We start from the raw sequence: 115,343 nt of genomic DNA on the forward strand, positions 1-115,343 counted from the left end.
ACTTGGGCAGCCACTTTGTCATCTCCTAATTGCTTGTTTAATTCGGTTATTTTTTCATCGATAATTTTCTTTTCAGAATCGTTTTGATAAAAAATTATGGAGCGGTAAGATGCTCCACGATCTGGGCCTTGACCGTTTACCTGTGTTACATTTTGCGATGCAAAATACACATCTACCAGCTGATTGAAGTTAACTATACTAGGATCGTAAAGAACTTCTACCGCCTCGGCGTGGTCTGCGTGATTTTCATAAGTTGGATTTTTTGACTGTCCGCCGCTATATCCCGAAATTGCTTCTTTTACACCGTTTACACTTTCGTAAATTGCTTCAACGCACCAAAAACAACCACTCGCAAAATAGGCTTTTTTTAGTCCGTTAACCGCTTCAGTTTGTACTGGAGTTTGTTCTTTCTGCGCAATTGCTTCCGCTCGTTTATGATCTTTATTTGAAGGTTTGCACGCACCATTGAGCGAAAAAAGAAATATGCTAGCAATTAATATGGTTGTCTTTTTCATTTTATTGTTTTTGTGTTGGTCTGAAATAATTATAATACCTTGCAATTAAAGTACAAAAAAAGCCCTCACTTTATGTGAAGGCTTTGTTATAAAATAGGGTTAACTATTATTTAAGTTTGGAAAAAACAGCTTCCATTTTTTCGCGTTCTTCAGTTGCTAAATCTGGATCTACCAATATACGGCCACTGTGCTCGTCTGTAATAATTTTTTTACGACCAGCAATCTCCATTTGTACTTGTGGTGGAATAGTGAAAAATGAACCTCCGGATGCGCCGCGTTCTACGGGTACAACAGCCAAGCCATTTTTTACATTGGCACGGATTCTTTTGTATGCTTTAATAAGGCGGGGCTCAATTTGAGTTTCGTAGTTTTCAGATTGCTTGATAAGCGTTTGCTCTTCTTTTTCAGTTTCTTTCAAAATCTCGTCAAGCTCGTTTTGTTTGTGTTTCAAGTGTTCAGAACGCTCATTAAAACGTGCTTTTGTGTCTTCAATAACCTGACTTTTTTGCTCTATTTGTGCGCGAAATTCCTTAATGTTTTTTTCAGCAAGTTGAATTTCCAATTCTTGAAATTCAATTTCCTTAGTTAAGGAATTATACTCGCGGTTATTGCGAACATTATCCTGCTGTGAGGCGTATTTTTTAATGAGGTTTTTAGATTCCTCTATGTTGTTCTTTTTTTCCTTAATTTGATCTTCAATCACTTCAAGATCTGCATTAAGTTTTTCTAAACGAGTGTTCATTCCTGCTACTTCGTCTTCAAGATCTTCAACTTCTAAAGGAAGTTCGCCACGAACACTTCTAATTTCATCTATTCTTGAATCAATAAGTTGAAGGTCGTATAATGCTCTTAACTTTTCTTCAACAGTAACTTCGGTTTTTGTTGCCATAAATTATAAATAGCTAATAGGATTGGTATTTATTTGTGATAAAAGTACCCTGCTTGCCGACAAGGAGGGTGCAAAATTAGTCATTTTTTTCTTAAGGAAAGAATGTAATAGGTCTTTTGTGAATTGTTCGCTTTCATAATGTCCAATATCTGCCAGAAGTAGTGTGTTTTCGGCCTTAAAAAAATCATGATATTTAAAATCTGCCGAAATAAATACGTCAGCACCAGCACTTTTTGCGTTTGGAATGGCAAAACTTCCGCTACCGCCAAGCACGGCAACGCGCTTAATTGGCTTTTTAAGCAAGGGAGAATAGCGCACACAATCTGTTTTCATTGTTGTCTTTATAAAGTGCAGAAATTCAGTTTCATCCATGGGTGTTTTTAATTCGCCTATCATGCCCATGCCCAAATGCTGATTTAGATTTTCGAGTGTAGTAATTTCATAAGCTACCTCTTCATACGGGTGTGCGATAAAAAGAGATTTTAAAATTTCATTTTGCAAGTGTTTTTCGAAGGTAACCCCAATTTGAATTTCTTCTTCAAAGTGAATCTCACCTTTTTTTCCAATCATGGGATTAGCTGCTTCATTTCCTTTAAAACTTCCGTTTCCTTTTATATTGAAACTACAATTTTCATAATTGCCAATAGTGCCTGCACCTGCCGAAAAGAGTGCGTTTCGAACGTTTTCCGCATCTTTTGAAGGAACAAAAGTGATGAGTTTTTTAATGGTTTCTGATTGAGGTATTAAAATTTTTCTGTTTTGCAATCCGAGCTTTTCGCAAATCATTGCATTTACACCGTTCCACGAGTTATCGAGCGCCGTGTGGTTTGAAAAAATGGCAATATCATTTTTTATTGCCTTCTGTACTACGCGTTCCACATAGGTTTTTCCGGTTAATTTTTTTAGTCCGGAAAAAACAATAGGATGAAAGCTTACGATAAGGTTGCAGTTTTTTTCAATAGCTTCATCTACCACATCTTCTAAAGTGTCTAAGGTTACCAGGATACCCGAAACAGCAGCATTGGCATCGCCAACGAGCAATCCGGTATTGTCAAAGCTTTCGGAATAGGATAGTGGAGCGAGCTCCTCGAGTAGTGAAATTACGTGCTTTATCTTCATTTTTTTAGTTTCAGTAAAGATAGTAGTTTAAAAATTTTTTGAAGAAAATGAAATGCACATTATAATTTGAAATGTTTATGGTAAAGATTTCCACGTTCGAGGGAATTTGTACTTTCGTAAGATGAATTTGCTTCGAAAGCTTCTTTTTCCATTTTCGTTGTTATATGGCGCAATTACAGCACTCCGCAATTGGCTTTACGATTCGGGTTGGCTTAAAAGTAAAGCCTATAATCTTCCCGTTATTTGCGTGGGTAACCTAACAACGGGCGGCACCGGAAAGTCGCCAATGATTGAATTACTTGTTTCCTATTTAAAAAAGGAAAAAAATGTTGCCGTTTTAAGTCGTGGCTATAAGCGAAATACCTCCGGTTATTTTGAAGTACAACTTAATAGTACGGTTGAAGAGGTTGGGGATGAGCCGCTTCAATTTAAGAAGAAATTTCCCGAAATAACCGTAGCTGTCTGCGAAGATCGGCAAACGGGAATTGAAAAGTTACAGAAAACGGCATCGGTAATTTTGTTGGATGACGCTTTTCAGCATCGAAAGGTTGCTGCTTCGTTAAACATTTTGTTAACGCCTTTCCACAATTTATATGTTAGTGATTGTATGCTGCCCACCGGCAACTTGCGCGAACCTAAATTTGGTGCTAAACGCGCCGATATAATTGTAGTTACAAAATGTCCTGACAACATGAGTAATGATACTATCGCAACTACACAAAGGAAGCTAAACCCCAAGCCCAATCAAGCTGTTTATTTTTCGAAAATAGGATATGCTTCCATTATTAAAAACACTACGCAACAAAAGCCCCTTACATATTTAAAAAATAGACCGTTTTTGCTGGTTACAGGTATTGCCAATCCAAAACCGTTGGTTGCTTTTTTAAAGGAAGAAGGATTGGTATTTAAGGAAAGTAGGTTTGCAGACCATCACAATTTCACGGAGGCTGAAATTAACAACCTAAAAAATGAAGCTATAATTTTAACAACGGAAAAAGACTTTATGCGGTTGGGGTCTATTGCCAATTCAACAGAAGTTTATTATTTACCTATAACAACGGTGCTGCTAAACAATTCTGAAGCACATTTTAAAAGCAGTATATATGCTGCGATTGAAGAATAGTGAACAACTAGCGTATTAAAAACTCATTCCCACTGATTGCTCTTTTAATTTTTTCGAAGAAATCTTCGGCATTAAATGGTTTGGGAATAAATTCATTAAAACCAGCTTTGTAGAAGTCTTCTAAATTTTCTTCAATCGTAATTGCGGTCAGGGCAATAATGGGTACGGTTTTATTAAACTCACGAATTTGTTTTGTGGCTTCAATTCCGCTTATTCCGGGCATGTGTATATCCATTAATATTACATCAAAATCGTTTTCTCTAACTTGTTTAACTGCGTCCATACCGTTATCGACGACAGCACATACCATATTTTTTTTCTCGAGTATTTTTTTAGTAATCATTTGGTTTATTTTGTTGTCTTCAACAATTAAAACCTTTTTGTTTTCGAGTATATCACTTTCAACAACAACATCTATTTTTTCAGGTTTTTTACTGTCGCCTGTAGTTTCAGAAATGTCGTAACTTATAGTAAACCAAAACTTGGAACCTTCACCGAGTTTACTTTCAAGAAATATTTGGCTTCCCATAATTTCTAATAGATTTTTAACGATAGAAAGCCCAAGACCGGTACCGCCATATTTTCTGTTTATTTGAAGTGAACCTTGCGAAAATGATTCAAAAATGGTGTTTTGTTTCTTTTTTGAAATCCCGTCGCCAGTATCTTCCACCTCAAAATGTACAATAACTTTTTTGGGAAGTTTTTCGGCCGTTTTTACTCGTACCCAGATATCGCCGTTTTCGGTAAATTTGATAGAATTACTGATTAAATTAATGAGAATTTGCGATATTTTGAGGGAGTCTCCCATGACAATATTGGGGAGGGAGTTATCGTATTCGTAATGCAGCGTATTGTTTTTTGCTTCCGACGATTTTTTTAAAGCTATTAAAACCCCGTCGATGCGTTTTTTTAAATTAAAAGGCACTTTCTCAATTTCTACTTTGTTTGCTTCAAGCTTGTTTAAATCTAAAATATTATTGATTAACGAAAGCAAATATTCCCCAGAAAATTTAAGTGAATTTAGATGTTCCTTTTGCTCGGGTTTTGGATCTTCTTCTAACAGTAAATGCGTTAGGCCAGTAACAGTGTACATTGGAGTGCGTAATTCGTGCGTAATTGTTGAAAGGAATTGTGCTTTGGCCTGTGAGGCGCGCTCGGCGTTTTCCTTTGCTTCTTGAAGTTCGGTATTTTTATCTTGTAAAAGCTCATTGGCTTTTGCTCGTAAATTGTTGTTCTTATAAAGGGAAAGCGTTAAAAGTGAAAGAATTAAAATTAAGGCTATACTCAGCCAGCCTGTAAGTTTACCAAAAAATAGCGATTTATCCTGCTTTCGTAAATCGTCTTGTTGATTGGCTATAATTTGGTTAAGATCGCCAATGGCAGATTCGCCTTGTAAGCCTTTTTCAATTGCTTTTAAATGAATTTGATGCAAAGAATCTTTATGCCTTATATAGTATCTAAATTCCTGTTCGGCAATTGCATTTTTTTTCTCGGCAATATATATTTGCGAATTGATGCGACGTTTTTCTACCAGTAATTTTGAATATCCCCGTTTAGTTGAAATATTTGTAACCTTTTGTAAAAAATTTTTAGCTTCTAATAACGGATTTGGATATGACAAAGAATCTACTAGCGTTAGGGCGTCTGCAAGATTTGTATATGCCAATGCTTCTTCAAATGGTCGTTTTTGTGTTTTAAAACTTTTTGCAGCAATTTTCAAGTTTGTTATACACTCATTGTAGTTGCCGCGGTACAATTGTAACAGGCCTATACCATAATAATAATTTGCTTTGCTATCTGTATCTTCTAGCGCGGTGTAAATAGAATCTGACTTGTTTAAAAATTTTTCGGCTTTCTTTATTTTTCCTTGAGAAATTAAAATAATACCATACAAGTTATATGCATTGCCAAGCTTGTAATAATTATTATACATTTCTTGGTTGCTTATTGCTTTTTCTACTTCTTCAATAGCCTTGTCAAAATACTCCAATTTATAGAACAACTCAGCAATATGGAGTTCTACATCGGGTTTGTAGCTTTTGTACTTTGGAAGTGATGCCAGTTTATTGGCGTCGTTTAAATATTTAATTGCTTCCATAAAGTTTTCATTTTCCAATGCTTTTTTTGCTGAAAACTGTAGCTGCTTTATGGTGACGATCGTGTCTTTTATCTGAAGAGAATAGGAACTTACCGAAATAAAGAAACACCAGATAAGGGGCAAGAGAATCTTGTATTTCAAACGAGGTAGGTGCATCTATTAGTTTATGTAATGAATAAATATAGTTATTTCAAGGAAATTCTTTCAATTAAATCTACGATTCTTGATGAATAGCCTATTTCGTTATCGTACCATCCAATTATTTTTACCATTTTTCCGATAACTGAAGTCATTTCGGAATCAAAAATACAGGAATGTGGATTGCCCACAATATCTATTGAAACAATAGGGTCTTCGGTATATTGAAGTATGCCAGCCAACGAATTTTCCGAAGCTTTTTTAAAGGCTTCATTTATCTCTTTAATGGTAACTTCTTTTTTTACATTTAATGTTACGTCTGTCAGAGAGCCATTGGGTACCGGAACACGAATTCCGCAACCTCCAATTACATCAGAAAGTTCAGGAAATATTTTGGTGAGCGCTTTTGCTGCACCCGTTGTGGTGGGAACAATAGATTGTCCGGCGGCACGGGCTCTTCGCAAATCGCGATGCGGCTGGTCGTGCAAGCTCTGATCTGTGGTATAACTATGCACAGTGGTAATATAAGCTTGCTCAATTCCACAAAGCTCATTTATTATTTTAAGCAGGGGCGCTGCATTATTAGTGGTGCACGATGCATTTGAAATTATTAAATCGTCGGGATCCAATATGTTGTCATTTACTCCTAAAACCACGGTTTTGATATCGTCTTCTAGTGGAGGTACAGAAAGGATTACCTTTTTTGCGCCATTTTTTAAATGATTCTCAAGTTGGTTTTTGTTTTTAAACTTACCCGTGCTTTCTATAACTACATCTACATCTGGCCAAGAAATAGATTCAATGCTTTTTTCTGAAGAAAATCTTACTTTCTTCCCGTCAACATTTACTTGCTCAGCCGTAAACGAAATATCTTTTTGTAAAACCCCGTGAATACTGTCGTATTTTAACAAATGGCTTAGTGTTTTTGTATCGGCCAGATCGTTTACCGCCACAACTTCAATTAAAGGGTGATTAATTAATAATCTAAAAACACTACGGCCAATACGGCCAAAACCATTAATGCCAACGGTAATTTTATTTTTCATTTTTTTTGAAATACTAATTATGTAAGGTGCTTTTGTGCTTTGTACGAAGAACGCACTAAGGCACCGCTTTCTACGTGTCTGAAACCCATTTCTAATCCTGCGGTTTCATATTTTTTAAATTGTTCAGGCGTAATAAATTCTTTTACCGGAAGGTGTTTTTTCGACGGCTGTAAATATTGCCCAATAGTTAAAATATCCAGTCCTATATTTTTTAAATCTTCCATTGTTTGCAGAACTTCGTCTTCCCGCTCGCCCAAGCCAAGCATAATACCACTTTTGGTTCTCGGCATTCCAGATTGTTTTAAATAATTTAGAACCTCTAGACTGCGTTCGTATTTAGCTTGTATGCGCACTTCGCGAGTTAAACGTTTAACCGTTTCCATATTATGGCTAATCACTTCGGGTTTTACCGCTATAATCCTATCAATGTTTCGGGTATTTCCCTGAAAGTCTGGAATTAAGGTTTCCAAAGTGGTTTCTGGATTCATTCGGCGAATTGCTTTTACGGTTTCGGCCCATATAATAGAGCCCATATCCTTTAGATCATCTCGGTCTACTGAAGTTACAACTGCATGCTTAATATTCATAAGCTTAATAGATCGGGCTACCTTTTCAGGCTCGTCCCAAGCTACGGTTTCGGGTCTTCCTGTTTTAACGCCGCAAAAACCGCAGGACCGCGTGCAAATATTTCCTAAAATCATAAAAGTGGCCGTGCCCTCGCCCCAACATTCGCCCATATTCGGGCAGCTGCCAGAGGTGCAGATGGTGTTAAGTTTATACTTATCTACCACGTTGCGGAGTTCGGTATATTTTTTTCCGGTAGGAAGTTTAACGCGTAACCATTTCGGTTTTGCTCCCGTAGGTGGGGATGGCTTTTGAATTTCCAATGTTTTTGTGCTCATAAGGGTAACAAAAGTACGAAAAAAAGCGCCCTAAGTGCCATACGTATTACCCCATTTTTTAGATGCAATTTTCGCTTTTTAGTTTTGGGTTTTGCGACTACTTTTGGGTGATAATTTCAGCAAGAAGCTTCCGTGCCCTTAACAGCCTTACTTTTACGTTGTTTAGGGGTTCTTTTAATGTTTCAGAAATTTCGTTGTAACTCATTTCTTGAAAATACCGAAGATTAATTACGTCCTGATAATGCGGTTTAAGTAGTTTTATGTACTGTAAGAGTTCGGCAAGATTCTGCTCTCGAATTAACTTGTCCTCGGGAGTAGGGGTTTGGTCTGCGATGCGTTGAACATGCTCGTTAGATGCATCTGTGGTATTTGAATAAATAGAAGCGTTCTTTTTACGAGTACGATCTATCTGAATGTTTTTTGAAATAGTAACCAACCAGGTGGAAAACGTATAATTTTCGTCAAAACTTTCAATTTTATCGAAAGCTTTAGCAAAAGTTTCAATGGTGATATCCTCGGCTTCGTGTTCGTTGCGAACTCTTTTTAGCTGAAAACCATACACTTCATTCCAATAATAATCTAACAGAAATTTGAAAGCGCTCTGCTTTCCTTTTTTTGCTTTTTCTAATTGGTGAATTATTTCTTCCGGGGTTATTTCCATCGCGAGTTTTTTTCGCCGCTGTTGGAAATAAAGATACTCAATTGTGTAACAATCAAAAACAATTCATAAAAAGGAATCAACAAAATTAAATCCTGTTCTCTTAATTTTTTTGCTGCCTTTCCAATAATGATGTATTGAACTAGCAACCGAAAAATCAAAATTCCAAGTCCAAAAACCCAAAATTGGGTAAGCAGTATAGCTATGGCTAATGCCCAAAATAATAAATTGCAGCAAAAATAAACAGCTAACAAAAAGCGGTGTTTTGGTTTATATAGTTTTGCGGTAGAATAATGTCTCTTTTTTTGTGTGGTCCATTTCTTCTTTTTCTTCTTCGGAATAGAATATGTAAAAGCTTCTGGCTCGGTGCAAAGTGCAACATTTTTCGCTGTTGCTGCTTCATTCACAAAAAGGTCGTCATCGCCTGAAGGAATTTTTATATGGCTCATAAAACCTTTGGTGTCATAATACAGATCGCTTGTATAGGCCAGATTTCTGCCTACGCCCATATAAGGATTTCCAGCCTTTGCATACGAAAAATATTGCACCGCTGTCATCAGGGTTTCAAATCGAATAATTTTGTTTAAAAAGCCCGGTTGCTTTTCATAGGCGCCATAGCCCAGTACCAATTGTTTTTTGTCTGAGAATTTACTGGCCATAATTGTTAACCAGCTGTTTGATGCGGGGTAACAATCGGCATCGCTAAAAACTAACCGATTGTTTTTGGAGCGTTTTATACCCAAAGTGAGGGCGTATTTTTTGCTGGCCCAAAATGCTTCGTTGTTTTTTACGTTTACTATTTGAATTCGATTGTCGTTTTCGGCAAAAGCTTCCATTACATCTAAACTTTCGTCTATAGAAGCATCATTAATGAGTATTATGTCGAAGTTTGGATAATCTTGTTGTTGCCACAGTGGAATGTGTTTTCGAAGATTTTCAGCTTCGTTTTTGGCACAGATTATTAGTGAAACGGGAGGGTGTTCCGAAACGGTTTTAGGGGAAGTTTTTAAGAATGAAAATTTCGAAAAAAGGAAATAATAAGCACAGTTAATCAACGCAACTGCGCCGAAAACGTAAAGTAGCACCATAGCTATTTATGATTGGAGATTGACGAATTTAGAGAGCCGGTTTGCGATTACAGTCGCTGCCTTATTTGGTGTCAGGCATTTCCAGTTGGTGGCTCGTTTCATTGCAATCTTTAAATTCATCTGGCGATTTTCCGCAAAATCCGCAAGACTGGCCTTCTTTGTTTAAAAATGGACTTTGGCTAGCGCAGGTACCTGCAAATTTTCCATCTTTTTTGGCCCAAATTTTTATTGCAATTCCAGCAACTCCGAGTAATAATAATACTAAGGTAATAAGTAAAAGTTTCATCTGTTAAAATATTAGATAAAAGGAACGATGTTATGCCTTAAAATAATCTTTGAATGGTAGTGATTTTCTAAAGGCATTTCACCACTTTAAATTAGACCACAAAAATACAATCTTTCTTGGTGTTGTGCTCGGAATTTAAGTATTTTTAGCCTTCATTTTAAATTTTTTAACGATGCTGAAACCAATTGCTTTTTTGTCCATTTTTTTGTTTGTTTTACTCACAGTTTCGTGCAAAGACGAGGCGCAGAAGTCTGAAGACGTAACAGTAGCCAATCCACCCTCTAAAGTTGCTCCGGCTATTCCTGTGAAGCGTGCAGCAAAAAAAGATTTAACAGCAGAGGATATAGCCGAATTGAAAAGTGTAATGGTTCGCATTATGACCGAAGCGAAAGTAAAGAAGTTTGCGAGTTATCTGGTAACAGCCGAATTGACAGACCAATTAACCGGAAACGGACCATTTACGGTTTTTGCGCCCACAAATACGGCCTTAGAATCTTTAACTTCTGAAAGAACTTTATTTTATTCAAATACAGGAAATAGAGCAAAGCTGAAAGAAATGTTGAACGGACATATTGTATCGGAAAAAATTACAAAAGAAACATTACTGCAATCTATTGACAAAAACGGGAAAGCAAAATTCCAAACCTTGGCAGGAACTACATTGACAGCCGAAAAATTGGGCGATGCCATTATAATTTCTGATGGAAAAACGGGCAAAGCCACTGTTGTTAGCAACGGTGTGGAAGCATCTAATGGGGTTGTGTTTATGATAGACGGCGTGTTAAACGTTAACTAAAACACGTTTACTTCTGGCTCAATAAAAATGCCGGTCATTTCTTTTACCTTTTTTTGAATTGCCATGGCAAGTTGCCAAATTTCATTTCCGGTGGCAGTCCCGTAATTTACCAAAACTAAAGCTTGGTTTTTATGCACACCCGCATCACCAAAGCGTTGACCTTTAAATCCAGCTTTTTCAATTAGCCAACCTGCTGGTATTTTAAATTCGGTTGGGGAAATTTCATAAAATGGCGCCTCGGGAAATTTTTTTCGAAAGTCTTGAAATGTTTGGGCGTCAACTACTGGGTTTTTAAAAAAGCTGCCGCTATTGCCCAAAACTTTCGGGTCTGGAAGTTTTGATTGTCGAATTGAAATTACGGCATCGGAAATATCTTTTATAGTGGCTGTTTCAATATTTTTATCGGCTAAAATTTTTTGAATGTCGCCATATGAAATACTAAGGTTATGATTAGTCTTTGTTAGTTTAAAAGTTACACTGGTTATAATGTACTTTCCTTTAGCTTCATTTTTAAATATTGAATTTCGGTATTCAAAAGCGCATTCGGCTTTGCTAAACTTCTTTTCCTTTAACGTTTCAATTTCTATCGCTGTGCAGCTCACAAAAGTATCTTTCAGCTCTACGCCGTACGCCCCTATATTTTGGACTGGCGCTGTACCAACATTTCCTGGAATGAGCGAAAGATTTTCTAAACCACCAAAATTGTTTGCTATGCAATACTGCACAAATTCGTGCCAGTTTTCGCCTGCCATGGCTTTAACAAAAACTTCGGTTTTGGTTTCTGTTAAAATTTCAATACCCTTTAAATTTATATGAAGAACAATGGCGTCCAAATGGTCAGTTAGTAGCATATTGCTGCCACCGCCGAGGATAAAAAAATTTCTCCCCGATTTGTTGGAAAGCGCATGTTTTAATTCTTCAATAGTTTCAACCGAAACAAAATAGCGTGCATTGGCGGCTATTCCGAATGTATTGTATTCTTTAAGCGATTTGTTTTCTTCAATGCGCATTAATCATTATATTTTTCAAGCGCAATTTTTAAGATTTCTACTGCTCTAACGAGGCTTTCTTTTTTTAAAACATAGGCAATTCTAACTTGATTTAAACCCACGCCAGCGGTAGAGTAGAAGCCGGCCGCAGGTGCAACCATAATGGTTTCGCCATTGTCGTCAAATTCTTCCAGCAACCATTGTGCAAATTTATCGCTGTTCTTTACGGGCAATTGTACAATACAATAAAATGCGCCTTTTGGTTCGCCCACGATTACTCCAGGAATGGCTTTTAAAGCAGCCACTAATGTATTTCTTCTGTCTTGGTATTCGGTAATTACTTCATCAAAATAACTTTGTGGGGTTTGTAACGCTGCTTCACTGGCAATCTGTGCGAAAGTTGGGGGGCTTAAACGTGCTTGTGCAAATTTTAAGGCCGTAGCGATTACTTGTTTGTTTTTTGAAACCAAACATCCTATTCGGGCGCCACACATGCTGTATCTTTTTGAAACGGAATCTATTATTATTCCGTTTTCGGCCAAACTTTCCTCTTCTAAAATAGAGTAGTGTTTAGAGCCATCATAAGTAAACTCACGATACACTTCATCGGCTACCAAAAACAAATCGTGCTTTTTTACAATTGCTGCCAGTGTTTTAATTTCTTCTTTTGAATACAGATATCCAGTGGGATTCCCAGGATTGCAGATAAGAATAGCCTTTGTTTTTGGAGTAATAAGTTTTTCGAATTCTGAAATTGGAGGCAGGGCAAAGTTGTCTTCAATCTTTGAAATAACGGGAACAATATTTACGTCAGATGCTGTGGCAAAGCCATTATAGTTGGCATAAAATGGTTCGGGAATAATTATTTCATCGCCTGCATCGGCAATGCTTCCCATGGCAAAAAGGAGTGCTTCGCTTCCACCGGTGGTAACAATTAGATCGTTTGCCTCAACGGGAATGTTGTTTTTTTGATAATATTTTGCAATTTTTTCACGGTATTCCTGTGAACCTTCAGAGCGCGTATAGGCGAGAATCTCCAAATTGTGGTGTGCCACTGCCTCCATTGCAATTTCGGGCGATTTTATATCGGGCTGACCAATGTTTAAGTGATAAACGGTTTTATTTGCTTTGTACGCTTTTTCGGCGTAGGGTACCAACTTGCGGATAGGTGATTCCGGCATGTGCTTCCCTTTATTTGAAACTGAAGGCATAGTGAAATATTTTGTCGCAAAGTTGCGAAATATATTTATAATTCCATTGGGCCTAATGCAACATTCATCTTTTTTTTATATCTTCAAGTGTTTTCAATTTAAATCTTAAAAATTTGCATAAATCGTTAATCGTGGGGCTTTTGTTGATATTTTCTGCTTCCTTGGCGGCCCAAAGCGGATTTTTGTTGAATAATAATAGAAAGAGGAATCGAATTCCCTTTAAATTGGTAAACAACTTACCGATAGTTCAAATTGAAGTTAACGGTACACCGTTGTCTTTTATACTTGATACCGGTGTAAAATCTACAATTTTATTTAGTCTGGAGGAGGCCGATAGTCTTCAACTTCGCAATACATCGCCTGTAATGCTGCAAGGCTTGGGATCGGGTGGGGCGGTAGAAGCACTAAAGAGCTTGAACAACAAAGTAAAGGTTGGTAATGCCATAGATACGAGCCATTCACTCTTCGTGATTTTTGATAGTACTTTAAATTTTTCACCACGCATGGGTATTCCTGTACATGGAATTTTAGGAAATGATTTTTTTCAGAATTTTATTGTGAAGATAAATTATTCAACACAGGTAATAACCATTTATAACCCTGAAAAATACAGCTTGAAATCTTGCAGAAAATGTGAAGATTTACCCTTAAATTTTGTGGGAGGCAAACCTTATATTGTATTACAAATTGAATCTGAAAATAAGCGGGAAGACGTAACGCTTTTAGTAGATTCTGGTTCGAGTGATGTAATGTGGATCTTTGATCATCGCGATTTTATAAGTGAATCTCCCAAAAATTATTTTAACGATTTTCTGGGTTTGGGATTAAGTGGGGATATATATGGAAAGCGCGCGAGGATACCAGGGCTATCTGTTGGTGATTTTCATTTAAAAGAAGTAAACACGTCATTTCCAGATAATGATGCAGTCTTAAAAGCGCGTCGTTATGAGGAGCGCGATGGCAGTGTTGGTGGTGGTTTTTTGAGCAGGTTTACGGTAACTTTTGATTATGCCAATGCAATAGTCCGCTTCAAAAAAAACAGCAAGTTTAAGGAGCCATTTAATTATAATATGAGTGGCTTAACTTTGGAGCACGATGGTATGGAACTCGTAAAAGAAGAATGGCAAGCGAGGGTGAATACAGCAAGAGCAAACCAGAATGAGAGTTTAACGGTTAATAGTATTTCGGTAACAACCGAAGTTCACTTTTCGTTAGTGCCCAAATATGTCGTGGTGGCGGTTCGTGAAGATTCTCCCGCAGCATTAGCAGGAATTAAAATAGGAGACGAAATTGTAACTATTAACGGCAAACCTTCCTATCAATACAAATTGTACGAATTATTAGATTTGTTCTCTTCCGATGTAGGCCGTAGAATAGCTGTGGAAATTAAAAGAGGAAAATATATCAATAAATTTAAATTTACTCTTAAAAGTGTATTCTAAAAAAAATCCGGAGGAAGCCAATTGCTTCCTCCGGATTCAATTTATAAATAGTAAAATTATTTAGCTTTTTTCTAAAACGCTTGCCGAGTCGCTCAATACTTCACCTTTAATCTTTAAGGCAACCATAGGTTCGCTGGCATTAGAATAAACTGTAATGGTTTTTCTAATTGGGCCAACACGATTAGTATCGTACTTTACCTCAATAGTGTTGCTGGCACCAGGTGCTATCGGGCCATTAGGTTTTTTAGGAACGGTGCAGCCGCAGCTAGACTTAACGTCACTAATAATAAGCGGTGCGTCTCCAGTATTTGTGAACTCAAATACGCGAACGCCGTCACTGCCTTTGGCAATTGTGCCGTAATCTACCGTATCTGCTTTGAAACTAATTTTTGCTTGTTGCGCTTGGGTGGTAAAACCTACAATAGCAACAAGAGCTATAAGAGCTAATTTTTTCATGATATTGTTTTTTTAGTACATGCTAAAGTATATAACTTTTATAGAACGAGCAAAATAACTTATTCACTTTTATTATACTATAGTTATAATTACTTTTGCACCTCACTGTACAAATACCAGACCAAAGTATGGCTTTAGAAGCAAAATATAATGCAAAACAGATTGAAAACAAGTGGTATAGCTACTGGATGGAAAATGGCTATTTCCATTCTGAAGTTGACGAAAGAACGCCATACACCATCGTAATTCCACCGCCCAATGTAACGGGCGTATTGCATATGGGGCATATGCTAAACAATACATTGCAGGATGTGCTAATTCGCCGTGCCCGTTTGCAGGGTTTTAATGCTTGCTGGGTACCGGGAACCGATCACGCATCTATTGCCACTGAAGCTAAAGTGGTTGCAAAATTAAAAGCAGAAGGAATAGATAAAACAACTCTTTCCAGAGAAGAATTTTTAGAGCACGCTTGGGAATGGACGCATAAACATGGCGGAATAATCCTCGAGCAGTTAAAAAAACTTGGTGCTTCCTGCGATTGGGAACGCACCAAATTTACCATGGATGATGAAATGTCTGCCTCTGTTGTTAAAGTGTTTGTAGATCTTTATCGTAAAGGAAATATATACCGAGGCTTCCGAATGGTAAATTGGGACCCGCAAGCTAAAACTACCCTTTCGGACGAAGAAGTTATTTATGAAGAAAAACAAGGTAATCTCTATTACCTAAATTATAAAATAGAAGGTAGCAGCGAAACTCTAACCATCGCAACTACCCGTCCCGAAACCATTTTGGGCGATACTGCTATTTGTATAAATCCAAATGATGAACGCTTTGCACACCTTCGCGGTAAAAAAGCAATCGTTCCAGTTTGTAATCGTATAATTCCTATAATTGAAGACGTATATGTAGATGTAGAATTTGGAACAGGCTGCTTAAAAGTAACTCCTGCTCATGACGAAAATGATAAAATGCTGGGCGATAGGCACAATTTAGAAATTGTAGATATACTTAACGATGATGGTACTTTAAACAGTAATGGTCTACACTACAAAGGGAAGGATCGCTTTGTGGTTCGAAAGGAAATTGTAAAAGAGCTTGAAGAAATGGGTGTGGTTAAAAAAATTGAAACCCATCTCCACAAGGTTGGAACCAGTGAACGTACTGGTGCCGTAATTGAGCCAAAATTAAGCGACCAATGGTTTCTTAAAATGAAGGAACTTGCACAACCTGCTTTAGATGCTGTGCTTGAAAAAGAAGTAAACCTAGTTCCAGAAAAGTTTGTGAATACCTATCGTCACTGGATGGAAAATGTACGCGACTGGAATATTTCGCGTCAGCTTTGGTGGGGACAACAGATTCCGGCGTATTTCTATGGCGATGGGAAAGAAGATTTTGTAGTTGCCGAAAATATTGAAGAAGCAGTGAAATTGGCACAAGAAAAATCAGGCAACGATCAATTAAAAGCGACCCACTTATCACAAGATCCCGATGCTTTGGATACTTGGTTCTCGTCTTGGCTTTGGCCTATTTCCGTTTTTAACGGAATCTTGGAGCCAGACAATAAGGAAGTAAACTACTATTATCCAACCAACGACCTAGTTACCGCTCCCGAAATATTGTTTTTCTGGGTAGCGCGAATGATAATTGCTGGTTACGAATACAGAAATGAAAAACCGTTTACCAATGTTTACTTAACAGGTATTGTACGCGACAAACAGCGTAGAAAAATGAGCAAATCATTGGGTAATTCTCCAGATCCAATTGAGTTGATGGAGCAATACGGCGCAGACGGCGTTCGTGTGGGTATGTTGCTAAGCTCCCCCGCGGGCAACGATTTAATGTTCGATGAAGATCTGTGTAAACAAGGAAGTGGTTTTGTAAATAAAATCTGGAACGCGTATAGATTAATAGACGGTTGGGAAGTTTCCACAGAAATGGAACAATCGCAAAGCGATGTAATTGCGCTACAGTGGTACCGGAGTAAATTCCAGAAAACACTTGCCGAAATTGAAGATCACTACGGCAAATATCGTATCAGCGATGCTTTAATGGCTACTTATAAATTAGTTTGGGACGATTTCTGCTCATGGCTTTTAGAAATGGTAAAACCGCCGTTTGGAGAAAAGATTTCAGCAAAAACCTATTTGGAAGTAATTTCGGTGTTGGAAGATAATTTAAAAATTTTACATCCATTTGTTCCATTTATTTCTGAAGAAATCTGGCAGCATATCACACAACGCGATAGTCAGGAAGCATTAATTATTTCTGAATGGCCAAAAATGAACTCGTTCAATGCACCGATAATACGAGATTTTGAATTTGCTTCGGAAGTTATCTCAGGAATTAGAACCATTAGAAAGGAAAAGAATATTTCGTTTAAAGACGCAATTACACTATCCGTACTCAATAGTGAAGGGGCTTCAAAAGAATTTGACGCTGTAATAGCAAAGCTTGGCAATGTTTCGGAATTAAATTATATTTCAGAAAAACTGGATGGCGCACTTACCTTTCGCGTAAAGAGCAACGAATATTTTATACCTATTGCCGGCGCTATTAATGTAGAAGAAGAAATAGCAAAACTTTCTGAAGAACTTAAATACACCGAAGGTTTCTTAAAAAGTGTTCAAGGAAAATTAAAAAATGAGCGCTTTGTAAGTGGTGCTCCAGAAAAAGTTGTTGCTCTGGAAAGACAAAAAGAAGCAGATGCCCTTGCAAAGATTGAAACCCTAAAATCAAGCCTTGAAGGATTAAAGTAGGTTGAGCTAAATTACAATCTTACCGTTCCGGTATTTTCGTAGAATTCGCATAATTGAATTCAATGATCGAAATATCTGAACGGTAAATTTTTACATCTTATGGTTTTAAAATACCTATAAATTACTGTAAATGAGTTGTGTTGATTTTAAAATGCGGCTGGATATTCGTAACTTGTATAAAAACCCAACAATTATGGATCAGTCAAAATATAATGAAATGCAGGCAATGCTGCACAAATTGGAAGATATTAAAAACAGTCAAAAAAGTATTATCGACAAAATTAACCACGTAATAACTGATTTGTTTCAGCACCCCGATAAAGATCTTGAAAAAGCAATGGAAGCAGCACACGAACGCGCATCAATAAATGTTGAAAAGATTGCTGCCGCAATTGAAGAATACGAAATTAAATTTAACAAAGCCCAGCAATCTTAAGCCGTTTGCAAGACCCACACTATTTGCGGTATAAAAAATATTGGTTTACGGCTTCTATATAAAGTTCTTTTGCTTCATCTGGAGTGAGGCCACGAGTTTGGAATAGCGCATTGGTTTTAAAGGCAGAAATATGCGGTTTTCTTCCGCTGGGTTGGTGGGCGTCGTTGGTTGCGCGCTTGTAATATGCGTAGAGACGCAACAGTACATCGGCCGGAAAAGGCTCTTGATGATTGTTAATGCTCTTTACCGCATTTTTAAAAGCGATGTCTAATTCTTCAGAAGTCATTATTTTTCGGCAATTACTGTAATTCCTCCCTTAACTTTTTGATTGAGAGCAACTTTTATTTTAGCATCGAGAGGTAAAAATATATCTACACGCGACCCAAATTTTATAAAACCACTGTCGTCCGCTTGATTAACTTCCTGATTAACTTTAGCGTAGTTTACAATTCGTTTTGCAAGTGCTCCTGCAATTTGTCTAAATAAAATAGCTCCAAAGGCATCATTCTTCACCACTACGGTAGTGCGTTCATTTTCTTCGGAAGACTTCGGGTGCCAAGCCACTAAATATTTGCCTGGATGGTATTTGCTGTAAACCACTTTTCCCGCTACCGGATACCGAGTAATATGTACATTTATGGGGCTCATAAAAACAGATACTTGAAGTCGCTTATCGTTAAAATATTCTTTTTCAAAAACTTCTTCAATAACTACAACTTTACCATCTACAGAGGAGAGCACTTGATCTGGATTCACCAAAAAATTTCGTTTTGGGTTCCTAAAAAACTGTAAAACCAAAAGCAAAAGTATTATTAACGAAATAATTACACCCCCGCGAATGGTTGGATGGTCAATAAAGATATTCGCCAAAAGGCTAAGCCCAATAACGAGTACCAGTGCAATAAAAATAATTTTAAATCCTTCTTTATGAAACATTGTCAACAATTAATAAAAATGCATAAACAAATGGGCTGGCATAAATTATACTGTCTAATCTGTCGTACAGACCACCATGACCGGGCATAATAATTCCGCTATCTTTTACACCTGCCTGCCTTTTAAATTTTGATTGAATAAGATCGCCCACAGTACCAAAAACCGATATAATTACAGCCATCGTTATCCAAACCCACAATGGGTAAATTTGCGCATCGAAAAGACGGTGCGTTTGCAATACCTTAAAGATAACAAATCCTGCCAAAAGAGTGCCTGCTAAACCCCCTACAAATCCTTCAATTGTTTTCTTAGGCGAAATACGTTCTAAAAGCTTATGCCTTCCAAAGTTTTTACCAATTAGAAAAGCAAATGTATCGTTGCTCCAAATTAATATAAAAACGGCAACGATTATTTCGGGTTTAAACTTTCCGCTAATGTCTAAAACGGGAATAAGCGTAAGAAATATAAAACCACTAATAATGTAGAAAATTACAGTTATGTATTTTTTCTTTTCAAACATTGGAATTTTGCTCGTCCACAATACATCTTTCAATAAGTACAGATTTACAAATCCACTTAAGATTAATAGTAAGTACACGGCATTTTCTGAAAATACGCGATAGCTTAAAAAATAAAACCCCGCTGCAAGTATAAAGTATGCTAAATAACTGGTTAGATGAACTAGTTTAAGATATTCACTTAAAGTTATAATTGCGAGTACAAAAAAGAGCCCCATAAACCATTCACGCGAGGTGAACATTGCAAAAATGATGATCGAAATGTATAATACGCCCGAGAGGGTCCGTATGAGAATTTCCTTCATATTATAAGTCTTCCAGTAGCAACAAATATAGGTTTTTTGTGCTACTTCCATAACTCATAAAATCCTTTTCTTTTTCAGTTTCAAAGTCTTGAATTGTAGTGATGTTACTTGGAATGTAACCTGAACTTTGGTTTTTAATTATTCGCAAACCTTCACTAATTGTATCTACCAACTGGCTAGTGGTTGCAAAAATTATAACGTTTAGAGGCAATTCCTTTAACTTCTTTTCTTTTATTTGATTTGAAGATAACAAGATAGAACCGTTATTGGCAACCAACGATTCGCAATTAGAAAGAAAGAAGGTAGCTTTTTCTGAACTGCCGAAGTTGAGGTTGAAACCATCAAATTTTTGGCACAACTGTTTGTTAATACAAAACACATCTTGCTCGTACCAATCGTTCTCTAGCATTATATTGTCAAAAGCTTCAGTTATCTCTTCCCAATTTTCGCAATAGATAAATTTACCGCCGTTATTTTTGAAGTTAAAGGTAAATTTTTCATCTACCGGAAGTTTCTGTTCGGGGTAATAACTGCTATGGTCGGCATGTTGGGCTCTTTTAGCCTTCCCATCCGATTTTTTATAATTGGGATTTAGAAGTCTTTTAAATAGACTCATTTATAATGAATTGAGAAGTTTTTATGCATCTTATACTTCAAATATATAAAATCTATATTGAAGTTGTAACACCTGCAAAATAAAGTTTTAAGGCTACCAGTTAACGACAACAATTAAGTAGTTGCCGCTCTGGTTACTTCTTCTGGCTTTTCAAACGGACGATCTCCAAAAATCTTTTGAAGGTTATCTTTAAAGATCACTTCTTTTTCGAGTAATACATTCGCCAGTTCGGTTAATTTATCTTTGTTTTCCTCCAAGAGCTTTACCGCCCGTTGATACTGGGTTTCAATTAGAAGAGAAATTTCCTTATCAATTAATTCGGCAGTTTTTTCACTGTAAGGCTTTGAGAAATTATACTCAGATTGTCCGCTGCTGTCATAATAGGTTAGGTTTCCAATTTTGTCATTCAGCCCATAGATAGTTACCATAGCTCGAGCTTGTTTTGTAACTTTTTCAAGATCGCTCAAAGCTCCGGTAGAAATTCGATCGAAAATAACTTTTTCTGCGGCACGACCTCCAAGAGCAGCGCACATTTCGTCCAGCATTTGTTCTGGATGGATGATGAGTCGCTCTTCGGGCAAATACCAAGCGGCACCCAAAGATTGGCCACGTGGTACGATGGTTACTTTTACCAAGGGAGCAGCGTGTTCCAGCATCCAACTAACGGTGGCGTGACCTGCCTCGTGAAATGCAATGGCACGTTTTTCGTCCATTGTCATTATTTTGTTTTTCTTTTCAAGACCGCCTACTATCCTATCAACGGCGTCTAGGAAATCTTGTCTTCCAACAGATTTTTTACCATTTCTAGCGGCAATCAATGCGGCTTCGTTACAAACGTTTGCAATATCTGCACCCGAAAATCCAGGTGTTTGTTTTGAAAGAAAATCTGTATCTAGATTTTCGTCCTTTTTAATAGGGCGTAAGTGTACTTCAAAAATTTCTTTACGTTCGCGAACGTCTGGAAGGTCAACGTATATTTGTCTGTCAAAACGTCCTGCGCGCATAAGGGCTTTGTCTAATACATCGGCTCGGTTGGTAGCTGCCAAAACAATCACATTTGTATTGGTGCCAAAACCGTCCATTTCTGTTAAGAGCTGGTTTAGTGTATTTTCGCGTTCATCATTGCTTCCGGAAAAATTATTTTTTCCTCTTGCACGTCCAATAGCATCAATTTCATCGATAAAAATAATGGCCGGTGCTTTATCTTTAGCTTGTTTAAATAAGTCGCGAACACGCGATGCGCCCACTCCAACAAACATTTCAACGAAATCTGATCCTGACAGTGAAAAGAATGGAACCTGAGCTTCGCCTGCAACGGCTCTTGCCAAAAGAGTTTTACCTGTTCCCGGAGGGCCAACTAACAAAGCTCCTTTAGGAATTTTACCTCCTAATGAGGTGTATTTATCGGGTTGTTTTAAGAAATCTACAATTTCCTGTACTTCTTCCTTTGCTCCTTCAAGACCGGCAACATCTTTAAAAGTGGTTTTTACATCGGTTTTTTCGTCAAATAATTTTGCTTTAGACTTTCCGATATTAAAAAGTTGTCCGCCAGCACCGCCACCAGCGCCAGAAGACATACGGCGCATAATAAAAATCCAAATGGCAATAATAATAACGAAGGGTAAAATACCCATTAAAATATCGCCCCAAACATTGCTGTCTGTTTCAAAATTTAAGGTTGCAGGTAGATTATTTTCGGCTTTTATATCCTGAAAATCTTTTTGAAATAACTGTAAATCACCAAATTCAAATTGATAATCGGGATCGTTTGGTCCCGGAGCCAAAAATGCGGGAGTATCTCCTTTTTTAGCGTGAACCTCCTTTTGTTTGGCCTCTTGCGTAAGATAAACTTTGGCTATTTTTTTATTAATAATATCAACCTTAGCAACATCACCATTTTTTAAAAACTCTTCAAATTTGGCTTGGTTGGTCTTTGCAGGTTGCGACCAGCTGCCACCCCCGAATATTTGGAGGCCAAAAAACAACAGGATTATTGCTCCGTAGATCCAGTAATAATTTGGTTTTGGCTTTTTTGAGTCGCTCTTTTTATTTTTGTTTTTATTTTCTTCGGCCATAGGGCTGTTCTCTTTTAATGTGTTGTTTCTATTTTAACCGATTTTGCATCGCCCCAAAGCCCTTCAATATCATAAAACTCGCGAATGTGCTTTTGAAATACATGAACTACAACGTGTACATAGTCCATTAATACCCATTCCGAGTTGTCGCTGCCTTCAACGTGCCACGGTTTTTCCTTTAAAGCTTTACTAACGGATTTTTGAACGGAGTTTACAATGGCGTTAACTTGTGTATTGGAAGTACCATTGCAGATTATAAAATAGTCACAAACGGTGTTTTCTATATCTCGTAAGTCAAGAATTTCAATATCTTGGCCTTTTACATCTTCTATCCCATTAATTATTTGGGCAATAAGTTGATCTGTTCCCACCTCATCGGGCAAGCCTGTTTGTTTTTTCTGCATTAATTATTTTTCTTTTCTATTTCGCAAAGTTATTACTTTTTTGTTTCTTGAACTGCTTTAAAAACGTAATACTAAACATAATTATCGTTTTGAATATAATCAAACTTAATGCCATCGATTCTACCAATAGTTACTTAAAGCAGTTAGCAAAGGAAACGCAGCTGCAAGATGAAACCGTGGTGGTTACCAACAAACAACTTTCGGGTCGTGGCCAAATGGGAAATGGTTGGAGTTCCCGTGAAGGCCAAAGCCTTACATTCAGCATCTTTAAAGTGTTTAACGGGCTTTTGGCAGAACGACAGTTTGCCATCTCAATGGCAGTTTCACTGGGTATCGCTGCAGCGATGAACGAATTAAATATACCAAATATTTCAATAAAATGGCCAAACGACATATTGTCAGCCAAAAGGAAAATTGGTGGAATATTAATTGAGAACGTTCTGGAGGGCAATTTTGTAAAACAAGCGGTAATTGGCATAGGTATTAATGTGAATGAAACGCATTTTTTAAAATTACCACAAGCTGGCTCCTTAAAGCTCGCAACCGGCAAAACATTTCAACTGGACGAAGTGCGGCAAATAATTCTGAAAAGTGTTTTTGACAACTTAGAAATGCTATCCCAAAATGACTTTCTGGAAATGAAACAGCTTTACGAAAACCATTTATTTCAGAAAGAAAAAGTTTCCGTTTTTGAAACGCCAACAGCTTCACACTTTAACGGAATAATTAAAGGGGTTTCAGAAATTGGCGAACTTTTAGTGGATACCGAAAATCAAGGGTTTCGGAAATTCCAATTGAAAGAAGTTAAATTGATTTTTTAACTGCTCGCTTCCTGCAAGGTTTTTCGGGGTTGAAACCTTGTAGGTTTTTCGTGGTTGGAAATGATAACTACAAGGTCAGAAATTGACCTACAGGTTTATACCTACAAGGTCAGAAAAAAGACCTTGCAGGATAGGTGTGGTACTACTTTACTCAGAATTAATAACCAATATTAAAGTTGCTCCATATTTGATACAAGCGTATCTATAAATTTTGAAATCGGACCTTTTATCATCATAGCCATCATAGAATTGAATTCGCCTTCAAAATACAAAGCCACGGTAGCCGTGTTTTCTGAAACCGCTTCAATATTGGCAGTTAATGTAAAAGGAATTTTATCGCTGATAGCTCCCAAAACAACCTTGCTTGGCTTTTCAACTTCTTTTACTTCCAATGCTATTTCGGGCATTCCCTTTAAGCCAAAAACAAAAGCATTTTCGCGGATAACCTCAAATTTGCTGATATTTTCGGGCATTAAGGTTTCAAAATTCTTTACGTCGGTTAAAAAATCGCAAAGATCTTCTGCAGATTTTTGAACGGTTACTTCTTTACTATTTAATTTCATCTAAACTTTTTCTTAATGATTAATACTTTTCGGCTGCGAGCTACTTCAAATATATTAAAACTCGAACCTATAGTTACTGTCCCCAAGTTTCAGGACTATTGCGCCATTCCGAGAGTAATCCTGCTTCTTCCGCATTAATATATTTTGAACTTTCAGCTTCTTCTAACAACATTTCATAATTGCTGAGGGTATTTAAAGTTACGTTTGCCTTTTTAAAATTAGTTTCCGAAACGTTAAATCCGTAGCTGAAAATAGCAACCATTCCCTTTACATTAACATTAGCTTCTTTTAAAGCTTCTACGGCCATGAGGCTACTTTTACCGGTGCTTATTAAATCTTCTACGACCACCACGTTGGAATTGGGCTCTATATGACCTTCAATTTTATTTTGGCGGCCGTGGCCTTTTGCCTCCGGACGAACATAGCAAAACGGAACGTTTAAATAGTCGGCAACCAACATACCAATACCTATGGCACCAGTAGCAACGCCGGCAATTATATCGGGCCTTCCGTACAATTCTTCTATTTGTTTTGCGAGGTTTTCACGAATGTAATTCCGAATCATTGGGTAGGAAAGTGTTATGCGATTATCGCAGTAAATTGGCGATTTCCATCCAGAAGCCCATGTAAAAGGGTTTTGCGGTTGCAATTTTATTGCATTAATTTGCAGTAATAATGCCGCGGTTTTTTGTGCCGTATCTTTGTTTAATATCATTGTGCAAATGTATAAAGTTTTTGTAAAAGATATTCCCATTATTCTCTCTACGGAGAAAAATATTGGGGAGCACTACACTACCATTCCTTTAAAACAAGCTCGTTTTAAAAAATTGGTAAAAAAAATAAATAACGGCGAGCTGCTATATGTTAATCTCTATCATAAAAATGCCGAAAAATTAGATCGTTTTCTGCGGAAAAAAATTAAAGTTGTAGAAGCTGCCGGTGGGATGGTTTACAACAGTAAAAATGAAATTCTCTTTATACGCCGAAATAAGAAATGGGATCTTCCGAAAGGAAAAATTGAAAAAGGAGAAACGCATCGTGAAGCTGCCATGCGCGAAGTTATTGAAGAAACAGGAGTGAAGGATTTGGAGATTCGCGATTTTATAATGACTACCTACCACGTATTTACGCGTAACGGAAAATTTCGCTTAAAAGTTACCTACTGGTATAAAATGTTCAGCGATTACGATGGCGCGTTAATTCCCGAAGCCCAAGAAGGTATTAAAAAAGTAAAGTGGAAAGATTTCGAAAAATCGCAAAAAGCTTTACAAGATTCTTATGAAAATATTAAGCTACTCTTTCCAAAAGAATATTTAACCACCCACCCGAACGATAGGATATCTGAGGTGTGATTTTTCGTAATTTGGCGATTGTTTGTGAATCCAATCTAATTGTAAATACCAGTTTTTTTCAAAATCGGGATCAGAGCGTTTCTTGGCTTCGAATGCTTTTTTTACGGTAGGGTTTTCATTTAGAAATTGCTCAGCCAAATCTTCCCAAATGTATGGAGAAAACCCTTCTTTTTGTTGCAAGATTGCGTCGAAAAAATTCCAATTAAAATAGGAGTCGGGAGCCGTGGGTTCTAATGTTTCTATAATGTAACGCACACCCGCTTGCTGTGTATTTACTAAAATATCTCCCTTCTTTACAGTAGCTTTTTCTATGCTTTTGCTTACCCGCGTATTATAATGTAAATAATGGCCTTCATAAGCATTTTTTACGGTTTCAAAATCTTTAATGTGGTATACTTCGGCGAGTAAGGTGGTGTCGTTTTTAATTTCTGAAAATTCAATTTTATTTAGTTTTAACAAGTTTATTACATTCCAATATCCTCTTGGAATATTGTATGCCGAAGGAATTGTTACGGAATCTGCCGCTTTAAAATAGTTGTAATAGGTAACATTTTTTGTGAAGGGTTTATCTCTAAAATATTTTAAACGCATGGCACCGGTAATTTTGCTCGGTATCATTTTACCTTCGAATCCCTTAAAAGAGAGTGTTGTTGTTTTTGAAGAATCTACTCGCCACGTAAGAGGGTAGTGGCTTTTTGTTTTAAATTTTTCAACTGCATTTCTGCGAAGTATTTTTATTTTTTCTGCATCTTCATCAGCAATATTTATAAAACTTTTCATTAGTTCGTAAGTGCCTTCAACCCTTTGTTTGTAAGGTTTTAGCATATGTGTTTCTACGGTGAGCCCCAGTGTATTGAACAAGGTAGTGTATCCCGACGCATAGCGCGGCGAATCCATAAATTGCGAAAATCCGTTCTCCGGAACTTGATTAAAAACATTTACATATGGAGTAATATCCCATTGTTTTTTTTGAAGCGAATCTTCCAATTGCGGCATAAATGAGCTGTGCAAATAGTTGCCTAAGGCGCCTCCTAATTTGTTGTGCTGCGTAAAGAGGTGGGTAAGTATATATTGGTAATCGGCTCCGTTACTCACGTGATTATCTATAAATAGATCAGGGTTTAACCAGTGAAATATTTCGGAAAAGGCCCTGGAATTTTTGGTGTCGGCTTTAATAAAATCGCGATTTAAATCAAAATTGCGCGCGTTTCCACGAAAGCCGTATTCCTTGGGTCCGTTTTGATTAGTGCGGGATGTGCTGTTTCTATTTAATGCACCGCCAATATTATACACAGGAATTGTGGCGATAATGGTGTTTTTGGGCAAGGTGATTTTATTTTCGGCATAATCTCTAAATAGCAGCATCGTAGCGTCAATTCCGTCTGGCTCGCCGGGGTGGATGCCGTTATTAATTAAAATTACGTTTTTACCGTTTTTAGAAAATGTTTCTTTTGAATGGGTTTTATCATCAGGGTCAAAAAGCACCACGTGCAGCGGAAAACCGCTATCTGTTTGTCCAATTTCAAAAACACTAATTGAAGGAAATTTCTTTTCGAGTAATAAATAGAAATTTATTGTTTCGGAATAGGTGCCAGTTTTAAGACCATTTGAATTTTCGAAAGTGGTGGTTAAGGTTTGTGCCGAAATATTCTGGCAAGAACCAATAAGTACGGCAATAAGAATACAGGAAAAGAAAACGATGTTTTTCATTGAAATATTTATAAAGAACAAATATAAAGAACCAAAAATGACATTTTCTGGAACAAGGAGCGAAATATTACGCATAAAAAAGCCCCGCAAAATTTTGCAGGGCTCAATTTATTCGGTTTTAAAAATTTTTAACCATTCATTGAAATTAAAAACTCTTCGTTATTTCTGGTTTGTTTAATGCGGTCGTTAATAAACTCCATTGCTTCAACAGGATTCATGTCTGCAAGATATTTGCGCAATACCCACATTCGCTGAATTGTATTTTCATCGAGCAACAAGTCATCACGGCGTGTACTTGATGAAGTAAGATCTATCGCCGGGAAAATTCGTCGGTTGGAAATTTTTCTATCCAATTGAAGCTCCATGTTTCCAGTTCCTTTAAACTCTTCAAAAATTACTTCGTCCATTTTAGAACCGGTCTCGGTCAATGCAGTAGCAATTATACTTAAGGAACCTCCATTTTCAATATTACGGGCAGCTCCAAAAAAGCGTTTTGGTTTATGTAGTGCATTTGCATCTACACCACCACTCAAAATTTTGCCGCTTGCAGGTTGTACCGTGTTGTAAGCTCTTGCCAAACGTGTAATAGAATCTAACAAAATTACCACATCGTGGCCGCATTCTACCAATCTTTTTGCTTTATCAATTACCAGGTTTGCTACGCGAACGTGTTCAGTTGCCTCTTTATCAAAAGTAGATGCAACTACCTCGCCTCTAACATTTCGTTGCATATCGGTAACTTCTTCCGGGCGTTCATCAATTAACAGAACAATCTGGTACACTTCGGGATGGTTTGCAGCAATTGCATTCGCAATATCTTTTAGCAACATGGTTTTACCCGTTTTAGGTTGCGATACTATCATACCACGTTGGCCTTTACCGATAGGCGCAAATAAATCTATAATTCGTGTTGATATGGTACTTTGCTTATCTGCAATATTAAATTTTTCCTGGGGGAAAAGCGGTGTTAAATGCTCAAAAGATACACGGTCGCGAACCACATTAGGGTTTAGGCCATTTATTTTTACCACCTTGATTAACGGGAAGTATTTTTCACCTTCTTTAGGTGGGCGTACCTCGCCTAAAACCGTATCGCCGGTTTTTAATCCGAATAGACGAATCTGCGATTGCGAAACGTAAATATCATCTGGAGATGATAAATAATTATAATCGCTTGATCGTAAAAATCCGTAGCCATCCTGCATAATGTCTAGTACGCCTTCACTTTCAATTATACCGTCAAATTCGTAATCCGGTTCTCTGTATCTATTGCGAGAATCTTTATTGCCATTGTTTCGGTTGTCGTGCGTATTGCCATCTTTTTGCTTGTGGCTTTGGTGCTTTTGACGGTTGTCTGAATTTGAATTATCACTGCGCTGATGCTTCTGCCTATTATCATTAGCACCAGATTTTTGGTGTTGCTGTTTTTTATCGCTATTCTTTTTGTCGCCTTTATCGTTAGAAGAGCGCTTATCTGAAGTATGCTTTTTATCGTCAGCACTTTTTTTGTCGTCGCCACCTTTTTTATTGTCATCACCTTTTTTGGGGTCATCAGCTTTTTTTGCATCATCACTTTTTTTAGTGTGTTGTTGCTTTTGAGGCTGTGTTTTTTTGTTTCGGCTATTGCTTTTTTGCTGATTGGATTTATTGTCTTTTTCAGCTTTGTCCGAGGCGGAAGGGGCTTTATCGTCTTTTTTTGTGTCGGGGGCAGAAGTGTCTGCATTCAAGACTGCCTTAACAGCCTTGGGATTTGCGGCTTGGTAGTCTAGAATTTGATATACCAAGTCTAATTTTTTTTGTGTGCGATATTTCGGCACATTGAGTTCTTTAGCGATATCCTGAAGTTCAGGAAGCTTTTTGTTTTTTAATTCTGAAATTTCAAACATGTATTGAATACTGTAGTTAAAGTTTATACTAATGTGTTTCTATAGAGAAGAATAAGTACGTTGAAAGTTTTTCGAAGACTAAGTAACCCTTATTGAGTTGGTTACGTATTGTTACTGCAATAATACAATAATAAATTAAAAAGTACTGTTATTTTTTTTAAAAAGAAACTGTATTTTTGCTGCGCATTTAAGTTTTTGCACGATGATTCAACGTATTCAAACTATATATTTAATTGTTTCGGCCCTAATTATGGGTGTGCTATTTTATTGGTTTCCAGTTGTTTTAGGCGAAAACGGCACAGCAATCATAGAGCGCGACGAGCCTTTGGTTTTTATTCTAATATTCGTCTCTATTGCACTGGCCATAATTTCAATTTTAAGTTTTAAAAAACGGCAAACACAATTTGTTCTTAACCGTTTAAACATTATATCAAACTTTGTATTACTAGGAGTTTTCGTTTACAGATCGCTTACTTTATCCGGAGAAACATTAGTTTCAGAGAAGGGTATTGGGGTGCTTCTTCCTATCATTTCTATCGTATTTTTAGTGCTGGCCAACAAGGCCATTAAAAAGGATGAGGATCTTGTAAAATCTGTTGATCGTTTACGATAAACCAATCTTGGTATATTAGTGCAAAACCCCTGAAGGATGCCACCTTTGGGGGTTTTTTGTTATTTTGATACTGCTGAAATTTTTAAAATAAACCTTAAAAACATTAAAGATTCTCAGCTGTAAAAATTATCTCTCAAACTCAATTACCTCCAAATTTTTAATAAGTTCCCCTTCAATTTCAAAACGGAGCATGGTGCGTACTTTTTGAAATCCGTGTTTTCCGGCCGCACCGGGATTCATATGTAGCAAACCTGTACTTTTGTCTGGCATAACTTTTAAAATATGCGAATGGCCACAGATGAATAACTTTGGTGGATTGGCGTAAATTTCGTGCCGAATGGAGGGATTGTACTTACCGGGATAACCGCCAATATGTGTAATCCAGACATCAACCCCATCGCACATAAAACGATTGTGTAACGGAAATTCCATTCTCGCCTCAGTGCCATCAATATTGCCGTACACAGCGCGAAGTGGTTTTAATTTTTTAATGGCATCGGTCACCGAAAGATCTCCAATATCGCCGGCGTGCCAAACTTCATCTGCTTGTTTTACATACGTCAATATTTTTTCGTCTATGTAGCTGTGGGTGTCGCTTAAAAGCAGAATTTTTTTCAAAATAGATAGGATTGGTGTTTGGCGAAGGTATTAAGTTTTTCAAAGTTATAACATAAATGCTGGTCTGTAAATTGTAATTTTGTCGATTCTGAAAAAATGGTGAATTGCGATATTTTATAGAAATAGCCTATAACGGTAAAAATTATTTTGGATGGCAGCGCCAGCCCGAACAAATTAGTGTACAACAGGTTTTAGAGGAAGCGCTTTCAACTTTACTTCGGAAGCAATTAAAACTTACCGGCGCCGGAAGAACCGATGCCGGCGTACACGCAAAGCAACTTTTTGCCCATTTTGATTTTGATGTAATTGAAGATTTGGAAGCTTTAGTGTATAGATTAAATTCGTTTCTTCCGAAAGATATTTCAGTAAAAAAATTTTTTAAGGTTAAAGATGATGCGCACGCACGTTTTCACGCAACTGAAAGAGCGTACAAGTACATCGTAATATTGGGTAAAGATCCTTTTTTACAGGATTTTTCGTTTCAATTGCATAAAACTCCAGATGTTATTTTAATGAACCAAGCTGCTGAATTGCTATTGCATCATAGAGATTTTCAATGCTTTTCACGTACCAATACCGACGTAAAAACGTATCATTGTTCAATTATAAAAGCACAGTGGGAAGCTAAAAATAATAAGCTTACTTTTACAATTGTGGCAGATCGTTTTCTGCGAAATATGGTGCGTGCCATTGTGGGAACGCTGTTAGATGTTGGTTTCGGAAAAACTACAATTGAAGAGTTTAGCGAAATATTGCAAAGCAAAAACAGAGAAAATGCAGGGGCTTCGGCTCCAGCCCAAGGCTTGTTTTTAACAAAGGTTGTGTATCCTGATTCTATTTTTTTAAGAAATTAAAAACAATGGCATATATTTTATAGTACCAATTAACATACTCATTTAACGAATTAATAAATAACAGTGTCAGAAAAAACGGGCAACGCATTCGATTTTAAGCTCTTTAAGCGTTTATTGGCTTTTACAAAACCGTATAGCTTTATATTTTATTTTGTGGCTTTTGCGGCAATTATTATGTCCGGACTTGCCGTGTTGCGACCTTATCTTTTAGAGTTGGCCATAGACAATTCTATGGTTCCAAAGGATGGCGAAGGATTTATGAAGTACATTATTTTAATGGTAATTGTGCTTTTTCTGGAGGTTATTTTTCAATTCGCTTTTATTTTTTACACCAATTATCTCGGGCAAAGTGTAATCCGCGATTTGCGTCAGAAACTCTTCCGCTTAATGATGAGCTTTAAAATGAAATATTTTGACAAAAGCGCCGTCGGAAGATTGACAACCCGAGCTGTAAACGATGTGGAAACGATATCCAGTATTTTTAGCGAAGGCTTGTTTATGATTATAAGCGACCTCTTAAAAATGTTTGTAATTGCCGGATTTATGCTTTATCAAAGTTGGCAATTGTCCTTAATTGCATTTACAGTTTTGCCTTTTATTCTATACGCAACCCGAGTTTTTCAGAAAGCGATGAAAGTTGCTTTTGAAGATGTGCGAAATCAAGTTGCCAACTTAAATACATTTGTGCAAGAACGAATTACGGGAATGAAAATAGTGCAAATTTTTACCCGTGAAAAAACCGAATATGAACGTTTTCAAGAAATAAATAAAGCACACCGAAAAGCGTGGATAAAAACAGTATGGTATAACTCAATTTTCTTTCCAATTGCAGAAATGACAGGAGCTGTAGCTACAGGATTATTGGTTTGGTACGGCGGATTAAATGTAATTAGTGGCGGAGCGATTACCCTGGGTATAGTTGTTGCTTTTATACAATATACCGAAATGCTCTTTAGGCCTCTTCGGCAGATTGCAGATAAATTTAACACCCTGCAAATGGGTATGGTAGCTGCAAATCGGGTTTTTGCAATACTCGATACAAAAGCCCATATTGCCGATACCGGAACCGTAGATTATAAAAGTACCAAAGGCGAAATAGCCTTTAAAAATGTTTATTTTGGTTACAACGAAGGCGAAGAGGTAATTAAAGGTATTTCATTTAATGCTAAGCCCGGCGAAACAATTGCTATTGTTGGTGCCACAGGTGCTGGCAAAAGCACCATTATCAATCTTTTAAATCGTTTTTACGAAATAAACAGTGGCGAAATTACCATTGATTCCATTTCAATAAAAGAGTATAGTTTAGATTCGCTTCGCAGTCAAATTGCGGTGGTGCTGCAAGATGTTTTCCTTTTTGCAGATTCCATTTTAAACAATATTACGCTTGGCAATCCAGATATTTCAGAAGAAGAAGTAATTACCGCTGCTAAGGAAATTGGCGTTCACGAATTTATAAAATCGCTTCCCGGCGGCTATCAGTACAATGTAAAAGAACGAGGCAGTATGCTTTCCTCAGGCCAGCGACAACTTATTTCGTTTTTGAGGGCATATGTTAGCAAACCGAGTATTTTAATTTTAGACGAAGCCACTTCATCAGTAGATACCTATTCCGAAGAATTAATTCAGACAGCTACAGATAAAATTACCAAAGACCGTACTTCAATAGTTATTGCACACAGATTGGCTACTATTAAAAAAGCAGATAAAATTATTGTGATGGACGCCGGAAAAATTGTTGAGGAAGGCACTCACGAAACCTTATTGAAATTAGAAAAAGGGTTTTATAGAAATCTGTACGATGTGCAATTTATTGCAGAAGAAGTAGCTTCCTAACCCCAACGCGAAACAACAAATTATAGTAAAAAAGCTCCTTGCTTTAAATGTTGAATTATTGAAATGACGCAGGCTCTTATTAATTACACAAGCTCAGGTATTCTTCGGAAACAGCTAATTTCTTAAGAAGCGAAGGATTAAAATTTTGCCGCGAATTTAGCTCAAATCCTTCTTAAGAATTTTTGAAAGTTCTTCGAGGTTTTCATAAAGAACAAAATCGCCGTCTTTTAAATATGAAATCTGACCATTTTCTTCCGAAACCACTAGGCATACAGCATCGGTTTTTTCAGTAATACCAACGGCCGCGCGGTGCCGAAGCCCAAAGCGCAACGGAATTTTTCTGTCGTTAGAAACTGGTAAAATAACCCTTGTGGCTGTAATTCTGTTTTCTTCAATGATCATAGCGCCGTCGTGCAACGGACTATTTTTAAAAAATATACTTTCAATAATAGGTTGATTGACTTCCAGATTCATTTCGTCTCCGGAATTTTTTACAAATTCCAGACTGTTGTTTCGCTGCAGAACAATTAATGCACCGGTGTTTGTACTAGACATTTTTTTACAGGCAGCGATAATTCCGGCCACGTTAATTTTAAGTGAGCTATCGCTACTGGAAAATTTAAATTGTTTTAATATACGGCGTCGTGCGTTAAAATTTGTAGAACCCAACATCAACAAAAACTTTCTAATTTCGGGTTGAAAAACTACAACCAAAGCGAACATTCCAACACCCAAAAAGCCTCCCAGAATCTTGCTTAATAGTTGCATTTCCAAGAGTTCGGTAAAAACATAAATTGCGTAAACAATAATAATACCCACCAAAATATTAATGGCCACCGTACCTTTTACCAAATTATAGAGGTAATACAGCAGGAATGCTACCAGCACAATATCTACAATATCTATAATTCGAATGTCGAGAAAATCCAAGTGGGTGCGTTTTTTTGTAAAAGTACTTTAAAAATTTTAATGGATTGCGTTCAAGATTTTAGGTTTTGAAACAATTTTACACATTCAACCGCTTCCTTTACGTCATGAACTCGCAAAATAGATGCGCCCTTTAAAAGTGCCACTGTGTTTAGTACAGTTGTTCCGTTTAAGGCATTTTCGACATTGGTTTCTAGCGTTTTATAAATCATTGATTTTCGTGAAATACCCGCTAAAACTGGAATTCCCAAGTTTTGAAAAAGTTCAAGATTATTCAAAACTTGAAAACTTTGTTGGCGTGTTTTTGCGAATCCAAAACCTGGATCGGCAATAATATCGTGGATACCCTCGGCGCGGGCTCGGGCTATTTTTTCGGATAAATGTTTTAATACTTCAAGTGTTACGTTGTTATAATCGGTTCGTTGTGCCATTGTTTTTGGGGTGCCGCGCATATGCATTAAAATATAGGGTACTTTCAATTTTGCAACTGTTTTGTACATTTTGGCATCTAAAGTTCCACCAGAAACATCGTTTACAATTGCAGCACCTGCCTCAACCGCTTTTATGGCAACCGCGCTTCGGAAAGTATCTACCGATAGCAGCGCATTGGGAAGGTTTTTCAAAATTATTTTTATGGCTTTTACAACGCGTTTAATTTCGTCGCTTTCCGAAATTTCGTCTGCTCCCGGCCGTGTGCTATACCCTCCGATATCTAAAAACGTAGCGTCTTCAGCCTGCATTTGTTCGGCTTGCTTTAAAATTTCATCTTCGGTAAACGATTTTCCACCGTCGTAAAATGAATCGGGCGTAACGTTTATTATTCCCATTACTTTGGGAACTGAAAAATCGATGAGCGTGCCGTGGCAATTAATTGTGTGCAACTTTTTTAAACTTTTTTCGCTTTTAAAATTCAAAAACTTTTGGTTAATCTGCCCATTGGCGAATAACTTTAAGCATTCAACTTTGAACTTTGAACTATTTAAGCGAAATTTACGCAAAATCTTACAATTCACGGATGGCCGATACTTCAAATCAATACAATGACCAGATAGAAAAATGCAGACAGTTGTTTATCAGCAAAATGCACGATTACGGAAGCGCGTGGCGAATACTTCGGCTTCCGTCGTTAACCGATCAAATTTTTATAAAAGCGCAACGCATTCGCGGATTGCAACAAAATGCAGAGCGAAAGATAGCAGAGGATGAAACCAGCGAATTTATAGGAATTGTGAATTATTCGGTGATGGCTTTAATTCAAATTGAAAAAGGAGTAGTAGCGCAACCGGATTTATCTTTGGAAGAAGCAACCCAACTCTATGACGAGCATGTTGCAAGGACCAAACAATTAATGATGGATAAAAACCACGATTATGGCGAAGCTTGGCGCGATATGCGGGTGAGTTCGCTAACAGATTTAATTCTTCAGAAATTACTTCGTGTAAAACAAATTGAAAACAATAAAGGAAAAACGTTGGTTTCTGAAGGAATTGATGCCAATTATCAGGATATGGTAAATTACGCCATTTTTGCATTAATACATTTAGATGAAAGTAAGGAAGGTGGGAGTAAAGGAAATAAAAGTGAGTAAACACAGAAAAGATTAAAAGCAATATAGAATGAAAATATTAGTAGGAATATCACGAGTAATTGTTGGGGTACTTTTTATAATAAGCGGTTTAATAAAATTGAATGATCCCGTTGGGTTTTCATTTAAGTTGAAGGATTATTTCGCACCCGAAGTTTTAGATCTCGGTTTTTTAGTTCCCTATGCATTATTGATAGCCATTTTCTTAGTGATTTTTGAAGTCTTGGTTGGCGTTGCTTTGTTATTAGGCTATCTAAAAAAGGCAACACTTTGGGCTTTAATGTTGATGATTGTATTTTTTACATTTCTAACTTTTTATTCGGCTTATTTTAACAAGGTTACAGATTGTGGCTGCTTTGGCGATGCCATTAAACTTACTCCGTGGGAGTCATTCACCAAAGATGTAGTTTTACTTGTTTTAATTGTAATTCTATTTGTAGGTAGAAAGTATATTCAGCCATTTTTTACACGCGAAACTCGAAGCATTTTAATATTTATAGCCTTTATTGGGTGTTTGGGAGTTACCTATTATGTATTGCTTCACCTGCCTATAATTGATTTTCGTCCCTATAAAATAGGCGCAAATATTAAAGAAGGAATGACTGTGCCCGAGAATGCCCCGGGGCCTATTTATGAATACCAATGGAAATTTAACAGTAATGGCGAGGAAATAGTTATTACAACAAATGGCGAATATCCTCAAGTTGACGGAGAGCTTATTAGCACCGAAACCGAAATGATCCAAGAAGGGTACACCCCGCCCATTCACGATTTTACGATGGAACGCGACGGCGAGGATTATACCGAACAATTTTTAGCAGAGGAAAATTTAGTTGTAATTGTTGCCTACAGCCTTGGAAATACTGAAAAAGACGGGTATATTCCCATAAAGGAAATAACCGATAGAGCTTTAAAGAACGGATATAATGTAATTGGTCTTTCGGCTTCTTCGCAGGAAATGACCGAAGCATTAGTTGCAGATTACAAACTTAATTTTAAGTTTTATTTCTGCGATGAAACTACGCTAAAAACCATCGTCCGCAGCAATCCGGGAATATTGGAGTTGGATAACGGAACAATAAAACAAAAACTGCACTGGAACGACGCTCAAAAAATACAGCTACCTGTGGTTGAAAATGCAAAACCTAAGTTAGATCTTTCACTAAAACAACGATTGGACAGCATTTCGGTACTCGATCAAAAATACCGCAATTTAATGCAGGCTCGCTCCTTGGAAGAGCGCAAAACCTTGGGCGAAAAAATGGGTTTATCAGAAGCTGAATACAGTGGTGATTTGGCAAAAATGCAAAGTGTACTGGACAGCGTTAACATGATTTTTGTTGAAAAGTATTTTATTGAAAAAGGCTACCCCGGAAAATCTGTAGTTGGTGAAGAATCGAGTCTTGTAGCTTGGCATGTTTTACAACACAACCCAGATAAAATTCCTCTTTATCTTCCTTTGGTAAAGAAAGCAGCTGCCGAAGGTGAAATCCCAAAAACTTCCGCTGCAATGATGGAAGACCGTTATTTAATGATGGAAGGAAAGCCGCAAATATATGGTACCCAAGGCATGAGTTATGATGACGCCCGAGGCTCGTTTATTTGGCCAATAGCCGATGCTGAAACTGTAAACGAAAGACGTAAAAATGCTGGTTTTGAAGAACCTATTGAAGTATATGCCAAAATACTTTTTGGAGAGGATTTTATTTATGAGCCGCGTACAATGGAACAAATAAACCAGCAATAAGTGGTAGGTTACGTACTTCAAAAATTGGGTTATGCATTGCTTACATTGTTTGGAGTTATAACCGTAATTTTCTTTTTGTTTACAATCTTACCGGGCGATCCAGCACGAATGATGTTAGGCCAAAATGAAACTGCCGAACAGCTTGCCGTCGTAAAAAAGAAATATGGTTTTGACCAGCCCGTTTCAATACAATACGTTCGATATTTAAACGACTTGTCGCTTCTGTCATTTCACAGTAAAAACCCATCAGATTACACTTTCCTTGCCGAGGGTAAATACAATGCAACACTTTTATTTTCGGTTGGCAATACCAACGTTGTTATAAAAACGCCCTACCTACGCGAATCCTTTCAAAAGAATGGAAAAGAAGTAAGTGCCGTAATAGCCGAAACACTACCTAACACTTTTATTCTTGCCGTATCTGCAATTGTTATTGCAATGATCGTAGGTGTTTTGCTCGGAATAATCTCGGTGCTATTTAAAGATGGATTTATCGATAAGGCAATTCAATTATTGAGTACTTTAGGAATGAGCGTACCTTCATTTTTTAGTGCAATTATCTTTGCTTGGGTTTTTGGTTTTTTACTTCACCAATACACCCATTTAAATATGACCGGAAGTCTGTATGCCGTAGACGATTTTGGCAACGGAAAATACATTCAATGGAAAAACCTAATCCTTCCCGCAGTTGTTTTGGGAATTCGTCCATTGGCCGTTGTAAGCCAGTTAATGCGTAATTCCCTTCTCGAAGTTTTAAATCAAGATTATATTCGTACGGCAAAGGCAAAAGGGCTTCCTTTTTACCAGATTATAAAGAAACACGCGCTAAAAAATTCATTGAACCCAGTGGTTACTGCAATTTCCGGATGGTTTGCGAGTATGCTTGCGGGGGCCGTTTTTGTAGAATACATTTTTGGTTGGAATGGTCTGGGGAAAGAAATTGTAAACGCCCTAAATACATTGGATTTACCCGTTATTATGGGGGCTGTAATTGTTATAGCCACTTTGTTTATTGTAATTAATATTTTTGTAGATATAATTTATGGCTGGTTAGACCCGAAAATAAGTCGTCAGTAATAATTTTTGCAAAATGCAAATTTCGCATATGTATTAAAAAACACTATTTATGAGAACGCTATTTTTACTGTTGGTTTTTTTTAATTTCGCTCAGGCACAACAAAAATATTTTTCGGAAGCAGCTTTAAATGAGGTGTTTCTATCGGAAGATGAAACTGAAATTCGCTTTTCAGAAATACTTCAACAATACAAAGGAAAAACCGTATTAATAGATGTTTGGGCCAGTTGGTGCAAAGATTGTATTGAGGGAATGCCAATGGTACAGCAACTTCAAAAGGATCATCCAGAGGTTGTATTTTTGTTTCTGTCATTGGATAAGGAAATTGATAGTTGGAAAAATGGAATTGAAAAATACGGCGTGGTGGGCGAAAATTATTTTATACCCGCAGGTTGGAAAGGCGCTTTTTGTTCGTCTATAGATTTAGACTGGATTCCCAGATATATGGTGATAAATACCGAAGGCGAAATAAGCCTTTACAAAGCCATTAAAGCCAATGATGAAAATTTATTAATTAAATTGAAAAACTAATTTTAAAAACATACCCGTTTATTCGGGCCGGATTATGAGAAAAAAAATAGTAGCTGGAAACTGGAAAATGAATAATGATTTAGCAGAAACGGAAATGTTTTTAGTTGAGTTAAAAAAACAAGTATTTCCAGAAAATGTAACAATAATGATAGCGCCGCCTTTTACAAGTTTAAACCACGCGTTTAACTCATTGCGCGAGCACCCTGTAACCATAGCTTCACAAAATATGCACCAAAGTAATGAAGGAGCCTTTACGGGCGAAATTTCTGCCAAGATGCTAAAAAGCATAGGAGCAAATATCGTTATTTTAGGGCATAGTGAGCGACGTGCTTATTTTATGGAAGACAATGCAACCCTTGCCGAAAAGGTAAATACGGCACTAGAAAATGAAATGACAATAATTTTCTGTATTGGTGAAGAATTGGAAGACCGAAAGAACGACACACATTTTGAAATTATTAAAACACAACTTTCCGAAGGACTTTTTCATACGTCAAATAAGGCGTGGGAATCTATAATAATTGCTTATGAACCTGTTTGGGCAATTGGTACCGGCGAAACTGCCAGCCCGGAGCAGACGCAGGAGATGCACCACTTTATAAGAAAAACCATTGCCGAAAACTATTCAGAAGAAATTGCCGATGGGGTTTCAATTTTATATGGAGGAAGCGTTAAACCCGACAATGCAACTGAAATTTTTAAACAACCCGACGTGGATGGAGGTCTTATTGGCGGTGCTTCGCTAAAGGTTGCAAGTTTTATGGAAATTGTAAATGCTTTTTAACTAAATATTAATTGCAGATTTTTGTAAATTGCACCTACTGTTTTTGAGCTTTTAATTTTTTATACGAATTTAAAATACAATGTCTCATACATATATTGAATATATTTTTAAAGTGGAGCCGCTTCAACCCGGCACCGAAATTCTAATTGCCGAATTAGGTTCCGCAGGTTTTGAAAGTTTTGTAGAAACTGAAGAAGGCGTTAAAGCTTATATCCAATTTGATAAGATGAACTTTGGCGCTTTAGACAAAATCCACATCGTCAAGTCGAAAGAATTCAAGATTGAATTTACTTCGTCAGAAATAGCCCCAGTAAACTGGAATTCTGAGTGGGAGAAAAATTTTGATCCTATTGAAGTAGACGGTAAATGTATAGTTCGTGCACCATTTCATCCTAAGAAAAATTTTGATTTCGACATTGTAATTGAGCCTAAAATGTCTTTCGGGACGGGGCATCACGAAACTACTTTTATGATGCTTCAATTTGTTTTGGAAAACAATTTTGAAGATAAAACTGTGTTAGACATGGGCTGCGGAACGGCTGTATTGGCAATTTTGGCCGAAATGCGCGGCGCTGCGAAACTAGATGCAATTGATATTGATGAATGGTGTTATGAAAATTCAATTGAAAACATTGAAAGAAACAACTGTAGTAAAATTTCAGTTTATTTAGGCGATGCAACCTTGCTTTCGGAAAAAAAATACGACGTTATTATCGCCAACATAAACCGAAATATTCTATTGAACGATATGGAACGTTATAGAAATTGCTTAGACGAAGGCGGAACCCTATATCTAAGCGGATTTTATACTAAAGATTTGCCAATTATAACGGAAACTTGCAATAATCTGGGTTTTACTTTCGTTGAGAATAAGGAAAAAAATAATTGGGTTGCCGCAAAATTTGTAATTTAGTAGTTGCGGATTGGTCGAAAATCCGTTTTTAACGAATTTATAATTAGCACGCTTTGAGTACCAGAGAAAAAATACAGGAAGATGTATCGGTTGAAGAAATGGAAGGCAATCTAAATGAAATTGTACTTTACAATGACGATGTAAACACCTTTGACCACGTAATAAACAGTTTAATTTTTGCGTGCGAACACACGCCGGAACAAGCCGAACAATGTTCTATAATTGTGCATTATAAAGGAAAGTGTACGGTTAAGACCGGTGAGTTTAGCGATTTAAAACCGCGCTGCAGTATGCTTTTGGAAGCTGGATTGAGCGCTGAAATTATCTAATACCACTCAAAATATATGGCGGAAAGTACCACCGCTATTATTAAGAGTATTAATACAATAACTATAAAACCTGCTCCAAAGCGGGTTTTTTTATTGTCTTGAAAAATATAGTCTTTTTCGGTTTTATTGTCAGAGTCTTTTACTATCTTAGTCATAGGTTGGTTTTAAACAGTCTAAAATAGAAAAAAGGAAATAAAAGATTCTAAATATTTCCATAAAAAAACCACGTTTAAAAAACGTGGTTTTTTGGTCGTGACCTTGCCAGGATTCAAACCTGGAACCTCCTGAGCCGTAATCAGGTGCGCTATTCAGTTGCGCCACAAGGCCAAATTAATATTGCTTTAAGCGGGTGCAAATATATTTCTTTTTAAATTGCAAGACAAATTAAAACTTGAAAAAAATGGATTTATCTAAATTTATAAGAAATATTGAGCATTTTCCCAAAGATGGAGTCCATTTTAAAGACATTACTCCCTTGCTCGCAGATAGCGCTGCCATGGCCGATGGGTTAACCCAATTAATGGCTTTGGTGGGTGATGAAAAAATTGATAAAGTAGCCGCAATAGAATCACGTGGGTTTTTCTTCGGAACACTTTTAGCCCAAAATCTAAATGCGGGTTTTGTACCCATTAGAAAACCTGGAAAACTTCCGTATAAAACTTTAAAGGAACCATATCAATTGGAGTATGGAATAGATGCCCTCGAAATTCACGAAGACGCAATTTTAAAAGGCGAACGAGTACTGCTACACGATGATGTTTTGGCTACCGGAGGCACGATGAAGGCAGCGTGCAAATTAATTGAAAGTTTAGGGGGAGAAATTGTGCAATGCAACTTTTTACTTGAATTGGAATTCCTAAACGGAATTCAAAAATTAAAAAATCGCCCCGTAAAATCGTTATTGAAATATTAGTCTAGCGCATTTTTAGTAACCCATAATTTATAGCCAAAGATGGCCATTTGGAATTTGGACGCTTTTGCAAGATCTAGTCCTTGCTTGGTAAAACTAGGAAGTACTTTTTTGTTCACCTTTGCTAGAAATTTAAAAAATTGCTTTTTCATCTGTGATTAGTTTGGTATGAAATTAATCAATTTGAAACAATTCCTTTTAAATGTAATGTTAAATCCTTAAACAGAGCCAGTTCCCGCTGTATTGTAACGATAGTAATATATTTTATCGAGATTCTTTTTGGCATTTATTATCTTCGCCCACAAATAAATTTTGATGGATTATTTATTTCTTTTTCTGGGCTTGCTTTTACTGGTTGTTGGTGGCGAATTTTTAGTGCGGTCGTCGGTGGCACTTTCATTTAAACTCCATCTTTCAAAAATGGTTATCGGGCTTACGGTAGTTTCTTTTGCTACTTCAGCGCCCGAACTTTTGGTGAGTTTACAAGCTGCGCTCAATGGATTTTCAGATATTTCAATAGGTAATGTGTTAGGCTCAAATATTGCTAATATCGGTTTGGTTTTGGGTATTACCGCGGTAATTTCGCCATTGGCAATTGATAAGGATTTCTATAAATTGAACTGGCCGGCAATGATGTTTGCTTCCGTTGCACTTTATTTTATTATGAAAAGCGGAAGTGTTATTAGTCACTCTGAAGGAGTGGCAATGTTGCTGATGCTTTTTGTTTATCTCTGGATTTTAATTAAGCGGGCAAAAGGGCAACGAAAAACTAATCCGGTAGATGATAGTATTGATGAGGGACTGTCTAAAACCTCTAATTTTAAAATTATTGTTTGGTTGTTAATCGGTGCGGTGTCGTTATATGCCGGAAGTGAATTTTTGGTAAATGGTGCCGTCTCTTTGGCTGAGCAATTTGGCGTTAGCGAACGGGTAATAGCGGTAACTATGATTGCTGTCGGAACTAGTATTCCGGAACTAGCTGCTTCGGTCATTGCAGCGTTAAAACGAGAAAAAGCCATTTCGCTTGGCAATTTAATTGGTTCAAATATTTTTAACATCTGTTCTGTATTGGGTATTACAGCAATTATACAGCCCATTGTGGTCAAGAGTGAAGAAGTGCTTACAAGCGATATTTTTTGGATGATAGGTTTTGCTGGTATTTTAGTTCCTTTGGCTTTTCTTCCAAAAGCATTCGAACTTGGGAGGAAAAGAGGTGTTTTTCTAGTAGCAGCCTATGCTATTTTTATAGGAATGACAATTTTAAAATAATTGATTATTCTCGCAAATTTTAAAATTTATAGGGGGTGTTCAAAACTTTTTTGAGTTTTTGAGTAAATAAACCTTAAAAATTAAGGGGGTGTATTTGTGTTTTTTCTATTTTTGCCTCATAAAACTAAAAGCACCACCATGTCCACTTTAAGATTTTTCGCTATTAAGGAAACCTTTAATAGGGTTCCAGTACCCGTTTCGGAAACAGAACGACGATCTGATATTTTCGGAAAAAACGTATTTAGAGAATCTGCCATGCGGCAGTATCTTACAAAAGATTCGTTTAAAAGCGTTATGGATGCCATTGAAAGTGGCTCTAAAATAGAACGCCATATTGCCGACCATATTTCTACGGGAATGAAAGAGTGGGCAATTGCAAAAGGCGCTACACATTATACGCACTGGTTTCAACCTTTAACTGGGGCCACTGCCGAAAAGCACGATGCTTTTTTTGAAACCATGGAACATGGTCAGGCTATTGAAAAGTTTGGTGGCGGGCAATTGGTTCAGCAAGAGCCAGATGCATCGAGTTTTCCCAATGGTGGGATACGAAATACTTTTGAAGCCCGTGGTTATACTGCTTGGGATCCTACTTCTCCGGCATTTATTTACGGAACTACACTATGTATTCCTACTGTTTTTGTTTCTTATACGGGCGAAGCTTTAGATTATAAAACTCCTTTGCTCCGTGCCTTGCAATCTATTGATAATGCGGCGACGGCCGTGGCAAAATATTTCGATAAAAATGTTACCAGAGTGAGTGCCACTTTAGGCTGGGAGCAAGAATACTTTTTAGTAGACAGTGCCTTGGCTGCATCGCGGCCAGATATCTCCTTGGCTGGAAGAACCCTTTTGGGGCATTCTTCGGCAAAGGGGCAACAATTAGACGATCATTATTTCGGGTCTATTCCGGCACGGGTTTTAAACTTTATGCGTCACTTAGAGACTGAATGCATGCTTTTGGGCATTCCCGTAAAAACGCGACATAACGAAGTTGCACCCAACCAGTTTGAATTAGCTCCTATATTTGAAGAAACCAATTTGGCAGTAGATCACAATTCATTATTAATGGATTTAATGCATAAAATTGCCGACAAGCACAATTTTAAGGTGTTATTTCACGAAAAGCCATTTGCCAATGTAAATGGAAGCGGAAAGCACAACAACTGGTCGTTGGCAACCGATACGGGTGTAAACCTTTTAGGGCCTAGCAGCACGCCTATGAAAAATCTTCAGTTTTTAACCTTCTTTATCAATACACTCAAAGCGGTTAACGACCACGAAGAATTACTTAGAGCGTCTATTGCGAGCGCTGGTAACGATCACCGTTTGGGAGCCAATGAAGCACCGCCGGCAATTATTTCGGCATTTATAGGATCGCAATTAACCAATGTTTTGGACGAGCTGGAAAAAGTAACCAGCGGCAAGCTATCTCCGCAGGAAAAAACCGATTTAAAACTAAATGTAGTAGGTAAAATACCTGAAATTTTACTGGATAATACAGATCGAAATCGAACTTCGCCTTTTGCTTTCACCGGAAATAAGTTTGAGTTTAGAGCTGTGGGCTCAACGGCCAATTGCGCCAATCCTATGACGGTTTTGAACGCTATTGTTGCAAACCAACTTATAGCTTTTAAAGCTGAGGTAGATGTGCTAATTAAAGAGAAGAAGATGAAGAAAGACGATGCCATCTTCAATGTTTTAAAAGAATATATAAAAGATTCAAAAAGAATTAGATTTGAAGGCGATGGCTACGGAGAAGCTTGGGAGAAGGAAGCCGAAAAACGTGGATTGAGCAATTATAAAACGACGCCTCGCGCATTGCAAGCAAAAGTTTCTGAAAAATCGATTGCACTTTTTGAAGGACTTGGTATAATGAGTAAAGTAGAACTGGAAGCCCGTTATGAAATTGAAATGGAAGATTACGCCATGCGAATTCAGATTGAAGGGCGAATTTTGGGAGATATTGCCAGAAATCACATTATTCCAACAGGAATTCAGTATCAGAATATTTTAATTGAAAACGTTCAAGGTTTAAAGAATATTTATGGAACCGACTTCAAAAAATTTGCCGGCGAACAAATGCAGCTTATTGAACAAATTAGCGAACATATTGCCAAAATAAACAAGGGTATTACCGAAATGATAGACGCTCGTAGAAAAGCAAACAAAATTGAAGATGTAGTTGAAAGAGCATTTGCGTATTGCGATGATGTAAAATCGTATTTTCAAGTAATTCGCTATCATTGCGATAAGCTAGAATTATTAGTAGATGACGAGCTGTGGCCACTAACCAAATATCGCGAGCTTTTATTCACTAAATAGCAAAGCGTTTAAAGCAGTAGTTTAACTAATAAAACCGTCTACCCTGTGTTAGGCGGTTTTTTTTAGATTCTTTTAGAAAAAGGCTTTTAATCTGGCAAATTTAATACTGTACTTGCGGTATTTTTAGCTTCTGCACCTTCAATTTTAAACGTCTTTTAAGGGTATTATGCTGCTAATTGAAAAAAGGCGAAGCCACTACCTTTGTGGGCTTTTTATTAATCCGTACTTTTGTGTCCTTAACCAAAAGCAATGAGTAAAGAAATTTCAAAACGTTACGCGCAAAGAGGAGTGTCTGCCGGAAAAGAAGATGTGCACAATGCGATTAAAAATGTAGATAAGGGATTGTTTCCGAAAGCATTTTGCAAGATTGTCCCCGATTATTTAACCGGTGACGAAAACCACTGCCTTATTATGCATGCCGATGGGGCAGGAACAAAGTCTTCTTTAGCATACGCATATTGGAAAGAAACGGGCGATCTTTCGGTTTGGAAGGGAATTGCACAAGACGCACTCATTATGAATATTGATGACCTGCTATGCGTTGGTGCGGTAGATAATATTATGCTTTCTTCGACTATTGGAAGAAATAAAAACTTAATTCCGGGCGAAGTTATTTCGGCGATTATTAACGGTACGGAGGAGCTAATTTCAGAAATGAAAAATTTTGGAGTTACTATTCATTCCACAGGGGGCGAAACAGCAGATGTGGGTGATCTTGTGCGTACAATTATTGTAGATTCTACAGTTACTGCGCGTATGAAGCGAAGTAATGTTGTGGATAACGCAAACATAAAACCGGGCGATGTTATTGTAGGTTTGGCTTCTTTTGGGCAAGCTACTTATGAAAAGGAATACAACGGCGGAATGGGCAGTAACGGATTAACTTCGGCTAGGCACGATGTGTTTGAAAAATACTTAGCAACTAAATATCCCGAGACATTTGATGCCTCTGTGCCTTCAGAATTAGTTTATTCCGGTTCAAAAAAATTAGACGATGTTGTTGCCGAGAGCCCATTGAATGCCGGAAAATTGGTGCTTTCGCCTACCAGAACGTATGCTCCCATTATTAAAGAAATTCTTGCAAACTTTAGTACTACCGAAATTCACGGAATGGTGCACTGTAGCGGTGGCGCACAGACAAAAATTCTTCATTTTGTTGATGATCTCCACATTATTAAAGACAATTTATTTGATGTTCCGCCATTGTTTAAACTTATTCAAGAAGAAAGTAAAACGGATTGGAAGGAGATGTATCAGGTTTTTAATATGGGACATAGAATGGAACTTTATGTGCCAGAGAAAATCGCAGATGCTATTATAAAAATTTCAAAATCGTTTAATGTTGAAGCACAAATTATAGGTCGCGTAGAAGGCGCAACTTCAAAAAAATTGACAATTAAATCTTCGGTAGGAGAGTTTCAATATTAAATCTAAAAAGAATATAGCTAAAGTTGAAGCCGTTTTCGGTTAAAGTGAAAATTTGGATTCCCCAGTTTATTTAGGTTAGCTCCTGTTTCAAATTTAGTAACGCCCAGTGACTATTTTCAAATTTCATAAATAAAATTACCTTCAAAATTGAAAGTGGTGCAATTACACCGTTTCGGTTAAAAATTGTAAATTTGCACCCATTATAAAATCTCTATGACAGACAGGCTTCAAATAATAAAACAACGTTTTGACGAGGTGAGCGACCTCATTATTCAACCAGATATTATTAGCGACCAAAAACGCTATATTCAGTTGAACAAAGAATACAAAGATCTACGAGTTTTGATGGATAAACGATCGGAATACTTAGAACTTACAGCTAATATTTCTGAAGCCGAAGAAATAATTGCAGATGGTACCGATGCCGAAATGGTAGAAATGGCCAAACTGCAATTAGATGAAGCTAATACCCGTTTGCCTAAACTGGACGAAGAAATAAAATTTCTTTTAGTACCAAAAGATCCGGAAGACAGCAAAAATGCGGTAATGGAAATTAGAGCCGGAACCGGCGGCGACGAAGCCAGTATCTTTGCAGGAGACCTGTTAAGAATGTATACCAAATATTGTGAAAGCAAAGGTTATAAAACCAATATTATAGACTTTAACGAAGGAACTAGTGGTGGCTTTAAGGAAGTTCAGATTGAAATAGAAGGCGAAGATGTTTATGGTACCCTAAAATTTGAAGCTGGCGTTCACCGTGTACAGCGGGTTCCGCAGACCGAAACCCAGGGTAGGGTTCATACGAGTGCAGCCACTGTAATGGTTTTTCCCGAAGCAGAAGAATTTGATATTGAAATAAACCCAAAAGATGTGCGTGTAGATTTCTTTTGTTCCTCGGGACCGGGCGGACAATCAGTAAACACAACCTATTCTGCCGTACGATTAACCCACGTTCCAACTGGAATTGTGGCACAGTGCCAAGATCAAAAATCGCAACATAAAAATAAGGAGAAAGCGTTTAGGGTACTTCGCTCCAGATTATACGATATGGAACTGGCCAAAAAGCAAGCTGAAGATGCATTAAAACGCGGTTCAATGGTTACCAGTGGAGACCGTAGTGCAAAAATTAGGACCTACAATTATTCACAAGGTCGTGTTACCGATCATCGAATAAACCTTACGTTGTACAACCTCGGAAATATTATGAATGGTGATATTCAAGAAATAATTGATGAGCTTCAACTGGTAAGTAATACTGAAAAATTAAAAGAAACTGGCGAAACTTTTTAAGGTTTTGATATTCTGAAATACAGAAAGATGACTACAGATAAATTAATTTCAGAAATTAGAAAAAAGAATTCTTTTCTTTGTGTTGGGTTGGATGTAGATCTTGATAAAATTCCGAATTTTCTTTTAGAGGAAGAAGATCCCATTTTTTCGTTCAATAAAGCTATAATAGATGCCACGCACAATTACACCGTTGCATTCAAGCCCAATACCGCGTTTTACGAAGCCTATGGAATTAAAGGCTGGAAGTCTTTAGAAAAAACCATAAACTACTTAAACCAAACGTATCCTGAAATTTTTACCATTGCCGATGCAAAACGCGGCGATATTGGCAATACATCTTCCCGTTATGCAAAAGCTTTCTTTGAAGATTTAGGTTTCGATTCGGTGACGGTAGCGCCCTATATGGGCAGGGATTCGGTAGAGCCTTTTCTGGAATTTAACAACAAACACACCATTTTACTAGCTCTTACGTCAAATGAAGGTGCTTATGATTTTCAGACTAAAAAAATTGAAGGCGAAACTGTTTATACTCAGGTTTTAAAAACTTCAAAAAACTGGAAAAACAGTGAAAATTTAATGTACGTTATTGGTGCCACTAAAGCAGAATATCTTGCTGAGGTTCGCAAAATTGTTCCAAATAGTTTTTTATTGGTTCCGGGAGTAGGGGCGCAGGGAGGGAGCTTAACGGAAGTCTGTAAGTACGGAATGACCCCTGATATTAGTTTGTTAGTAAATTCTTCCCGAGGAATAATTTACGCTTCAAACCAATTAAATTTTGCAGAAGCTGCTGCCGAAGAAGCGAAAAACATCCAGCTGCAAATGAAGTCTATTTTAGATGGAATTCGTTGATCAACTTAATAGAGCCATAAAACTTTCCAAAACGCCCGATCGCATAATTTCATTGGTGCCATCCCAAACCGAATTATTGGTAGATCTCGGTTTGCGCGAACGTATTGTAGGCATTACTAAATTCTGTGTACATCCCGAAGACTTAAAGAATGAAAAAGCGATAGTCGGTGGTACAAAACAGGTAAATTTTGATAAAATTAAGTTGTTGCAGCCCAATATTATTATCTGCAATAAGGAGGAAAATACCAAAGAAATGGTTTCGGAATTGGAAAAAATTGCACCCGTTTGGATAAGCGATATTGAATCCGTTTCAGATAGTTTGGACTTTATTGCGCGGATTGGTGAAGTGTTTAAAGTAGCTGCAATTGCGTCCGAAATTATTTCAAAAATTAATTGCGAACTAAAGAAACATCAAGAATTTGCAATCGATTTGGATACTAAAAAGGTACTTTATCTAATTTGGAAAGGACCGTATATGGCTGCTGGACGAGGAACATTTATAGATAGCCTTTTGCATATTAATAATTTTGAAAATGTATTCTCGCAAAACCAAGTTCGCTATCCTCAAGTGGAGCCTGCGGATTTTAGAAAGGCAGATTTAATTTTGCTTTCTACGGAACCCTATCCTTTTAAGAAAAAAGACGTGCAAGCTTTTAAAAACGAATTTGAAAAGGAAGTTAAATTGGTAGATGGAGAATATTTTAGTTGGTACGGTTCACGCTTAATACAGGCATTTAAATATTTTAAAACGCTGCATTAATTTTATTTGTCGGCGTGCATAATTGAAAGGTACTGTATTTCCTGTAAAAGTTTATCGGCTTGTTGATGCGCTTTTTCACTTTTTTCAGGATTTTTTACTGACAGCTCAAAAGAACGTTTCATTAGTGATCGGTAGCGTTCTTTTAATAATTCAATTCTAGTTTTTCTTCGAAATAGATTATACACAACGTCAAAATTTAATAAGCAAAGATAAGGCTGCTAATGATAAGTTTCTACTAATAAGAGGTTAAGGCTTTCATAAAGTATTGCTTTAAAAGGCATTAGACGGGAGCTAATCCTGCAATGCAAATACTTGTCTTAGTAGGGTCGTGGTTCTTGCAGCAATATTGTTGCGAATGTCTTTTTCCTCAATGCTAATCATTTTATAAACGCCATTTAAAGCTTCGTTTGTAACGTAATCCGTAAGATCTGGGTTAACCTTTGCAACAAAGGGTACAGCATTGTAACGGTTAATAATATTGGTCCAGATTTGATCTGCACCAACCTTTGAAAAAGAACGTTTTATTACTGGATTAAATTTTGCGTATAACGCAGTATTAGTACGCTGCTCTAAATAATTGGTAGCTGCATTGTCAGGACCTAATAAAATATTTTTTGCATCGGTAAATGTTATTTGTTTTACGGCAGTAACAAAAATGGGGGTTGCCTCCTTTACCGCATCTTCTGCGGCTCGGTTTAAAGCTTTTATGCCTTGGTCTGCCAAACTACCCAAACCTATATCTCTGAGTGTTTGATCAACTTTCTGTAATTCTGCAGGCAACATTATTTTCACCAATTTATTGGAATAAAAGCCGTTTTCTTTCGTGAGTTTTGAAACTTGCTTTTCAATTCCGAAATTTAAGGCTTGTCGTAAACCGCTGGCAATCATAGTAGGATCTGTGCCGGTTTGTGTTGGAAGGGTGTTAACCACTTGTTGCAATTCTGCACAAGATATTAAAGCGAAGAAGGAACAAAATAGAAATACTTTTTTAAAAACCATGAGTACAGCGTTAGGTGAGTTTCAAATATAAAAAAGCCCTTCAAAATTGAAGGGCTCTTTCTATAAAAATTTATAAAGATTCTTATTTAAGAACTTTAACTGTTTTTGTAGCATTACCGATAGTTACTTGAACCATGTAAGCTCCAGAAGCAAGACCGCTCATGTCAACTTTAGGAGAAATAACACCAGGTTGTTGAGTAAGAACTACTTTTCCTAATACATCGTAAATAGTTACATTGTCAACAGCAGTTTTAGTGCTAATGTTCAATACATCTTTTACTGGGTTAGGATACACACTGAAAGAACCAGCAGCGAAGTCTTCAACTCCAGCTGAAGCAGTTTTAAATAAAACATCGTCTAAGTAATACTGATTGTTTGCATCGATAGAGAAAAAGTCAACACCACCTAGGTTACCACCTGAAGTATAGAAATCTCCATTGTAGATTTCAGTACCATCGATAGACATAACAACAGTGTCAGTGTCTAAATCGATCATGTGTGTAAGTTGGAACCAGAAATTTTCTGGGTAAGTAAATGTAGATACAATGTTCGCAGGGTTTGCATCATCAACAACATAACCTGTACCAGGAGTAAGGTTGTCCATGTTAAAGTGAACGTTAAGACCCCAGATTCCTCCAGAAGCTCCTGTATCTTGATCTTCTTGGAAATTATAGTATCCTGTTTTTCCTCCAGGAACATACATATACCAAGTTAGCTCGTATTGACCAGAAGTTTGATTTCCTAATAACAACATAGCATCCTGAACACCATCATCACCGATGTAACCTGATTGTGAACCAGAATATGCTTGGTCTGTAGTAATTACTAAATCTTCTGGGCCAGCAGCGCCGCTCCAGTTAGACCAATGGTCTTCATGAACAGGACCGGTTGAGTAACCTTCCATGTCATCATTGATTATTTGGGCGTTCGCACTAAATGTAAAAGCTCCTATTGCAAAAGCTAATAAGTAAATTTTTTTCATAATGTTAAGTTTTTAAATTGTTTAATATTGATGCTGCAATATACAAAATTATTAAAATAACCCAATAGATTTTTGTTTTTTTTGTGATATCAATAGCGTTCTTAAGTATTATGTTCGTTAAGATTTAACTAAATTTGCAATTCATAAAATTATATAAAATACAATGGAGAAGGTAAATCCCTATAAACCAAAATATAAAGTGCGAATTGTAACGGCAGCTTCGCTATTTGATGGCCATGATGCAGCCATCAATATTATGCGCAGAATTATTCAATCTACAGGAGTGGAAGTTATTCACTTAGGCCATGATAGGAGCGTGGAAGAGGTTGTTAACACGGCTATCCAAGAAGATGCAAACGCAATTGCCATGACTTCCTATCAAGGTGGGCATAACGAGTACTTTAAGTATATGTATGATTTATTGCAGGAAAAGGGTGCTGGCCATATAAAAATTTTTGGCGGCGGCGGCGGCGTTATCCTGCCTTCAGAAATTAAGGAGTTAATGGATTATGGTATCACCAGAATTTACGCTCCTGATGATGGTCGGGAATTAGGCCTTCAAGGAATGATTAATAATCTGGTAGAATTGGCTGATTTTCCCATAGGTGATGCATTAAACGGAAAAGTTGAAAAGTTAGCCAACAAAGACGTTGGGGCAATAGCTCGAATTATTTCAGCAGCCGAAAATTTTCCGGAAGTTGCGAAGGCTGCGCTCGATAAAATTCATTTAAAAAATAAAAAGAGCGCTACCCCGGTTTTAGGAATAACCGGCACAGGAGGCGCTGGAAAATCTTCGTTGGTAGATGAATTGGTCCGTAGATTTTTAATAGACTTTCCAGAGAAAACCATTGGTATTGTTTCCGTAGATCCTTCCAAAAGAAAAACTGGCGGTGCTTTGCTGGGAGACCGAATTAGAATGAACGCTATTAATTCGCCACGGGTATATATGCGCAGTTTGGCAACACGGCAGAGCAATTTGGCACTTTCAAAATATGTTTCGGAAGCCATCCAAATTTTAAAGGCTGCGGAATACGATTTAATAATCCTCGAAACATCCGGAATTGGGCAAAGCGATACCGAAATTATTGAACACAGCGATGTTTCACTTTACGTAATGACCCCCGAATTTGGTGCCGCCACCCAACTGGAAAAAATTGACATGCTCGATTTTGCAGATTTGGTAGCGATTAATAAATTTGATAAACGCGGTTCGTTGGATGCATTGCGCGACGTAAAAAAACAATATGTTCGCAACCATCTGTTGTGGGATACTCCGCAAGACGAGCTTCCGGTTTACGGCACCATTGCTTCGCAGTTTAACGATCCGGGAATGAATAAACTTTATAAGGCAATTATGAAGGAAATTGCTGAAAAAACCAAAGCCGCGTTACACAGCGATTTTCATGTTTCGGAAGAAATGGAAGAAAAGGTTTTTGTTATTCCACCTGCGCGTACACGCTATCTTTCTGAAATATCCGAAAACAATAGAAGCTATGATAAAAGAGCTGAAGAACAAGCAGAAGTAGCCCAAAAACTCTATGGAATTTATAAAACCATTGAAAGTATTTCTGCAAAACAGCCACAACTCGATAAAGCGGGTATTGCTTCAGAATCGTTTGAGAATTCAGAAAAAAACAAAGATCTATTAAAATTGTTATTAGCTGAATTTGACCGTGAAAAATTAAATTTAGATCCCTATAACTGGGAAGTTATTACCGGATGGGAAGAAAAGGTTAATAAATATAAAAATCCTGTATATAGCTTTAAAGTGCGAGGGAAAGAGATTAATATTAAAACCCATACCGAATCGCTCTCCCATACACAAATTCCGAAAGTTGCTTTGCCGAAATACCAAGCGTGGGGCGACATTTTAAAATGGGTGCTTCAGGAAAATGTACCGGGAGAATTTCCTTTTACCGCGGGACTGTATCCTTTTAAAAGAACGGGTGAGGATCCTGCAAGAATGTTTGCCGGTGAAGGAGGGCCAGAACGCACCAATCGTCGTTTTCATTATGTAAGTATGGGCTTGCCTGCAAAAAGACTTTCCACAGCTTTTGATAGCGTGACACTTTACGGGAACGATCCAGATTTAAGACCCGATATCTATGGAAAAATTGGAAATGCCGGGGTGTCAATTTGTTGTTTGGACGATGCCAAAAAACTGTATTCAGGTTTCGATTTAAGCCATCCGATGACCTCGGTAAGTATGACGATTAACGGGCCTGCACCCATGTTGTTGGGTTTTTTTATGAATGCCGCGATCGATCAAAATTGCGAAAAGTATATTCAAGAAAATAATTTGGAAGATGAAGTTGAAAAGAAAATAAATGCCATTTACAAGCAAAAAGGTATTGAACGTCCTAAATATCACGGAAAACTTCCAGAGAGTAATAACGGTTTAGGGCTAATGCTTCTCGGAGTAACTGGCGATCAAGTTTTGGATTTAGACGTTTACGATAAAATAAAATACGAAACCTTACAACAGGTACGTGGCACCGTACAGGCAGATATTTTAAAAGAAGATCAAGCACAAAACACCTGTATTTTTTCAACTGAATTTGCACTTCGGTTAATGGGCGATGTACAGGAATATTTTATTGAGAAAAAAGTTAGAAACTTCTACTCGGTATCAATTAGTGGGTACCATATTGCCGAAGCTGGTGCAAATCCGATTACCCAGCTGGCTTTTACACTTGCAAATGGTTTCACTTACGTGGAATACTATTTGAGTCGCGGAATGGATATAAACGAGTTTGGTCCAAATCTGTCGTTTTTCTTTAGCAACGGAATAGATCCCGAATATGCGGTTATAGGGCGTGTTGCCAGAAAAATTTGGTCTAAAGCAATGAAGGAAAAATACGGCGCAAATTCTAGGGCGCAAATGTTAAAATACCACATCCAAACCTCTGGCCGTTCCTTACACGCACAGGAAATAGACTTTAACGACATTCGTACCACCTTACAGGCTCTGTACGCTATTTACGATAATTGCAATTCATTGCACACTAACGCGTACGATGAGGCAATAACCACCCCTACCGAAGAAAGCGTACGCCGCGCCATGGCGATTCAGTTAATTATTAATAAAGAATTGGGATTGGCCAAAAATGAAAACCCAATTCAAGGTGCTTTTATTATTGAAGAGTTAACAGATTTAGTTGAAGAAGCCGTTTTAAAGGAATTTGATAGTATTACCGAACGCGGGGGTGTTTTGGGAGCCATGGAAACCATGTACCAACGCAGCAAAATTCAAGAGGAAAGTTTGTATTACGAAACATTAAAACACAATGGCGATTTTCCAATTATTGGGGTTAATACTTTTTTAAGCAGTAAAGGATCGCCTACCGTTCTTCCAGCGGAAGTAATTCGTGCCACCGAAGATGAAAAGCAGGTACAGATTGAAACCTTGAAAAGCCTTCATAAAATGTATCAGGATCAATCGGTTGATGTTCTAGAAAAAGTAAAGACGGCAGCTATCCATAATGAAAATATGTTTGAGCAATTAATGGACGCTACCAAAGTATGCTCATTGGGGCAGATAACCGAAAGTCTTTTTGAAGTAGGAGGGCAATATAGGCGAAATATGTAAAGAAATTTCATAAACACGACAAAAATACGTATATTTGTGTCAAATGTCGTGAATATGAAAAATCAGCAAAATTCGTCCGATGTAATTTTAGTGAAAGAGCCTGAGGTTTTCTATTTACTCGATAATCCTTTTGATAGAATAGTTAGCGTTTTAGGAGGTATTGGGCAAGTAGGGCAGGCCGTTAACAGCGATATAGATCTTATCATCATAACTCGAAAAGGTTTACCCAAAAGTGTTGTGTACTCTATTTGTGAAGTATTGGGCATATCCATGGATAGATTGAGCGATTTGCTACATATTTCGCATCGTACCTTACAACGGAAAAGTGATACCGATCTTCTTGGGGTTTCAGCATCTGAACAGCTTTTTGAGATTGCTAAATTAGTTTCGGAGGGTATACGTGTTTTTGAAACACTCGAAGATTTTAGAAATTGGTTACATTCCAAACCTTATATATTTAAGGGTCAGCAACCCTTAGATTTTTTAGATACACGGTTTGGAATTCAATATGTGAAAAATGTGCTTGGTCGCATTGCCCACGGAATCCCTTCTTAATCGTGCGAATATACCGAATCACCAAAACCGAATATATAGACGATTTTTCCGGTGAAGGAGCCAGATTGTATGGCGGTAGATGGAATTTGGTGGGTGACCCGGTAATCTATTTCTCGCAAAACCTCTCCCTGAGTTTGCTAGAGATTATTGTTCATGTAGAATTTGCCAAATTGCCTATGGGCTATTCTTTTATTGAAGCAGAAATTCCAGATGAATTTATAAAACCTATTAAGTCTTTAGATTTTATTAAACCAAAATGGAGTTCCGAAGGAGCAGAAAAACAAGTGCAAATGTTGGGTTCCACTTGGCTAAAACGTCAGGAAAGTTTGGCATTGCGTGTGCCCTCCGCTATTTTGGGGCTGGAGCACAATATTCTAATAAATCCAACCCATAAAGACATTGAAAGCATTAAGATTATAAAAAAGCAGTCGTTGGATTTTGATCCGCGCTTAATTAGATAAATGCGTGGTAATTAGTCATCTTCTTAAAAATCTAAATAGTCAAGGGGATAAAAAGAAATGTCGTCATACGGGTCTTCATCATTATAATTTATGACTAACAGATTAAAAAAATACCGAAGTAAATCAACGCTACAGAGTTAATCTCCAGGTATGTTGAAGTTTTCTGAATTTTTTCAGCTCTTTTCGAAGTAATGGTAAAAAATCCTTCCCGTTGCTATTTACTCTCTCCAAACGTTCGCAATTTTTATAGAGCAAGTTTGATAAACGCATTACGGAAGCCGCATATTTGTGTTTTTCCTCAGAAAATGGCTGGCTTTCGGCTTTCAAAATTTCTGGTCCGAGCGAAACGGACTGTTGCACAATATCGCCGGTAAAATATATGTTGGGATCTTCTGCGCCATTTTTGTGAAGATGCGCTAAATCGTGACTGAGATATGATGAAATATTTCTTGCCAATGAGAATATATCTAACGCTTTGGCATAAACAGCCGATTCTGAATTTTTACCAAATGAAGGATAAGACATTTTTTATTTTTCTTTTTAAAGCGAATCAAATTTAAGAACTATGTAGCGCATTATATAATCGATATTAAGGTAAAAGCGTATATTTGGTTTAATAATTAAATATTATTTTAAAAATAGTTTAAAATGAGCATTGATGTTTTAAATTGGAAAATTTTGAATTGTTTGCAAAAAAATGCACGCCAGCCCAACACCGAAATTGGTAGGCAAGTGGGAATTAGTTCGCCCGCAGTTTCTGAACGAATTAGAAAAATGGAAGACTCCGGAATTATTACGGGCTATTTTACTGTGGTTTCGCCTTTTGAAGCCGGATATCAGTTTAAAGCAATTATTACACTCCGAGCATTTATGGGAAAACTGAAACCTTTTCTGGAAATTGTAAAAACCTATGACGAAGTATTAAATTGTTACCGGATTACCGGAAATGAAAATATTGTGATGGAAGTAGTTTTAAAAAATCAAAAACATTTAGAGTCGTTTATAGATCAACTTATTATCTATGGCGAAACAAAAACGCAAATTGTTCTCTCTCACGTGGTTAAAAACAACAACATAAAAATGCTTAAATAATCTGTTTGTTAAATTCAAAACAATTAGATTCATTTTAAGAGATTACTGTTTTTAAAAGGAATATTTTAGTTGAAAATTAAACTACAAATTGCAATGAAAAAATATACCTTTTCTTTTTTAATAGCAACTATTACAACAGCGCTTCTAGGATTTACAGGTTTGGAATTTCCAGGAGATAAAATTGTGCGCATACTGTGTTTGTTCGCTAGTATTGGGTTAATGATTTCATGTTTAGATGCAGTAATTATTTCGCGTAGGCAAAAGCGTTCTAAAAATTAAGCTACGTTTTAAATTGAAATTATACTTTACCAACTTCCGATTTTTTTAACCTAAAGTAGAGCCAAATCGTCAATAAGGCGATAATAAGCAGAAAACCTGAAAAGACCGTCCATGTGTTAAAGTACCCAACGCTATTAACTAGGTTCATCCCCCCGTTATGACCTATTAAATGGGCGAAACTAAAACTCATACTGTACAAACCCATATAGCTGCCTTTTCGGCCTTTTGGTGCCATTTCTAACGCGAGGGCATTGGAAAATGGAAATCCAATCATTTCTCCAAACGTCATCAACAACATGGCTACTACCAAAATGCCGCTCCAGCTAGTTAAATTTAAAACCAAAAAGCTTAGTCCTAAACATAAAATCCCCCAAAAGGTAGCCATGGTTTTTGAAATTTGTTTTCTGTCTAGCCACGAAATCAGGGGCATTTCAAATACTACAATGGTAGCACCATTTATAAATAATAACCAGCCAATAACATCTTCAGACAGAAAATGAACCTGCTCATAATATATGGGCATTACTGAAAAATATTGAACAAATGCCAGACTATTGGCAATCATAATTACAAAAAACAAAATAAAAAGCTTGTTTAGATAGGGCGGAACGCCTTCTTTTACAAGAGTAGTTTTTTCTGTGATTGTATTTTTTTGTTTTTTTGGTTGTAAAAGAACAAACACTCCAAGAGCAGCCATCATACACGAAAGCCCATCTATCCAAAAAAGCGATGTATAATTAAGATTTGCTATTATAAGACCGCCAACCAAGGGCCCAATGGAAAATCCAAGATTTATCGCCAACCTTATCAAGGCAATACATCTGGTAATATTTCCCGGTTTACTGTAGGTGTCTGCGGCAACAAATATTGCAGGCCGGCCTGCATCGGTCATTAGGGTTAAAATAAATATGCCGATACAAAAACCATAAAAGGTATTTATAAATTGTAATAATACAAACCCTATGCCTCCTAGAAACAGGCTCATAAGGATTACTTTGTAAAAGCCAATGGTGTCAGTTAATTTTCCTCCAATATACGTACCCGCTAAGGAACCAAGTCCGAAACAAGACATAATCCAACCCACCTGTGGCAACGTAAAACCTTCAACATTTACAAGGTATAACGATAAAAATGGGATTACCATTGCGCCCGCACGATTAATAAAAGTAACCAATGATAATAGCCAGATTTCGCGCGATAGGCCGCGAAAATTTGCTACATAACTATTATACATCTTTTTCATACGTGGTTCTATAAAACTAAAACGTCCCGGGAATGGCCGGGACGTTTTTATATTGAAAAATTTTATCTTTACTTAAGATCAATACATACATCGCCGGTATTTCTTTCTAGAAATGACCTGGTAGGTGCGGCAAGTATATGCAGAATGGTTCATATGTTTTTAAATATGAATCAAATGTAGTGAAAAATAATATTTCATAACAAAAAGGAAGCACTAATTGTCTTTTTTATATTTTTACTAAAAACTACAGATGAAGGGATTTCAAATATTTTGCTGTTTCATTTTAATAAGCGTTTCAATTTCAGCGCAAAACAACAGTGCGATTTCAGAAAGTAAAGCGGAACAATTAAAGTTAAATGAGGAATTTAGCAATCCCGAAACCACTATTTTGGAGCCCGAGGATTTTGAGAAATTTGCAGGATTGGAGTTTTATCCCATTGAAGAAAAGTTTATCGTTACGGCCAAATTTGTTCGCACACCAAATGAAAAACCATTCTTAATGCCAACTACTACTTCCCGTACGCCGGAATACGTAAAATACGGCGAAGCACATTTTAATATAGACGGAAAGGATTTTGTTTTAAACCTTTTTAAAAATGTATTGCCTTATGATGAACCTGGATACGAAGATTATCTTTTTCTTCCGTTTACCGATTTAACCAGTGGTAACGGATCTTACGGCGGGGGCAGATATGTTGATCTCCGAATTCCCGAAGGAGATACAATTGTTATAGATTTTAATAAAGCGTATAATCCGTATTGTGCGTACAGCGCGCGTTATTCGTGCCCGATTCCGCCAAAGGAAAATGATTTATTAATAAGAATTGAAGCGGGTGTAAAGGATTTTGGAAAACATTAAAAAAACTTTGCCACCCACATTCCCAAAAAAACCATTGCAAAACCAACTACAAAGCTTGCCATAGTATAAAGCGCAAACGAAATAAAATCGCCTGCTTTTAAAAATAGATGGTTTTCATAAGCAAAGGTTGAAAATGTTGTGAATCCACCACAGAAACCTGTAGCCAAAAACAGAACGGTATTCTGTGATAGCGTTTCGTTTTTTAATGCAACCCCTAATATTATTCCAATTAATAAACTTCCTAAAATATTGGCTGCTAACGTCCCGTATGGTATGCCGGTTTCATAGCTGTTTAAATATTTGGCTAGCCCGTATCGCAATGTGCTTCCCAAACCACCACCAATAAAAACCAAAGCGAGCTGTTTCATTTACAATCCTAATTCTATGGGTTGGGCAGAAGAAATTATTGGGATGTATATTTCGGTCACCCAATTGGCGGGATTAGGCACTTCTTCGGGATCGGTAACATAAACTTCAAACATTTTTCGGGTGGTGTCTATTTCATGTCCGTTTTCAGTAATGTACTGTCTTCCTTTTAAATAAGCTTCTGAAAGATGTTCATAATTTCCTTTTAACGAAATCTTTATTGTTGTAACAGGATCCATAAAGCCGCATACTACGGGACTGCCTTCGGGAGTAATAACTTGTTCCTTCACCGGAATACCCGCCGAAAAAATTACGGTATTGTTAGCGTTGTCTATTTCGTTGTAGATTGTAAAAGGATTCCCGGCCATGTTTAAATTGTGCTGCTTTACAAATTTGAGTACTTCGTTCATTAACGGAGTCATTTTTTCGTTTACAGCATCTTGTTTGGCAACAGTTGTGGTGTACATATAATATCCGCCACCATATTGGGTTACGCCATCTACGTTTATGGAATACTGTTTTATATCTTCGGCTACTTCTTTTGCAATTGCATCAAGACCGGTTTTATTCATTTCGTGCATTGCTGTTTCAAAATCGAAACCGCTTAGCGCGTAATATACTTTATCTATTAAGGGGTGTTCGCCTTTCATTCCCCAGGTAACTTTTGTACCTTCTTCCACTTCTTCAAATGTCCAATACACTTTATTTTTGCGTTCGCCTGCCGGAGTTTGCAATGTTAAATCCTGAGCTATTTCTTTATTGGGAATTACCTTGGTGGTAGTCATGGAGCCGCTCATATCACCTTCCCAAGAATAGGAAGCGCCTTCGCCAGAAGTTTTTTCGGCATAGGTAAAGGTAATGGTGGGATCTTCCTTTTTCCATGGCCCCCATTCTTCCCAACTCTTATAATCGTTTACCTTGTTAAAAACCACCTCGGGTGGCGCGGCAATTACTTCAGAATCCTGAATATTAAAAGTTCCGTCTTGCGTGCCAAAATAAATTGCGCTTCCGATAATTACTATAAGAAGTAGAAAAAATAAATACTTTAAAATTTTCATTAGGTAGGGTGTTGATTGGTGTTGCTAAGATAGTGAAATTTCGTAGACGCATTTTAAAATGCGCAGGTTCCATTTTCTATGTTTTCATCTTTATAATATTGCGATAAATATTTTAGTACATTTGCGAGAACCTAAAAATTTTATAATATGAAGAAGACCCTTTTTATTGCAATGGCAATAAGCGGTTTATTGTTTTTTTCTTGTAAAGAAAACAAGACAGAGAACAATATAGCCCAAACTGAAAATGTAGCGAATACAGAGTTTGATTACAATGTTGAGTCGTTCGGCGATGTAAAAATACTGCGTTACCAAATTCCTGGTTGGGAGCAACTTAGTTTAAAGGAGCAAAAACTGGTATACTATCTCACCAAAGCTGGTCTGGAAGGAAGAGATATAATGTGGGATCAAAACTACCGCCACAATCTTACCATTAGAAAAGCACTTGAAAATATTTACACGAATTATAAGGGCGATAAAAACACGGAAGATTGGAAAAACTTTGAAACTTATTTAAAGCGTGTTTGGTTCAGTAATGGTATTCATCACCATTATAGCAATGCCAAACTTATACCTGAATTTTCTTCAGATTATTTAAAACAGCTTTTAACCGATACTAATACGAAATTAGAAGGCGAAGCTTTTGACGTAATTTTTAACGATAAGGATTCAAAAAAAGTGAATCAGGCCAAAGGTGTTGATAACGTTGCAGAAAGTGCTGTAAACTTTTATGGACCCAATGTTACCAATAAAGATGTGGAAAATTTTTACGGCAATAAAAAATCTCCCAATCCTAAAAAACCATTGTCTTTTGGTTTAAATTCTAAATTGGTAAAAGAAAATGGCGAACTAAAGGAACTAGTTTATAAATCTGGTGGACTTTACGGCGCAGCGATAGATAAAATTATTGGATGGTTAGAAAAAGCACAGGGAGTTGCAGAAAACCAAGCCCAAGGCGATGCAATTGGCTTGTTAATTAAATACTACAAAACTGGCGACCTACAAACTTGGGACGATTATAACGTAGCGTGGACCGCCGCAACTGAAGGAAATATAGATTACATTAACAGCTTTATTGAAGTGTATAACGATCCGTTAGGCTACAAGGGCTCCTACGAGACTATTGTACAACTGAAAGATTTTGACATGTCTGAAAAAATGGCAGTACTTTCTGAAAACGCTCAATGGTTTGAAGATAATTCACCATTGATGGAAGAACATAAAAAAGACAGTGTGGTGGGGGTAACTTATAAAGTTGTAAATGTTGCCGGAGAAGCGGGTGATGCATCGCCAAGCACGCCAATTGGTGTTAACTTGCCAAATGCAAACTGGATTCGCGCTGCGGTGGGCAGTAAATCTGTTTCCTTAGGAAATATTATCGAAGCCTATAACAACGCAGGAAGTTCAGGTAGATTAAAAGAGTTTGTAAACGATGCTGAAGAACTTAAATTGGAAGAAAAATACGGGCAACAAGCCGATAAACTTCACACAGCACTGCACGAAGTTATTGGTCATGCTTCGGGCCAATTAAATCCTGGGGTTGGCGAAACCAAAGAAACTCTTAAAAACTATGCTTCTACTTTAGAAGAAGGTCGCGCAGATTTGGTGGGGCTTTACTATTTATACAGTCCTAAACTCCAGGAATTGGGATTGGTAGACGATTGGAAAAAAATTGGAATGGCCGCTTATGACGGTTACATCCGCAATGGGCTAATGACGCAATTAATTAGGCTTAATTTGGGCGATGATGTAGAAGAAGCTCACATGCGAAACCGCCAATGGGTTTCTGCTTGGGTTTATGAAAAAGGAAAGGCAGACAATGTAATAGAAAAAATTACCCGGGACGGAAAAACCTATTTCAATATTAACGATTACGATAAACTTCACGAATTGTTTGGCGAATTGCTTCGCGAAACACAACGTATAAAAAGCGAAGGCGATTATAATGCAGTACAACATTTAGTTGAAACCTACGGCGTTAAAGTAGATCAGGCTATTCACAAAGAAATTTTGGAGCGCAATAAGCAATTTACATCGGCACCGTATAGTGGTTTTGTAAACCCGCTAATTGTTCCAAAAATGGACGATAATGGCGAAATTGAAAGTTTCACCATAGAGCAACCAAAGTCTTTTGACGAACAGATGCTTTATTACTCTAAAAATTATAGCAATTTGCCAGCAGTAAATTAAATGCTGAATTACATAAAATTTAAAAGCCTTCAAAATTTTGTTTTGAAGGCTTTTTTAGTTGAACATTAATTTGGCTAGTTAATCTATTTTTATTCAAAGTTGTTTAACGAAATTTCAGCTACTAATACAAAGGCGAAATATTATTTTAAACGTGCTTGAAACTCACCGATTACATCGGAGTAGCTTCTTAAAACTCGATCCCATTCCTTGTAAAGTTCGTCGCTTTTTACGCTTGTAAGCGGTAAGCCAGAAGCTTCGCTCACTAATTTTATTTTAAAAACCAAGGGATTGGTAGATGTTTCCTTAATTATTATACGTGTGCGAATGGTGTTTTGCATAAAGGTTTTTAAAGACCAAGCGGTACGTAGATAACCAGTGTCTTTATCGGTCATTTCAATTACGTCAATGTATGATAATACAATTTGGTTCATGAGTTTCCAAGCTTGATCTTTATCCATGGTATTCACGACCATTTCAATATCTACATTGGCAATATCGGTTTGTATAGAAGCGTCGTAGGCGTCGTCGCGTTTCATTTCAATAAAATAAGTTTTAGGCGGTTTGGTCATGCCTTTTTTATTACAGAACTCAATTCGTTCTGTTAAAAAGCCAATTTTTTTAGCAATTACTGTAACGCAATCATCTTTGGGAACCGTAATAACTGTACTTCCTTTGCCTATTAGTTTTCCGTTTAAAAAGATCTCGGCATCGCTTTCTGAAGAGCCTACTTCTACCTTTTTCTTTCCAGCTGCTGCGTCGTCTGGAATTGCCGAATTTATAGGCGAACCAATCATAACCGTGCTGAATGCAATTGCAAATAAGAGTATAAAGTTTTTCATAATTTGAGTGTTAATTTAATTAGTACGTTAAAAGTAATTGTTTAAATTTTTAATTGAAATACCTAATAGAGGGTATATTTATAGGAAGCCGAAACCGAATCCAATATTAAAAATTACTGTACCCGATGAACCCATTCCCGGAATATTTGGGATATCTTCTTGTGCTTTCGCGTTAGAATCGCTACTGACCACTGTAACGGTTTCCGGTATTTTTCCGAAGCCGTAGCCTAATTCAACTCTAAAATAAAACACTCTGCCTAATTTGGCACCTACCTTAAAATTTATGGTGCTAAAATCAATTTTTGCTTTTCCAGGCCCATATGAGCCATCGTCAAAATCTACATCTTCAAAAGTTCCCGTGCTTTTAAAAGACAGGTAGGAAAGTGAACCATAAAGTCCCTTGCCTGTTTCGTTTAAGTAAACATTTGTACCAATTTCAAAGTTATTGTACTTAATGCTTACATCGTCCACGGTTTTTGAAAGGCTTATAAAATCCAGTGACGCCGCAACACGTTCATCCAGCAATGGAGTAACATATTCGGCATTTAGGGTAATTAAACTTGGGATGCCTAATTTTGTTCCAATTCGTAAAGGTTTAATACTTTCCGATCTTTCGACGGTTTGGGTAACCGCTCCATTTTGAGCCGTCCCTATTACTACGGATAAAAGAAAAATACTGCTTAGTAAAAATTTCATAATTATTTTATTTAGTTAGTTATACCCAAAACTATACGGAGTAAAGCCAAAAAAAAATACCTGTTTAAGGGTATTTTCAACTTTGCCATTAGTGTGCAAGAGGTATAACGCAATAGGGTTTGGCCTAAAAGTCGTATTTCTGTTCCAAAGCGTAGCGCAATAGTTCGCCTTTACCGGAAAGGCCTAGTTTGTGCATCATGTTTTTTCGGTGCTTCTCTACCGTAGAAACAGCTGTGAAGCGCAAATTTGCAATCTGACTGCTTGTTTTTCCTTGCCCGATATAGCGTAAAATTTCACGTTCGCTTTTAGACAAAATGGGTTTTTGTGAAGTGGTTTCGGCGGTTTCATTTAGAAAGGAAGGATCAATTCCGCGGTCAAAAAACGTATTGCCAGCAGCTACTGTTTTTATTGCGTTCAATACTTCTTCTAAGGGCGAGTTTTTTAGTAAATATCCCGAAGCACCTGCGGCAATCATTTGCGAAACAGCATCGTGTTGGCTAAACATTGTAAAAGCCACAATCTTAATTTGGGGAAATTCGTTTTTGATGATTTTGGTAGCGGCAATGCCGTCTATTTTTGGCATTTTAATATCGGTTAAAACTACTTTTGGTTGCTTTTTACGTACAATTTCCAGCAGGGCTTCGCCATCGTTGGCCATTCCAACAATAGAAATGCCCTCTTCATATTTCAGTAATAAATTTATACCGTCCACCAGACTTTGGTGGTCTTCGGCTATTGCTACAGTTATCATATTGGTATATCTATTAATACGGTTGTGCCTCTTCCTATTGTTGAATCTACTTCCATACTACCTTCTAAATGCTCCACCCGACGTTCTATATTGGCAAGACCCATGCCGTCTTTTTCGTGAATTTGCTTCGGATTAAATCCACGGCCATTATCCTCTACAATTATGTTGAGTGAATCTGTATGTTGCGTAATAGATATGCTGGCTTCGGAAGCTTTTGAGTGTTTAATGATGTTAGTTACAAGTTCTTGAATTATTCTAAAAACTGCAATTTCCATTGAATTTTCGAGCCTTTCATCTAGTCCAAAATCTTGTACATCAATTGTTAAATTATTGGTTCCCGAAGCATTCTTTGCTAGTTTAGTTACAGCAGGCAACAAGCCGTTTTTGGCTATCACACCACTGTTTTTTAAATGTGCCATAGCTCGGATTTCGCTGTAAGCATCCTCTAAAAGTACACTTGTTTTTTCAAAAATTTCGGCTTCGTTTGGCAGTTTTCCTTTATTGTTTTTCAAATGGTTAAATTGCAATTTTGCTGCTGCGAGAGTTGCGCCAACGCTGTCGTGTAAATCGCTTGCCACGCGTTCACGTTCCTTTTCCTGACCCGCTATCATTGCATCTATGGTAGTGAGTTCTTGCTCCTTTAGCATTTTCTCGGTTTTTTGAATTTCTATTTCGCGCTGTTGCTCGGCGATATACTGCTTGCGTTTGGCATTTTTAAAAATTAAATATGAAATAACACTGAGTACAACCATCAAAATTGAAGCCCCAATCCATAGGTTGCGCTGTTGTATTTTCTGTTGTTTCAAATTAGATTTTAATGTATCGTTGTCGTAGTTTTCAATTATGTTTGCAATGCTTTCTTGGTGTTCTTCTTCGCTTAAGCTATCGGAAAGTTTAATTACATTTTTTAGATTATAAAAACCTTCTTTAAAATAACCGAGTCCTGCGTTAACTTCGGCTAAATTTTCGGCTATCATGAGTTCATTAAAAACCTTATTTTTTGTAGTATTATACTCCAATGCTTTTTCCAGATTTAATCTTGCTTGCAGATAATTTTTTTTAGTAGCGTAGGCTTTTCCTAAATTATTGTAAACGTTTAGATAATGTTCGGCAGTACCAAAATTGGGATTCGTTTCAATAAGATTTAGTTTTTTATTGTAATAATAAATGGCAGAATCTGGATTGCTAATATTTGTTTGGTATAAGGCTCCAATATTGCCAAGAGTTCCCACCAATAAAATACTATCGCGAGGACCAAAAGTATTTGCTAAAACCTTTTTGTAATTATTTAGAGCTTCCGTATTATGGTCTCTAAACAAGTGGTAATTTCCTAAAAGATAGCTGTAAATTATGCTAAAACTTTGATTGTTGTATTTGTTGGCGGCCAGCTTAAGTTTTTCCAGATAATCAAGCCTGTAATGGTTGTCTTCCTTATAATCCCACGACTGCGAAAGTCCGCTTAAACTATTTAATATTGTTAAGGTGTCTTCGTTTTTGGTGGCTTGTATTAAGGCTTTTTGATGATAGACAAATGCGAGGGAATCGTTATCCAATATACGATTGTAATACGCATTTAAGTATAATAGTCTAGGTAAAAGGGTAGCTGGTAAACCTTGCTGGGCATCAATTTTTTTAAGGTAATACCCCATGGAATCTACGTTTCTATTCTTACTGAAATATACGAGCCGATAATAACTTTTTAAAGCCGGATCTTTCGTTTTTTCAATCTTGGCTTTAATTAACCGTTCTGGTGTAGTCTGGTCAAAATAATAAAATGTAGAATCTTCCTGCGACCAACCAGCAGAAATAAATATCATACAAATGCTAAAAATTATCGTGTTATACATACGCCAGAAGGTGTGCAGCCATTATCTAAAATGGGGTGTCCTGAAATTTCGGTACCTTTCTTTTTTACGCCTAGTTTACCGGGGTTTTTCCCGCTTGCGCAAACCTGATTGTTACTGTTTATATCTAAAAAAACGAATAATTTAGATCCAGCAGTCTTTTTGAGTCCGCTTAACCTAATTTTAAAAATGCTGTAATCCTGATCTAATTGGGAACCATTGGCTTCAAAATATATTTCGTTGCCACTTTGTTTTTTTATTGTTAAGTAATGATCTTTTGGCACAGGCATATACAAAATGGCAGTGCCATCTTCAGTATTGTAGCACGATTTATCTGTTAAAACAGCACAATTGGAGGTGCAAATATCATACTCGGTACCGGCTGCGGATACGTTGGTTATTGCAAATTCTACCGTTTTTTCCTTGCAGCTAGTAGTTGCCAAAAGAAAAAATAGAGTTGTAAAACAGAGCGTAATTGTCTTGATACCCATAATTGTTTTTTTTTTTTTGAATTAGTAATGATTTATACTTCAAAGATTCGCTAATCTTAGGGATAATAAAATCCTCTTTAGGGGGTATATTTGCTTAAAAACTACAAAATGGTAAAGCACTAATTTAATTAGAAGAATTAAGACAGGCAACTATTTGTTTGATATTCAAGGAGTAAAATTGGACTGTTCTTTCTAAATAAAATATTGAAATTTCTAAACTTATCAAGAGATTGGTTTTTAAATAAAAGAGGTCGAATAAATACATATTATACGACCTCTTTTGGTTCAAACAAATTACAGAAACACTTATAAAGTTAATTGCATACGGTAGCAGGAATCTTCGGTAACAGTTACGGAGCCATCCCAGGTGTAGCCTTGGCAACTTGCCGAATAGTTGTACGTGCCAGGGGTAAGGTCGTTAAAATTTCCGCCAATGCCGTCTGGGGTACAATCTGGTGTGCCGGCGTAATAATATCCAGTTATATCACTGGTGCCTACGCCGCTTAAATTCACCGTAATTGGGCCACAGCCAAAATCGTCATTTATCCAAAACTTTACATCGCCTTTGTTGCTTCCGCCTCCAGAGCCACCGCCCCCGCCAGAGCCACCGCCGCCACCTGCATCACTGCAGTCAACGCCATAGCCGTTAACAATTACATCTACCGAACCGTTGGCGTCTAAATTTGCTTCCAAAACAAATTCTACTCCATTAATTGCAACGGTACATGTATTCGGGGGTATATCGCCCAAGTTATGTGCATATAAGGTTACATAATTAAAACCGTTGTAACCAAAATCGTAATCTACACTAATAGGACTGTCGGGTCCTCTTAATGTTTGTTCGTCTATAATAATATCGTCATTAGCAATAATTGAAACAATATCGCCATCAACGGTACCGTGATCCCAAACAGCAATGTTGGTAATTCGGCTGGTAATTTCAATACAGCCCAAATAGTTGTTTGGTCGCCCAAATGAAGAGGATGGAATGATGGAACTTTCGTTTACTTCAACCACTTCTTCCTCTTCTGGATCAGAATCTTCATCTTTTTCACAACTTATAAAGAAGAAGGAAAAAGCTAATAAAAATGGAAATAGGTATTTTAATTTTTTCATAATTTAATTTGGTTTTTAGTTAGTAAGTGTACAATTGGTATTGCTTTTAATATTTCATCTAGTTTATTTTTTCGAGGGAAATTTTAAGAAAAACCTGCAGTGCATTGCTTCAATTTTATTAACTTTTTACTCCCTCCCCAAAGAGCAAAATTTTAATAGAAAGCTGTATTATTACAATGCACTTATAGGTTTTTTCTTCAGATTAAATAAATTGCTAATTCAAACTAGTTCAATTTATTCGTCTTAAAACTAATACATTGCTGTACGTGATTACATTGTTATAAAGCAAATGTAGGGTAGGAGATTTCCAAATAAAATACCTATTAAGAGGTATTTTTGTAGAAATGTTGAATTAAAATAGTAGAGAGAGAACCGTTTTTTTAAAGTGCGGCCACAATGGTAATATTACGCATTTGCTGCATGTTAGCTTTTAAAATAGTTTTTTACCAAGATTAATAAGGTAACAAAAACTATAAAACCTACCAGGACCCAGATACTGCCCTTATAATATTTTTTGTGAAGTCTTTTATCGCCTTTATAGCTAAATATCATGATTATTACAAAGACAATAAAAAATAATCCAGCGAAAACCAATTGGCCATTAGTAAACATAAAGTTGTAGTTTTACAGGGGTTAAAAATACAATACTAATTTAAAAATCACCCTGCTATTTGGGCATAAAAATGAAGAATAAAATAAATGCAGTTTCTGAATTTCACGATGCATTTGGTCTAGGAATAAAAAACATTCCAACGGCTAATCTGGGAATGAAGAAAAACCTTTTGCGCTACGAATTAATGCGTGAGGAAAACGAAGAATACTTAAAAGCAGCAAACGAGGGCGATCTTGTAGAAGTAGCAGATGCCCTGGGCGATATGCTCTATATTTTATGCGGAACCATAATTGAACACGGTATGCAACATAAAATTGAAGAGGTTTTTAATGAAATTCAGCGCAGCAATATGAGCAAGCTTGGAGAAGACGGAAAGCCTATTTATCGCGAAGATGGAAAGGTGCTAAAAGGCCCCAACTATTTTAAACCGCGTATTCGCGAAATTTTGGAAAAATAACAACTAAAAAAAGTCCGAACAGTATAGATTCGGACTTTATAAAATATCGTTTTTTACTGCTTACGCAACTTCAAACCGCCAGCCAAACGGATCGTCACTACGGTTGTATTGAATATCCATTAATTCTTTTTTAAATCTCTTGGCAAAACCATCTTCCTGTTTTTCAAGTTCGTAAACGGTTCCTTTATAGCTAAACGCGCTTACCGGACTAATAACGGCCGCGGTGCCAGCTCCAAAAATTTCTTTTAAACTTCCATTTCTTGCCGCTTCTACAATTTCCGAAACCAAAACCGGCCTTACCTCTATTGTTAGATTATCTCGTTCCGCAAGCGCTAAAACGCTTTTACGCGTAACCCCATCCAAGATTCTGTCGCTTACCGGAGCAGTAAGCAGGGTGTTGTTTACCCTAAAAAATACATTCATTGTTCCCGCTTCCTCCAACAATTTGTGTTCGTTGGCGTCGGTCCAGATTACTTGTTGAAATCCTTTTTCGCGTGCCAAATTGGTTGGGAAAAATTGTGCGCCGTAATTTCCGGCAGCTTTTGCGGCACCTACGCCACCATTTGCCGAGCGGCTATAATGTTCTGCAATCTCTACTCTTACATCGCCAGTATAATATGCTTGCGCTGGCGACATTAAAATCATAAACTTATATTCAGATGAAGGCGATGCCGAAACACCCACTTGGGTTGCAATTACAAACGGACGGATATAAAGCGAATTCCCAAGCCCTGGTTGAATCCAGTCTTTGTCCATTTTCACGATAGTGGTTAGCGCCTCAAAGAAAATATCTTTTGGGAACTCTGGAATGGCCATTCGCACCGACGATTTATTAATTCGTTTAAAATTTTCCTCAGGTCTAAAAAGCCAAACCCGGTTATCGTCGTCTTTAAAAGCTTTCATTCCTTCAAAAACCGCTTGTCCGTAATGAAATACTTTCGCAGCAGGTGAGATTGTAAGCGGGCCATACGGCTTAATGGTAGGCTTTTGCCACACACCGTTTTTATAGTCGCATTCAAACATGTGGTCTGTAAAAGTATTTCCGAAGGTAAGATTGTTAAAATCTACTTCGCCAATTCTTGAAGTTGCAACTTTTTGGATGTCTAGTTTTTCGGTGGAAGGTGAATTCATGAAAAGAAATGTTTATTTGGTAAAAATAGGTAAAATTTAGACCATATAAAATTCAAAAAATCATTAAAATTGCAAAGCATTACCAATCAATAATTTATTTAAATTCTTCAAAATGAAAAAAATACTAATTCTGTTCTCACTTATAGCAGTTGCCATTGGCTGTAAAAACGAAAAAGTTGAAGACAAACCTGTGCTCGAAACTGAAACAATAGCCATGAACTACCAAACTTTTGGCGAAAAAATTACCGATGAAAACGTATTAAATACGCAAGCGGTAATTAAAAGATACAACGATTTAAAAATTGGCGATACAGTCAATGTAAAATTTGCCAGCCAAGTAAAGGAAGTTTGCCAAAAGAAGGGCTGCTGGATGAAAGTAGATTTGGGTGAAGACGAGGCAATGGTTCGTTTTAAAGATTATGGTTTCTTTATGCCGAAAGATATTGCTGGCAAAGAAATTATTGCCGAAGGTAAAGCATATGTTGAAGAAATGAGTATTGAAGATCAACGTCATTACGCCGAAGATGGCGGAGCTACGGCCGAAGAAATTGCTGCGATTACCGAAGTAAAGCGCACCCTTGCCTTTGAAGCTCACGGAGTACTTATTCCGGAAGAGGAAAAGCACTAGTTTTTTTGAAACGCACACTTTTTAAAACAGCCGACGGCTCTTATTCCTTGCATATTAACGAATGGAACGAGCAATACCATTCTAAGCACGGGGCAATAGCCGAAGCTCTGCATGTTTTTATAAAGGAGGGGCTTCATTATTGGTTTTCTGAAAATAAAGAGCCAGGTGTTTCAATTCTTGAAATTGGGTTTGGAACCGGTCTCAACGCTTTTCTTACTTTTTTAGAAACCGAAAAAAATTCGTTTGCTGTAAATTATACGGGAATTGAAGCCTATCCGTTACAAATAGATGAAATACGGCAACTCAATTACGCTTCACTTCTAAATACTTCCGAAGAAAAATTTATTCAATTTCACGATGCACCGTGGGAAGAGAAAACTAGGTTTTCAGAAAAATTTCACCTTGCCAAAATACAGCAGTTCTTTTCTGAAATATCGGTTGAAAACGCTTTTAATCTTATCTATTTTGATGCCTTCGGCATTCGGGTTCAACCAGAACTTTGGACTGAGAAAATCTTTAGTATAATGTACAGGTCTTTAAAGGCCAATGGCGTGTTGGTTACCTATGCGGCCAACGGTAATGCGAGGCGGGCAATGCAAGCGGTAGGCTTTACCGTTTACCGGCTACCCGGTCCGCCAGGAAAAAAGGAAATGTTACGGGCGGTAAAATAAGTAATCATTAATTTTTTGGAGTGCTCAGTTCAATGTAGGTAAAGTTCAAAAAATTTATGTGCAATGGTGAGCAATTCATAATCTTCCGTTAATGAGCATTGCCATTTGTTTTTGAATCGATAATTTTAATATTATGATAAAAAAGGTATTGATTACGGGGGCTACAGGACTTATCGGTTCGGAGTTGGTAAAGCAGTGCCATAGTGAAGGCATTGCTGTTAATTATCTCACAACCAGCAAAGAAAAAATTGAAAATACCGAAAACTACAAGGGTTTTTATTGGAATCCCCAAAATGGTGAAATTGATGTAAACGCATTTAATGGTGCAGAAGCCATAATTAATTTGGTTGGAGCCACTATTTCTGAACGTTGGACCAAAAAATACAAAAAAGTTATATTGGACAGCCGTATAGAAACTATGGACTTGTTGTACCAAACGCTAAAAAACATAAACCACAATGTTGTTCATTTTATTTCTGCGAGCGGCATTGGTATTTATCCAAATTCAGAAACTAGATTATACACCGAAGAAGATGATGAAATTGGCGATAATTTTTTGGCGCAGGTTGTAGTAAAGTGGGAAGCTGCAGCAGCCAGATTTAAAGGATTGGGAATGGGAATGGAGGTGAGCAAGGTGCGTACCGGAATGGTTTTGGCAAAAAATGATGGCGCATTACCGCAATTAATAAAACCAATTAAATACGGAGTGGGTGCGCCATTGGGAAATGGTGAGCAGTGGCAATCGTGGATTCACATTGAAGATATTGCCGGTATATATATGTTTTTATTAAAAAACCAATTGGAAGGCAAGTACAACGCCGTAGCGCCAAATCCGGTACAGAATAAGAAGATGACAAAGATGATTGCGGCTAAACTTAATAGCCCGCTTTGGCTACCTAATATTCCAGCCTTTGCTTTAAAATTAATTTTAGGCGAAATGGCCGTATTGGTGCTGGAGGGTCAATTGGTTAGCTCGCACAAAATAGAGGAGCTTGGCTACCATTTTAAATATTACAATTTAGAAACTGCACTGCAGGATTTACTATAAACAAAATAGAGCGGCAATTTGCCGCTCTATCTTTAGCTTTAAGTGTCTTAAAATTTATGCTTTTGTTGCAACCAAAAGCACATTTAATTTAATAGTGTCGTTTATAAACTTATCTCCCAAACTTGGAAATACAGATTTTGAACCGTAATTAACATCCCATTTCGTTCTGTCTATTTCAAAAGTTTCGCTTTTAAGGGTCATTTTATCACCTTCAATGCTTACCGTTGCAGGAAATTCAATGGGGTTTGTTTTATCTTTAATGGTCAGGTTTCCTTTAACCATATTATTCTCAATGCCGGTCATTTCAAACTTTGCGGTAGGATATTCGGTTGCATTAAAAAAGTCGCCTTCTTTTCCTTCAACAGTTCCTTTTAAGTGCGCTTCCAAGTTTGCTTTGTCTTCTCCAGTCAGGTCTTCTACATTAATACTATTCATATTAAAAGTAAAACTTCCAGCTTCAACCTTTCCTTCGTTTAAATGAATTGTTCCCGAAGCAAGATCAATAGTGCCGTGATGTTTGCCGGTAGGTTTTGCGCCTTCCCAGTTAATTTGAGATGCGGCAGCATCTACAGAATATTCGGTTGCCATTTCAGTGGCTTGAGCAGCTTCTTCGACCGTTGTTTCAGCTTCTTTCTCGGTATTTTTACACGAAAATGCGCCTATGGTAATAAAGGACATTAAAGTAATTTTTAAAAATGTAGATTTCATATTTATTGATTTTAGTTTATACGTGCAAAAATAGAGAATATACCGAGGTTTACTCTTAAAGAATTATTAAATAAAACCCTGTGACATTTTGACATTTTTCAACAAATGGCAGTACTTTTGCTCCCTTGAGAAAAAATTGAAAGAATAGCCATTATGAGCAAAGAAGATAATTTAAAAGAAACCCAGCACGATGCTGAAATTGGTTTTGACGAACAGGAGTTGAATTCGCAGGAAATTGCCGAAGAAAAAGTAACCGATGCACTTACAGAATTGCAAGAGGAGTTTCAACGTGAAAAAGATCGTTACCTACGCCTTTTCGCAGAATTTGAAAATTTTAAAAAACGAACTGCCCGTGAGCGTATAGACATGTTTAAAACTGCGGGAGAAGATGTAATTAATTCACTCTTACCGGTCTTGGACGACTTTGAACGCGCATTAAAGGAAATTGAAAAAAGCGAAGACGACGGCCTGTATAAAGGCGTTGCCCTTATAAATAACAAATTGCGCGAAACCTTAAAGTCTAAGGGGCTAAGTTTAATGGAAGTAAAACAAGGCGATGTTTTTGATTCGGAATCGCACGAAGCTGTTACCCAAATACCGGCACCGGACAAGAAATTAAAAGGAAAAGTGATTGATGTGGTTGAAAAGGGATACACCCTTGGCGATAAAATAATTCGATATCCAAAAGTGGTTATAGGACAATAATATGAAGGAAGATTATTACGAAATTTTAGAAATCTCAAAGTCCGCCACGGCAGCGGAAATTAAAAAAGCGTACCGAAAGAAGGCAATTCAGTACCATCCCGATAAAAATCCGGGCGATGCTGAAGCCGAGGCAATGTTTAAAAAATCTGCGGAAGCGTACGAAATATTAAGCGACCCCAATAAACGTTCGCGCTACGATCAATTTGGCCACCGAGCCTTTGATGGCAGTGGTGGTTTTGGCGGAGGTGGTATGAATATGGAAGACATATTCAGCCAGTTTGGCGATATTTTTGGCGGTGGTTTTGGTGGTGGCTTCGGCGGTTTTGGCGGTGGTGGTCGCAGAACCGTAAAAGGAAGCAATTTGCGAATACGCGTACAACTTACTTTGGAAGAAATAGCCAATGGCGTTGAAAAAAAGATAAAAGTAAAACGCAAAAAACTGGCCAAAGGCACAACCTATAAAACTTGTGCTACTTGTAATGGGCAAGGGCAGGTTACGCGAATTCAAAACACAATTTTAGGGCGCATGCAAACTTCTGCTACGTGTAGTGCGTGTGGTGGTACAGGCCAAATAGTAGATTCTAAACCAGCAAACGCCGATGCTGACGGTATGTTGGTAACCGAAGAAACTGTATCTATTAAAATTCCGGCCGGTGTTGTGGATGGAATGCAGTTAAAAGTATCTGGAAAAGGAAACGATGCTCCAGGCAACGGAATTTCTGGCGATCTTTTGGTTGCAATTGAAGAAAAACCGCACGATACATTACAGCGTGAGGGCGATAATCTTCACTACGATTTATATATAAGTTTTTCTGAAGCAGCTTTGGGTACTTCAAAAGAGATAGAAACCGTTACCGGCAAAGTGCGTATTAAAATAGACAATGGAGCGCAGAGCGGAAAGATTTTAAGACTTCGCAATAAAGGAATTCCAAGTATAAACGGATATGGAACTGGCGATTTGCTGGTACATGTGAATGTTTGGACCCCGAAATCGCTTTCGAAGGAACAAAAGGAGTTTTTTGAGAAAATGAGCAGTGACGAACATTTTCAGCCGAAGCCAGAGAAAGAAGACAAGTCGTTTTTTGAGAAAGTGAAAGATATGTTCTCTTAAACAAACGTTAAATAAATATTTTTCATATATTTGAAATGTCGCTTCGTCTTAGAAGTGATAATTTTTCTTTTTCATAGCAATTTTTTTTCCCACCCAAGAATTCATTTTTTGGGTGGGTTTTGTTTTTAAAAGCTAAGCCCAAAGCAACTCGACGGTTTTAAAATCGTCATTCTTTTAAAATAATTACCATTTGCACAAGCTGTGTTCATCTTCTTCACCTTTATAGTGCTGGTTTTTTTTAAGCGTATCTTTTCCCTTGGTTTATATGTCTAAAAAAAATCATAAATCTTTCTTCAATAAAGGTAGAGGTACTATCAATTCAATATATTTACATACTTCAAAAAAAATTTATGGAAAAACTTTTAGTAGTCAACAATGTTTCCAAAATCTACGGAGATTATAGGGCGCTCAACAATGTATCTATCGAGGTAGAAAAGGGAAGTATTTTTGGCCTGCTTGGACCAAATGGCGCTGGAAAAACTACGTTGATTCGCATTATTAACCAAATTACCATGCCAGATGCAGGTACGGTAATTTTAGATGGTGAACCTCTTCAGCCAAACCACATTAAATATATTGGGTATTTGCCCGAAGAACGCGGGTTATACAAGTCTATGAAAGTGGGAGAACAAGCGCTGTACTTGGCACAGTTAAAAGGATTGACTAAACAGGAAGCAAAAGAACGACTTAAATATTGGTTTGATAGGTTGGAAATAGGTGATTGGTGGGACAAAAAAATCCAGGAATTATCTAAGGGAATGGCACAAAAAATACAATTTGTTGTTACCGTACTTCACAACCCAAAACTGTTAATTTTTGATGAGCCATTTAGTGGTTTTGATCCTATTAACGCCAATCTTATTAAAGATGAAATATTAAAGCTACGCGACGATGGCGCCACCGTAATTTTCTCTACCCACCGCATGGAATCTGTAGAAGAAATGTGCGATCATATTGCATTGATTCACAAATCCAATAAAATTTTGGACGGTAGGCTTATCGATATAAAACGCCAGTATAAAAACAACACTTTTGAAATAGGTTTAATAACGCCAAACCACATGGCAGTTTCGACTGCTCTAAAAGATAAATTTGACATTTTTCCGGCAACGTTTAAGAGTATTAATGACGAATTGCAGTACAAAGTAAAGATTCCTGATTCTGTGGCGCCAAATGACTTTGTTAGTTATTTAACTTCGTTAGGGCAGTTAACGCATTTTGTTGAAGTAGTACCCTCTGCAAACGATATTTTTATTGAAACCATTCAAAAAAACTAAGCAACCATGAATCATCTTCCGCTTATAATAAAGAGAGAATATCTTACCAAAGTGCGCAATAAATCTTTTATTGTAATGACGTTTTTGAGCCCACTGATTTTTGTGGGTATTTTCGCATTGGTAGCCTATTTGTCCAGTCTAAATAACGATACCGTTCGTAATATTTCAATACTGGATGAAAGTGGCATGTTTGCAGGCGAATTTAATTCTACCCCCCATTTACAGTATAAAATGCTCAGCGGAGTACAATTGGCAGATGCCAAAAAAATAGCTGAAAATGGCGAAATTTATGGTTTGTTATATATTCCTAAAACCGAAAGCCTCGATGAACTTTCAGAGAAAATAACCTTTTATTCGGAAGACTCCCCCTCATTGTCTTTGATGAGTGACATTAATAACTTGTTGGAAGATAAAGTAAACACTTTAAAACTAAAGGAGGCCGGAATTGATTCAGAAACCATTAAAAACCTTCACATTAACATAAGTGCCAATCAAGAAACATTTCAAGGAAAGGAAACCTCAAAGTTAGGTTCCGGCTTAAAATTAATTTTTGGTGGTGCCGCAGGTTATTTGCTTTTTATGTTTATTATTATTTATGGCAATATGATTATGCGCAGCGTAATTGAAGAAAAAACAAGCCGTGTTATTGAAGTGATTATTTCTTCGGTAAAACCTCGAATTTTACTTTTGGGAAAAATCTTTGGAACTACACTCGCCGGGATTACACAATTTGTAGTTTGGGTGGTGTTAATACTTGTATTAATGACTGTGGTAACGTCGGTATTCGGCATAGATCCTTCTGCAGGTTCCCCGTCGCAGCAAGTTATAGAAAACAGTGTAAATGGTGGTACCCAGCAAGTTTTGCAAGATGTAATGCTCGAGATTAATAACTTACCTATTGCTAATTTAATAGTAATGTTTATCCTCTTTTTTGTAGGAGGATATTTACTCTATGCCTCATTATACGCCTCGGTGGGTGCAGCTGTAGATAGTGAAACGGATACCCAACAATTTATGATGCCTATTTTAATGCCACTTATTCTGGCGGTGTATGTCGGATTTTTCACCGTAATTGATAATCCACACGGAACTGTTTCCCAAGTTTTTTCGTACATACCTTTTACTTCGCCGGTAGTAATGTTAATGCGTATTCCATTTGGTGTGCCGCTTTGGCAGCAAATTATTTCGGTAGTAATTTTATTCGCAACCTTTATTGCTATGGTTTGGTTTGCGGCAAAAATTTACCGAGTGGGAATATTAATGTATGGAAAAAAACCAACGTACAAAGAAATTTTTAAGTGGCTTAAGTATTAATAAAGAATCCATTGAACGTTGCTATGAATTCGATGGAATTGAAAAAGAAAAATTATGAAAAAGAACCTTTGCCTTACGGCCTGCCTAATGCTTTTTATTTTAGGTGCGTCTGCCCAAACAACAGACTTGGCGCGGATTGAATATTTAAATTTGCAGTTTGCCAAATCCGATAATTCTATAAACCGTTATCGGGCTTTGCTTCAGGCGCCAATTCCATTAAACAAGGAGAAGGAAAACCTTTTGGTGGTGGGGCTGGAATACAGATATGTTGATATTAATATTAATGACTCACAAGATGTTTTCGCTTTTGACGACCAACTGGTTTCGTCTGTGCAACAAATGAATGCTTATTTGGGATATGTATGGAAACAAAACGATTGGCGATTTGGTGTAAAAACCGGGGTGAAAATTCAGAGCAATTTTGAAGGCAGTTTAGTAAACGACGACTTTATTTATGAAGTGGGAGCTTACGCCATAAAAGATAAAAAGAAAAATCCGGAAGAAGGTAAAAAACCATATCGCTTTATTATGGGGCTTGTTTATTCCACAACGCCGGGCAGATGGTACCCATTGCCCATTTTAAATTACTACAAAGAATTTCATCCCAATTGGACGTACACCCTCGGGGTTCCAAAGACCAATGTGCGCCACTATCTAAATAACAGTCATAAAGATGCTATTCAGGCATTTGCTACATTAGATAATGTGTATTCTAACCTTCAACAAAATTTTGTACCACTTATAGACCAAGGTGAAGATGGTAAAGTGGCAGAAAGTGTGCAACTAACTATTGGTTTATTGGGCCTTGGTTACGAACACTTTTTTACGGAGCATTTATTGTTTTATGGGTATGCGGCGCATTCGGTTTACAACGATTTTAGGTTGGAAGACGGCGATGGAAAAAAAGTTTATAAAATAAATACCGAAAATTCTCCCTATTTTAGGGCAGGAATAAAATTTAAATATTAATGGCAAGAATACTTATAATAGAAGATGAGGCAGCAATTAGAAGAGTTTTGGTGAAAATTCTTTCTGAAGAAAACCAAGGCTACGAGGTGTTTGAAGCAGAAGATGGCCTTGCCGGAATGGAACTGATAAAAAATGAAGATTTCGATTTGGTACTTTGCGATATCAAAATGCCCAAAATGGACGGAGTTGAGGTTTTGGAAGCCGTAAAAAAAATTAAACCCGAAACACCTATGGTTATGATTTCCGGACACGGCGATCTTGAAACTGCCGTAAATACAATGAAATTGGGCGCCTTCGATTATATTTCAAAACCACCGGATTTAAACCGTTTATTAAACACTGTTCGTATAGCCTTAGACCGGAAAGAGTTGGTTGTTGAAAATACCCGCCTTAAAAAAAAGGTTTCAAAAAACTATGAAATGGTAGGCGAATCGCCAGAGATAGAACAGATTAAAAAAATGATTGAAAAAGTGGCCCCCACCGAAGCACGCGTTTTAATTACCGGTCCCAATGGTACCGGAAAAGAACTGGTGGCGCATTGGCTACATCAAAAAAGCGATCGTAGCAACGGTCCGATGATAGAGGTTAACTGCGCTGCAATTCCTAGCGAATTAATTGAAAGCGAACTATTCGGGCACGTAAAAGGCGCTTTTACCTCAGCAAATAAAGACCGAGCTGGTAAATTTGAAGCTGCAAATGGCGGTACAATTTTTCTCGATGAAGTGGGCGATATGAGCCTCTCTGCGCAGGCAAAGGTGCTTAGAGCCTTACAGGAAAATAAAGTACAACGCGTTGGTAGCGACAAGGACATTAAGGTTGATGTTCGCGTAATTACTGCGACCAATAAAAATTTAAAAAAGGAAATAGAAGCAGGTAATTTTCGCGAAGATCTCTATCATAGATTGGCAGTAATTCTTATAAAAGTTCCACCGTTAAATGATAGAAGAGACGACATTCCATTATTGGTTGATTATTTTTCTGAAAAAATTTCAGTTGAACACGGTACGACTAAAAAGAAATTCGCTCCAAAAGCTATAAAATTATTGCAAGAATACGATTGGACAGGAAATATTCGCGAACTCAGAAATGTTGTGGAGCGCTTAATTATTCTCGGAGAAAAGGAAATTAGCGTTGAGGATGTTAAATTGTTCGCCAGTAAATAGATATATAGATGAAAGAAGTACGCATTGAAGATTTTAAAGTTAGTGGGCCTATAAAATTAGATGGCTCCCGAAATGATTTTGATTTGGAAGCCTCTGAGGATGAGTTGAAAAATCAATTAAGAAAAACGCGAAAAGAGTTAGGTAAACTTCAAGACACGCTATACGCCCATGGAAAATATGCAGTTTTGGTCTGCCTTCAAGGAATGGATACGGCTGGGAAAGATAGCTTAATTCGCGAAGTTTTTAAAGATTTTAATGCCCGTGGAGTAGTGGTTCACAGTTTTAAAACGCCCACTTCGCTCGAAAAAAAACACGATTATCTTTGGCGCCACTACATTGCACTTCCCGAACGCGGAAAGTTTGGCGTTTTCAATAGAACACATTATGAAAATGTTTTGGTTACCCGTGTACACCCCGAATATATTCTTGGTGAAAATTTGCCGGACGTAAACTCTTTAGATGATATTGATACAGAATTCTGGGACAAACGATTTCAGCAAATCAATAATTTTGAAAAGACAGTACAAGAAAACGGAACTATTATTTTCAAATTCTTTTTAAACCTTTCAAAAGAAGAACAAAAAAATCGATTGCTTCGCAGGCTGGACAAGCCAAATAAAAATTGGAAATTTTCTCCAGGCGATTTAGACGAAAGGGAATTATGGCAAGAATACAGAAATTGTTATGAGGAAGCCATTAATCGCACCTCAAAACCCCACGCTCCTTGGTACATTATTCCTTCAGACGATAAGGATACTGCCCGATTAATTGTGGCAGAAATTATGCTTCGCGAACTAAAAAAATACGAGGACATCAAAGAACCTGAACTAGACGACGCTATAAAGGCAAAAATTTCAGAATACCGTGAACGTCTTAAAAATGATTAATTTGTCGGCTCACTGAGTTAAAAAAGACACTGATTCTATAAAATTTTTTACAAATGAAAACTCGATTAATCCCTGCTTTAATTTTCTTTCTATTTATTTCAACTGCAAGCATTTCACAAAATGCAGCGCAGGATTCTACTATGCTAAAAAAGCTTTATACCACGGCCTTATCAGATGGAAAAGCATACGACTGGTTAGATTATCTTTCCAACCAAATTGGAGGACGTTTGTCTGGTTCTTTTGAGGCAGAACGCGCTGTAAAATACACCGAAGCCGAGCTAAAGGAACTGGGTTTAGACAAGGTTTGGCTACAACCGGTAATGGTGCCAAAATGGACACGTGGTTTTAAGGAATACGCCTATATTGAATCTCCCTCGGGCGAAAAAACCGTTACCAATATTTTAGCACTGGGAGGGTCTGTGCCAACACCTAATTTGGGAATAAAAGCCGAGGTAGTAGAAGTTCATAATTTTGAGGAACTCGCAAGTTTAGGTCGTCAAAAAATTGAAGGTAAAATAGTTTTTTTTAACAGACCAATGCAACCAGATTTAATACACACGGGCCATGCCTACGGAGGTGCGTCAAATCAACGTTATTCCGGTGCGGCAGAAGCTACCAAGTATGGAGCAATTGGCGTATTGGTGCGTTCGCTGTCTTTAAAAAACGATTCTGCACCGCATACGGGGGCAATGAGTTATGGCGATACCCCAGAATCAAAACGAATTCCTGCTGCCGCAATTAGCACAAAAGATGCAGATTATCTCAGTGGCTTACTGAAACTAGAACCACAGTTACAATTTTACTTTAAACAAAACTGTAAAATTTGGGACGATGTACTTTCTTATAATGTAATTGGCGAAATAACTGGCACCACTTACCCTGATAAATATATGGTAGTTGGTGGCCACTTAGACAGTTGGGATGTTGGTGATGGCGCTCACGACGATGGTGCGGGAGTTACACAAAGTATGGAAGTATTGCGACTTTTTAAAAAACTGAATTACAAGCCAAAACACAGCATTCGCGTAGTTTTATTTATGAATGAAGAAAATGGTTTGCGCGGCGGATTAAAATATGCCGAAGAAGCCAAACGAAAAAATGAAACCCACGTTTTTGCATTGGAGAGCGATAGTGGTGGATTTACACCTCGGGGTTTTTCGCTTGAAACCGATGCAGCTAACCTCGCGCAAATTCGTTCGTGGGTGCCACTTTTTGAGCCGTATTTAATTCATCTGTTTGATGAAGGGTATAGCGGCGCAGATATACGTCCAATGAAAGGAAATATTAATGTGCTGGCTGGATTACAACCAGATTCTCAGCGTTATTTCGATATTCACCACTCTGCAAACGATACATTTGAACAAATTAACAAACGCGAACTGGAACTTGGCGCGGCAACTATGGCTAGTCTGATGTATTTAATGGATACTTACGGCGCTAAATAAATTTAATTACCACCATACTACAAAAAAACGTTCCATTTTATGGGGCGTTTTTTTATAAATTAAAGGTGATTTGTTATTTTTAATCTGAAGTTCAACTTTCTCTTTTATTTCTGAAAACGAATGCCAGGCTGCAATAGCCCTTGGTGGTAAAAGCCATTCTTTTTTGGTGGGTATGGCGTATAGTGCTTCGCTTTCTTCCGCAACAAAATCGTTGTGTTTTATCCAATATCCTACGATGCAGTTGGTGTAATTTAAAGAGAAATCATTGCTTTTTATTTTCTTCGGAATGAATAAAAAAGCCTTTAAACACAATTGTTGCGAAGTTGGCAAAGTGATATTTAAAGAGTGTAGTTTTTCAATAGTTTCCGCTTTTTGAAGTAGTGGAAATTGTTTCAACTTTACTTTTTCCAATTTATCAAAAAGACTGTCTTTTCGGTTGGGGCCAATCCATTTTTCTTCTTCCGTAGCACCTAGATTTTCATCGTATAAATAAAATTTGCAAGCTAATTCAATATGAATTATTTCTTCACTTTGTATGTTTTTAGCTATGTAATCCAGTTCGCCTAAGGTTTCTTTCGCACCATTTATTTGAAGATTTGCCACGAGGAGTTTATAGTTTTTTGAACTTCTTAAAAATGCTTCAAAACAGGCTTCGGCTTGCATTCCGAGTACTAATTGTTCGGGAAAGTTGAATTCGCTTGTGGTTATCATTTCATTTAAAAAACTAAAATTTTCAAAAGGATACTTCTCCGAAGTAATTTTTAATTCAGGTGCGTTTATAAAGCTATTTAAAATGTGGCTATTCAATAGGTTGCGGTAAATTTTGGTGTTAAGTTTTAAATGTCCAAGCAATAAATCGGCTTTGTTTGTTGCCTTGCTCCATTTCAACAATTTTTATATTCGTAGGCTTGGTTTTGTTAATTGCGCGTTTACAATTTTTTAGGTTTTCTTTTTGCGACACTATGACTGTAAACCAATGTACTTGTTCCTTAAACTGAATGCTTTCTTCGGTCATTTTTCTTATAAATGCTACTTCGCCGCCTTTATACCATAACTCGTTGCTGAGACCGCCGAAATTTTTCGAGTTTTGGCCCTTTAAATCTAAATTTTTAAACTTGCGTTGGTTGCTTTGTTCTGCCTCTGTTCGGTTTTTAAAAAACGGCGGATTGCAAACCACCACATCAAAATAATCTGTGGGATGGATAATGTTTTCTAAAATTTGCGTCTTGAATTGCTGGTGCCGTAATTCAATATTTGTAAGTATTTTATTTTTAGAAATTATTTTTTGGGCATTGCGCAGCGAATCTGTATTCACCTCGCTAGCTGTGCAGCGCCAATTAAAATGACAACGTGCAAGTATGGGGTAGATGAGGTTCGGGCCCGTGCCAATATCCAGCAAATGGATGTCTGTTTTGTTTAACAAGTCTGCAACGTGTAACAAATAATCTAACCTCCCCGGAATAGGCGGGCAGAGGTTGTCTTCGGGGATTTTCCAGTAATTTAATTCGTAATGAGTTTTTAATAATGCTGTGTTTAGAGCTATTACCGCTTCATTATTGGCAAATTTTATAGTGGTGTTGCCATAATTATTCTTAAAGACAAAATGATTTAATGGAGGGTGGTTTGCTATAAGTGTACTAAAGTTATAATCTTTGGCAAAGGGATTTTTTGGATGCACAGCTTGTATTTTAAGAAAGTAAAGGTACTACAACGGGCGTAAACCAATTTTGAAATAATTTATAGCACAGGCTTTTGCTTTAGGTCGCGCGCCACTTTGGCTTCTTCATTTTTAATTATAGCATTTTTTACGGCGCTAAAAGTAATGTCTTTTGCTTCGGCATACGATATATTATAAACGCGGTTTAGTACACTGAACTCTTCGGGAAATTGTTCTAAAAGCGAATTATAATACACGTCTAATTGGTCTTGGTCAGGCAATTCGAATTTAAGTTTTAGTTGAAATCTTCGCAACAAAGCAGTATCAATCACACTGGGATGATTGGTAGCGGCAATTAATAAAACGTTATTTGGCAATTCATCAATTAATTGAATAACTGTATTTACCAATCGTTTCATTTCGGCAGAATCTTTATCGTCGTGATCGCGAAGTTTCCCGATGGAATCAAATTCGTCTAACAGCAAAACAGCGTTTTCACGAGCAGCTTTTTTAAAGACTTCGGTAATATTTTTAGCGGTTTCGCCCAATCGGGAAGAAACGATATTTCCCAAGTTTAAAATAATTATTTTTTTATCTAAAGATTGTGCAATGACTTTTGCGGTGGTAGTTTTTCCGCATCCCGTATGGCCAAAGAGAAAAATTTTATTGGCTACCGGAAGCTTGTATTTGTTTAAAATTTCAAAATGTTTAAACTCCTTTAACAACTGTTTTAAGGCATTTTTATTGGCCTTACTTAAATGTAATTGGTTTAAGCCAAGGGTTGCTTCTTTTGAAATAATTATAAAATCTGATAGTGCCATTTTAACCTATTTTAAATCTGCAAAAATACATTGAATTGTAATAGTTATTACCTTTTCAGCACACTTTCGTATTTTGCAATCCACTGTGCAACTGTAATTTTAGTCGCGAGCTCTCCCAGTAATTCAAATGGTATATTTTTTAGGTTCTTAAAACGAACACAGCTTTTTCCCATGTCTAGTTTTCCCTTTGCATACTTGGGATATTCTGCTACAAACCAAGCCATTATTTCAGGATCTGTGTAAATACCGGAATGATAAAAACCAATGTGATTTTTTTGTGAAGCAATGCTCATAAATGGTAGGGCATCCGTAGGTTTGCAGTGGTACCCATCGGGATAAATGCTGTGCGGCACCACATAACTAATCATTCCGTATTGCATAGTTTCTTCAAAACCATCCGGAAGGTTTTTCTTTACTGTATCTCGAAGTTTTTGCATCACTACCTTTCGATCTTCTGGTAGTTCATCAATATATTGATCCGGAGTCTTGGCGGTTGATTGCATTATTTTACTGGCTTTAAAAAATTCATTAAAAAACCCAAATTTAAAGCTTTTGTTTGGTATTGTGCAGAGGAATGTCTGGTGTATTAATTATTAAAGCGCAGCATCATCCCTTTCCAAGTTATTTTTACTTTCCCCGCCTTGGCTATGCAATTGGTTTTCTTCGTCTCGAAGTCCGTTGGGATTGTTTTGTTTTTTTGCCTTACTCCGGCCGGGGATGTCCAAGTCTTTTCCTTCAAAATCTACTTTATTCTTTCTATCCTTAAGTTGTTGATCATCGCCGCCATCGCCGTGAATATTTTTCTGGTTTAAAATATCTTTATCGTGGTCGGTAACTTCAGGATTGTACGGCAGGTTTTCATTTGTAGTGTTTTCTTTCTTTTTCATAATTAATATTTTTAGTTTCCTAAAAGTAATTAATGAAGAAGGCAATTAAAAGCAGTTTAACGGGACGTAGGCAATATTATAACAAAATATTATAAGGTTTTCGACTAAATTGATTTGAGGCCTGAATCTTTAAAATTGTTGAAATAAATTCTAAAGGTTACTGTTTTGTTTCTTGAACGTATATTTAAACCGGGTCAGAGATTTCAACTTTAATTTTTTTACTGATATCCCGCCGCCTGCAACTTAAACAGTTCTGAGTATAGTTTGGGATGAGCCATTAATTCGTCGTGGGTGCCTAGCTCCAGAACTTGGCCGTTTTGCAAAACCAATATACGATCTGCCATCCGTACGGTACTAAATCGGTGGCTGATAATAATGCTGGTTTTACCTTTTGTGAGGGCGATAAACCGTTCAAAAACATCATACTCTGCTTGCGCGTCCAGTGCACTGGTGGGTTCATCCAGTACCATCACATCGGCATCTTTCATATAAGCACGTGCTAACGCTACTTTTTGCCATTGTCCGCCACTTAGTTCGGTACCTTTATAAAAACGTCTGCCTAAACGCTGCTCCAGACCATCGGTCATTTCGTTAACTACTTGTTCGGCGAGACTTTTACTGGCGGCGTAATTTATAATTTCGTCGTTTTGTACTTGTGCAATATTGCCTACGGCTATGTTTTCGCGCAGGGTAAATTCATATTTAAAAAAGTCTTGAAAAATTACTCCAAACCGCTTTCGGTATTCGTCAACATCAAACTTATTAATGTTGGTGCCATCTAAGAGAATTTCGCCCTTTGTGGGTTCATAAAAGCGAAGAAAGAGCTTAATTAGCGTAGTTTTTCCGGCGCCATTTTGACCTACGAAGGCCATTTTTTCACCTGCTTTCATTTTAAAAGTTACGCCTTTTAGAACTTCGGTATTACTTCCCGGATAGGCAAAATGTAGGTTGTTAATTTGAAAACCTTCTTGTATGTTTTCGGGCATTGGAGTTCGTTTTTCGGAAGTTTGCTCAATTTTTAAATCTATAAAATCGAAGTAATCCTGCAGGTACAGCGCACTTTCTGAAATTCGAGTAAATCGAGAAAAGAAACCCTGCAAATTGTTGCGCAGTCTGTTAAAGGAGCCTGAAAGAAAGGTTAGTTCTCCAATACTGATAGCACCTGCCAAAACCCGCATAATTATATACACATAGGCGCCGTAATAGCTTAGAACGCCCAAAACATTAAATAATGAACCGTACAAACTTTGTTTGAGCGAGAGCTTTTTATTGATGAGGTAATAGTCGTTCGACAAATTTTTAAAACGTTCTGCTATAAAATCGGTGAGGCCAAAAAGCTTTATCTCCTTAGCGGTTTGGTTGTTGGCACCTATAAAACGAAGGTAATCCAGTTCGCGGCGTTCTGCGGTCCAACTGCGCGCTAAAGAATAGCGCGTGCTGCTGAATTTCGCTTCATTTATAAAAGAAGGAATAATGCTTAGGATAAGTATCAATATTAAAATTGGTTCAAAATAAATTAGTCCTGCAATAAGGGAAACCATAGAAATTAAGCTTTCGGCTTGCCCCAGTGCATTGGTCATTAAACCCACGCGACTATTGGTTTGGGTGCGGGCGCGTTCCAGCTTATCGTAAAACTCGGGATCTTCCAATTGGGCAATGGTAAGCTCGGAAGTTTTACGAATAATTTTTTCGGAAGACATATTGGAGTATAGATCGCCCAACAGGCCGTCTGTAAGGTTTATTAATCTTCCCAATAAATCTGAAAGCACTGCGACGCAGAATTCAATGATGACTAAATTCCACAACAAGGTGAAATCTTTGTCTTCGAGGGAAACTTGGAGAATTATTTCATCAATAATCATTTTTCCCACCCAGAGGATTACTACGGGAGTGAAAGCATTTAGCAATCTACTAATTGTATTTGCGAAAAATAACTTCGGACTACTGCGATAAATTTCCCTGAAAAAACGAGGAATTGTTTTTAAAGCTTTAAAGGAATCCTTGAGACTGGTTTTCTCTTCTTCTTCGGTGATGGATTTTAAAATTCGTCTTGCCATTTTTTTAATCTAAATTCTGAAATCAAAATTCAGAATTTTTGAATTACAAAGCTATTCTAAAAAACACAACAACTATCTTTGCGCAAAATTTTTTAAGAATTGGCACTTTCAGATTATACCAAAGAATTTAAATACAACACCAAGCTCGCCACGCCTGTAATTTTGGGAATGTTGGGGCACCAAGTGGTGGCTTTGGTAGATAATATTATGGTAGGCCAACTTGGTAGTGCCGAGCTTGCGGCAGTTTCGCTGGGTAATAGTTTTATGTTTGTGGCAATGAGCCTTGGGGTAGGTTTTTCTACGGCAATAACCCCATTGGTAGCCGAGGCCGATGGCGAAGGCAATCGCGAAAAAGGAAAATCTTCATTTAAGCACGGCTTATTTTTGTGTATTGTTTTGGGCTTGGTACTTTTTGCAACCGTAATGTTTGCAAAACCATTAATGTATGTTATGAGCCAACCGCCAGAAGTGGTAGATCTGGCAATGCCTTACTTAACACTGGTAGCGGCCTCCTTAGTGCCGTTGATAATTTTTCAAGGATTTAAGCAATTTAGCGATGGCATGTCTATGACTCGCTTTCCAATGTACGCTACGATTGCCGCCAATTTGGTAAATGTATTGTTAAACTACATGTTTATTTTCGGAAAATTTGGAGCACCCGAAATGGGGGTGGTTGGGGCCGCCATTGGCACCTTGGTTTCGCGAGTTGTTATGGTGGGGTATTTATGGTATTTGTTGAGTAGAGAAAGTAGATCGCGATTTTTTGTTACCGAAATTAAAATCTTCACGCTGAGTAAAAAAATGTTGAAAAAACTATTAAGTCTTGGTTTTCCCTCGGCTATGCAGATGTTTTTTGAAGTAGGTATTTTCACATCGGCAGTTTGGCTTTCTGGAATTCTTGGAAAGAATGCACAAGCGGCAAACCAAATTGCTTTAAACTTGGCGTCCATGACTTTTATGGTGGCAATGGGGTTTAGTGTAGCAGCAATGATTAGAGTTGGAAATCAGAAGGGATTAAAGAATTTTAGGGAATTACGTCGTGTTGCAATTTCTATCTTTTTGCTCACTGCGCTTTTATCCTTAGTTTTTGTTATCGGCTTTATACTTTTTAATGGCTCGTTGCCAAAAATATTTTTGGATTATGACAATCTTGCGCAATTTGCCGATAACAACGAAGTAGTAATTCTAGCCTCACAATTATTGATTATTGCAGCTATTTTTCAATTTACTGATGCCTTGCAAGTCGTGGCACTGGGAGCGCTTAGAGGGATGCAGGACGTAAAAATACCAACTGTACTTACCTTTATTGCGTATTGGATAATTGGTTTTCCGATTTCGTACTATTTAAGTATGCATACTTCCTTGGAAAGTATGGGTATTTGGATTGGCCTATTTGCAGGACTAACGGCTAGTGGCATTATGTTATTCATCAGATTTAATTATCTTTCAAAAAAATTAATTAGACTGGGCGATGCATAAATTTTATTCGCGATAGCCAATTTTTAAAGTTCAATTTCCTATTAACTAAAAATTTTTAAATAATGGATTTCCCAAAATATCTTCTAGGCGACAACAGCGATTATCCCACAGCTATATTTGTTATACACACAGAGTTTCCGCGGTATATCATTAATCTTGAAAACGATGAAGTTGAATGGTTGGAGGATTTTGATAAGGAAGACCAAAAGGAATTGGAGGCCGAAGCTGAAAATTTAATTCAGGGTGCAAACGATTTTTACGATCGTGAAATTGCACGCTATGACGAAGAATAATACCTATTTATGCTCGAACAACTTTTAAATTACGATACCGAATTTTTCCTGTTTTTAAATAATCTGGGCAATACTTCTTGGGACGGATTTTGGAGGTTTGTAACCGAAAAATGGTCCTCTATCCCCTTATACGCAATTCTGCTGTATTTAATCTATAAACATTATGGACTAAAAGGTACTTTGGTTGTTGTGGTTTGTGTTGCCTTAATGATTACTGCAACAGACCAGATTGCCAACCTTTTTAAATACGGAATTAAACGCCCGCGACCGTGCAAGGTTGAAGAGCTGCAACCATTAATGCGCTACGTTGCCGATGGCTGTGGTAGATTTGGCTATTTTTCTGCCCACGCTGCAAGTTCAATGGCAGCGGCTGTATTTCTTGGATTGAGCCTTCAAAAGTGGTATAAATATTTGCCTTTTATTTTATTGGTTTGGGCGGTAGCAACTGGATATAGCCGCATTTATTTAGGTGTGCATTATCCGCTTGACGTTATTAGCGGAATGGCCTTCGGCGGATTGATAGGCTGGTTGTTTTATCTTTTGCAGAAATGGGGGCAGCGGAAATTTAATGTCAGGTCGAACGCAGTGGAGATCTAATTTTCAACCAAAAATTTAAAGTAGAAGTAACCCTTCGATTGCGCTCAGGGTGAAATGGCGATTATTTTTTAGTAACGATAAACAATTCGCGGTATAGCCTTGTTTTGTGCGTTTTGCTGTCCGGTCCCTTCGGATTCATATCGTAACGGGTAATGTGTTCTCTTTTGAAGTTAGGATACACTTCTTCAAAATGTTTTAAACTTTCTTCAGAAACCAAAACGCCAAAACGATTTTCGGCAGGGGTACTAAATTCGCCATCTTTATTAAGCATTTCCATCTTTTTGCCGTAATCCCAAATAAGTTCGGGCGTCATTCCAGAGAATTCGTAAATTTTTAGATTTTCCCTTTCTTCAAAATCGTGCAATTCAGAAAATGGTTTATAATCGGGGTTTATGGTAATAGCTTTGCTTAACGGAAGACCGAACCAAATTACCGCTGCAATAAAAGCAATGGTTAAATAAAAAACGGTTGTAATTTTTTTGCGGAAAAGATTTCGAAAAATAAAAACAGCAACTGTAAATAGTGCAAACGAAAGCAGCGCAAACCAAAGCCAGTTTCCTGCGAGGCCATCTTTCAGAAAAATATAACCTCCAATGGGGAAGACAATTCCTATAAAGCCAATTAAGCCAAAATTAAAATATACAGGAATTGTTTCGCGTTTATCTTTTAATTCTCTAAATCTTCGGAAAAGATATTCAATATAAAACCCTGTATTCAGTGCCATTGGAATTAAAACAGGCAGCAAATAACGCGATTTTTTTTCCGGTATTAGTGAAAGTAAAATTACCGAAAGCACTGTCCAGAGAAAGGTAAAACGATATGCTTTTTTGTTAAAAACACGGTTCTTTAAATAAGGGTACACCAACCCGATAAACGCCGGAATGGTCCAAACTCCGCTTTGGGTAAAAAAGCTCCAATAATAATAAAACGGTTTTATTTCGTAGCTTATCCAGTTGGTTGTTTCTTTTTTGGTGATTGCTACTGCCGCCGGATCAAAGTTAAGCGTGTACCAATGCCACCAACCCGAAACTATTGTTGCAACAACCAAAAAAGCCAAGAGCGGCAACCAGCGTGTTTTAAAGTTTTTGTATTTGTAAACAATTCCGAAGGCAATTAAAAAGGGCAGGAGCAAAGCATAAAACGAAACGGGACCCTTGCTTAAAAACGAACAGCCAAAGAAAAAACCTGCCAATAGTGCATTTTGGTATTTGTGGGTTTTTTTTGTAAAAAATAAATAGAGTAGATAAATACACAAAAACATAAAACTGTGCGTATATATGTCCCATTGTCCGTCGCGCGCCGAGGCCACAATGTAAAAGGAAGTTGCCATTATTAACGAACTGATAAAAGCGTATAATTTTTCAGAAGTTAGTTTTTGCGAGAATTTATAGGAGCATAATACTAAAATTAGCGTCATAATTGCCGCTGGAAGCCTTAAAGCCCAAATTGATTTTATTCCGAAAATCGCCGCGGAAAAAGCCGTGAGCCAGGTGGGCAGTGGTGGTTTTTGATAACGTGGTTCGCCATTTATAGTTGTAAGTAGCCAGTTGCCATCGGTTAGCATTTCGCGGGCCGTGATAAAATTTCGCGCTTCCATAATATTTACGGGAAGCGAGTTTAAGTTCACAAAAAAAATAGCGGCACAGGTTATTACCAATAGTAATAAATAGTTTTTCTCAACTTTCATAGCGCAACTGTTTTTTCCAAATAAAAATATTTCGAACATAAATTATCAATCCGGCAATATGTCCTACAAACAGCACAGGGTCCTTTCTAAAAATTGCGTAGGTTAAAATTAAGGATGCACCCAAAACGCTCATGCGCCAAAAGCCTACGGGCAATTGCGAGTTTTTGGTTCTTTCAGAAACCATCCATTGATACACAAAGCGAAGCGTAAATAGTATTTGTGAAATTACGCCCAGCAGCAAAAGCCACAGCGGAATATTATCGTTATTAAAAAGCTTTTCAATATCGTACTCACCATTGTTGTAAGCGTAAAGCACTACGAATATTGGAAAAATAAAAAGAAAGATCTGCAAAAGTTTTGGCGATTTCTGCCATTCGCCCTGTAACTGTAAATTACGGATGTAAATGTAATACGTTAAGGCTTGCCCGAGCATGATGGCAAAATCGTCACGTAAATGGCCATACACAAAAAGTAAAAACGAGGCGATTAAACTCAATTTCCAAAATAAGGCTGGAGTAATAATGCGTTTGCTTTTTTCAGAAAGAATCCATTGCAAAATGAGCCGCGCACTAAAAAGAATTTGCGCTAAAAAACCAATGCTGTACACGATCCAATTGCTCATCCTTTGCTTTTAATCTCGTAATTGATGTATTTTTTCTTCATCCAAAGATACGCGAAACAGTCCATCAAAGGGCCAATTAAACGGTTCCAAAGGCCAAATTTTGCCGTGCCCGCCATACGCGGAAAATGTTGAACGGGGATTTGAATTATTTTGCCGTTTTGCAATAAAATCATAGCCGGTAAAAAACGGTGAAGCCCTTTAAACATTGGAATGCGTTTGGCATAATCTGTTTTTATTACTTTTAATGGGCAACCCGTATCGTCCATGCCATCGTGCGTAAAAGCGCGGCGAATACCATTTGCAATCGTAGACGACATATTTTTTACAAACTTATCTTTTCTATCTGCGCGTACGCCCGTTACTAAATCATATTCACCAATATGTTGAAGCAATAAATTAAAATCTTCCGGAGCGGTTTGCAAATCGCTGTCAATGTAGCCAAGCAAAGGGCTTTCAACATGGTCAAACCCAGCTTTTATGGCAGCACTTAATCCGCGATTTTCTTTAAATGAAATATATTGAAATGCTTCGTTCCGGCTACAAATTTCTTCAATTAGGGTTTGACTATTATCTTTAGAACCATCATTTACAAAAAGAATTGCGGTTTTTTTTAAAGCAATCTTAGTGTATGCCAGTAATTCTTTTTCAACCCGTTGCAGGTTTTCTTCTTCGTTGTAAACGGGTACAATAATGGTAAATTCGAACATTGTAGATTTTGAAAAGCTTTCTGCAAAAGTATTTCTTTTTTGTAGAATACAGCAGAACGCTAAAAAAGATGTTATTTTGCAAGTAAATTGAAACAAATGTTAGCCAATGGCAAGGAGTCTTGTTTCAAAAAAATATAAAATGAAAATACTTGTTACGGGAGCTGCCGGTTTTATTGGTTCGCATACTTCAGAAAGGTTACAGGAGCTGGGCCACGAGGTTATTGGCATAGATAATTTTTCATCGTATTACGATATTTCGCTTAAAAAATTAAATGAAAAGTCGTTATTGGCCAAAGACATCACCGTACAATCATTGGATCTGCGAACTGCTAACTTAGCCGAAGTATTGCCGAAGGACATAAGTTATATCATGCATTTTGCAGCTCATCCCGGCATTTCAAACACTTCAACTTTTGAGGATTATTTCAGCAATAATATTTTGGCAACCCAACGTTTGCTCGAGTTTGCTGAAAAGCTTCCGAAGCCACCCTTTTTTGTGAACATTGCTACGTCTTCCATTTATGGGTTGGAAGCTACTTTTCCCGAAACTGTGGCGCCAAAACCAGCTTCGTGGTACGGTGTAACTAAACTGGCAGCAGAGCAATTAGTTTTAGCAAAGAGCAGAGAAGGAAAGTTAAAAGGAACTTCGTTACGGTTGTTTTCGGTTTATGGACCGCGGGAACGGCCAGACAAGTTATACACACGCTTAATTGATTGCGGATTGAATAGTAAAAAATTTCCGCTTTTTGAAGGTAGCGAAAAACACTTGCGCAGTTTTACTTATGTACAGGATATTGTGGACGGAATTGTAAGTGTAATTGGAAAGGAAACGATTTGCGATGGCGAAATTTTTAATTTAGGAACCGAGACCGAAACTACTACCGCGCATGGCATTGCGATTATGGAAGATATTCTTCAGAAAAAAATAGATACTGAACAAAAACCGCCACGTGCTGGCGACCAATCGCGAACCAAAGCAAATATTGATAAAGCTCGAAAATTATTAAATTACAATCCGCAGACTACCTTAAAAGAAGGTTTGGAAGCGCAGACAGCCTGGTTTAAAGATAATTTGCTTTAAGATTTTTTTAAATTTAGAAGAATTTCTGCAGCTTCAAACGGGGTTGTTTTATTTTCATCTATTGCTTTCAGCTGTTTTTCGAGTTCTAATTTTACAGAGGGATTCGCGTAAAATTCACTCTTTAATCTGCTTTCAATTGTTTGCATGAGCCAGAATTTGTTTTGTTCTTTTCTTTTATGCTGAAAATAGCCGTTGTTTTTTACGGTTTCAAAATAATCTGAAACGAGTTGCCAAATTTCGGAAATGCCTTCGTTGTTTAAAGCGCTGCACAAAAGTGTTTTCGGTGCCCAGCCGCTTTCTTTTGCGGGATAGAGATGCAGGGCGCGGTTAAATTCGTTTTTTGCCATTTTTGCCGCCTTCAGATTATCGCCGTCTGCTTTGTTAATTACAATGGAATCTGCCATTTCCATAATCCCGCGTTTAATGCCTTGCAGTTCGTCGCCGGCTCCGGCAAGTTTTAACAATAAAAAGAAATCGGTCATTGAGTGCACAGCGGTTTCGCTTTGGCCCACCCCCACGGTTTCAATTAATATTACGTCAAAACCAGCAGCTTCGCACAGAATAATAGTTTCACGGGTTTTACGGGCTACGCCACCCAAAGTATCGCCACTGGCCGAGGGACGAATAAAAGCGTGAGGCTCTTTAACTAGTTTTTCCATTCGGGTTTTATCGCCCAAAATACTCCCTTTACTAATGCTACTACTGGGATCTACGGTTAATACTGCTACTTTTTTACCTTCAGAAACCAATTGGCTGCCAAAACTTTCAATAAATGTGCTTTTGCCCACACCCGGAACGCCGGTAATGCCAATACGGATAGACTTATTGGCATGGGGCAAACACTGTTCAATTATTTCTTTTGCTTGGTTTTGGTGTTTTTGCGCGGTACTTTCAATAAGGGTTATGGCTTGGCTAAGGGCGGTTTGGTTTTGATTTAAGATTTCGGAAACCAATTGCGATACACTTGGGCTTTTCTTTTTTAAAATAGAATGCCGTTCTGCTACCTTTTTATTTAATGTTTTGGGCTGCGGAACGCCTCTCTTTTCGTTTAGGGCGCTAATATTTTTAGGTGTTTCTGCCACAGTGTGAATTTAGGACAAATTTATGAATTTGTTTTTTTAAAGACGAGTTTTAGATAGTATATTGAAAATTAATAATTTTAAAATTCTTATAAAAATGAAAAAGCTATATGAGGCTTCATCTACAGCCGTAGGCGGAAGAAAGGGTCACGTAACCACAGACGATAAAAAAATAGATTTAGAGCTATCTACTCCTAAGGGTTTAGGGGGTAAAGGCGGCAAGGGAACAAATCCTGAGCAATTATTTGGCAGTGCTTATGCAGCATGTTTTGGCGGAGCACTACAATTGGTAGCCGATAAGGAAAATGTAAAGCTCGATGGTGATGTAAGCGTAACCGCAACTATTGAAATAGGAATGACCAAAGAAGATAACCTACAGTTAAAAGCAACCTTAGATTGTTATTTGCCAGGAGTAGATGTTAAAACTGGTGAAGACCTAGTGAATAAAGCACACCAGGTATGCCCATATTCTCGTGCTACGCGCGATAATATTACTGTTACCTTAAATTTATTGTTGGATGAATAATTAATTGATTATCAACAAAAAAGCCCCGAATCCGGGGCTTTTTTATTTACATTGCTTTTAAGTTAATTACCTTCCCACCCTCGTTTACTTTGGGTGGTTCTTCTTTTTTTTTCTCTTGAGATTTAGGTTCAATAAACGGACTATTTTTTAGTTGTTGTGCGGCTTGCTTAATATACCATTCTAACTGATACTTTTGTTTTTCCAATAACTCGAGTATAATCTCTGGCAGCTCTTTGCGCTCTAGCAGTTCGTCGTACCTTTTTAAATTATTTTTATCGCGACTTATACACGAATTTAAAATTGCTTCCGGATTAATGTGTTCTAGAGCCTCTTTAATTTCTTGCCAAGTACGATCGATGTTTCCTTTTTCTGAATCTTGTTTTAGCGGTTCAATATCTCGCGAGTGAAGTTCGTTAGAAATATCGTGACTCATCCGGTTTCGCTCAACAGCCATGTAATTTAAAAAACGTTTTAAATCTGTAGTTTGTACGTCCTGCGCGGCGTTGTAATAAAGTTTTTCTGCTTCAAAACACGCTACTAACAAGCGATTGAGTTTATTAAAATCTGCGTAATTCTTTTTCATAGTTGTTCAATTTCACCAAAGTTAATGTAAATAATGATCAATTTAAAACGGTAAATCTCAAATATTTCATAAAAAATTAATTCAATTTTGCAACATCCCACAATTTTTGTCGTCTTTTAAATAACAGCAACCAAAAAACCGTCGAGTTTGTCAGATTTACTATTAATTGAACAATGTAAAAACTGCGATCGCAAAGCGCAAATGGCGCTATATGGTAAATACTGTAACGGCATGTTTATTATTGCCAACAGATATTTAAAAGACACTGCGGCTGCGGAAGATGCCATGCAAGATGCATTTATTAAAGCATTTCAAAAATTGAGCCAATTTACTGGCGACGTAACCTTTGGCGCTTGGTTAAAGCGCATTGTAATAAATACCTGCCTTGACAGCATTAAACGCAATAAGATGGAATTACAATCTTTAAACGAAGAAGTTTTTACAATGGTCCACGAAGATTCGGATTGGACAATTGCCGATGAAGCCACAATTTCAGAGGTGCTGGCTGCCATTGAATCTTTGCCGGAAAATTACAAACTTACGGTTAAGCTATTTTTATTGGAAGGCTACGATCATCAGGAAATTTCAGAAATACTGCAGATTTCTGAAAATGCTTCTCGAACCTATTTGCACCGCGGAAAATCAAAATTAAAAGAAAAATTAAAACACTTGCGTTATGGCACAGGATATTAAAAAATTACTCGAAAATTACACGCCGGAGCCCGGCAAGCTTCCGAAGGGGCACGAAGCGCGTTTTGAGGCGAAACTACATAAAGTATTTTCAGAAAAATCATCTAAAGCAGATACTGGTATAATACTTTATTTAAAAATTGCCGCGATAGTTGTTGTGTTTATTGCCGTAAGCTTTTTTGGATACCAACAACTGTCTAATATCTCGTCGGTAATTTCTGAAAATCCAAATAGTCAGGTTGTTGAAAATTCCTCTCAAAAGCCAGAGGATAAGATGGCTCCAAAACTTACATTGGCAGATATTTCACCAGATCTTAAAAAAGTAGAGGAGTATTACATGGCCGGTATTAACGTGCAACTGGCCTCTCTAAAAATAACCGAGGAAAACAGAGATGTGGTAGATGGTTATATGCAACGGCTCGCCGAACTGGATAAAGAATACAATTTGCTCAATGCCGAATTGAGCACCTTGGGCCCCACCGAAGCTACTGTAACTGCCCTAATCGATAATTTAAAGCTGCGTTTGGATTTGCTGTTCAAACTAAAAAACAAATTAAAAGAACTTAAAACTCAAAATAATGAAGAATTTAAAGCTATACAATCCTAACATCCTCATCGCTTTGCTGCTGGTTTGTACCTTGGGCTATTCGCAACAAAAATATGTTGAAAGCTTCAATGTAATCGATAATGTTGAAGTTTCTGTAAACACCTCTTTTACCAACGTTATTTTTGAAACTTGGAACAAAAATAAAGTGGAAGTTGAAGCTTTTATTGAAGACGATAACCTTTCTAAAAGTGAAAGGGAGCAACAAATGAAAAACTGGAAGTTAGACGTATTGGGAAATAGTAAAAGAATAACTATTAATTCAAACGTCGCCAACCAAAGTTTTGCAATGGCCGATATGCCTTCTATGGATTTTATTGGGCCTTTGATGGAAGACATGGTTTTACCGATGATCCAAAACGTAAAAGTACCTCCGTTACCAGAGGAATTACTTGAAAATATTGGTAATATACAATTTGATTATGAAGCTTTTAAAAAAGATGAAGAGGGGTATATGAAGAAATTTGAAGCCCAAATGGATAAAAAATTCGGGAAAGATTTTGAAAAGCGAATGGAAGAGTGGGGTAAAAGCTTTGAAGCCATGTGGGACGAAAAAAGAGCCGATAGTATTGGGGAAGCCTATGGGAAAAAGATGGAAGCTTGGGGCGAAAATTTTGGGCAGCGCATGGAAGCTTGGGGCGAAGAATACGGACAAAAAATGGAGGCTTGGGCCAGTGAATTGGAAAGGAATATAGAAAAGAATGGTGGAGATTATTCAAAAACCGTAACCAAATCGCCGAGCGGTACAGCTATTGTTATAAAAGGAAGCAGCAGTAACAAGACTAATAGAACGATAATTATAAGGTTGCCGAAAAACACCAAAACAGAAATAAACATTCGTCATGGCATTTTAAAAATGGCCGACGCCAGCAATGTAAATGCCAATTTAAATTATACGCCCTTTACCGCAAACAGTATTGATGGTGACCGTACATCAATTAATGCTGCATATGCACCGGTTACTGTTAACCTGTGGAAACAAGGTGTTTTGAATATAAAATTTGTTGACAAATGCAATATAGAAAATTTGCAAAATATTAGTCTCCAAGCCAATTCCAGCGATGTGCGAATAGGAACAATTACTAACCAAGCTTTTCTATCGGGCTCCTTTGGCAATTTACGTATTGATAAGGTTGCCGATGGTTTTGAAACATTAGATATACGTTTGGAAAATACAGACGCACGGGTAAAAGTGCCTACGGGTGCGTTTTCATTTTATTTTACAGGGAATAAATCTACGCTCAAATACCCAAAAAGACTTCAATTAAAAGAATCTAAAAATGCAGGCCGTGTTTTAGTGAAAGGGTTTAATCAAAATAGCGCGACTACTAAAACCATTACTATAAATTCTAATTATAGTAATGTTTCGCTTCAATAAAAGTAAATATGAATTGAAGCGAACATTTAACTTATAAAAAAAGCCCGCTCCAAATAGGGATGCGGGCTTATTATATAGAATTAGGGAGGTTTTTACTATTGTTTTATCACCTTAAAGTTTTCAACACTACCATTGCTCGCAACTTTTACAAGATATACACCACTTGTAAGATTTGAAAGATTGATATCCGTAAGGTTATCATTAAAAGTAACATTAGACACTAATTGACCTGTAATTGTATAAACTGCTACCGAATCAATTGCCTCTTTTGAATTTAAATGAAGTATATTTTCAACAGGGTTTGGATAAAACGAAACTGAATTTTGTGATACGTGGTTTGTACCCAAGATAAGATCGTCAAGATACACCATCCAACCTTCAGCAAATGGAGGAGGACCATTTAACCAACCAGTAACATATTTTCCGTTCGGGGAAACGGCGATTGCGGTACCTAAAAGTCCGTCTGCCGTATTTACGGTAATGCCATTATCTGCCAATACATCTTTTAAATAAAGTGGTTGGTCGCCCAATGAAGGGTGATAAATAATTGCATCTCTTGTTTGAAAGTCTACATCTGCAAAACCCACGGCTACACCATTTTCTGAAATACTTGCAAAAGCAGCGGAGTCTGCACCAGCTGGATTATCAAAACTTGTAAATGTATTGCTCGCACGATCATAAATAAATGGTCTTAAATCAAAATCGCCCACCATTACATCCGAGCTATTAATATCGTTAATGGTATTAATACCGGTAAGTGTTGGCAATTGACCTTCAGGGATTAAGTGATATTCCCCATCTAAGGTTCTATACGCTGGTACGCGAAGGGTTCCTCCACTATCCGGTCTATCTACCCATCCTACCATGATACCATTATCATTAACGGCGTACGCGGCACTTGCTTCTCCTTGGGGATCTAAAGAAATTATAAGCTCTTCGGTTTGTGTATTGTACAAAAATCCGCCGTAGTCATTTCCAATGTTAGATTGGCCTGTTACATATTGGCTGTTTGGAGATATTCCGTATGGTGTGTTTTCATCATAATCGTATGGATCTTGCTCTGCAGTAAAACCTATTGGGTTCCAAACACCATTAAATCTGTAGGCTGCTTGTAGAATGAATTCTGGTTCATCAAAAAACATATATCCGGCAACATTACCATCGTTATTATTTGCCTGTACCATAAATGCGTCAGACTCGATTGGTGTAAAAGTATTCGTCTCAAAGTCGTAATAATCAAAAACTGTAACTCCGAAGCCATTGTCGTTTACGTCGTTAAAACGGGTAGACATTTCGGTTTGTACTTTAAGTTCAATTTGCGCTTGTGCTGCGAATGCCGCCATTAAAAAACACGCTAAAATTGTGCTTTTCGTTAAAAAAGTAATTTTCTTCATTTTCGTTTATAAATAGAATTAGTAAAATTTGATGCCGCAAAGTAAAGCGAATCCAGCAATTTTAAAAGTAACGCCCTTTCAGAATTCAGAATTCTAATACCGTTTAATTGTTAAAATGCTAAAAATTAGGCGGTTAACGTGGGGTGGTTTAGGGGTATTTCGTTAGGTTATCAGCAGTAAAAAATTAAAATTCCAATTTTTTCTTAAGTGATTTTAGACTCTTTTCCGAATAAATTACCGAACGAATTAATAAAATAACACCGAGTAGAATTAAAGAAATAAATAATATTTGAAGAATTCTCGTGGTTTTTTTAACGGATGCAAGTTTTTTAGAATTCGTGATAATTAAATCGTTGATAGATGTATCTATCGTTTGCCTTTCTGTTTTTGTAAGTTCTTTGTGGATTTCTAAATTTTTACTTTTAAATACCGCATAACCTTTTAAATTGCCTGTGGCCAAATAATTTGTCGCTAAGGCATTATACAAGGCTCGATTTAAAACTTTGTCGCCAACATCCTGCGAATTTTGTAGCGCTTCTTCAATAAGCGCTATAGCTTTTTGATATTCGCCTTGTGATGTGTAAACTTCGGCAAGTCCTTTTTGGGCAAAGGCTACCAAGCTTTTTGCGTCTATTGTTTTGGCATATTTTACCCCTTGCAAAAAGCTGTTTTCTGCTTCCTTGAGTCTTCCTAAAGTAATTAAACAATTGCCCCTATTGTAATAAGAAGTACTAATATTGGCTTTTACCGCGGGATGATCCAGAATATTTTTATAATCTTCTATGGCTTTTTCGAAATAATTAAGTGCAATATCGCAACTCATCTGTTCGCGATATACAAAACCACGTACTAAATTATTGTAACCCAAGCTTCTAATGGTTACTTCATTTTGAGGCAATTGCTCAATTAACAATTTGGCTTGGTCTAAATACGTAATGGCTTTGTCGTATATTTTTAGCTCTTGATATTGCCCGCCAATTCTATTTAAAAGTTTAATCTTTAAATAAGCGTCGGTTAATTTGGGTAATAATTCTAGGGCTTTAAGGGTGTATTCCAAAGATTTTTCATAATCTCTTTTAGATGAATAGGCTGTAGATATAATTAAATACACCCGTACTTTGGCATCTGCCGAAAGATTAGTTTTGGTGAGTATCTCGGTTGCCAGTTTAATTGAGGTATCGGGATTTTCGTAAATCTGCTGCGTGGCTACCGAAAGAATGCTATCTGTCTTGGATTGCGACAACGCAGTTAGTGGCAACAATATAATTGCTGCCATCCATAAATACCTTTTATATAAACAATTAGTTGTCAATTTTTAGATTGCTTTGTGCCAATTCGTTCTTTTTTATCTTTTAAAATAGTAATAAAAGCTGTGGGTGGAATGCCTGTTACCGATTTAAATACCGTAGCGAATAAACTATGCGATGTAAACCCGCTATCCTGAGCCAAATAACTTATTTTGTATTGTAAATAGGCCGGGTCTTTTTTTAGTTTTTCAATTATATAATTTATGCGCAGTTCGTTTATATAAGCGTTGAAATTCTTTTGTTTATGGAAATTTACAACCTCCGAAAGATATTTTGTATTTGTTTCAAATTGAAGTGCCAATAATGAAAGCGACATATCTTGCTTTGTGAATTCGATAGAATTTTCAAAGGTGTTTAACTTTTCTAAAATCTTTTCTTCGGTTTCTTTCGGAACTGTAGAGTGTTTTACAACTTCTTCCTTTGGTGGAGTAATGGCTGCTGGTTTTTGCTTTTTTTCAAAATACTCAATATAGTTTTCGTATTGCTTTGCTTTTATTCGATAACGAAAAGCCAAATAGCCCCACAATAGTAACACCATAATTAAAAGAGCACTAAAAAATAAAACATTCCAACGTAAAGACTTTTGGGCTGTTGCCAACTTTTCTGCCTCATTGGTGCTGCTGAAATTAAAAGCTATATTAACTGCGTCATTTTCCACATCGGTCTGTGCGCTGTTTAGCAATTGTGTTTTGGCATTTTGATTTTTAAAGTTTTCTAAATCGTTTAGAGCTAAATAATTATCTGCGATTGCTTCTGATATAGAAATTTGCTCCTGAAGATGTGTGAATTTTTCGGCAATGCGCAGTGCAACTTGCAAAGAATCGATTGCGGCGGTATGCTGTTTTTGAAGAAAGAGATAATTGCCAAAAAGTTGCAAACTCTTCATTTCCAGATAATTTTCGGGATTGTATTTTTTGCTTTCAGTGTATGCCTCATCAAGGTAGTACGAAACAGAATCTAACTGAAATTCGCGAAGCTGTAGGGCTGCAATGTCTAAATTAATATTTCCAATTTGTGATGTCTGGAAAGGCCCAGTAAATTTAGTGAGGTAGGCCTTTGATTTATAGAGTCTTTGAAAAGTTTTTTGTGTTGCTTCAGCAGAATCTGATACGGTGTTGTATTGTAAAATCTTTCCCTGCAACCACTCTTGTATGGCGCTATCTGTCAGGGAATTGGATGCCTTAATTGCAGCAGTTGTGTATCTTGTAGCGAGCTTATTTAACTCTAACTCCTTCAATATTTTTATTAGTAACGCATATAGTTTTACATTGTTTATAGATAACTCCTGAGTGTTGTCATGGAGTGCTTTTAAACCAACCTCCAACGCCTTATCCAGCGTGCCTTGTATATAGTAACTGGTTGTTAAAAGATACGAAGCGTGAAGGCGTTGTGCAGGATTATCTGTTTTAGTGTTTATATATTCAACAATGCGAATAGCTTCCTGCGGGTTAGCGTAAATTGTATTTTCGGCTTGCGTTAATAACTGATTTATATTGTCCTCTTGCGAGATAGACAATTGAAAGTTAAACAAAATCAGTACTAAACAAAAGAAGCGCATGACTGCAGGATATTTTGCAGTAAAAATAGCTACTACGGTATTAAATTAAGAATGAAATTTTATAAAATATGATTTTATTTTCAATTACTACAAACTACTGATAATCAACACTTTTATTTATTTAGTGCTATTAGGTGGTTTTATTGTTAAAACGGTGCCAGCACTTTAGTTTTCAATTACTCAATAAAAAAACCGCCCCCAAATAAATGAGGACGGTTTTCTCAAAAAAAAAATCTAACTATGAATAAAAATTACTATTAACTAATTTTTAATTTTTTACAATTTTATACGTGCCAATAGCATTGTTGGTTATTACTTTCGCGAAATATATTCCTGTAGCCAAGGAGTTTAAATTAATTTCGCCCTGCATTGCATTTAAGTTTTTAAACATTAAACGCTGACCATTCACGCTGTAAACCTCAACTGATTTAATTTCTTTATTACCAGAAATTTGTAAAACATCTTTAACTGGATTTGGGTATAAAGCCACGCCCGTAAGTTGGTTGTCGCTTACACCAAGAGCTTCACAAGTTAACTGTAATTGGAAATTTCCAGCCTTGGTATCGTCATAACCTTCTATCATTATAATGTAGGTTGACGTACCGTCAGATTCAAATTCTAGTTCTGGTTGGTTAACACATGAACTGTCATTAAAAGCTATTTGCGTAGTTAAATTACAATCGCTGTAAACGCGAACAGTAGTAGGAAAAGTTGTGTCGGGGCCACAGGCATTAAGAGTAATGGTTTCTGCGGTACCGTTTCCTGTGTACGAGTAAAACACATCTGGAGAAGCGTTCCCGCCAGAATCAGTTCCAAATATTGTTGAATTAGTAACCAAGTCGCCACACGCTAGCGCAATTGCTTCAACACAATCGTCGTTCGTAGGGACGGTAGGCATTTGTACTCTATATGTAAACAATTCTCCCCAAGGACCAATTGTAGCGTCGTATCCCCAGCCGGTAATATATTCTCCATTTGAAGAAATAGCATTTGGTACATAAATAGGGCTCGCAGTCATTGTATATCCTAAAGTTTCGGTTATAAAAGTGTTGAATTCTTGTATTCCACCACTTGGAGTCCAAATAAAGGGAATATTTGGGTCAAAAGGTCCTACTTGAAAGAAACCTATTACAACAGAACCGTCGTGATTTATTCCAGTTACGCTGCCTGCACTACCTGGAGATAGCGTTCCCAATGATATATATCCCGTAGCTTCACTCCAAATCCATGGTTCGTTATTGTTAGCATAATCCCCGTCGCCGCCTATCCAATTACCATCTGCAGAAATGGCACTACACTCGCCTAATTGGTTAAATTCGTCATTTGGGTCGCCATTTGGATCTAATAATAGATATTCGTTTGGCAACCAATTTCCGTTAGCGTCTTTACGCCATACTGCCGATTTCCAAGGCCCGTTAAAATCTTGCCATCCCACAATTACACTTCCATCACCACTTACGGCATTGGCTCTTGTGCTTCGGTTTATATTTTGATACAAGCTTCCTAAATCTACTAAACCATCTACTTCTGTCCAAGCTGTTGCGTGAACCGCCAAGCCAGGCTCTCCGGGAGTAGGAGTAACATAGGCGCTACCAACTACTGTACTACCATCTTCAGAAATGTTATACCCCGAACTTAGTCCGATGTCAGACGAAACGCCGAAACTCCCCAAAATAGTCCATTCGGCATCGGCTACATTGTACATTGATTGAATTGAGAATGTATTGGTTTCGACTTCTTTTCTAAACATAACCCCCTGCGAACCGAAAACAAATCCGCGGCCATTTGGCGTGTAAACTACTTCGTAAAGAGCCTCGTTGTATGTAGAAGTGCCCATATTGTTTACTGGAAAAGTTTCTCCACCATCTTCTGAGCTAAAAATCATTTCCGGTGTTCCTATTAAAGTAACATGGTCTGCATCTAGCCACGCTACATCGCGCCAGATTGGACCAGGGCTGTTTGCAACCGTTATAGTTTGCCAAGTGGCGCCTCCATCCGTAGTTTTTAGTACTATATCGTCACCTACGGCGAAACCTGTATTCATATCATAGAATTCAATACCAGCTAAAATTTGCGAACCAGAATGAACCGTAGTCCAAGTTGCCCCGTTATCTGTAGATTTTTGAATTGTCCCCCCGTTTGAAGCCATAAAGTACGTGTCTCCCCCAACATATGTAAGTTGGTCTGGAATTGCGGCTACTCCAGTAGCAGCGGTCCAGGTGTTACCACCATCAGACGTATAGTATATAGTGCCAGGCGCACTATTGGGGAAAGCTCCAATAATTCCGTTCTGTGTATCCTTAAAAACCACATCGGTATAAAACCAAATATCTGTACCTGGTGTCATCGGTGTCCAAGTATTTCCAGCATCGGAGGTTTTACCGGCGTAAGCGCTCCACCCTACAACATAACCTGTATAAGAATCTGGAAAACTGATACCTTCAATACCTTGATCGGTTCCGGTCCAAATTTGTTCCCAGCTATCGCCGGCATCGTAGGTTCGTAAAACTATGCCATCGCCGTTGTAGGTAACAGATTGTCCTGCGGCAAATCCAAGTGAGTTTTGATTATCTGGAAATTCAATACCGGTAAAAATATAATTATAACCCGTATTTAACTTTTCCCATTCTGTTGGGGTTGTAATTTCTGTATACGAAGTACCCGACAACAGGTTACCATCGCCAGAAAATCTAACTGCGCCGCCTACACCTTGACCGGGTGCGGCACCGCCAATTATTTCGAACGTATTAGTATCCGGATTCCAAAGTGAATACGGTCCGGCTTGGGCTTCATACCCAGAAATTACACCTTCATTAGAAACGCCTTGTGTTTCGAAAAAAGTTGGCTTTACCACAAATTGGGCAAAAATGCTACCTGAACTAATAGCAAAGACAGTTAGAAATAGTAATAGTGTTTTTTTCATTTTAAAAGTTTTTGTTGATTAAATTGAAGTCCTTTAACTGAAAGCTAAAGTAGAGGGTGTATTACTATTATAAAAGGAAGTATCTTTTAAAATTCACGAATTTAAAAAGCACAAATTACGTGTAAAATATTGATAGTCAATATTTTAAATTGATGTAAAAATATATTGGGATATTGGTAGAGTAAGTGTGAAAAAACTAACTTTTTAACTCATTTTCTAGCTTTTTCAACTCCTTTTCCCAACGAATTATGGTACGGATAAGAAGGAAAAGTGCTACTGCAATTACAATTATGAAGATAATTTGAATGGGTAAAAAATCCTTTCGGAGGTTCTCAATTTCTTTCGCTTTTGCACGGGTTAAATTTAGAAGAGATTGATTGATGGTTTTTCTTTCCGAAATTTTATTGGCTTTTTTTATCGCCACATATTTATTTTGATAAAGCGTATATTTTTCCCAATTGCCAGTGGCGAGATAATTATTTGCCAATCCTTCATAAATTTCTCGGTTTAGAACAAGATCACCCACATTGCCGGAAATAGCCAAAGCATCGTTTAGTAGCGCCAAAGCTTCATTGTGATTTCCGTTTAAAGCTTCCGTTTCGGCCAATCCTTTTTTGCCAAATGCAATCAAACTTTTGGCATCATCAATTTGGGCATGTTCAATAGATTTTAGAAAACTTATCTTCGCCTGTGTAAGATCATTAATTTCCAATAAACAATTGCCCTTGTTGTAAAAACAAATACTCAAGTTGGCATGCATAATTGGTTTACGTCCAACAGTAGTGGTATAAGCTGCTATGGCTTCGTCAAAATATTTTAGAGCGATGTTGCAATTAGTCTGTTTGCGATAAATAAACCCCCGTAATATTGAGTTATACCCCAAAAAGGTTTGGACGGAATCTTGAACAGGATATTTTTCGATTAAGATCAGCGATTCATCAAGATATTCCAAAGCTTTGTCATAAATCTGAAGCTCTTGATAATGAGCGCCAATTCTATTTAGAATATTCATTTTTTGAAAATCGTTGGTAACTTGCGGGATTAGTTTGTTTATTGCCGCGATATATTCCGAAGCTTTTTCATAATCGCGCTTAGAAGAATACGCAGTAGAAATTACCAATAGTGCGTTAATCTTATTCCGAACGGTAATCTGTGGGTTATCCAGGGCTTTTGTAACAATTAAAATGGCTTCTTCCGGATTTTCATAAATTTGTTTATTTGCACTCTTTAAAATGCTATCCACATCTTTTTGCGAATGCATTATTTGAGCAAAAAGGAATATTCCTGCAAAAAATAGGATGGCACTATATTTATTCCACTTCCTCATAAACAGGTTTTGAAGATTTTTTTGAAGATTTTAATAAATCGATAAAAACAGTTGGCGATATGCCGGTAACTGCTTTAAAAACGGTAGCAAAACTACTGTGGGAAGAAAAACCGCTCTCCTCTGCCAAATAACTAATTTTATACTGAAGATACGTTCTATTGCTTTTTAACTTGTCTATAATATAATTAATACGAAGCTCATTAATGTAACTGTTGAAATTTTTTCCCTTATGCGAATTTATTACCTCCGAAAGATATTTAGTGTTTGTATCTAGGTTTGCTGCCAATAGCGCCAACGACATGTCCTGTTTGGTAAATTGTTTCGATTTTTCAAACTGGGCCAATTTGTTAACCAACGCATTTTCGGTTTCCTGCGGAATGTTGAGTCCTTTTGAAACTTCTTTTATCGGAACAATCTCTACTGGATTTTTTCTATTTTCAAAAAAGGTTAAAAACCGATTGTACTGTTTTGCTCGTCTTCGATATCGAAAACGCAGTAGGAGCCAGATAAGTATAATCAATGCCAAAAATGCCGATGATATTAGCATGTTTTTGGTAAACTTCAACTTTAAAATGTCTCTTTTGGCTGTATTGTTTTTATTTACATAATTGTAAATGGCGTTTACTGCTTGCTCTTCCGCTGTTTCAACTTCATCATCTAATTGTTGTACATTTTTTTTATAGGAATAGAATTGTGATGTGTTTTTTAATGCCAAATAAACAGATGAAAGATTTTCCGAAATCTGCGATTGGTAAGTAATATTTTCGAACAATTTGGCAATTTGCAATGCAGTTTGGTACGATTCAATAGCTTTTGCATACTCTTGCCTTAAAAAAAACAATTCCCCCATTTTGTTTAGAACTACCATTTTTAAATAGTTGTTGGGCTGTTGCCCGCCGGTAGTTTCAAGAATTGTGTTAAGGTGGGCCTGCGCGGTATCTACGCTGTAGAGCTTTGGATATATTTCAGCAATTGAAACAATAGTTTCGTTAACCAAAACTGGATCGGGAATATTTTTAAAAAATGAGTTTGCCTGCTCAAAATACGTAAAAGCTTCCTGCCACTTGTCTTTTTCCGATGCTTGGTAGGCTTGCACCAGTGCGTTGCCACCTTTAAGATAGAGTGAATCTACTTGAGTAAGTGTCGTTGCCAAAACTTTGGTGTTTTTATAGTATTGCTGGGCCACGATATCTAAACCGAGATGGTTCAATATAGGAATTGAAGCCATGGTAGCCTGTAGTTGCATAGATACATTTGTAGATGCTTCTGCAAGTATTTTTGCTTCAACACCCGCTTTTACTGCATCTTCAAACGCGCCTTTTAAGTAATAGGCAGTGGTGTTGAGTAGGTAAGCTTTTAAAAGTTGATTGGAGTTTTCTGAATTTTGTAAAACGTGGTTTGCTATTTTAATCGATTCATCGGGTTGGGTGTACAGAATGGTTTCGGCATTTAGTAACATTTCTGCGTAATCACCATCGTTTTGCCCTATAGCATTCAATGTGAAAAAAAGCAAGAAAAACAAGTGTAAAAAAGCCCGCATTATTCAATCATATCAATGCCACAAGATACATAAAGTAAAATTTTCAACAGAATTAATAAATTTAATTTTGAAACAGTATTGTCCGATTAAAAATCATGTTTTTCCCCTACGGGACATTTGTTTAGGTGCGATCTCTTGATTACCAATATTTTGCCCAGCTGGAGCAGTATGCCGTTAGGCATTAAATATGGGTAAAAAAATAGAGCCCCGTCAATTCCTAGTCCCGTAGGGACTACATATAATATGGGGTTTTCCAGAGTTAGTCATTACTTTTATCGGACAACAATGATTTTGAATAAAAAAAACCTGTTTTTAGGAAAAACAAGGTTTTTAATATGCTACCAACGTATTTTGTTGTACTACGCTTTCGTCATCATAATTTCCATATTTTTAAATTCGTTGCCACTTGGGCCAATTTCAAACATTTCTAATTTCCGGGTGTTTTCATCTATATAGGTATATACTTGTTTCATCTGCTTTTCCTTGCCCGTCATCGGATCCATCATCGTACCCGTAAAAGTTGTGGTTTTACTGGGAGCATCGTATTTTCCGCGCATTACCGAAATTCCGGTACCCATATTATCAATCCAAGTAGAGATGTATTCATTGCTGGCATTATCATAAGCTATGGTTGAGCGGCCTACAAATGGCATTCCCATCATTTCGCCAGTAATAGTACCCTCTTGATAGCGACCGCCCATGATCATTTTAATTTCTTCGGTTGCAGTTGCTTTTTCGGGCGGCGCATCGGGGCCCATCCAAAAGGTGAGTTCATCATTCCACGTACCTACATCGGCCGCCATTCTTTCGTGTTGTTCCCCAGGCGTCATATAAGCTTCCCAAGCTTTTTGCATTGCCACGGAATCCATTGTAATTTCTGGCATTTCGGGTTCTTCTGTTACAACGCTGTCTATTTCAACTGAGTTATCAGCTTCCATCGAATCCTTCGTTTCATTTTTGCAAGAAGCAAAACATAATACAAATACAGATACTATTAAAAATAGATTTTTCATAATGTTAAAATTTAAGTTGTTGATTTAAAAGCTAAGTTATGAAAAAAGCAGGAAAAATGACGCTTATTAATTTGATTATTAGTGGATTGTGTAGAAGTTTAAAATGAGTTATTGTGAAGAATTTTTAACGAGATAAAAATTTCCGAAGAAAAATTTTATTTATTTCTTTCGCACAAAGATGGCAACCACCGCAGCCGTAACAATCCCAAAGCCCAACGCCCCTATAGCAGATTGCCACATATAGCTGTTTATGTTAAAATAATCATTAGCCTTGGTTCGGGTCATTAAATCATTGGTCACCGAATATTCAATTACGTTATTAAAATATTCGGGCGTAATATAATTATGGGTTATATATTGCGCCACGGGCGAAAGTAGCGCCACGAAAACACTTAGAATAATCCCCGATATAAAACCTTGTAGCCATGTTAATTTTCCGTTATAAACCCGTCTTCTTTTTTCGCGCATTTCTAAGAGATAAAGCAAAATAGCGAAAGGAGCAAATAGCATAGTAAGCCACCAATGGTCTGCAATCTGCTCTTCGTGCCATCCAAGCGTTTTTTCGAGCAGCATCCAACAGAGCATTGCAATTGTAAAGATAAATGCCCATTTAAATTCAATATATATTTTGCGCATATGTAATTTAGTTTGCGGTGAATTTTATACCCATTAAAGATACCTTTTTAAATCTAAAAAATCCCGAAGCATTTGCTTCGGGATTTATAAATTTTGTTAAAACTACAAAACTGTGTTAACTAAAAAATCTTAGGTCCTAAGGTTATTCATCAACCAAAACCCAATCTCCTTTGTCTAATAGCGGAATTGCTTGTTTAAATTTCATCGTTTTGTTTTCGCCGCTCATAACGTGCTTAATGGTAACCTTATCATTACGATTAATTTTTGGACGTTCGCGTACAATGGTTTCCGTTACCTGTTGGTGTTGTGATTGTGTATTGCCAGCGGCACGAGATTGGGCTGCACGCTCATCCATGTTTGGTATTTCGTCCTTTTGCTCGCTTAAGTTTTCTTTTCGTTTTACCTCTCTTGCTTCCTGTATTTGCTGCTGGTTTTCCTGTGGAAGCTCACCTTTGAAAAGGAAAGAAATAACGTCTTTATTTACCTTTTCAATCATCGCCTTAAAAAGCTCAAAAGCTTCAAATTTATAAATAAGCAAGGGGTCTTTCTGCTCGTGAACCGCAAGTTGAACGGATTGTTTTAACTCGTCCATCTTGCGAAGGTGGGTTTTCCAAGCATCGTCAATAATGGCTAAAGTGATATTTTTTTCAAAATCATTTACCAGTTGTTTTCCTTCGGTTTCGTACGCTTTTTCCAGGTCGGTGGCAACATTTAACGTTTTTACACCATCTGTAAACGGAACTAGGATTCTTTTGTATTTATCTTTTTGGGTTTCATAAACATTCTTAATTACCGGATAAGCCATTTCAGCATTGCGCGCCATCTTGTTCTGATAGTGAACATAAGCGGCTTTATAAACCTTTCCGGCTATTTCACGGGCATCCATTTTTTCAAATTCTTTTTCGGAAATAGGGGAGCTCATGGAGAAGAACCTAATCAACTCAAATTCAAAGTTTTTATAATCCTGCGCCATTTTATTGCTCTCGGCAACAACTTCGGCAGTATCAAAAATCATATTCGCGATATCTACACGAAGACGGTCTCCAAATAGGGCGTGGAAACGGCGTTTGTAAACCACCTCGCGCTGCGCATTCATTACATCATCATATTCCAATAATCGCTTACGGATCCCAAAGTTATTTTCCTCTACCTTTTTCTGCGCACGTTCAATAGATTTTGAAATCATGCTGTGCTGGATAACTTCGCCTTCCTTAAGACCCATACGGTCCATCATTTTGGCAATTCGCTCACTTCCGAAAAGACGCATCAAGTTGTCTTCCAATGAAACGTAAAATTGTGAACTTCCCGGATCGCCCTGACGACCACTACGACCGCGCAACTGCCTGTCTACACGGCGGCTATCGTGGCGCTCGGTACCCACAATGGCAAGTCCGCCTGCATCTTTAACTTCTTTGCTCAGTTTAATATCCGTACCACGACCCGCCATGTTTGTGGCTATGGTTACGATTCCACTTTTTCCTGCTTCGGCTACAATATCTGCCTCGCGTTTGTGGAGTTTTGCGTTCAAAACATTGTGCGGAATATTTCGCAAACTCAACATTCTGCTGAGTAATTCTGAAATTTCTACGGAAGTGGTACCAATTAAAACAGGTCTTCCCGCTTTTGAAAGTGCTACCACCTCTTCGCCAACGGCGTTATATTTTTCTCTTTTTGTTTTGTAGATTTTATCTTCTCGGTCAAATCGCGCAATGGGGCGGTTAGTAGGAATTTCAACTACATCTAGTTTGTAGATTTCCCAAAGCTCGCCAGCCTCTGTTACTGCAGTACCCGTCATTCCTGAGAGTTTGCGGTACATTCTAAAGTAATTTTGAAGTGTAATTGTAGCGAAGGTCTGTGTCATGGCTTCAATTTTCACATCCTCTTTTGCTTCAATTGCTTGATGAAGACCGTCACTGTAGCGGCGGCCATCCATAATACGACCCGTTTGCTCATCCACGATCATTACCTTGTTCTCCATCACCACATATTGATCGTCTTTTTCAAAAAGCGTATAGGCTTTTAAAAGTTGGTTCATTGTGTGGATACGCTCACTTTTCACAGAAAAATCGCGAAAAAGTTCTTCTTTTTCTGCAACTTCCTCTTCTGTTGAAAGTTCCTTGCTTTCAATTTTTGCAATTTCACTTCCAATTTCTGGCATAATAAAGAAATCTGGATCGCCTTCGCCTGAGAGATAGTCAATTCCTTTATCGGTAAGATCTATTTGGTTGTTTTTTTCGTCTATTACAAAATAAAGTTCGGCGTCAACTTTTGGCATTTCGCGGTTGTTGTCGCTCATGTAATGATTTTCGGTTTTTTGAAGAATTTGCTTTACACCTTCTTCCGAAAGGTATTTTATAAGAGCCTTATTTTTCGGCAAACCGCGGAAAACACGAAGCAATTGAAAACCACCTTCTTTATGATCGCCTTCTTTAATTAGTTTTTTGGCTTCGGCTAAAACGCCGGTTAGATATTTTTTTTGAACCTCAACAATAGCGTTTATTTTAGGCTTCAATTCGTTAAACTCGTGGCGATCGCCTTCAGGCACGGGGCCCGAAATAATTAACGGTGTACGTGCGTCATCAATTAAAACCGAATCTACCTCATCTACAATAGCGTAGTGGTGTGGTCGCTGAACAAGATCGTCTGGCGAATGGGCCATATTATCGCGCAGATAATCAAAACCAAATTCGTTATTGGTTCCATAAGTAATGTCGGAAAGGTATGCTTTTCTTCGCGCTGCCGAATTGGGGCGGTGATTGTCTATACAATCTACTGTCATTCCGTGAAACTCAAATAAAGGTGCCATCCAAGCACTATCACGTTTTGCAAGATAATCGTTTACCGTTACCAGGTGTACCCCGTTTCCGGCAAGGGCATTTAGGTACATTGGCAGGGTAGCTACCAAGGTTTTACCTTCACCCGTTTGCATCTCGGCTACTTTTCCTTCGTGAAGAGCAACCCCTCCAATTAGCTGAACGTCGTAATGTACCATATCCCAGGTAATGGGCTTTCCTGCGGCATCCCAAGAGTTTTTCCAAATGGCTTTATCGTCTTCTAGGGTTACATAGTCTTTATCTGCAGAAATTTCACGGTCAAATGGGCTGGCCGTTACTGTAATTGTTTCGTTGTTTTTAAAGCGTTTGGCAGTTTCTTTCATTACTGCAAAAGCTTCGGGAAGTATTTTGTTAAGGGTTACTTTTTCAATTTCGTAGCGATCGTCCTTAAGTTTGTCTATTTGATTGTAGAATTCTTCTTTTTTATTGATATCCTGCTCGGTTTCAGATTGTTTTTCCAGGGTATCAATTTGGTCTTGAATTTCTTTTTGAGCGTCTTTTATTTCTTTTCTGAAGTAATCTGATTTGGCTCGCAGTTCATCGTGGGAAAGTTTTTCAATTGTAGATTCAAACTTTTTTACTTCGTTCACCAGCGGCTGTATTTGGCCAATATCTTTTTTTGATTTATCGCCAACAAAAACTTTTAATACATTATCTAATATTCCCATGATGTGTTTTATTTTGATGTGTTGCAGCGCAGCACCAATTTGTCAATTCTATTTATTTTTACCACGAATACACGAATGTTAATA

113 protein-coding genes and 1 tRNA gene (1 of these 114 running past the window's edge) are annotated in these 115,343 nt (G+C 37.3%); 51 read left to right on the plus strand and 63 right to left on the minus strand.

The window, feature by feature from the left end; genetic code table 11:
• From msrA to QCQ61_RS07910, 3 genes are all read right to left on the minus strand, one after another.
• Positions 1-515, minus strand: partial view of a peptide-methionine (S)-S-oxide reductase MsrA gene (gene msrA, locus QCQ61_RS07900; RefSeq protein WP_279447088.1) — the 5' portion only. 157 nt of this gene lie to the left of the window's left edge; the window shows 515 of its 672 coding nt (coding positions 1-515); the start codon lies at positions 513-515; the stop codon falls past the left edge of the window.
• 106 nt (positions 516-621) lie between these two features.
• On the minus strand, positions 622-1,404 hold the full coding sequence (locus QCQ61_RS07905; protein ID WP_279447089.1) for a zinc ribbon domain-containing protein: 783 nt from the start codon (positions 1,402-1,404) through the stop codon (positions 622-624).
• A 3-nt stretch (positions 1,405-1,407) separates the two neighbouring features.
• On the minus strand, positions 1,408-2,523 hold the full coding sequence (locus tag QCQ61_RS07910) for a Nif3-like dinuclear metal center hexameric protein (protein WP_279447090.1): 1,116 nt from the start codon (positions 2,521-2,523) through the stop codon (positions 1,408-1,410).
• Positions 2,524-2,644: 121 nt separating this feature from the next.
• Between QCQ61_RS07910 and lpxK the strand changes: the two genes are divergently transcribed.
• Positions 2,645-3,646 carry a tetraacyldisaccharide 4'-kinase gene (gene lpxK / locus QCQ61_RS07915; RefSeq protein ID WP_279447091.1) on the plus strand — a complete coding sequence of 334 codons (1,002 nt, stop codon included), beginning with the start codon at positions 2,645-2,647 and terminating at the stop codon, positions 3,644-3,646.
• A gap of 7 nt (positions 3,647-3,653) precedes the next feature.
• Here the strand turns inward: lpxK and QCQ61_RS07920 are convergent, their stop codons facing one another.
• The 6 genes from QCQ61_RS07920 to QCQ61_RS07945 form a co-directional block, all read right to left on the minus strand.
• The gene (locus QCQ61_RS07920) at positions 3,654-5,885 is read right to left on the minus strand and encodes a tetratricopeptide repeat-containing hybrid sensor histidine kinase/response regulator (protein ID WP_279447092.1); all 2,232 of its coding nucleotides are present in this window, start codon (positions 5,883-5,885) and stop codon (positions 3,654-3,656) included.
• A 44-nt stretch (positions 5,886-5,929) separates the two neighbouring features.
• Positions 5,930-6,928: a type I glyceraldehyde-3-phosphate dehydrogenase gene (gap, locus tag QCQ61_RS07925; RefSeq protein ID WP_279447093.1), complete on the minus strand. Its 999-nt coding sequence runs from the start codon at positions 6,926-6,928 to the stop codon at positions 5,930-5,932.
• A 17-nt stretch (positions 6,929-6,945) separates the two neighbouring features.
• Complete coding sequence (gene lipA, locus QCQ61_RS07930; RefSeq protein ID WP_279447094.1) at positions 6,946-7,830, minus strand: lipoyl synthase; 885 nt, start codon at positions 7,828-7,830, stop codon at positions 6,946-6,948.
• Between the two features lie 97 nt (positions 7,831-7,927).
• Entirely contained in the window at positions 7,928-8,491 is a 564-nt protein-coding gene (locus QCQ61_RS07935) for an RNA polymerase sigma factor (RefSeq protein WP_279447095.1), read from the minus strand.
• Positions 8,482-9,576 carry a glycosyltransferase gene (locus QCQ61_RS07940; RefSeq protein ID WP_279447096.1) on the minus strand — a complete coding sequence of 365 codons (1,095 nt, stop codon included), beginning with the start codon at positions 9,574-9,576 and terminating at the stop codon, positions 8,482-8,484. Before QCQ61_RS07940 ends, QCQ61_RS07935 begins: the two co-directional genes overlap by 10 nt.
• A 61-nt stretch (positions 9,577-9,637) precedes the next feature.
• A complete protein-coding gene (locus QCQ61_RS07945) occupies positions 9,638-9,862 on the minus strand; it encodes a membrane or secreted protein (RefSeq protein WP_279447097.1) in 225 nt (74 codons plus the stop codon).
• A gap of 172 nt (positions 9,863-10,034) precedes the next feature.
• On the opposite strand from QCQ61_RS07945, the gene QCQ61_RS07950 reads away from it, so the two are divergent.
• Positions 10,035-10,658 (plus strand): fasciclin domain-containing protein, encoded by a 624-nt coding sequence (locus QCQ61_RS07950; RefSeq protein WP_279447098.1) that lies wholly within the window; start codon positions 10,035-10,037, stop codon positions 10,656-10,658.
• On the opposite strand, the gene murB is transcribed toward QCQ61_RS07950, so the two are convergent.
• Both murB and QCQ61_RS07960 read right to left on the minus strand, forming a co-directional pair.
• Positions 10,655-11,668 (minus strand): UDP-N-acetylmuramate dehydrogenase, encoded by a 1,014-nt coding sequence (gene murB, locus QCQ61_RS07955; RefSeq protein WP_279447099.1) that lies wholly within the window; start codon positions 11,666-11,668, stop codon positions 10,655-10,657. The genes QCQ61_RS07950 and murB overlap by 4 nt on opposite strands.
• Complete coding sequence (locus QCQ61_RS07960) at positions 11,668-12,858, minus strand: pyridoxal phosphate-dependent aminotransferase (protein WP_279447100.1); 1,191 nt, start codon at positions 12,856-12,858, stop codon at positions 11,668-11,670. Before QCQ61_RS07960 ends, murB begins: the two co-directional genes overlap by 1 nt.
• Positions 12,859-12,971: 113 nt before the next feature.
• Here QCQ61_RS07960 and QCQ61_RS07965 point away from each other — a divergent pair, with 113 nt between their 5' ends.
• Complete coding sequence (locus tag QCQ61_RS07965) at positions 12,972-14,300, plus strand: aspartyl protease family protein (protein WP_279447101.1); 1,329 nt, start codon at positions 12,972-12,974, stop codon at positions 14,298-14,300.
• Positions 14,301-14,360: 60 nt separating this feature from the next.
• On the opposite strand, the gene QCQ61_RS07970 is transcribed toward QCQ61_RS07965, so the two are convergent.
• Positions 14,361-14,756 carry a DUF1573 domain-containing protein gene (locus QCQ61_RS07970; protein WP_279447102.1) on the minus strand — a complete coding sequence of 132 codons (396 nt, stop codon included), beginning with the start codon at positions 14,754-14,756 and terminating at the stop codon, positions 14,361-14,363.
• 128 nt (positions 14,757-14,884) lie between these two features.
• Here QCQ61_RS07970 and QCQ61_RS07975 point away from each other — a divergent pair, with 128 nt between their 5' ends.
• Both QCQ61_RS07975 and QCQ61_RS07980 read left to right on the plus strand, forming a co-directional pair.
• Positions 14,885-17,515, plus strand: coding sequence for a valine--tRNA ligase (locus QCQ61_RS07975; protein ID WP_279447103.1), 2,631 nt, complete (start codon positions 14,885-14,887; stop codon positions 17,513-17,515).
• A 193-nt stretch (positions 17,516-17,708) separates the two neighbouring features.
• Positions 17,709-17,951 carry a hypothetical protein gene (locus QCQ61_RS07980; protein WP_279447104.1) on the plus strand — a complete coding sequence of 81 codons (243 nt, stop codon included), beginning with the start codon at positions 17,709-17,711 and terminating at the stop codon, positions 17,949-17,951.
• 19 nt (positions 17,952-17,970) lie between these two features.
• On the opposite strand, the gene QCQ61_RS07985 is transcribed toward QCQ61_RS07980, so the two are convergent.
• The 6 genes from QCQ61_RS07985 to rsfS all read right to left on the minus strand — a co-directional run bounded on the left by QCQ61_RS07985 (position 17,971) and on the right by rsfS (position 22,805).
• On the minus strand, positions 17,971-18,237 hold the full coding sequence (locus tag QCQ61_RS07985; protein ID WP_279447105.1) for an acyl-CoA-binding protein: 267 nt from the start codon (positions 18,235-18,237) through the stop codon (positions 17,971-17,973).
• Positions 18,237-18,887, minus strand: a complete 651-nt coding sequence (locus QCQ61_RS07990) for a phosphatidylserine decarboxylase family protein (protein WP_279447106.1) — start codon at positions 18,885-18,887, stop codon at positions 18,237-18,239. Before QCQ61_RS07990 ends, QCQ61_RS07985 begins: the two co-directional genes overlap by 1 nt.
• A complete protein-coding gene (locus tag QCQ61_RS07995; RefSeq protein ID WP_279447107.1) occupies positions 18,877-19,710 on the minus strand; it encodes a phosphatidate cytidylyltransferase in 834 nt (277 codons plus the stop codon). The genes QCQ61_RS07990 and QCQ61_RS07995 overlap by 11 nt, the downstream gene beginning before the upstream one ends.
• 1 nt (position 19,711) lies before the next feature.
• Positions 19,712-20,326, minus strand: a complete 615-nt coding sequence (locus tag QCQ61_RS08000; RefSeq protein WP_279447108.1) for an LUD domain-containing protein — start codon at positions 20,324-20,326, stop codon at positions 19,712-19,714.
• Between the two features lie 113 nt (positions 20,327-20,439).
• Positions 20,440-22,401 (minus strand): ATP-dependent zinc metalloprotease FtsH, encoded by a 1,962-nt coding sequence (ftsH, locus tag QCQ61_RS08005; RefSeq protein WP_279447109.1) that lies wholly within the window; start codon positions 22,399-22,401, stop codon positions 20,440-20,442.
• Between the two features lie 14 nt (positions 22,402-22,415).
• Entirely contained in the window at positions 22,416-22,805 is a 390-nt protein-coding gene (gene rsfS, locus QCQ61_RS08010; RefSeq protein ID WP_279447110.1) for a ribosome silencing factor, read from the minus strand.
• A gap of 89 nt (positions 22,806-22,894) precedes the next feature.
• Between rsfS and QCQ61_RS08015 the strand changes: the two genes are divergently transcribed.
• Positions 22,895-23,626, plus strand: a complete 732-nt coding sequence (locus QCQ61_RS08015) for a biotin--[acetyl-CoA-carboxylase] ligase (protein WP_279447111.1) — start codon at positions 22,895-22,897, stop codon at positions 23,624-23,626.
• Positions 23,627-23,796: 170 nt separating this feature from the next.
• On the opposite strand, the gene QCQ61_RS08020 is transcribed toward QCQ61_RS08015, so the two are convergent.
• Together QCQ61_RS08020 and pyrE are read right to left on the minus strand one after the other, a co-directional pair.
• Positions 23,797-24,189, minus strand: a complete 393-nt coding sequence (locus tag QCQ61_RS08020; RefSeq protein ID WP_279447112.1) for an SRPBCC family protein — start codon at positions 24,187-24,189, stop codon at positions 23,797-23,799.
• A gap of 73 nt (positions 24,190-24,262) precedes the next feature.
• Complete coding sequence (gene pyrE / locus QCQ61_RS08025) at positions 24,263-24,904, minus strand: orotate phosphoribosyltransferase (RefSeq protein WP_279447113.1); 642 nt, start codon at positions 24,902-24,904, stop codon at positions 24,263-24,265.
• Between the two features lie 7 nt (positions 24,905-24,911).
• On the opposite strand from pyrE, the gene QCQ61_RS08030 reads away from it, so the two are divergent.
• Positions 24,912-25,541, plus strand: a complete 630-nt coding sequence (locus QCQ61_RS08030) for an NUDIX hydrolase (protein WP_279447114.1) — start codon at positions 24,912-24,914, stop codon at positions 25,539-25,541.
• Here QCQ61_RS08030 and QCQ61_RS08035 read toward each other — a convergent pair.
• The gene (locus QCQ61_RS08035; protein WP_279447115.1) at positions 25,503-27,251 is read right to left on the minus strand and encodes a M14 family metallopeptidase; all 1,749 of its coding nucleotides are present in this window, start codon (positions 27,249-27,251) and stop codon (positions 25,503-25,505) included. The two genes, QCQ61_RS08030 and QCQ61_RS08035, sit on opposite strands and share 39 nt — an antisense overlap.
• A gap of 128 nt (positions 27,252-27,379) precedes the next feature.
• A complete protein-coding gene (gene rho / locus QCQ61_RS08040) occupies positions 27,380-29,137 on the minus strand; it encodes a transcription termination factor Rho (protein ID WP_279447116.1) in 1,758 nt (585 codons plus the stop codon).
• A gap of 202 nt (positions 29,138-29,339) precedes the next feature.
• Between rho and QCQ61_RS08045 the strand changes: the two genes are divergently transcribed.
• Positions 29,340-29,750 carry a DUF4293 domain-containing protein gene (locus tag QCQ61_RS08045; protein WP_279447117.1) on the plus strand — a complete coding sequence of 137 codons (411 nt, stop codon included), beginning with the start codon at positions 29,340-29,342 and terminating at the stop codon, positions 29,748-29,750.
• Between the two features lie 126 nt (positions 29,751-29,876).
• Here QCQ61_RS08045 and QCQ61_RS08050 read toward each other — a convergent pair whose 3' ends face one another.
• On the minus strand, positions 29,877-30,368 hold the full coding sequence (locus QCQ61_RS08050; RefSeq protein ID WP_279447119.1) for a metallophosphoesterase family protein: 492 nt from the start codon (positions 30,366-30,368) through the stop codon (positions 29,877-29,879).
• 104 nt (positions 30,369-30,472) lie between these two features.
• Between QCQ61_RS08050 and truA the strand changes: the two genes are divergently transcribed.
• On the plus strand, positions 30,473-31,222 hold the full coding sequence (gene truA, locus QCQ61_RS08055) for a tRNA pseudouridine(38-40) synthase TruA (protein WP_279447120.1): 750 nt from the start codon (positions 30,473-30,475) through the stop codon (positions 31,220-31,222).
• A 63-nt stretch (positions 31,223-31,285) separates the two neighbouring features.
• A complete protein-coding gene (locus QCQ61_RS08060) occupies positions 31,286-33,055 on the plus strand; it encodes an ABC transporter ATP-binding protein (protein WP_279447121.1) in 1,770 nt (589 codons plus the stop codon).
• Between the two features lie 156 nt (positions 33,056-33,211).
• On the opposite strand, the gene QCQ61_RS08065 is transcribed toward QCQ61_RS08060, so the two are convergent.
• Together QCQ61_RS08065 and folP are read right to left on the minus strand one after the other, a co-directional pair.
• On the minus strand, positions 33,212-33,985 hold the full coding sequence (locus QCQ61_RS08065; RefSeq protein ID WP_279447122.1) for a diadenylate cyclase: 774 nt from the start codon (positions 33,983-33,985) through the stop codon (positions 33,212-33,214).
• Between the two features lie 50 nt (positions 33,986-34,035).
• The gene (folP, locus tag QCQ61_RS08070; protein WP_279447123.1) at positions 34,036-34,863 is read right to left on the minus strand and encodes a dihydropteroate synthase; all 828 of its coding nucleotides are present in this window, start codon (positions 34,861-34,863) and stop codon (positions 34,036-34,038) included.
• A 134-nt stretch (positions 34,864-34,997) separates the two neighbouring features.
• Here folP and QCQ61_RS08075 point away from each other — a divergent pair, with 134 nt between their 5' ends.
• The 7 genes from QCQ61_RS08075 to QCQ61_RS08105 all read left to right on the plus strand — a co-directional run bounded on the left by QCQ61_RS08075 (position 34,998) and on the right by QCQ61_RS08105 (position 40,946).
• Positions 34,998-35,570, plus strand: coding sequence for a DUF1599 domain-containing protein (locus QCQ61_RS08075; RefSeq protein ID WP_279450245.1), 573 nt, complete (start codon positions 34,998-35,000; stop codon positions 35,568-35,570).
• 28 nt (positions 35,571-35,598) lie between these two features.
• Positions 35,599-37,314 (plus strand): BT_3928 family protein, encoded by a 1,716-nt coding sequence (locus tag QCQ61_RS08080; protein WP_279447124.1) that lies wholly within the window; start codon positions 35,599-35,601, stop codon positions 37,312-37,314.
• Entirely contained in the window at positions 37,315-38,391 is a 1,077-nt protein-coding gene (locus tag QCQ61_RS08085) for an ABC transporter permease (RefSeq protein WP_279447125.1), read from the plus strand. It abuts the gene before it with no gap.
• Positions 38,392-38,440: 49 nt separating this feature from the next.
• The gene (locus tag QCQ61_RS08090) at positions 38,441-38,920 is read left to right on the plus strand and encodes a TlpA family protein disulfide reductase (RefSeq protein ID WP_279447126.1); all 480 of its coding nucleotides are present in this window, start codon (positions 38,441-38,443) and stop codon (positions 38,918-38,920) included.
• A gap of 34 nt (positions 38,921-38,954) precedes the next feature.
• On the plus strand, positions 38,955-39,704 hold the full coding sequence (gene tpiA / locus QCQ61_RS08095) for a triose-phosphate isomerase (RefSeq protein WP_279447127.1): 750 nt from the start codon (positions 38,955-38,957) through the stop codon (positions 39,702-39,704).
• 79 nt (positions 39,705-39,783) lie between these two features.
• Positions 39,784-40,617 (plus strand): 50S ribosomal protein L11 methyltransferase, encoded by an 834-nt coding sequence (gene prmA, locus QCQ61_RS08100; protein WP_279447128.1) that lies wholly within the window; start codon positions 39,784-39,786, stop codon positions 40,615-40,617.
• Positions 40,618-40,670: 53 nt separating this feature from the next.
• Positions 40,671-40,946 carry an ATP-dependent Clp protease adaptor ClpS gene (locus QCQ61_RS08105; protein ID WP_279447129.1) on the plus strand — a complete coding sequence of 92 codons (276 nt, stop codon included), beginning with the start codon at positions 40,671-40,673 and terminating at the stop codon, positions 40,944-40,946.
• Here the strand turns inward: QCQ61_RS08105 and QCQ61_RS08110 are convergent.
• Both QCQ61_RS08110 and QCQ61_RS08115 read right to left on the minus strand, forming a co-directional pair.
• Positions 40,943-41,101 (minus strand): hypothetical protein, encoded by a 159-nt coding sequence (locus QCQ61_RS08110; protein ID WP_279447130.1) that lies wholly within the window; start codon positions 41,099-41,101, stop codon positions 40,943-40,945. The two genes, QCQ61_RS08105 and QCQ61_RS08110, sit on opposite strands and share 4 nt — an antisense overlap.
• Positions 41,102-41,199: 98 nt before the next feature.
• Positions 41,200-41,273: transfer RNA gene (locus tag QCQ61_RS08115), tRNA-Arg, on the minus strand.
• A 73-nt stretch (positions 41,274-41,346) separates the two neighbouring features.
• On the opposite strand from QCQ61_RS08115, the gene QCQ61_RS08120 reads away from it, so the two are divergent.
• Complete coding sequence (locus tag QCQ61_RS08120) at positions 41,347-41,859, plus strand: adenine phosphoribosyltransferase (RefSeq protein WP_279447131.1); 513 nt, start codon at positions 41,347-41,349, stop codon at positions 41,857-41,859.
• Here the strand turns inward: QCQ61_RS08120 and QCQ61_RS08125 are convergent.
• Entirely contained in the window at positions 41,856-42,008 is a 153-nt protein-coding gene (locus QCQ61_RS08125; RefSeq protein ID WP_279447132.1) for an SsrA-binding protein, read from the minus strand. The genes QCQ61_RS08120 and QCQ61_RS08125 overlap by 4 nt on opposite strands.
• A gap of 163 nt (positions 42,009-42,171) precedes the next feature.
• On the opposite strand from QCQ61_RS08125, the gene QCQ61_RS08130 reads away from it, so the two are divergent.
• From QCQ61_RS08130 to QCQ61_RS08155, 6 genes are all read left to right on the plus strand, one after another.
• Positions 42,172-43,125: a calcium/sodium antiporter gene (locus tag QCQ61_RS08130; RefSeq protein WP_279447133.1), complete on the plus strand. Its 954-nt coding sequence runs from the start codon at positions 42,172-42,174 to the stop codon at positions 43,123-43,125.
• 138 nt (positions 43,126-43,263) lie between these two features.
• Positions 43,264-45,450, plus strand: a complete 2,187-nt coding sequence (locus QCQ61_RS08135; protein ID WP_279447134.1) for a glutamine synthetase III family protein — start codon at positions 43,264-43,266, stop codon at positions 45,448-45,450.
• Positions 45,451-45,699: 249 nt separating this feature from the next.
• Positions 45,700-46,878 (plus strand): AIR synthase related protein, encoded by a 1,179-nt coding sequence (locus QCQ61_RS08140; RefSeq protein ID WP_279447136.1) that lies wholly within the window; start codon positions 45,700-45,702, stop codon positions 46,876-46,878.
• 213 nt (positions 46,879-47,091) lie between these two features.
• Positions 47,092-48,168: a peptide chain release factor 1 gene (gene prfA, locus QCQ61_RS08145; protein WP_279447137.1), complete on the plus strand. Its 1,077-nt coding sequence runs from the start codon at positions 47,092-47,094 to the stop codon at positions 48,166-48,168.
• A gap of 27 nt (positions 48,169-48,195) precedes the next feature.
• Positions 48,196-49,017, plus strand: coding sequence for an orotidine-5'-phosphate decarboxylase (gene pyrF, locus QCQ61_RS08150; RefSeq protein ID WP_279447138.1), 822 nt, complete (start codon positions 48,196-48,198; stop codon positions 49,015-49,017).
• The gene (locus QCQ61_RS08155; RefSeq protein WP_279447139.1) at positions 49,004-49,777 is read left to right on the plus strand and encodes an ABC transporter substrate-binding protein; all 774 of its coding nucleotides are present in this window, start codon (positions 49,004-49,006) and stop codon (positions 49,775-49,777) included. The genes pyrF and QCQ61_RS08155 overlap by 14 nt, the downstream gene beginning before the upstream one ends.
• A 2-nt stretch (positions 49,778-49,779) precedes the next feature.
• Here the strand turns inward: QCQ61_RS08155 and QCQ61_RS08160 are convergent, their stop codons facing one another.
• The 3 genes from QCQ61_RS08160 to QCQ61_RS08170 all read right to left on the minus strand — a co-directional run bounded on the left by QCQ61_RS08160 (position 49,780) and on the right by QCQ61_RS08170 (position 51,758).
• On the minus strand, positions 49,780-49,962 hold the full coding sequence (locus tag QCQ61_RS08160; protein WP_279447140.1) for a Lacal_2735 family protein: 183 nt from the start codon (positions 49,960-49,962) through the stop codon (positions 49,780-49,782).
• Between the two features lie 106 nt (positions 49,963-50,068).
• A complete protein-coding gene (locus tag QCQ61_RS08165; protein ID WP_279447141.1) occupies positions 50,069-50,776 on the minus strand; it encodes a DUF4197 domain-containing protein in 708 nt (235 codons plus the stop codon).
• A gap of 82 nt (positions 50,777-50,858) precedes the next feature.
• Positions 50,859-51,758, minus strand: coding sequence for a T9SS type A sorting domain-containing protein (locus tag QCQ61_RS08170; protein ID WP_279447142.1), 900 nt, complete (start codon positions 51,756-51,758; stop codon positions 50,859-50,861).
• A gap of 163 nt (positions 51,759-51,921) precedes the next feature.
• Between QCQ61_RS08170 and QCQ61_RS08175 the strand changes: the two genes are divergently transcribed.
• Genes QCQ61_RS08175 through QCQ61_RS08185 form a run of 3 tightly spaced genes read left to right on the plus strand, consistent with a single transcriptional unit; the run spans position 51,922 to position 56,363 of the window.
• On the plus strand, positions 51,922-55,347 hold the full coding sequence (locus QCQ61_RS08175; RefSeq protein ID WP_279447143.1) for a methylmalonyl-CoA mutase family protein: 3,426 nt from the start codon (positions 51,922-51,924) through the stop codon (positions 55,345-55,347).
• Positions 55,348-55,401: 54 nt separating this feature from the next.
• On the plus strand, positions 55,402-55,902 hold the full coding sequence (locus tag QCQ61_RS08180; RefSeq protein WP_279447144.1) for an Xre family toxin-antitoxin system antitoxin: 501 nt from the start codon (positions 55,402-55,404) through the stop codon (positions 55,900-55,902).
• Positions 55,903-55,904: 2 nt separating this feature from the next.
• Positions 55,905-56,363, plus strand: a complete 459-nt coding sequence (locus QCQ61_RS08185; protein WP_279447145.1) for an RES family NAD+ phosphorylase — start codon at positions 55,905-55,907, stop codon at positions 56,361-56,363.
• Between the two features lie 129 nt (positions 56,364-56,492).
• Here QCQ61_RS08185 and QCQ61_RS08190 read toward each other — a convergent pair whose 3' ends face one another.
• Entirely contained in the window at positions 56,493-56,888 is a 396-nt protein-coding gene (locus QCQ61_RS08190) for a hypothetical protein (protein WP_279447146.1), read from the minus strand.
• Positions 56,889-57,011: 123 nt separating this feature from the next.
• On the opposite strand from QCQ61_RS08190, the gene QCQ61_RS08195 reads away from it, so the two are divergent.
• Both QCQ61_RS08195 and QCQ61_RS08200 read left to right on the plus strand, forming a co-directional pair.
• Complete coding sequence (locus QCQ61_RS08195; protein ID WP_279447147.1) at positions 57,012-57,455, plus strand: Lrp/AsnC family transcriptional regulator; 444 nt, start codon at positions 57,012-57,014, stop codon at positions 57,453-57,455.
• A 93-nt stretch (positions 57,456-57,548) separates the two neighbouring features.
• Positions 57,549-57,734 carry a DUF1328 domain-containing protein gene (locus QCQ61_RS08200; protein WP_279447148.1) on the plus strand — a complete coding sequence of 62 codons (186 nt, stop codon included), beginning with the start codon at positions 57,549-57,551 and terminating at the stop codon, positions 57,732-57,734.
• A gap of 19 nt (positions 57,735-57,753) precedes the next feature.
• Here the strand turns inward: QCQ61_RS08200 and QCQ61_RS08205 are convergent, their stop codons facing one another.
• Complete coding sequence (locus QCQ61_RS08205) at positions 57,754-58,977, minus strand: MDR family MFS transporter (protein WP_279447149.1); 1,224 nt, start codon at positions 58,975-58,977, stop codon at positions 57,754-57,756.
• Positions 58,978-59,227: 250 nt separating this feature from the next.
• Here QCQ61_RS08205 and QCQ61_RS08210 point away from each other — a divergent pair, with 250 nt between their 5' ends.
• Complete coding sequence (locus tag QCQ61_RS08210) at positions 59,228-59,836, plus strand: DUF1684 domain-containing protein (RefSeq protein ID WP_279447150.1); 609 nt, start codon at positions 59,228-59,230, stop codon at positions 59,834-59,836.
• On the opposite strand, the gene crcB is transcribed toward QCQ61_RS08210, so the two are convergent.
• A complete protein-coding gene (crcB, locus tag QCQ61_RS08215; protein ID WP_279447151.1) occupies positions 59,833-60,204 on the minus strand; it encodes a fluoride efflux transporter CrcB in 372 nt (123 codons plus the stop codon). The genes QCQ61_RS08210 and crcB overlap by 4 nt on opposite strands.
• On the minus strand, positions 60,205-61,260 hold the full coding sequence (locus tag QCQ61_RS08220) for an SRPBCC family protein (RefSeq protein WP_279447152.1): 1,056 nt from the start codon (positions 61,258-61,260) through the stop codon (positions 60,205-60,207).
• Between the two features lie 147 nt (positions 61,261-61,407).
• Here QCQ61_RS08220 and QCQ61_RS08225 point away from each other — a divergent pair, with 147 nt between their 5' ends.
• Complete coding sequence (locus QCQ61_RS08225; protein WP_279447153.1) at positions 61,408-63,447, plus strand: dipeptidyl-peptidase 3 family protein; 2,040 nt, start codon at positions 61,408-61,410, stop codon at positions 63,445-63,447.
• A gap of 140 nt (positions 63,448-63,587) precedes the next feature.
• Here the strand turns inward: QCQ61_RS08225 and QCQ61_RS08230 are convergent, their stop codons facing one another.
• From QCQ61_RS08230 to QCQ61_RS08255, 6 genes are all read right to left on the minus strand, one after another.
• On the minus strand, positions 63,588-64,286 hold the full coding sequence (locus tag QCQ61_RS08230) for a hypothetical protein (protein WP_279447155.1): 699 nt from the start codon (positions 64,284-64,286) through the stop codon (positions 63,588-63,590).
• A gap of 78 nt (positions 64,287-64,364) precedes the next feature.
• Positions 64,365-64,982 carry a hypothetical protein gene (locus QCQ61_RS08235; protein ID WP_279447156.1) on the minus strand — a complete coding sequence of 206 codons (618 nt, stop codon included), beginning with the start codon at positions 64,980-64,982 and terminating at the stop codon, positions 64,365-64,367.
• Between the two features lie 124 nt (positions 64,983-65,106).
• Positions 65,107-65,733: a response regulator gene (locus tag QCQ61_RS08240; protein ID WP_279447157.1), complete on the minus strand. Its 627-nt coding sequence runs from the start codon at positions 65,731-65,733 to the stop codon at positions 65,107-65,109.
• Entirely contained in the window at positions 65,730-67,550 is a 1,821-nt protein-coding gene (locus tag QCQ61_RS08245; RefSeq protein ID WP_279447158.1) for a tetratricopeptide repeat-containing sensor histidine kinase, read from the minus strand. Before QCQ61_RS08245 ends, QCQ61_RS08240 begins: the two co-directional genes overlap by 4 nt.
• Positions 67,551-67,564: 14 nt before the next feature.
• Positions 67,565-68,068 (minus strand): hypothetical protein, encoded by a 504-nt coding sequence (locus tag QCQ61_RS08250; RefSeq protein ID WP_279447159.1) that lies wholly within the window; start codon positions 68,066-68,068, stop codon positions 67,565-67,567.
• A 306-nt stretch (positions 68,069-68,374) separates the two neighbouring features.
• Complete coding sequence (locus tag QCQ61_RS08255) at positions 68,375-69,184, minus strand: hypothetical protein (RefSeq protein WP_279447160.1); 810 nt, start codon at positions 69,182-69,184, stop codon at positions 68,375-68,377.
• 683 nt (positions 69,185-69,867) lie between these two features.
• On the opposite strand from QCQ61_RS08255, the gene QCQ61_RS08265 reads away from it, so the two are divergent.
• Positions 69,868-70,254, plus strand: coding sequence for a nucleoside triphosphate pyrophosphohydrolase family protein (locus QCQ61_RS08265; RefSeq protein WP_279447162.1), 387 nt, complete (start codon positions 69,868-69,870; stop codon positions 70,252-70,254).
• Between the two features lie 60 nt (positions 70,255-70,314).
• Here QCQ61_RS08265 and QCQ61_RS08270 read toward each other — a convergent pair whose 3' ends face one another.
• Positions 70,315-71,385 carry a branched-chain amino acid aminotransferase gene (locus tag QCQ61_RS08270; RefSeq protein WP_279447163.1) on the minus strand — a complete coding sequence of 357 codons (1,071 nt, stop codon included), beginning with the start codon at positions 71,383-71,385 and terminating at the stop codon, positions 70,315-70,317.
• A gap of 112 nt (positions 71,386-71,497) precedes the next feature.
• Between QCQ61_RS08270 and QCQ61_RS08275 the strand changes: the two genes are divergently transcribed.
• The 3 genes from QCQ61_RS08275 (at position 71,498) to QCQ61_RS08285 (ending at position 73,732) form a co-directional block, all read left to right on the plus strand.
• Positions 71,498-72,013, plus strand: coding sequence for a DUF4920 domain-containing protein (locus tag QCQ61_RS08275; protein WP_279447164.1), 516 nt, complete (start codon positions 71,498-71,500; stop codon positions 72,011-72,013).
• Between the two features lie 5 nt (positions 72,014-72,018).
• On the plus strand, positions 72,019-72,684 hold the full coding sequence (gene mnmC2, locus QCQ61_RS08280) for a tRNA (5-methylaminomethyl-2-thiouridine)(34)-methyltransferase MnmC2 (RefSeq protein WP_279447165.1): 666 nt from the start codon (positions 72,019-72,021) through the stop codon (positions 72,682-72,684).
• A 133-nt stretch (positions 72,685-72,817) separates the two neighbouring features.
• Positions 72,818-73,732, plus strand: a complete 915-nt coding sequence (locus QCQ61_RS08285; RefSeq protein ID WP_279447166.1) for a TIGR01777 family oxidoreductase — start codon at positions 72,818-72,820, stop codon at positions 73,730-73,732.
• 54 nt (positions 73,733-73,786) lie between these two features.
• Here the strand turns inward: QCQ61_RS08285 and QCQ61_RS08290 are convergent, their stop codons facing one another.
• The gene (locus QCQ61_RS08290; protein ID WP_279447167.1) at positions 73,787-74,440 is read right to left on the minus strand and encodes a YceI family protein; all 654 of its coding nucleotides are present in this window, start codon (positions 74,438-74,440) and stop codon (positions 73,787-73,789) included.
• 153 nt (positions 74,441-74,593) lie between these two features.
• On the opposite strand from QCQ61_RS08290, the gene QCQ61_RS08295 reads away from it, so the two are divergent.
• The 8 genes from QCQ61_RS08295 to QCQ61_RS08330 all read left to right on the plus strand — a co-directional run bounded on the left by QCQ61_RS08295 (position 74,594) and on the right by QCQ61_RS08330 (position 83,311).
• The gene (locus tag QCQ61_RS08295) at positions 74,594-75,145 is read left to right on the plus strand and encodes a nucleotide exchange factor GrpE (protein ID WP_279447168.1); all 552 of its coding nucleotides are present in this window, start codon (positions 74,594-74,596) and stop codon (positions 75,143-75,145) included.
• Position 75,146: 1 nt separating this feature from the next.
• Positions 75,147-76,256, plus strand: coding sequence for a molecular chaperone DnaJ (gene dnaJ / locus QCQ61_RS08300; RefSeq protein ID WP_279447169.1), 1,110 nt, complete (start codon positions 75,147-75,149; stop codon positions 76,254-76,256).
• 350 nt (positions 76,257-76,606) lie between these two features.
• Positions 76,607-77,533 carry an ABC transporter ATP-binding protein gene (locus QCQ61_RS08305; RefSeq protein WP_279447170.1) on the plus strand — a complete coding sequence of 309 codons (927 nt, stop codon included), beginning with the start codon at positions 76,607-76,609 and terminating at the stop codon, positions 77,531-77,533.
• A gap of 6 nt (positions 77,534-77,539) precedes the next feature.
• Positions 77,540-78,847, plus strand: a complete 1,308-nt coding sequence (locus QCQ61_RS08310) for an ABC transporter permease (RefSeq protein ID WP_279447171.1) — start codon at positions 77,540-77,542, stop codon at positions 78,845-78,847.
• 54 nt (positions 78,848-78,901) lie between these two features.
• Positions 78,902-79,816 (plus strand): hypothetical protein, encoded by a 915-nt coding sequence (locus QCQ61_RS08315; RefSeq protein WP_279447172.1) that lies wholly within the window; start codon positions 78,902-78,904, stop codon positions 79,814-79,816.
• A complete protein-coding gene (locus QCQ61_RS08320; RefSeq protein WP_279447173.1) occupies positions 79,816-80,979 on the plus strand; it encodes a sigma-54-dependent transcriptional regulator in 1,164 nt (387 codons plus the stop codon). The genes QCQ61_RS08315 and QCQ61_RS08320 overlap by 1 nt, the downstream gene beginning before the upstream one ends.
• Before the next feature lie 8 nt (positions 80,980-80,987).
• Positions 80,988-81,866 carry a PPK2 family polyphosphate kinase gene (locus QCQ61_RS08325; protein WP_279447174.1) on the plus strand — a complete coding sequence of 293 codons (879 nt, stop codon included), beginning with the start codon at positions 80,988-80,990 and terminating at the stop codon, positions 81,864-81,866.
• A gap of 53 nt (positions 81,867-81,919) precedes the next feature.
• A complete protein-coding gene (locus QCQ61_RS08330) occupies positions 81,920-83,311 on the plus strand; it encodes a M20/M25/M40 family metallo-hydrolase (protein ID WP_279447175.1) in 1,392 nt (463 codons plus the stop codon).
• Positions 83,312-83,317: 6 nt separating this feature from the next.
• On the opposite strand, the gene QCQ61_RS08335 is transcribed toward QCQ61_RS08330, so the two are convergent.
• From QCQ61_RS08335 to QCQ61_RS08360, 6 genes are all read right to left on the minus strand, one after another.
• The gene (locus QCQ61_RS08335) at positions 83,318-84,118 is read right to left on the minus strand and encodes a DUF1853 family protein (RefSeq protein WP_279447176.1); all 801 of its coding nucleotides are present in this window, start codon (positions 84,116-84,118) and stop codon (positions 83,318-83,320) included.
• A 22-nt stretch (positions 84,119-84,140) separates the two neighbouring features.
• Positions 84,141-84,989 (minus strand): 23S rRNA (adenine(1618)-N(6))-methyltransferase RlmF, encoded by an 849-nt coding sequence (gene rlmF, locus QCQ61_RS08340; protein WP_279447177.1) that lies wholly within the window; start codon positions 84,987-84,989, stop codon positions 84,141-84,143.
• Positions 84,990-85,048: 59 nt separating this feature from the next.
• A complete protein-coding gene (locus tag QCQ61_RS08345; protein ID WP_279447178.1) occupies positions 85,049-85,789 on the minus strand; it encodes an AAA family ATPase in 741 nt (246 codons plus the stop codon).
• Positions 85,790-85,836: 47 nt separating this feature from the next.
• Positions 85,837-86,292, minus strand: coding sequence for a DUF1801 domain-containing protein (locus QCQ61_RS08350; protein ID WP_279447179.1), 456 nt, complete (start codon positions 86,290-86,292; stop codon positions 85,837-85,839).
• Between the two features lie 90 nt (positions 86,293-86,382).
• Positions 86,383-86,676 (minus strand): hypothetical protein, encoded by a 294-nt coding sequence (locus QCQ61_RS08355; RefSeq protein WP_279447180.1) that lies wholly within the window; start codon positions 86,674-86,676, stop codon positions 86,383-86,385.
• Positions 86,677-86,894: 218 nt separating this feature from the next.
• A complete protein-coding gene (locus QCQ61_RS08360; RefSeq protein WP_279447181.1) occupies positions 86,895-88,733 on the minus strand; it encodes an ABC transporter ATP-binding protein in 1,839 nt (612 codons plus the stop codon).
• Between the two features lie 99 nt (positions 88,734-88,832).
• Between QCQ61_RS08360 and QCQ61_RS08365 the strand changes: the two genes are divergently transcribed.
• The 3 genes from QCQ61_RS08365 to QCQ61_RS08375 all read left to right on the plus strand — a co-directional run bounded on the left by QCQ61_RS08365 (position 88,833) and on the right by QCQ61_RS08375 (position 91,102).
• Entirely contained in the window at positions 88,833-90,212 is a 1,380-nt protein-coding gene (locus QCQ61_RS08365) for an MATE family efflux transporter (RefSeq protein WP_279447182.1), read from the plus strand.
• A gap of 62 nt (positions 90,213-90,274) precedes the next feature.
• Entirely contained in the window at positions 90,275-90,505 is a 231-nt protein-coding gene (locus QCQ61_RS08370) for a DUF8828 family protein (RefSeq protein WP_279447183.1), read from the plus strand.
• 9 nt (positions 90,506-90,514) lie between these two features.
• Positions 90,515-91,102, plus strand: coding sequence for a phosphatase PAP2 family protein (locus tag QCQ61_RS08375; protein WP_279447184.1), 588 nt, complete (start codon positions 90,515-90,517; stop codon positions 91,100-91,102).
• A 61-nt stretch (positions 91,103-91,163) separates the two neighbouring features.
• Here QCQ61_RS08375 and QCQ61_RS08380 read toward each other — a convergent pair whose 3' ends face one another.
• Genes QCQ61_RS08380 through QCQ61_RS08390 form a run of 3 tightly spaced genes read right to left on the minus strand, consistent with a single transcriptional unit; the run spans position 91,164 to position 94,118 of the window.
• Positions 91,164-92,789, minus strand: a complete 1,626-nt coding sequence (locus QCQ61_RS08380) for an ArnT family glycosyltransferase (RefSeq protein ID WP_279447185.1) — start codon at positions 92,787-92,789, stop codon at positions 91,164-91,166.
• On the minus strand, positions 92,779-93,411 hold the full coding sequence (locus tag QCQ61_RS08385) for a lipid-A-disaccharide synthase N-terminal domain-containing protein (RefSeq protein WP_279447186.1): 633 nt from the start codon (positions 93,409-93,411) through the stop codon (positions 92,779-92,781). Before QCQ61_RS08385 ends, QCQ61_RS08380 begins: the two co-directional genes overlap by 11 nt.
• Positions 93,408-94,118, minus strand: a complete 711-nt coding sequence (locus QCQ61_RS08390; protein WP_279447187.1) for a glycosyltransferase family 2 protein — start codon at positions 94,116-94,118, stop codon at positions 93,408-93,410. Before QCQ61_RS08390 ends, QCQ61_RS08385 begins: the two co-directional genes overlap by 4 nt.
• A 139-nt stretch (positions 94,119-94,257) precedes the next feature.
• Here QCQ61_RS08390 and QCQ61_RS08395 point away from each other — a divergent pair, with 139 nt between their 5' ends.
• Positions 94,258-95,199, plus strand: coding sequence for an NAD-dependent epimerase/dehydratase family protein (locus tag QCQ61_RS08395; protein ID WP_279447188.1), 942 nt, complete (start codon positions 94,258-94,260; stop codon positions 95,197-95,199).
• On the opposite strand, the gene meaB is transcribed toward QCQ61_RS08395, so the two are convergent.
• Positions 95,196-96,281 carry a methylmalonyl Co-A mutase-associated GTPase MeaB gene (meaB, locus tag QCQ61_RS08400; protein WP_279447189.1) on the minus strand — a complete coding sequence of 362 codons (1,086 nt, stop codon included), beginning with the start codon at positions 96,279-96,281 and terminating at the stop codon, positions 95,196-95,198. The two genes, QCQ61_RS08395 and meaB, sit on opposite strands and share 4 nt — an antisense overlap.
• A gap of 94 nt (positions 96,282-96,375) precedes the next feature.
• Here meaB and QCQ61_RS08405 point away from each other — a divergent pair, with 94 nt between their 5' ends.
• Positions 96,376-96,804, plus strand: coding sequence for an organic hydroperoxide resistance protein (locus QCQ61_RS08405; RefSeq protein WP_279447190.1), 429 nt, complete (start codon positions 96,376-96,378; stop codon positions 96,802-96,804).
• A 46-nt stretch (positions 96,805-96,850) separates the two neighbouring features.
• Here QCQ61_RS08405 and QCQ61_RS08410 read toward each other — a convergent pair whose 3' ends face one another.
• The gene (locus QCQ61_RS08410) at positions 96,851-97,387 is read right to left on the minus strand and encodes a DUF2383 domain-containing protein (protein ID WP_279447191.1); all 537 of its coding nucleotides are present in this window, start codon (positions 97,385-97,387) and stop codon (positions 96,851-96,853) included.
• A gap of 147 nt (positions 97,388-97,534) precedes the next feature.
• On the opposite strand from QCQ61_RS08410, the gene QCQ61_RS08415 reads away from it, so the two are divergent.
• Genes QCQ61_RS08415 through QCQ61_RS08425 form a run of 3 tightly spaced genes read left to right on the plus strand, consistent with a single transcriptional unit; the run spans position 97,535 to position 100,059 of the window.
• Positions 97,535-98,080 (plus strand): RNA polymerase sigma factor, encoded by a 546-nt coding sequence (locus QCQ61_RS08415; RefSeq protein ID WP_279447192.1) that lies wholly within the window; start codon positions 97,535-97,537, stop codon positions 98,078-98,080.
• A complete protein-coding gene (locus QCQ61_RS08420; RefSeq protein WP_279447193.1) occupies positions 98,064-98,684 on the plus strand; it encodes a hypothetical protein in 621 nt (206 codons plus the stop codon). The genes QCQ61_RS08415 and QCQ61_RS08420 overlap by 17 nt, the downstream gene beginning before the upstream one ends.
• Positions 98,656-100,059, plus strand: coding sequence for a DUF4097 family beta strand repeat-containing protein (locus tag QCQ61_RS08425; RefSeq protein ID WP_279447194.1), 1,404 nt, complete (start codon positions 98,656-98,658; stop codon positions 100,057-100,059). The genes QCQ61_RS08420 and QCQ61_RS08425 overlap by 29 nt, the downstream gene beginning before the upstream one ends.
• 95 nt (positions 100,060-100,154) lie before the next feature.
• On the opposite strand, the gene QCQ61_RS08430 is transcribed toward QCQ61_RS08425, so the two are convergent.
• The 9 genes from QCQ61_RS08430 to secA all read right to left on the minus strand — a co-directional run bounded on the left by QCQ61_RS08430 (position 100,155) and on the right by secA (position 115,259).
• The gene (locus QCQ61_RS08430; RefSeq protein ID WP_279447195.1) at positions 100,155-101,453 is read right to left on the minus strand and encodes a T9SS type A sorting domain-containing protein; all 1,299 of its coding nucleotides are present in this window, start codon (positions 101,451-101,453) and stop codon (positions 100,155-100,157) included.
• A 184-nt stretch (positions 101,454-101,637) separates the two neighbouring features.
• Positions 101,638-102,729: a tetratricopeptide repeat protein gene (locus QCQ61_RS08435; RefSeq protein WP_279447196.1), complete on the minus strand. Its 1,092-nt coding sequence runs from the start codon at positions 102,727-102,729 to the stop codon at positions 101,638-101,640.
• Positions 102,730-102,761: 32 nt separating this feature from the next.
• Complete coding sequence (locus QCQ61_RS08440) at positions 102,762-104,276, minus strand: helix-turn-helix domain-containing protein (protein WP_279447197.1); 1,515 nt, start codon at positions 104,274-104,276, stop codon at positions 102,762-102,764.
• 310 nt (positions 104,277-104,586) lie between these two features.
• Positions 104,587-107,241, minus strand: coding sequence for a YCF48-related protein (locus QCQ61_RS08445; RefSeq protein WP_279447198.1), 2,655 nt, complete (start codon positions 107,239-107,241; stop codon positions 104,587-104,589).
• 196 nt (positions 107,242-107,437) lie between these two features.
• Positions 107,438-108,568 carry a tetratricopeptide repeat protein gene (locus QCQ61_RS08450; RefSeq protein ID WP_279447199.1) on the minus strand — a complete coding sequence of 377 codons (1,131 nt, stop codon included), beginning with the start codon at positions 108,566-108,568 and terminating at the stop codon, positions 107,438-107,440.
• On the minus strand, positions 108,552-110,081 hold the full coding sequence (locus QCQ61_RS08455; RefSeq protein ID WP_279447200.1) for a helix-turn-helix domain-containing protein: 1,530 nt from the start codon (positions 110,079-110,081) through the stop codon (positions 108,552-108,554). Before QCQ61_RS08455 ends, QCQ61_RS08450 begins: the two co-directional genes overlap by 17 nt.
• Positions 110,082-110,467: 386 nt before the next feature.
• Complete coding sequence (locus QCQ61_RS08460; RefSeq protein ID WP_279447201.1) at positions 110,468-111,121, minus strand: DUF1579 domain-containing protein; 654 nt, start codon at positions 111,119-111,121, stop codon at positions 110,468-110,470.
• Positions 111,122-111,280: 159 nt separating this feature from the next.
• Positions 111,281-111,757 carry a DUF4199 domain-containing protein gene (locus tag QCQ61_RS08465; protein WP_279447202.1) on the minus strand — a complete coding sequence of 159 codons (477 nt, stop codon included), beginning with the start codon at positions 111,755-111,757 and terminating at the stop codon, positions 111,281-111,283.
• Positions 111,758-111,899: 142 nt separating this feature from the next.
• Positions 111,900-115,259: a preprotein translocase subunit SecA gene (gene secA, locus QCQ61_RS08470; RefSeq protein WP_279447203.1), complete on the minus strand. Its 3,360-nt coding sequence runs from the start codon at positions 115,257-115,259 to the stop codon at positions 111,900-111,902.
• Between the last annotated feature and the right edge of the window lie 84 nt (positions 115,260-115,343).

The sequence above is a fragment of the Aequorivita marisscotiae genome, from assembly GCF_029814825.1.
In the GTDB taxonomy this organism is placed as follows: Bacteria; Bacteroidota; Bacteroidia; order Flavobacteriales; family Flavobacteriaceae; genus Aequorivita; species Aequorivita marisscotiae.

Coding starts and splice junctions, on each gene's coding strand:
- QCQ61_RS07905 (WP_279447089.1), bottom strand. CDS start 1,404: ATGGCAACAAAAACCGAAGTTACTGTTGAAGAAAAGTTAAGAGCATTA.
- QCQ61_RS07910 (WP_279447090.1), bottom strand. CDS start 2,523: ATGAAGATAAAGCACGTAATTTCACTACTCGAGGAGCTCGCTCCACTA.
- lpxK (WP_279447091.1), top strand. CDS start 2,645: ATGAATTTGCTTCGAAAGCTTCTTTTTCCATTTTCGTTGTTATATGGC.
- gap (WP_279447093.1), bottom strand. CDS start 6,928: ATGAAAAATAAAATTACCGTTGGCATTAATGGTTTTGGCCGTATTGGC.
- lipA (WP_279447094.1), bottom strand. CDS start 7,830: ATGAGCACAAAAACATTGGAAATTCAAAAGCCATCCCCACCTACGGGA.
- QCQ61_RS07935 (WP_279447095.1), bottom strand. CDS start 8,491: ATGGAAATAACCCCGGAAGAAATAATTCACCAATTAGAAAAAGCAAAA.
- QCQ61_RS07940 (WP_279447096.1), bottom strand. CDS start 9,576: ATGGTGCTACTTTACGTTTTCGGCGCAGTTGCGTTGATTAACTGTGCT.
- QCQ61_RS07945 (WP_279447097.1), bottom strand. CDS start 9,862: ATGAAACTTTTACTTATTACCTTAGTATTATTATTACTCGGAGTTGCT.
- QCQ61_RS07950 (WP_279447098.1), top strand. CDS start 10,035: ATGCTGAAACCAATTGCTTTTTTGTCCATTTTTTTGTTTGTTTTACTC.
- murB (WP_279447099.1), bottom strand. CDS start 11,668: ATGCGCATTGAAGAAAACAAATCGCTTAAAGAATACAATACATTCGGA.
- QCQ61_RS07960 (WP_279447100.1), bottom strand. CDS start 12,858: ATGCCTTCAGTTTCAAATAAAGGGAAGCACATGCCGGAATCACCTATC.
- QCQ61_RS07970 (WP_279447102.1), bottom strand. CDS start 14,756: ATGAAAAAATTAGCTCTTATAGCTCTTGTTGCTATTGTAGGTTTTACC.
- QCQ61_RS07975 (WP_279447103.1), top strand. CDS start 14,885: ATGGCTTTAGAAGCAAAATATAATGCAAAACAGATTGAAAACAAGTGG.
- QCQ61_RS07980 (WP_279447104.1), top strand. CDS start 17,709: ATGGATCAGTCAAAATATAATGAAATGCAGGCAATGCTGCACAAATTG.
- QCQ61_RS07985 (WP_279447105.1), bottom strand. CDS start 18,237: ATGACTTCTGAAGAATTAGACATCGCTTTTAAAAATGCGGTAAAGAGC.
- QCQ61_RS07990 (WP_279447106.1), bottom strand. CDS start 18,887: ATGTTTCATAAAGAAGGATTTAAAATTATTTTTATTGCACTGGTACTC.
- QCQ61_RS07995 (WP_279447107.1), bottom strand. CDS start 19,710: ATGAAGGAAATTCTCATACGGACCCTCTCGGGCGTATTATACATTTCG.
- QCQ61_RS08000 (WP_279447108.1), bottom strand. CDS start 20,326: ATGAGTCTATTTAAAAGACTTCTAAATCCCAATTATAAAAAATCGGAT.
- ftsH (WP_279447109.1), bottom strand. CDS start 22,401: ATGGCCGAAGAAAATAAAAACAAAAATAAAAAGAGCGACTCAAAAAAG.
- rsfS (WP_279447110.1), bottom strand. CDS start 22,805: ATGCAGAAAAAACAAACAGGCTTGCCCGATGAGGTGGGAACAGATCAA.
- QCQ61_RS08020 (WP_279447112.1), bottom strand. CDS start 24,189: ATGAAATTAAATAGTAAAGAAGTAACCGTTCAAAAATCTGCAGAAGAT.
- pyrE (WP_279447113.1), bottom strand. CDS start 24,904: ATGATATTAAACAAAGATACGGCACAAAAAACCGCGGCATTATTACTG.
- QCQ61_RS08030 (WP_279447114.1), top strand. CDS start 24,912: ATGTATAAAGTTTTTGTAAAAGATATTCCCATTATTCTCTCTACGGAG.
- QCQ61_RS08035 (WP_279447115.1), bottom strand. CDS start 27,251: ATGAAAAACATCGTTTTCTTTTCCTGTATTCTTATTGCCGTACTTATT.
- rho (WP_279447116.1), bottom strand. CDS start 29,137: ATGTTTGAAATTTCAGAATTAAAAAACAAAAAGCTTCCTGAACTTCAG.
- QCQ61_RS08045 (WP_279447117.1), top strand. CDS start 29,340: ATGATTCAACGTATTCAAACTATATATTTAATTGTTTCGGCCCTAATT.
- QCQ61_RS08075 (WP_279450245.1), top strand. CDS start 34,998: ATGGCCGATACTTCAAATCAATACAATGACCAGATAGAAAAATGCAGA.
- QCQ61_RS08080 (WP_279447124.1), top strand. CDS start 35,599: ATGAAAATATTAGTAGGAATATCACGAGTAATTGTTGGGGTACTTTTT.
- QCQ61_RS08090 (WP_279447126.1), top strand. CDS start 38,441: ATGAGAACGCTATTTTTACTGTTGGTTTTTTTTAATTTCGCTCAGGCA.
- tpiA (WP_279447127.1), top strand. CDS start 38,955: ATGAGAAAAAAAATAGTAGCTGGAAACTGGAAAATGAATAATGATTTA.
- prmA (WP_279447128.1), top strand. CDS start 39,784: ATGTCTCATACATATATTGAATATATTTTTAAAGTGGAGCCGCTTCAA.
- QCQ61_RS08110 (WP_279447130.1), bottom strand. CDS start 41,101: ATGACTAAGATAGTAAAAGACTCTGACAATAAAACCGAAAAAGACTAT.
- QCQ61_RS08120 (WP_279447131.1), top strand. CDS start 41,347: ATGGATTTATCTAAATTTATAAGAAATATTGAGCATTTTCCCAAAGAT.
- QCQ61_RS08125 (WP_279447132.1), bottom strand. CDS start 42,008: ATGAAAAAGCAATTTTTTAAATTTCTAGCAAAGGTGAACAAAAAAGTA.
- QCQ61_RS08130 (WP_279447133.1), top strand. CDS start 42,172: ATGGATTATTTATTTCTTTTTCTGGGCTTGCTTTTACTGGTTGTTGGT.
- QCQ61_RS08135 (WP_279447134.1), top strand. CDS start 43,264: ATGTCCACTTTAAGATTTTTCGCTATTAAGGAAACCTTTAATAGGGTT.
- QCQ61_RS08140 (WP_279447136.1), top strand. CDS start 45,700: ATGAGTAAAGAAATTTCAAAACGTTACGCGCAAAGAGGAGTGTCTGCC.
- prfA (WP_279447137.1), top strand. CDS start 47,092: ATGACAGACAGGCTTCAAATAATAAAACAACGTTTTGACGAGGTGAGC.
- pyrF (WP_279447138.1), top strand. CDS start 48,196: ATGACTACAGATAAATTAATTTCAGAAATTAGAAAAAAGAATTCTTTT.
- QCQ61_RS08155 (WP_279447139.1), top strand. CDS start 49,004: ATGGAATTCGTTGATCAACTTAATAGAGCCATAAAACTTTCCAAAACG.
- QCQ61_RS08165 (WP_279447141.1), bottom strand. CDS start 50,776: ATGGTTTTTAAAAAAGTATTTCTATTTTGTTCCTTCTTCGCTTTAATA.
- QCQ61_RS08170 (WP_279447142.1), bottom strand. CDS start 51,758: ATGAAAAAAATTTACTTATTAGCTTTTGCAATAGGAGCTTTTACATTT.
- QCQ61_RS08175 (WP_279447143.1), top strand. CDS start 51,922: ATGGAGAAGGTAAATCCCTATAAACCAAAATATAAAGTGCGAATTGTA.
- QCQ61_RS08180 (WP_279447144.1), top strand. CDS start 55,402: ATGAAAAATCAGCAAAATTCGTCCGATGTAATTTTAGTGAAAGAGCCT.
- QCQ61_RS08190 (WP_279447146.1), bottom strand. CDS start 56,888: ATGTCTTATCCTTCATTTGGTAAAAATTCAGAATCGGCTGTTTATGCC.
- QCQ61_RS08195 (WP_279447147.1), top strand. CDS start 57,012: ATGAGCATTGATGTTTTAAATTGGAAAATTTTGAATTGTTTGCAAAAA.
- QCQ61_RS08200 (WP_279447148.1), top strand. CDS start 57,549: ATGAAAAAATATACCTTTTCTTTTTTAATAGCAACTATTACAACAGCG.
- QCQ61_RS08205 (WP_279447149.1), bottom strand. CDS start 58,977: ATGAAAAAGATGTATAATAGTTATGTAGCAAATTTTCGCGGCCTATCG.
- QCQ61_RS08210 (WP_279447150.1), top strand. CDS start 59,228: ATGAAGGGATTTCAAATATTTTGCTGTTTCATTTTAATAAGCGTTTCA.
- crcB (WP_279447151.1), bottom strand. CDS start 60,204: ATGAAACAGCTCGCTTTGGTTTTTATTGGTGGTGGTTTGGGAAGCACA.
- QCQ61_RS08220 (WP_279447152.1), bottom strand. CDS start 61,260: ATGAAAATTTTAAAGTATTTATTTTTTCTACTTCTTATAGTAATTATC.
- QCQ61_RS08225 (WP_279447153.1), top strand. CDS start 61,408: ATGAAGAAGACCCTTTTTATTGCAATGGCAATAAGCGGTTTATTGTTT.
- QCQ61_RS08230 (WP_279447155.1), bottom strand. CDS start 64,286: ATGAAAAACTTTATACTCTTATTTGCAATTGCATTCAGCACGGTTATG.
- QCQ61_RS08235 (WP_279447156.1), bottom strand. CDS start 64,982: ATGAAATTTTTACTAAGCAGTATTTTTCTTTTATCCGTAGTAATAGGG.
- QCQ61_RS08240 (WP_279447157.1), bottom strand. CDS start 65,733: ATGATAACTGTAGCAATAGCCGAAGACCACCAAAGTCTGGTGGACGGT.
- QCQ61_RS08245 (WP_279447158.1), bottom strand. CDS start 67,550: ATGATATTTATTTCTGCTGGTTGGTCGCAGGAAGATTCTACATTTTAT.
- QCQ61_RS08250 (WP_279447159.1), bottom strand. CDS start 68,068: ATGGGTATCAAGACAATTACGCTCTGTTTTACAACTCTATTTTTTCTT.
- QCQ61_RS08255 (WP_279447160.1), bottom strand. CDS start 69,184: ATGAAAAAATTAAAATACCTATTTCCATTTTTATTAGCTTTTTCCTTC.
- QCQ61_RS08265 (WP_279447162.1), top strand. CDS start 69,868: ATGAAGAATAAAATAAATGCAGTTTCTGAATTTCACGATGCATTTGGT.
- QCQ61_RS08270 (WP_279447163.1), bottom strand. CDS start 71,385: ATGAATTCACCTTCCACCGAAAAACTAGACATCCAAAAAGTTGCAACT.
- QCQ61_RS08275 (WP_279447164.1), top strand. CDS start 71,498: ATGAAAAAAATACTAATTCTGTTCTCACTTATAGCAGTTGCCATTGGC.
- QCQ61_RS08285 (WP_279447166.1), top strand. CDS start 72,818: ATGATAAAAAAGGTATTGATTACGGGGGCTACAGGACTTATCGGTTCG.
- QCQ61_RS08290 (WP_279447167.1), bottom strand. CDS start 74,440: ATGAAATCTACATTTTTAAAAATTACTTTAATGTCCTTTATTACCATA.
- QCQ61_RS08295 (WP_279447168.1), top strand. CDS start 74,594: ATGAGCAAAGAAGATAATTTAAAAGAAACCCAGCACGATGCTGAAATT.
- dnaJ (WP_279447169.1), top strand. CDS start 75,147: ATGAAGGAAGATTATTACGAAATTTTAGAAATCTCAAAGTCCGCCACG.
- QCQ61_RS08305 (WP_279447170.1), top strand. CDS start 76,607: ATGGAAAAACTTTTAGTAGTCAACAATGTTTCCAAAATCTACGGAGAT.
- QCQ61_RS08310 (WP_279447171.1), top strand. CDS start 77,540: ATGAATCATCTTCCGCTTATAATAAAGAGAGAATATCTTACCAAAGTG.
- QCQ61_RS08315 (WP_279447172.1), top strand. CDS start 78,902: ATGAAAAAGAACCTTTGCCTTACGGCCTGCCTAATGCTTTTTATTTTA.
- QCQ61_RS08320 (WP_279447173.1), top strand. CDS start 79,816: ATGGCAAGAATACTTATAATAGAAGATGAGGCAGCAATTAGAAGAGTT.
- QCQ61_RS08325 (WP_279447174.1), top strand. CDS start 80,988: ATGAAAGAAGTACGCATTGAAGATTTTAAAGTTAGTGGGCCTATAAAA.
- QCQ61_RS08330 (WP_279447175.1), top strand. CDS start 81,920: ATGAAAACTCGATTAATCCCTGCTTTAATTTTCTTTCTATTTATTTCA.
- QCQ61_RS08345 (WP_279447178.1), bottom strand. CDS start 85,789: ATGGCACTATCAGATTTTATAATTATTTCAAAAGAAGCAACCCTTGGC.
- QCQ61_RS08350 (WP_279447179.1), bottom strand. CDS start 86,292: ATGCAATCAACCGCCAAGACTCCGGATCAATATATTGATGAACTACCA.
- QCQ61_RS08355 (WP_279447180.1), bottom strand. CDS start 86,676: ATGAAAAAGAAAGAAAACACTACAAATGAAAACCTGCCGTACAATCCT.
- QCQ61_RS08360 (WP_279447181.1), bottom strand. CDS start 88,733: ATGGCAAGACGAATTTTAAAATCCATCACCGAAGAAGAAGAGAAAACC.
- QCQ61_RS08370 (WP_279447183.1), top strand. CDS start 90,275: ATGGATTTCCCAAAATATCTTCTAGGCGACAACAGCGATTATCCCACA.
- QCQ61_RS08375 (WP_279447184.1), top strand. CDS start 90,515: ATGCTCGAACAACTTTTAAATTACGATACCGAATTTTTCCTGTTTTTA.
- QCQ61_RS08380 (WP_279447185.1), bottom strand. CDS start 92,789: ATGAAAGTTGAGAAAAACTATTTATTACTATTGGTAATAACCTGTGCC.
- QCQ61_RS08385 (WP_279447186.1), bottom strand. CDS start 93,411: ATGAGCAATTGGATCGTGTACAGCATTGGTTTTTTAGCGCAAATTCTT.
- QCQ61_RS08390 (WP_279447187.1), bottom strand. CDS start 94,118: ATGTTCGAATTTACCATTATTGTACCCGTTTACAACGAAGAAGAAAAC.
- QCQ61_RS08395 (WP_279447188.1), top strand. CDS start 94,258: ATGAAAATACTTGTTACGGGAGCTGCCGGTTTTATTGGTTCGCATACT.
- QCQ61_RS08405 (WP_279447190.1), top strand. CDS start 96,376: ATGAAAAAGCTATATGAGGCTTCATCTACAGCCGTAGGCGGAAGAAAG.
- QCQ61_RS08410 (WP_279447191.1), bottom strand. CDS start 97,387: ATGAAAAAGAATTACGCAGATTTTAATAAACTCAATCGCTTGTTAGTA.
- QCQ61_RS08420 (WP_279447193.1), top strand. CDS start 98,064: ATGGCACAGGATATTAAAAAATTACTCGAAAATTACACGCCGGAGCCC.
- QCQ61_RS08425 (WP_279447194.1), top strand. CDS start 98,656: ATGAAGAATTTAAAGCTATACAATCCTAACATCCTCATCGCTTTGCTG.
- QCQ61_RS08430 (WP_279447195.1), bottom strand. CDS start 101,453: ATGAAGAAAATTACTTTTTTAACGAAAAGCACAATTTTAGCGTGTTTT.
- QCQ61_RS08435 (WP_279447196.1), bottom strand. CDS start 102,729: ATGGCAGCAATTATATTGTTGCCACTAACTGCGTTGTCGCAATCCAAG.
- QCQ61_RS08445 (WP_279447198.1), bottom strand. CDS start 107,241: ATGAAAAAAACACTATTACTATTTCTAACTGTCTTTGCTATTAGTTCA.
- QCQ61_RS08450 (WP_279447199.1), bottom strand. CDS start 108,568: ATGAGGAAGTGGAATAAATATAGTGCCATCCTATTTTTTGCAGGAATA.
- QCQ61_RS08460 (WP_279447201.1), bottom strand. CDS start 111,121: ATGAAAAATCTATTTTTAATAGTATCTGTATTTGTATTATGTTTTGCT.
- QCQ61_RS08465 (WP_279447202.1), bottom strand. CDS start 111,757: ATGCGCAAAATATATATTGAATTTAAATGGGCATTTATCTTTACAATT.
- secA (WP_279447203.1), bottom strand. CDS start 115,259: ATGGGAATATTAGATAATGTATTAAAAGTTTTTGTTGGCGATAAATCA.